The sequence below is a fragment of the Frankia sp. R43 genome (assembly GCF_001306465.1).
In the GTDB taxonomy this organism is placed as follows: Bacteria; Actinomycetota; Actinomycetes; order Frankiales; family Frankiaceae; genus Parafrankia; species Parafrankia irregularis.
In genome coordinates, this window is record NZ_LFCW01000001.1 from 57,672 (window position 1) to 173,014 (window position 115,343).

Annotated in this window: 90 protein-coding genes (2 of these 90 cut by a window edge); 45 read left to right on the forward strand and 45 right to left on the reverse strand. The window is 72.2% G+C overall.

Annotated features, from left to right (window positions below):
- The 4 genes from ACG83_RS00230 to ACG83_RS00245 all read right to left on the reverse strand — a co-directional run.
- Positions 1–22: the start of a M20 family metallopeptidase gene (locus ACG83_RS00230; RefSeq protein WP_054564152.1), read on the reverse strand. Its footprint begins 1,196 nt before the window's first position; only the first 22 of its 1,218 coding nucleotides appear in the window; the start codon lies at positions 20–22; the stop codon falls past the left edge of the window.
- Positions 23–211: 189 nt separating this feature from the next.
- The gene (locus ACG83_RS00235; RefSeq protein ID WP_054564153.1) at positions 212–1,231 is read right to left on the reverse strand and encodes an ABC transporter substrate-binding protein; all 1,020 of its coding nucleotides are present in this window, start codon (positions 1,229–1,231) and stop codon (positions 212–214) included.
- Positions 1,228–2,004, reverse strand: a complete 777-nt coding sequence (locus ACG83_RS00240) for an ABC transporter permease (RefSeq protein ID WP_054564154.1) — start codon at positions 2,002–2,004, stop codon at positions 1,228–1,230. The genes ACG83_RS00235 and ACG83_RS00240 overlap by 4 nt, the downstream gene beginning before the upstream one ends.
- 1 nt (position 2,005) lies before the next feature.
- A complete protein-coding gene (locus ACG83_RS00245; protein WP_054564155.1) occupies positions 2,006–2,791 on the reverse strand; it encodes an ABC transporter ATP-binding protein in 786 nt (261 codons plus the stop codon).
- Positions 2,792–2,992: 201 nt separating this feature from the next.
- Here ACG83_RS00245 and ACG83_RS00250 point away from each other — a divergent pair, with 201 nt between their 5' ends.
- The 4 genes from ACG83_RS00250 to ACG83_RS00265 all read left to right on the forward strand — a co-directional run bounded on the left by ACG83_RS00250 (position 2,993) and on the right by ACG83_RS00265 (position 7,089).
- The gene (locus ACG83_RS00250; protein ID WP_054564156.1) at positions 2,993–4,486 is read left to right on the forward strand and encodes an aldehyde dehydrogenase; all 1,494 of its coding nucleotides are present in this window, start codon (positions 2,993–2,995) and stop codon (positions 4,484–4,486) included.
- The gene (gene tenA, locus ACG83_RS45190; RefSeq protein ID WP_054564157.1) at positions 4,483–5,247 is read left to right on the forward strand and encodes a thiaminase II; all 765 of its coding nucleotides are present in this window, start codon (positions 4,483–4,485) and stop codon (positions 5,245–5,247) included. Before ACG83_RS00250 ends, tenA begins: the two co-directional genes overlap by 4 nt.
- Positions 5,244–6,422 carry an aromatic ring-hydroxylating dioxygenase subunit alpha gene (locus ACG83_RS00260; protein ID WP_054564158.1) on the forward strand — a complete coding sequence of 393 codons (1,179 nt, stop codon included), beginning with the start codon at positions 5,244–5,246 and terminating at the stop codon, positions 6,420–6,422. The genes tenA and ACG83_RS00260 overlap by 4 nt, the downstream gene beginning before the upstream one ends.
- A 148-nt stretch (positions 6,423–6,570) precedes the next feature.
- A complete protein-coding gene (locus ACG83_RS00265) occupies positions 6,571–7,089 on the forward strand; it encodes an SRPBCC family protein (RefSeq protein ID WP_054564159.1) in 519 nt (172 codons plus the stop codon).
- Between the two features lie 56 nt (positions 7,090–7,145).
- Here the strand turns inward: ACG83_RS00265 and ACG83_RS00270 are convergent, their stop codons facing one another.
- Positions 7,146–8,153, reverse strand: coding sequence for a hypothetical protein (locus ACG83_RS00270; RefSeq protein WP_054565299.1), 1,008 nt, complete (start codon positions 8,151–8,153; stop codon positions 7,146–7,148).
- A gap of 256 nt (positions 8,154–8,409) precedes the next feature.
- On the opposite strand from ACG83_RS00270, the gene ACG83_RS00275 reads away from it, so the two are divergent.
- Positions 8,410–10,113 carry a serine/threonine-protein kinase gene (locus ACG83_RS00275; protein ID WP_054564160.1) on the forward strand — a complete coding sequence of 568 codons (1,704 nt, stop codon included), beginning with the start codon at positions 8,410–8,412 and terminating at the stop codon, positions 10,111–10,113.
- Positions 10,114–10,166: 53 nt separating this feature from the next.
- On the opposite strand, the gene ACG83_RS47535 is transcribed toward ACG83_RS00275, so the two are convergent.
- Complete coding sequence (locus ACG83_RS47535) at positions 10,167–10,295, reverse strand: hypothetical protein (RefSeq protein WP_255354669.1); 129 nt, start codon at positions 10,293–10,295, stop codon at positions 10,167–10,169.
- 354 nt (positions 10,296–10,649) lie between these two features.
- Between ACG83_RS47535 and ACG83_RS00280 the strand changes: the two genes are divergently transcribed.
- Both ACG83_RS00280 and ACG83_RS00285 read left to right on the forward strand, forming a co-directional pair.
- Positions 10,650–11,312 carry a hypothetical protein gene (locus ACG83_RS00280; RefSeq protein ID WP_054564161.1) on the forward strand — a complete coding sequence of 221 codons (663 nt, stop codon included), beginning with the start codon at positions 10,650–10,652 and terminating at the stop codon, positions 11,310–11,312.
- An 83-nt stretch (positions 11,313–11,395) separates the two neighbouring features.
- Positions 11,396–13,780, forward strand: a complete 2,385-nt coding sequence (locus ACG83_RS00285) for a type I restriction-modification system subunit M/S (RefSeq protein WP_235497469.1) — start codon at positions 11,396–11,398, stop codon at positions 13,778–13,780.
- On the opposite strand, the gene ACG83_RS00290 is transcribed toward ACG83_RS00285, so the two are convergent.
- The 3 genes from ACG83_RS00290 to ACG83_RS00300 are packed head-to-tail and all read right to left on the reverse strand — an operon-like array spanning position 13,718 to position 17,172.
- The gene (locus tag ACG83_RS00290) at positions 13,718–14,425 is read right to left on the reverse strand and encodes an SDR family NAD(P)-dependent oxidoreductase (protein WP_054564162.1); all 708 of its coding nucleotides are present in this window, start codon (positions 14,423–14,425) and stop codon (positions 13,718–13,720) included. The two genes, ACG83_RS00285 and ACG83_RS00290, sit on opposite strands and share 63 nt — an antisense overlap.
- Before the next feature lie 24 nt (positions 14,426–14,449).
- Positions 14,450–16,408 (reverse strand): NAD(P)/FAD-dependent oxidoreductase, encoded by a 1,959-nt coding sequence (locus ACG83_RS00295; RefSeq protein WP_054564163.1) that lies wholly within the window; start codon positions 16,406–16,408, stop codon positions 14,450–14,452.
- Between the two features lie 41 nt (positions 16,409–16,449).
- On the reverse strand, positions 16,450–17,172 hold the full coding sequence (locus ACG83_RS00300; protein ID WP_054564164.1) for a TetR/AcrR family transcriptional regulator: 723 nt from the start codon (positions 17,170–17,172) through the stop codon (positions 16,450–16,452).
- Positions 17,173–17,260: 88 nt separating this feature from the next.
- On the opposite strand from ACG83_RS00300, the gene ACG83_RS00305 reads away from it, so the two are divergent.
- The gene (locus ACG83_RS00305) at positions 17,261–18,235 is read left to right on the forward strand and encodes an alpha/beta hydrolase (protein WP_054564165.1); all 975 of its coding nucleotides are present in this window, start codon (positions 17,261–17,263) and stop codon (positions 18,233–18,235) included.
- 72 nt (positions 18,236–18,307) lie between these two features.
- Here ACG83_RS00305 and ACG83_RS00310 read toward each other — a convergent pair whose 3' ends face one another.
- The 3 genes from ACG83_RS00310 to ACG83_RS00320 all read right to left on the reverse strand — a co-directional run bounded on the left by ACG83_RS00310 (position 18,308) and on the right by ACG83_RS00320 (position 21,135).
- Positions 18,308–19,129: a tyrosine-protein phosphatase gene (locus ACG83_RS00310; RefSeq protein WP_083472937.1), complete on the reverse strand. Its 822-nt coding sequence runs from the start codon at positions 19,127–19,129 to the stop codon at positions 18,308–18,310.
- A gap of 324 nt (positions 19,130–19,453) precedes the next feature.
- Entirely contained in the window at positions 19,454–20,593 is a 1,140-nt protein-coding gene (locus ACG83_RS00315; protein ID WP_054564167.1) for a GTP-binding protein, read from the reverse strand.
- A 113-nt stretch (positions 20,594–20,706) separates the two neighbouring features.
- A complete protein-coding gene (locus ACG83_RS00320; RefSeq protein ID WP_054564168.1) occupies positions 20,707–21,135 on the reverse strand; it encodes a nitroreductase/quinone reductase family protein in 429 nt (142 codons plus the stop codon).
- Positions 21,136–21,454: 319 nt separating this feature from the next.
- Here ACG83_RS00320 and ACG83_RS00325 point away from each other — a divergent pair, with 319 nt between their 5' ends.
- The 5 genes from ACG83_RS00325 (at position 21,455) to ACG83_RS00345 (ending at position 27,369) form a co-directional block, all read left to right on the forward strand.
- Complete coding sequence (locus ACG83_RS00325; RefSeq protein WP_054564169.1) at positions 21,455–23,080, forward strand: kelch repeat-containing protein; 1,626 nt, start codon at positions 21,455–21,457, stop codon at positions 23,078–23,080.
- A gap of 199 nt (positions 23,081–23,279) precedes the next feature.
- A complete protein-coding gene (locus tag ACG83_RS00330; protein ID WP_054564170.1) occupies positions 23,280–25,790 on the forward strand; it encodes an alpha-amylase family glycosyl hydrolase in 2,511 nt (836 codons plus the stop codon).
- 47 nt (positions 25,791–25,837) lie between these two features.
- The gene (locus tag ACG83_RS00335) at positions 25,838–26,296 is read left to right on the forward strand and encodes an NUDIX domain-containing protein (RefSeq protein ID WP_235497470.1); all 459 of its coding nucleotides are present in this window, start codon (positions 25,838–25,840) and stop codon (positions 26,294–26,296) included.
- Between the two features lie 143 nt (positions 26,297–26,439).
- Positions 26,440–26,883, forward strand: a complete 444-nt coding sequence (locus tag ACG83_RS00340; protein ID WP_054564171.1) for a nitroreductase family deazaflavin-dependent oxidoreductase — start codon at positions 26,440–26,442, stop codon at positions 26,881–26,883.
- 186 nt (positions 26,884–27,069) lie between these two features.
- Entirely contained in the window at positions 27,070–27,369 is a 300-nt protein-coding gene (locus ACG83_RS00345; protein ID WP_054564172.1) for a hypothetical protein, read from the forward strand.
- A 175-nt stretch (positions 27,370–27,544) separates the two neighbouring features.
- Here ACG83_RS00345 and ACG83_RS00350 read toward each other — a convergent pair whose 3' ends face one another.
- Positions 27,545–27,733, reverse strand: a complete 189-nt coding sequence (locus ACG83_RS00350) for a hypothetical protein (protein WP_054564173.1) — start codon at positions 27,731–27,733, stop codon at positions 27,545–27,547.
- A gap of 513 nt (positions 27,734–28,246) precedes the next feature.
- Here ACG83_RS00350 and ACG83_RS00355 point away from each other — a divergent pair.
- Complete coding sequence (locus tag ACG83_RS00355) at positions 28,247–29,158, forward strand: alpha/beta fold hydrolase (RefSeq protein ID WP_054564174.1); 912 nt, start codon at positions 28,247–28,249, stop codon at positions 29,156–29,158.
- Between the two features lie 20 nt (positions 29,159–29,178).
- Positions 29,179–30,492, forward strand: coding sequence for a DUF427 domain-containing protein (locus ACG83_RS00360; RefSeq protein WP_054564175.1), 1,314 nt, complete (start codon positions 29,179–29,181; stop codon positions 30,490–30,492).
- Between the two features lie 45 nt (positions 30,493–30,537).
- Here the strand turns inward: ACG83_RS00360 and ACG83_RS00365 are convergent, their stop codons facing one another.
- The 3 genes from ACG83_RS00365 to ACG83_RS00375 all read right to left on the reverse strand — a co-directional run bounded on the left by ACG83_RS00365 (position 30,538) and on the right by ACG83_RS00375 (position 33,591).
- Positions 30,538–31,383, reverse strand: a complete 846-nt coding sequence (locus ACG83_RS00365; protein ID WP_054564176.1) for an enoyl-CoA hydratase-related protein — start codon at positions 31,381–31,383, stop codon at positions 30,538–30,540.
- Between the two features lie 78 nt (positions 31,384–31,461).
- The gene (locus ACG83_RS00370) at positions 31,462–32,511 is read right to left on the reverse strand and encodes a DUF2889 domain-containing protein (RefSeq protein ID WP_054564177.1); all 1,050 of its coding nucleotides are present in this window, start codon (positions 32,509–32,511) and stop codon (positions 31,462–31,464) included.
- Positions 32,512–32,583: 72 nt separating this feature from the next.
- Positions 32,584–33,591: an LLM class F420-dependent oxidoreductase gene (locus tag ACG83_RS00375; RefSeq protein WP_054564178.1), complete on the reverse strand. Its 1,008-nt coding sequence runs from the start codon at positions 33,589–33,591 to the stop codon at positions 32,584–32,586.
- Positions 33,592–33,797: 206 nt separating this feature from the next.
- Here ACG83_RS00375 and ACG83_RS00380 point away from each other — a divergent pair, with 206 nt between their 5' ends.
- The 3 genes from ACG83_RS00380 (at position 33,798) to ACG83_RS00390 (ending at position 36,340) form a co-directional block, all read left to right on the forward strand.
- Entirely contained in the window at positions 33,798–34,574 is a 777-nt protein-coding gene (locus ACG83_RS00380) for an HdeD family acid-resistance protein (RefSeq protein ID WP_054564179.1), read from the forward strand.
- A 288-nt stretch (positions 34,575–34,862) separates the two neighbouring features.
- Entirely contained in the window at positions 34,863–35,666 is an 804-nt protein-coding gene (locus tag ACG83_RS00385; protein WP_083472938.1) for an enoyl-CoA hydratase-related protein, read from the forward strand.
- A gap of 215 nt (positions 35,667–35,881) precedes the next feature.
- Positions 35,882–36,340: a hypothetical protein gene (locus tag ACG83_RS00390; protein ID WP_054565302.1), complete on the forward strand. Its 459-nt coding sequence runs from the start codon at positions 35,882–35,884 to the stop codon at positions 36,338–36,340.
- 258 nt (positions 36,341–36,598) lie between these two features.
- On the opposite strand, the gene ACG83_RS00395 is transcribed toward ACG83_RS00390, so the two are convergent.
- A complete protein-coding gene (locus ACG83_RS00395; RefSeq protein ID WP_054564180.1) occupies positions 36,599–37,126 on the reverse strand; it encodes a MarR family winged helix-turn-helix transcriptional regulator in 528 nt (175 codons plus the stop codon).
- A 154-nt stretch (positions 37,127–37,280) separates the two neighbouring features.
- Between ACG83_RS00395 and ACG83_RS00400 the strand changes: the two genes are divergently transcribed.
- Positions 37,281–40,184 carry a GNAT family N-acetyltransferase gene (locus ACG83_RS00400; protein ID WP_054565303.1) on the forward strand — a complete coding sequence of 968 codons (2,904 nt, stop codon included), beginning with the start codon at positions 37,281–37,283 and terminating at the stop codon, positions 40,182–40,184.
- Positions 40,185–40,242: 58 nt separating this feature from the next.
- Here the strand turns inward: ACG83_RS00400 and ACG83_RS00405 are convergent, their stop codons facing one another.
- Positions 40,243–40,749, reverse strand: coding sequence for a hypothetical protein (locus tag ACG83_RS00405; RefSeq protein ID WP_054564181.1), 507 nt, complete (start codon positions 40,747–40,749; stop codon positions 40,243–40,245).
- A 382-nt stretch (positions 40,750–41,131) separates the two neighbouring features.
- Here ACG83_RS00405 and ACG83_RS00410 point away from each other — a divergent pair, with 382 nt between their 5' ends.
- The 12 genes from ACG83_RS00410 to ACG83_RS00470 all read left to right on the forward strand — a co-directional run bounded on the left by ACG83_RS00410 (position 41,132) and on the right by ACG83_RS00470 (position 57,979).
- Positions 41,132–41,680 carry a hypothetical protein gene (locus ACG83_RS00410; protein WP_054564182.1) on the forward strand — a complete coding sequence of 183 codons (549 nt, stop codon included), beginning with the start codon at positions 41,132–41,134 and terminating at the stop codon, positions 41,678–41,680.
- A gap of 107 nt (positions 41,681–41,787) precedes the next feature.
- Positions 41,788–42,825 (forward strand): hypothetical protein, encoded by a 1,038-nt coding sequence (locus ACG83_RS00415; RefSeq protein ID WP_054564183.1) that lies wholly within the window; start codon positions 41,788–41,790, stop codon positions 42,823–42,825.
- Positions 42,826–42,903: 78 nt separating this feature from the next.
- Positions 42,904–43,692, forward strand: coding sequence for an SDR family oxidoreductase (locus ACG83_RS00420; protein WP_054564184.1), 789 nt, complete (start codon positions 42,904–42,906; stop codon positions 43,690–43,692).
- Positions 43,693–43,886: 194 nt separating this feature from the next.
- Positions 43,887–44,090 (forward strand): hypothetical protein, encoded by a 204-nt coding sequence (locus tag ACG83_RS00425; protein WP_054564185.1) that lies wholly within the window; start codon positions 43,887–43,889, stop codon positions 44,088–44,090.
- A 275-nt stretch (positions 44,091–44,365) separates the two neighbouring features.
- Positions 44,366–45,598, forward strand: a complete 1,233-nt coding sequence (locus ACG83_RS00430) for a DNA repair exonuclease (RefSeq protein ID WP_054564186.1) — start codon at positions 44,366–44,368, stop codon at positions 45,596–45,598.
- Positions 45,598–49,596: a histone-like nucleoid-structuring protein Lsr2 gene (locus tag ACG83_RS00435; RefSeq protein WP_054564187.1), complete on the forward strand. Its 3,999-nt coding sequence runs from the start codon at positions 45,598–45,600 to the stop codon at positions 49,594–49,596. The genes ACG83_RS00430 and ACG83_RS00435 overlap by 1 nt, the downstream gene beginning before the upstream one ends.
- Positions 49,597–49,721: 125 nt before the next feature.
- Positions 49,722–50,585: a prephenate dehydratase gene (locus ACG83_RS00440; RefSeq protein ID WP_054564188.1), complete on the forward strand. Its 864-nt coding sequence runs from the start codon at positions 49,722–49,724 to the stop codon at positions 50,583–50,585.
- Between the two features lie 25 nt (positions 50,586–50,610).
- The gene (locus tag ACG83_RS00445) at positions 50,611–51,441 is read left to right on the forward strand and encodes a PhzF family phenazine biosynthesis protein (RefSeq protein ID WP_054564189.1); all 831 of its coding nucleotides are present in this window, start codon (positions 50,611–50,613) and stop codon (positions 51,439–51,441) included.
- Positions 51,442–51,576: 135 nt separating this feature from the next.
- Entirely contained in the window at positions 51,577–54,204 is a 2,628-nt protein-coding gene (locus ACG83_RS41810) for a TIR domain-containing protein (RefSeq protein ID WP_235497471.1), read from the forward strand.
- A 64-nt stretch (positions 54,205–54,268) separates the two neighbouring features.
- Positions 54,269–54,601: a DUF2277 domain-containing protein gene (locus tag ACG83_RS00460; RefSeq protein ID WP_083472940.1), complete on the forward strand. Its 333-nt coding sequence runs from the start codon at positions 54,269–54,271 to the stop codon at positions 54,599–54,601.
- Positions 54,602–54,687: 86 nt separating this feature from the next.
- Entirely contained in the window at positions 54,688–56,676 is a 1,989-nt protein-coding gene (ftsH, locus tag ACG83_RS00465) for an ATP-dependent zinc metalloprotease FtsH (protein WP_054565304.1), read from the forward strand.
- Between the two features lie 64 nt (positions 56,677–56,740).
- Entirely contained in the window at positions 56,741–57,979 is a 1,239-nt protein-coding gene (locus ACG83_RS00470; RefSeq protein WP_054565305.1) for an FAD-dependent oxidoreductase, read from the forward strand.
- 417 nt (positions 57,980–58,396) lie between these two features.
- Here the strand turns inward: ACG83_RS00470 and ACG83_RS00475 are convergent, their stop codons facing one another.
- Positions 58,397–58,870, reverse strand: a complete 474-nt coding sequence (locus ACG83_RS00475; protein ID WP_054565306.1) for a MarR family winged helix-turn-helix transcriptional regulator — start codon at positions 58,868–58,870, stop codon at positions 58,397–58,399.
- Between the two features lie 198 nt (positions 58,871–59,068).
- Between ACG83_RS00475 and ACG83_RS00480 the strand changes: the two genes are divergently transcribed.
- Entirely contained in the window at positions 59,069–59,842 is a 774-nt protein-coding gene (locus tag ACG83_RS00480) for a pirin-like bicupin family protein (protein WP_054564192.1), read from the forward strand.
- 274 nt (positions 59,843–60,116) lie between these two features.
- A complete protein-coding gene (locus ACG83_RS00485; RefSeq protein ID WP_054564193.1) occupies positions 60,117–61,145 on the forward strand; it encodes a hypothetical protein in 1,029 nt (342 codons plus the stop codon).
- A gap of 146 nt (positions 61,146–61,291) precedes the next feature.
- Here the strand turns inward: ACG83_RS00485 and ACG83_RS00490 are convergent, their stop codons facing one another.
- From ACG83_RS00490 to ACG83_RS00505, 4 genes are all read right to left on the reverse strand, one after another.
- On the reverse strand, positions 61,292–61,576 hold the full coding sequence (locus ACG83_RS00490) for a GNAT family N-acetyltransferase (RefSeq protein WP_054564194.1): 285 nt from the start codon (positions 61,574–61,576) through the stop codon (positions 61,292–61,294).
- A 46-nt stretch (positions 61,577–61,622) separates the two neighbouring features.
- The gene (locus ACG83_RS00495) at positions 61,623–62,708 is read right to left on the reverse strand and encodes a hypothetical protein (protein ID WP_054564195.1); all 1,086 of its coding nucleotides are present in this window, start codon (positions 62,706–62,708) and stop codon (positions 61,623–61,625) included.
- Between the two features lie 204 nt (positions 62,709–62,912).
- On the reverse strand, positions 62,913–64,451 hold the full coding sequence (locus tag ACG83_RS00500; RefSeq protein WP_054564196.1) for an AAA family ATPase: 1,539 nt from the start codon (positions 64,449–64,451) through the stop codon (positions 62,913–62,915).
- Between the two features lie 276 nt (positions 64,452–64,727).
- Complete coding sequence (locus ACG83_RS00505; RefSeq protein WP_369812859.1) at positions 64,728–66,473, reverse strand: GAF domain-containing protein; 1,746 nt, start codon at positions 66,471–66,473, stop codon at positions 64,728–64,730.
- 506 nt (positions 66,474–66,979) lie between these two features.
- Between ACG83_RS00505 and ACG83_RS00510 the strand changes: the two genes are divergently transcribed.
- Together ACG83_RS00510 and ACG83_RS46405 are read left to right on the forward strand one after the other, a co-directional pair.
- On the forward strand, positions 66,980–67,513 hold the full coding sequence (locus ACG83_RS00510) for a hypothetical protein (protein ID WP_054564198.1): 534 nt from the start codon (positions 66,980–66,982) through the stop codon (positions 67,511–67,513).
- Between the two features lie 293 nt (positions 67,514–67,806).
- The gene (locus ACG83_RS46405) at positions 67,807–67,980 is read left to right on the forward strand and encodes a hypothetical protein (RefSeq protein ID WP_235497473.1); all 174 of its coding nucleotides are present in this window, start codon (positions 67,807–67,809) and stop codon (positions 67,978–67,980) included.
- 19 nt (positions 67,981–67,999) lie between these two features.
- Here ACG83_RS46405 and ACG83_RS00520 read toward each other — a convergent pair whose 3' ends face one another.
- On the reverse strand, positions 68,000–69,082 hold the full coding sequence (locus tag ACG83_RS00520) for a WYL domain-containing protein (RefSeq protein ID WP_063792959.1): 1,083 nt from the start codon (positions 69,080–69,082) through the stop codon (positions 68,000–68,002).
- Positions 69,083–69,143: 61 nt separating this feature from the next.
- Between ACG83_RS00520 and ACG83_RS00525 the strand changes: the two genes are divergently transcribed.
- The 5 genes from ACG83_RS00525 (at position 69,144) to ACG83_RS00545 (ending at position 73,788) form a co-directional block, all read left to right on the forward strand.
- Positions 69,144–69,644, forward strand: coding sequence for a pyridoxamine 5'-phosphate oxidase family protein (locus ACG83_RS00525; protein ID WP_054564199.1), 501 nt, complete (start codon positions 69,144–69,146; stop codon positions 69,642–69,644).
- A gap of 214 nt (positions 69,645–69,858) precedes the next feature.
- Positions 69,859–71,052, forward strand: a complete 1,194-nt coding sequence (locus ACG83_RS00530) for an acetyl-CoA C-acyltransferase (protein WP_054564200.1) — start codon at positions 69,859–69,861, stop codon at positions 71,050–71,052.
- A gap of 98 nt (positions 71,053–71,150) precedes the next feature.
- Positions 71,151–72,263 carry a CaiB/BaiF CoA-transferase family protein gene (locus tag ACG83_RS00535; RefSeq protein ID WP_054564201.1) on the forward strand — a complete coding sequence of 371 codons (1,113 nt, stop codon included), beginning with the start codon at positions 71,151–71,153 and terminating at the stop codon, positions 72,261–72,263.
- A gap of 118 nt (positions 72,264–72,381) precedes the next feature.
- Positions 72,382–73,125: a sulfite exporter TauE/SafE family protein gene (locus tag ACG83_RS00540; protein ID WP_369812860.1), complete on the forward strand. Its 744-nt coding sequence runs from the start codon at positions 72,382–72,384 to the stop codon at positions 73,123–73,125.
- Positions 73,126–73,575: 450 nt separating this feature from the next.
- Positions 73,576–73,788, forward strand: a complete 213-nt coding sequence (locus tag ACG83_RS00545) for a hypothetical protein (protein ID WP_006539468.1) — start codon at positions 73,576–73,578, stop codon at positions 73,786–73,788.
- Between the two features lie 193 nt (positions 73,789–73,981).
- Here ACG83_RS00545 and ACG83_RS00550 read toward each other — a convergent pair whose 3' ends face one another.
- Positions 73,982–74,692: a DUF4232 domain-containing protein gene (locus ACG83_RS00550; RefSeq protein ID WP_054564202.1), complete on the reverse strand. Its 711-nt coding sequence runs from the start codon at positions 74,690–74,692 to the stop codon at positions 73,982–73,984.
- Positions 74,693–75,343: 651 nt separating this feature from the next.
- Here ACG83_RS00550 and ACG83_RS00555 point away from each other — a divergent pair.
- Positions 75,344–76,639, forward strand: coding sequence for a hemolysin family protein (locus ACG83_RS00555; protein ID WP_054564203.1), 1,296 nt, complete (start codon positions 75,344–75,346; stop codon positions 76,637–76,639).
- Positions 76,636–77,682, forward strand: a complete 1,047-nt coding sequence (locus ACG83_RS00560; protein WP_054564204.1) for a hemolysin family protein — start codon at positions 76,636–76,638, stop codon at positions 77,680–77,682. The genes ACG83_RS00555 and ACG83_RS00560 overlap by 4 nt, the downstream gene beginning before the upstream one ends.
- A 153-nt stretch (positions 77,683–77,835) precedes the next feature.
- On the opposite strand, the gene ACG83_RS00565 is transcribed toward ACG83_RS00560, so the two are convergent.
- Entirely contained in the window at positions 77,836–79,083 is a 1,248-nt protein-coding gene (locus ACG83_RS00565) for an ABC transporter substrate-binding protein (protein ID WP_054564205.1), read from the reverse strand.
- A gap of 167 nt (positions 79,084–79,250) precedes the next feature.
- Complete coding sequence (locus ACG83_RS00570; RefSeq protein WP_054565309.1) at positions 79,251–80,114, reverse strand: SAM-dependent methyltransferase; 864 nt, start codon at positions 80,112–80,114, stop codon at positions 79,251–79,253.
- Positions 80,115–80,376: 262 nt separating this feature from the next.
- Between ACG83_RS00570 and ACG83_RS00575 the strand changes: the two genes are divergently transcribed.
- The gene (locus ACG83_RS00575; RefSeq protein WP_235497475.1) at positions 80,377–83,130 is read left to right on the forward strand and encodes a protein kinase; all 2,754 of its coding nucleotides are present in this window, start codon (positions 80,377–80,379) and stop codon (positions 83,128–83,130) included.
- A gap of 151 nt (positions 83,131–83,281) precedes the next feature.
- On the opposite strand, the gene ACG83_RS00580 is transcribed toward ACG83_RS00575, so the two are convergent.
- The gene (locus ACG83_RS00580) at positions 83,282–85,945 is read right to left on the reverse strand and encodes an Hsp70 family protein (RefSeq protein ID WP_054564207.1); all 2,664 of its coding nucleotides are present in this window, start codon (positions 85,943–85,945) and stop codon (positions 83,282–83,284) included.
- 639 nt (positions 85,946–86,584) lie between these two features.
- Here ACG83_RS00580 and ACG83_RS00585 point away from each other — a divergent pair.
- Positions 86,585–88,141 (forward strand): class I adenylate-forming enzyme family protein, encoded by a 1,557-nt coding sequence (locus tag ACG83_RS00585; RefSeq protein WP_054564208.1) that lies wholly within the window; start codon positions 86,585–86,587, stop codon positions 88,139–88,141.
- Between the two features lie 11 nt (positions 88,142–88,152).
- On the opposite strand, the gene meaB is transcribed toward ACG83_RS00585, so the two are convergent.
- From meaB to trpC, 13 genes are all read right to left on the reverse strand, one after another.
- Positions 88,153–89,139, reverse strand: a complete 987-nt coding sequence (meaB, locus tag ACG83_RS00590; protein WP_054564209.1) for a methylmalonyl Co-A mutase-associated GTPase MeaB — start codon at positions 89,137–89,139, stop codon at positions 88,153–88,155.
- Positions 89,140–89,144: 5 nt separating this feature from the next.
- Complete coding sequence (scpA, locus tag ACG83_RS00595) at positions 89,145–91,400, reverse strand: methylmalonyl-CoA mutase (RefSeq protein WP_054564210.1); 2,256 nt, start codon at positions 91,398–91,400, stop codon at positions 89,145–89,147.
- Positions 91,400–93,286: a methylmalonyl-CoA mutase family protein gene (locus ACG83_RS00600; protein WP_054564211.1), complete on the reverse strand. Its 1,887-nt coding sequence runs from the start codon at positions 93,284–93,286 to the stop codon at positions 91,400–91,402. The genes scpA and ACG83_RS00600 overlap by 1 nt, the downstream gene beginning before the upstream one ends.
- A gap of 177 nt (positions 93,287–93,463) precedes the next feature.
- On the reverse strand, positions 93,464–94,279 hold the full coding sequence (locus tag ACG83_RS00605) for a sulfite exporter TauE/SafE family protein (protein ID WP_054564212.1): 816 nt from the start codon (positions 94,277–94,279) through the stop codon (positions 93,464–93,466).
- A 209-nt stretch (positions 94,280–94,488) separates the two neighbouring features.
- The gene (locus ACG83_RS00610) at positions 94,489–94,944 is read right to left on the reverse strand and encodes a tellurite resistance TerB family protein (protein ID WP_054564213.1); all 456 of its coding nucleotides are present in this window, start codon (positions 94,942–94,944) and stop codon (positions 94,489–94,491) included.
- 166 nt (positions 94,945–95,110) lie between these two features.
- Positions 95,111–97,669 (reverse strand): hypothetical protein, encoded by a 2,559-nt coding sequence (locus tag ACG83_RS00615; RefSeq protein ID WP_304438418.1) that lies wholly within the window; start codon positions 97,667–97,669, stop codon positions 95,111–95,113.
- A gap of 111 nt (positions 97,670–97,780) precedes the next feature.
- Positions 97,781–98,380, reverse strand: a complete 600-nt coding sequence (locus tag ACG83_RS00620; protein ID WP_054564214.1) for an adenylate kinase — start codon at positions 98,378–98,380, stop codon at positions 97,781–97,783.
- Between the two features lie 146 nt (positions 98,381–98,526).
- Positions 98,527–99,972, reverse strand: coding sequence for a glutamate synthase subunit beta (locus ACG83_RS00625; protein WP_054564215.1), 1,446 nt, complete (start codon positions 99,970–99,972; stop codon positions 98,527–98,529).
- A 64-nt stretch (positions 99,973–100,036) separates the two neighbouring features.
- On the reverse strand, positions 100,037–104,647 hold the full coding sequence (gene gltB / locus ACG83_RS00630; RefSeq protein WP_054564216.1) for a glutamate synthase large subunit: 4,611 nt from the start codon (positions 104,645–104,647) through the stop codon (positions 100,037–100,039).
- A gap of 430 nt (positions 104,648–105,077) precedes the next feature.
- On the reverse strand, positions 105,078–106,385 hold the full coding sequence (lgt, locus tag ACG83_RS00635; protein WP_083472942.1) for a prolipoprotein diacylglyceryl transferase: 1,308 nt from the start codon (positions 106,383–106,385) through the stop codon (positions 105,078–105,080).
- 211 nt (positions 106,386–106,596) lie between these two features.
- The gene (gene trpA, locus ACG83_RS00640) at positions 106,597–107,472 is read right to left on the reverse strand and encodes a tryptophan synthase subunit alpha (RefSeq protein ID WP_054564218.1); all 876 of its coding nucleotides are present in this window, start codon (positions 107,470–107,472) and stop codon (positions 106,597–106,599) included.
- Between the two features lie 38 nt (positions 107,473–107,510).
- On the reverse strand, positions 107,511–108,872 hold the full coding sequence (trpB, locus tag ACG83_RS00645) for a tryptophan synthase subunit beta (protein WP_235497477.1): 1,362 nt from the start codon (positions 108,870–108,872) through the stop codon (positions 107,511–107,513).
- Positions 108,873–109,100: 228 nt separating this feature from the next.
- Positions 109,101–109,907 (reverse strand): indole-3-glycerol phosphate synthase TrpC, encoded by an 807-nt coding sequence (gene trpC / locus ACG83_RS00650; RefSeq protein ID WP_006544439.1) that lies wholly within the window; start codon positions 109,905–109,907, stop codon positions 109,101–109,103.
- A 384-nt stretch (positions 109,908–110,291) separates the two neighbouring features.
- Here trpC and ACG83_RS43730 point away from each other — a divergent pair, with 384 nt between their 5' ends.
- Positions 110,292–111,038, forward strand: coding sequence for a hypothetical protein (locus tag ACG83_RS43730; RefSeq protein ID WP_131830967.1), 747 nt, complete (start codon positions 110,292–110,294; stop codon positions 111,036–111,038).
- Here the strand turns inward: ACG83_RS43730 and ACG83_RS00660 are convergent, their stop codons facing one another.
- From ACG83_RS00660 to ACG83_RS00675, 4 genes are all read right to left on the reverse strand, one after another.
- Positions 111,039–111,710, reverse strand: a complete 672-nt coding sequence (locus ACG83_RS00660; RefSeq protein WP_054564221.1) for a Trp biosynthesis-associated membrane protein — start codon at positions 111,708–111,710, stop codon at positions 111,039–111,041.
- Positions 111,707–113,263, reverse strand: a complete 1,557-nt coding sequence (locus ACG83_RS00665) for an anthranilate synthase component I (RefSeq protein WP_054564222.1) — start codon at positions 113,261–113,263, stop codon at positions 111,707–111,709. Before ACG83_RS00665 ends, ACG83_RS00660 begins: the two co-directional genes overlap by 4 nt.
- Entirely contained in the window at positions 113,260–113,721 is a 462-nt protein-coding gene (hisI, locus tag ACG83_RS00670; RefSeq protein WP_054564223.1) for a phosphoribosyl-AMP cyclohydrolase, read from the reverse strand. Before hisI ends, ACG83_RS00665 begins: the two co-directional genes overlap by 4 nt.
- Positions 113,722–113,871: 150 nt before the next feature.
- A protein-coding gene (locus ACG83_RS00675; RefSeq protein ID WP_054564224.1) for an ABC transporter ATP-binding protein crosses the window boundary here: on the reverse strand, positions 113,872–115,343 show its 3' portion. Its footprint extends 292 nt past the window's final position; only the last 1,472 of its 1,764 coding nucleotides appear in the window; its start codon lies off the right edge, out of view; its stop codon occupies positions 113,872–113,874.

Here is a 115,343-nt window from a genome sequence, read left to right on the forward strand (position 1 = left end):
ACGTTCCGGCGGGCGTGCTCATGGGGGTGGATCTCCTTCGATCGCGGGCGGACGAGGGTCACCGGCCGAGACTGGGCGGGATGGTCTGAGGTGGTCCGAGGCGGCGTGGCGGTTAGGCCGGCGTGGCCTGGGTCTGGTCGGCGCGGCCTGGGTTGGCGCGGGTCGAGGTCGGACGGGCCGGCCCGGTCGAGGGGCCGGCCCGTCCGCCGTCTCAGCTGCCCGAGCCGGCCGGCAGGTAGTCGTTGGTGACGACGTCGGACGCGGTGACGGCCTTCTCGATGAGCCCCTCGGACTTCATCCAGTCGGCGAACGCCTGCCAGTCGGAGACGTCCTGCTGGCCGAATCCCTTGTCGTTCTTCAGCAGCGGCACGGTGGCGTCGATCATCTTCGGCACCTGCGCCTCGTCATAGCCGTCGGCCTCGGCGGCGATGATCTTCGATGCGCTGGCCGGATCGGCGATCACGTCGGCGTTGCCCCTGGCGAGCCCCGCCAGGAAGTCGCGGATGAGCTTCTGGTAGGCCGGGTCCGACTTCAGCCGGCTGGCCTGCGCGATGATGACCAGTTCGTCGTAGTCCGGCACGCCCGCGTCGGTGACCGGGATGATCGTGGGGTTCAGGCCCTGGTCGGTCATCATGACGCCCTCGATGTTGCGGTAGGCGCCGAGCGTCGCGTCGACGTTGCCGGCGACCATCGCCGCCATCAGGTCCTGGCCGATGTTGACGGACTTCACCGACGCCGGGTCGATGTTGTTCTTCGCGAGGATCGTCTTCAGGAACGCGTCGTTGGTCTGCAGGCCGGGCGTGCCGATGGTGTGCCCGGCCAGGTCGGCGACGGACTTGACGTCCGAGTCCCCGTTCGCCATGACCGACAGCAGCGCCGTCGGGATCAGCGCGCCGACGGCCACGACGTCCAGGCCCTGCGAGCCGGAGATGATCGTCTCGGGCTCGTAGGAGATGCCGATGTCGATCTTCCCGGTGCTGACCAGCTTCGTCGGGTCCGAGGGGTCGGACGGCGGCTGGAAGGTCACGTCGAGGCCCGCGTCCTCGAAGTAGCCCGCCTCCTTGGCCGTGTACAGCGCGACGTGGTCTGGGTTCGGGTCCCAGTCGAGCAGGACCGTCGTCTTGCGCAGTGCCTCGCCGTCGGAGGAGCTGTCATCGCTCCCGCAGGCGACGAGCGGGAGGGTGACGGCGAGCAGAGCCGCCACACCACCGGTCAAACGCTTGGCTCTCATCTGTTCTTGCCTTCCTTGGCCCACGGGACCAGGACGTTTTCCAGGAGGGAGACGAGGACGAACAGGGCCACCGACATCGCGGTGAGCAGGGCGATCGCGGCGAAGACGAGGGCGCTCTGCAGCTGCGGGACGGCCTGGCGCATCACGTGGCCGAGCCCGTCCGTGGAGCCGGAGTACTCGCCGAACACCGCGGCTGTCGCCGCGTAGGCCGCGGACAGCCGCAGGCCGGTGAACATCGAGGGGAGCGCCGACGGGAACTCGACCCGCAGGAAGATCGACCAGCGGTTGCCGTACAGGGTGCGCATCATCCGGGTGAGCTGCGGGTCGACGGCCGCCAGCCCGTCCAGCGTGCCGACGACGATCGGGAAGAAGCACAGCAGCGCGACCAGGATGAGCTTCGGAGTGATCGAGTAGCCGAAGATGATCGCGAGAATCGGGGCGATCACCACGACCGGGATGGTCTGCGACCCGATCAGCAGCGGGTAGATCGCGCGGCGGGCGATCGCCGAGAAGTGCAGCGCGCAGGCGATCAGCAGCCCGGCGGCCACCGCGATGGCGAAGCCGACGACGACCTCCTTGAGCGTCACCCAGGTCGCGCTGGACAGGGTGCGGTCCCAGCGGTCGATCAGCGTCGTGATCACCTCGTCCGGCGCCGGCAGGATGTACTCCTCGACCCCGAAGACGGAGGTGGCCAGCTTCCACCCGCCGAGCACGGCGAGAACGATCAAGCCGGCCGGGCCGTACTGGCGCAGCGACTCCTTGAGGCGGGTCACGTCAGCCCTCCAGGTGGGCCAGCAGGGCGTCCCGCAGCCGGACGAACTCCGGCGTCGCGAGCAGCTCACGGCGGGAACCGGCGGGCGGCAGCTCGACGGGCAGCCGTGCGGCGACCCGGCCCGGGCGGCTGGACATCACCGCCACCTCGTGGCTGAGCAGCAGCGCCTCCTCCACGTCGTGGGTGACCAGGACGACGGTGCGCGGCTCGGCGTCGAGGGTGTCGCGCAGCCAGTCCTGCACCCCGGCCCGGGTGATCGAGTCCAGCGCGCCGAACGGCTCGTCGAGCAGCAGCACGTCCTTGTCCGCGACGAGGGTGCGCAGGAAGGACACCCGCTGGCGCATGCCCCCGGACAGCTCGTAGGGCCGGCGGTCCTCGAAGCCGGCCAGCCCGAACCGGGCGAACAGCGGCCGAACCCGCTCCCGTGCCTCGCGCCGGGAGACGCCCCGGTTCTCCAGCGAGACGCAGGCGTTCGCGAGCACCGTGCGCCAGGGCAGGAGCAGATCCCGCTGCGGCATCCAGGCACACCGGGCGAGCCGGGCGGCCGGTGCGGTGTCACCGAGTACCTCGACGACGCCGGAGTCCGGGTTCTCCAGCCCGCTGACCATGCTCAGGACGGTCGACTTGCCGCAGCCGCTGGGGCCCACGATGCCCAGCCGGGTGTGCCGCGGCACGGCCAGGTCAAGCCCCGCCACCGCGACGACGTCGCCGTAGCGACGGGTGACGCCGGACAGCCGGATGCCGTCGCCATGGACGGCCGCAGCCGTCTCACTGTGCCCCTGGGCCATGCCGCACCTCCTCCCGTGGCGATGAGATCTGAGATCTGACCTCAAAGGAACGACCAGATAGAACCCGCTTCACGCGTTACGGGTCAAGGTTCACAGATGTCGACGCTGTAACGTTTTTGCTGGTCAGATGCATAATTGACCGCTTCTCGGCCACCCGGTTACCCTCCCTGAGATCTGATATCTCATCGTCGGGAGCCGCCCGTGAAGGCCGATCTGCTCGCATCCGTGCGCACCTTCGTCGCCACCGAGCACCAGCTCTTTGTCGGCGGCGAGCCACGCCCGGCACACGGCGGCGCCCGGTTCGACGTCCAGGACCCGGCCAGCGGTACGGTGCTGACGACGGCCGCGCGCGCCGGCGCCGCGGACGTCGACGACGCGGTCGCCGCCGCCCGGACCGCCCTGCCCGGCTGGCGGCGGCTGCCCGCCGGCGAGCGCGGCCGCCTGCTGTGGGAGCTCGGCAACCGGATCGAGGCCCTCGCCGCGGAGTTCCTCCAGCTGGAGGCCCTCGACAACGGGAAGCCGACCGGCGAGGCGGCGGCCGTGGACGTGCCCCTGACGGCGAACGGCTTCCGCTACTTCGGCGGGCTCGCGACGAAGATCGAGGGCGTCACCATCCCGACGTACGGCGGCCTGCCGGTGCACGTCAGCACCCGCCGGGAGCCCGTCGGCGTCGTCGCGGCGATCATCCCGTGGAACTTCCCCCTGCTGAACTGCGCCTACAAGCTGGCGCCCGCACTCGCCGCCGGCAACACCGTCGTGCTCAAGCCGGCCGAGCAGACCCCGCTCTCCGCGCTGCGGCTGGCCCAGCTCGCCGCCGAGGTCGGCTTTCCCCCCGGTGTCATCAACGTGCTGACCGGCTTCGGGCCGGAGGCCGGAGCCCCGCTGGCCGCCCACCCGGGCCTCGACAAGATCACCTTCACCGGGGAGAACGCGACCGGCCGCAGCATCCTGGCGGCGTCCGGCGGGACGATGAAACGGGTCTCGCTGGAGCTCGGCGGCAAGTCACCGAGCCTCGTCTTCGCCGACGCCGACCTCGACGCCGCGGTCGAGGGCACCTTCGGCGCCGTCTACTTCAACCAGGGGCAGTGCTGCGTCGCCGGCGCGCGGATCTTCGTCCAGCGCCCCGTGTACGACGCGTTCGTCGAGGCGCTCGCGGCCCGCGTTCACCAGGTCCGGCTCGGTTCCGGGCTCGACCCGGCGACGACCATGGGCCCACTGGTCAGCGCGTCGCAGCGGGACCGTGTGCTCGGCCTGGTCCGGGCCGGCCTCGCCGCCGGGGCGAAGCCGGTCGTCGGCGGGGCCACCGACCCGGCCGAGGTCGACGGCAGCCCGGGCGGCTACTTCGTCGAACCGACCCTGTTCGTCGACGCGCCGCCGGACAGCGACATCATGCGCCGGGAGATCTTCGGGCCCGTCGGCATGGTCACCCCCTTCGACACCGAGCAGGAGGCGGTGGCGCTGGCCAACGACACGGAGTTCGGGCTGGCCGCCGGGGTGTGGACGCGCGACGTCGGCCGCGCCCACCGGGTGAGCGACGACATCCGGGCCGGCGTGGTGTGGGTGAACATCTACGGCTGGTTCGACGTCGCCGTGCCGTTCGGCGGGTTCCGGGCCAGCGGCTACGGCAAGGAACACGGGATCGAGGCACTCGACGCCTACCTGCAGACCAAGGCCGTCTGGATGGGCCTGTCTTGACCGGCTCACCACGGCTGCGGGACGAGCCGGACCTGCGAAACGAGCCGGACCTGCGGGACCAGCCGGGCCTGCGGGACCAGCCGGGCCTGCCGCTCGCCGAGTTCCTGCGCGGGCGGGCCGGCGCGGTGTGGGCGACGCTGCTCGACCATCCGTTCCCCGCCGAGATGGCCGCCGGCACGCTCCCGCCGGCGAAGTTCCGTTTCTACATCGACCAGAACCTGCTCTACCTGCCGGAGTACGCCCGGGTGCTGGCCGCGGGCGCGACGGTCGCCCGGGACGACGCCGAGCTGCGTCGTTTCAGCTCGGCGCTGGTGAACATCACCGACACCGAGATCCCGCAGAACGAGCGGCTGCGCGCCGCGATCGCCCGGCTGGGCGCCGGCCCGTCAGCCCACCACGACGTGCTGGCGCCGGCCGCGCAGGCGTACGTCGCGTACCTGGCGATGGTCGCGGCCCGCTTCGGCCCGGCGGAGATCTTCGCCGCGATCCTCCCCTGTGCCTGGTCCTACGGCCAGATCGGGCGCCGGCTGAGCCCGTCGGCGGTCGACCATCCGGTCTACGCCGACTGGATCCGCTTCTGGTCCACCGACGAGGCCACCGCCTACGAGGCCGAACTGCTCGCGCACGCGAACACGTTGGACGACCGGCCCGATCGGCCCGACCGGGAGCGCCTGGCGACGATCTTCCTGACCGCGGCCCGGTTCGAGCGCGCCTTCTGGGACATGGCCTACCACACCGAGCACTGGGCGGACCTGGCGTGACGATCCTCAGCCCCACTCCGGCCGGCACCCCCACTCCGGCCGGCACCCCCACTCCGGCCGGCGGCGCGGCCCCAACCGGCGGCGCCGTCCTGAGCGGCGGTCTCCCCGAGGTGGCGGACGGGCGCGACCCGGACGCGGGCCTGCTGACCACCGCGCAGCGCGAGGAGTACGACGCGGCGTGGCTGGCCGCGGCCCGGCGCAGCTGGCATCCGGTGGCCCGTGGGCAGGACGTCCCGGTGGGCCGGCCGGTCCCGGTCACCCTGCTCGGCTCCGAGCTGGTGCTGTGGCGCCGGGCGGACGGGCAGCTCGGCCTGCTGGCGGGGAGCTGCATACACCGCGGAACCCGGCTCGCCGACGGCACGGTCACCGCCGCCGGCGACCTGCGCTGCCCCTACCACGGCTGGGAGTTCCGGGCGGACGGCTCCTGCGTGCTGGTCCCCCAGCTCGGCTCCGACCCGGTTCCGGCCCGGATCCGCCAGCCCGCGGCCCAGGTCGACGAGCACGCCGGCCTGGTCTGGGCCTGCCTGGCCCCGCCCGGCGAGGAGGCGACCGCGCGGCCGAACCTGCCGGAGGCGGACCTCCACGGCTTCCGCCGGCACATCGGCGCACCGATCCGCTGGCGGGCGCAGGCCAGCCGGCACATCGAGAACTTCTGCGACATCGCGCACTTCTCGATCCTGCACACGTCGTCGTTCGGCAACCCCGACGTGCTCGGGGTGGACCGCTACGGCGTGCGGCGCACCGAGACCGGCCAGCTGCTGCTGCGCTACGACTACCCGGGGCGCGACTACCTGGCCGGCACCGCCGGCCAGGTCGGGCCCGAGATGCTGATCACCCTGGACTACGAGGTCCAGCTGCCGTTCACGGTCACCCTGCGGGAGATCAACGGCCCGGGCACCCTGGTGTTCACCGCGCTGTGTCCGGTCGACGCCACCAGCTGCGTCGTGTTCTGGCTGTCGGCCCGCACGGACGGGGTGGAGCTGGACGGGCCGCGGGTGGAGCGGGCCGAGAGCGAGATCCTGGAGGAGGACCGGCTGATCGTGGAGCGCCAGCGCCCGGCCCGGATGCCACTTGCCCGCGGCGGCGAGGCGCACCTGCGGTTCGACCGCTTCTCCGTCGCCTACCGCGAGTCGCTCGCCGCGCTCGGCTACCCCGATCTGCCGCCGACCCGCTGAGCACACCCGCACCGCCACCACCGGGGCCGCGGATGAACGGCGGGGCCGACTCACCCGAGAGAAGAAGGCAGGAAGCTATCGTTCCGCGGTGGGCGGTCCGACGCCCATGACCTGAACCCGCGCGGAAATGGGACTTTGGGGAGACCGCATGAGCCTTATCCCGACCGGCCGTGTCACCGGGGAGGGCGATCGCTGCCGCCTCGTCCTCACCCGCACGTTCCAGACACCGGTGCGGGAGGTGTGGGCCGCGGTCACCGAGGACGCGCGGCTGGCCCGCTGGATCGGCACGTTCACCGGCGATCCGGCGTCGGGCGAGGTGACCTTCCAGATGACGGCCGAGGACGGAGCACCGGCCCAGCAGGTCGAGATCCGTGAATGCACACCCCCACATGCCCTGCGCGTGGGCATCCACGCCGGATCGGAGCGCTGGCTGCTCGACCTCGAGCTCGCCGAGGCTGACGGCGTCACCACGCTGACCTTCTCCCAGCCGGGGCTCGACCCCGCCGCCGCGGAGAACGTCGGGCCCGGCTGGGAGTACTACCTGGACCGGCTGGTGGCCGCGGAGACCGGCGGCGAACCGGCCGCCGTCGACTTCGAGCGCGACTACTACCCGGCGATGCGGGACCACTACCAGCGGCAGGCCTCAGCGCTGAGCCCTCAGGCCTGAGTAGTGCCGGAGCTGAGGGCCTGCCGGAGCTGAGGGCCTGCCAGAAGAACGCCGGGTCAGCCGCCGGCGGGCAGGTCCGCGCAGGAGGACTCGTCCGGCAGCAGCGGACGGAACGTGAGGCTCCACGTCCTGCCCTCGGACGTCCACGGCGTGTTGGCGTCCGCCGTGCGCGCCGCCGCCAGCACCTTCGTCGCGTCGCCGCCGCTGGACGTCACGCAGTTCAGGACGAGGCCTGCACCGTACGGCTCACCGGGCAACGGCGGGCCGGGCCAGGTACGTGCCTCCCGGCTCAGCGCACCTCCGCCGCCGCACAGGCCGGGCGGGTCGCCGACGGGCATGCTGCCGGCGGGCGCGCTGCCGCTGGGCGCGCCGTCGCTGGGCGCGCTGCCGTCCGATGACGGCGCCGGGCAGCTCGCGGCCCACGGCTCGGCGAACGCGGCGATGGCGGTGGGGGTGTACTCCTCCGGTTCGCTGACCGCGCCCGCGCCCAGGGTGGCGGGCAGGTCGGTGAGCTCGGTGTACAGGCGCTGGGCGGCCTTGCGCGCGGACTGCTGGGCCGCGGTCAGCCCGGTGCCGTCCGCCTCGGTCAACGCCGCCACCTCCATCGTGCGCACACCACCCGCGGTCCGGACGGTGAACCGGGTCGACGGGGCATCCGCGATCGGCGGCTGGCCGAAGTCCGGTTCGGTGCCGACACCGGCCGCGACCGCGTGGTCGACGAGCTTCTGGACATCCGCGGCCGAGATCCGCCGCAGCTGGAGGTTCGGCAACGCCGGGCCGGGCCACATCGCGGCCACCGGGCCTTCGGTGAGCACCCGGCCGTCGTGGTAGATCGCGACCAGCGGTAGCCGGGTGGCCAGCATCTCCGCTGTCACGAAACCGCCGATCCAGTCCACCCGCACCGCCACGGCGTCCGCGTCGAGGCCGGTGGTGGCACCGGTGCCGAGGCTGTCGCGGGCCGGGCCGTCGGCGGTGGCTCCGGTGCAGGCCGCGCTCGCCAGTGCGGTCGCCAGCGCCAGGGGTAGGACGGCCGCCATCAGACGTCCGCCGCGGAGCATTGTCATCGCCATGGCCCTTAGACGGCGCAGTCCCCGATCTGGTTCACCGTCGCCGCGGCCCGTTCGGGGGCGCTTCGCTGACGCCGCCGACTCCCCGCCGTCATCCGTACCTGCCGGCCTATGATCGGCGGGCATTCCATTTGCCTGTCAGTATCTTTCGGCGCAATCGTCTCGAGACGCGGCAACTCCAGCCGCGACGCCACTGCCGACCTGACGGTCGGGCCCGAGCAGGCCACCGCGGACGAAAGGCGGGCGACACCGCATGAAGCCCCTCGGCCCCGACGACCCGCATACCGCGGGTGCCTACCGACTCGTCGGCGTTCTCGGGGCCGGCGGGATGGGCCGGGTGTACCTGGGCCGCAGCCCGGGCGGGCGCAACGTGGCCATCAAGGTGATCCGCCCGGAGTTCGCGGACCATCCGGAGTTCCGCGCCCGGTTCCGGCGTGAGGTCGAAGCCGCCCGGCGGGTCGGCGGCCGGTGGACCGCGCAGGTGATCGACGCGGACGCGGACGCCGAGCGGCCCTACCTCGTCACGGTGTACGTCCCGGGCCCGTCGTTGCTGGATGCCGTTCACCGGTACGGCCCACTGCCCGCCCCGACCGTGACGGCTCTGGGTGTCGGCCTCGCCGAGGCGCTGATCAGCGTGCATGCCGCGGGGGTGGTGCACCGCGATCTCAAGCCCTCGAACGTGCTGCTCACCGTCGACGGCCCGACGGTGATCGATTTCGGGATCGCCCGCGCGGTGGACTCGACCATTCTCACCCAGTCCGGCTCGATGATCGGCTCGCCGGCCTTCATCTCGCCCGAGCAGATCACCGGCGGAAACATCGGGCCTGCCAGCGACGTGTTCGCGCTCGGCGCCGTGCTGGTCTTCGCCGCGACGGGCAGCGGGCCGTTCGCGGGCACCGGGACACCTGCCGTGCTGTACGGGATTCTCAACGGCGAGCCGCGGCTGGACGGCGTACCGGCCGAGCTCCGCGCAACTGTCGAGGCCTGCCTGCACAAGGCCCCGGCCCTGCGCCCGCGGCCCGCCGAGATCAGGCGGGCCCTCCTGCCTGACGACCGTGCCGGTGGCGCGCTCTGGGCCGCCTGGCTGCCGCCGGAGCTGGTCACCGGTCTGATCCGGCAGGCGGTCGACGTCCTCGACCTCGAAGGTTCCGGCGGCCGGCCCGAGGTCGTCCGCTCCGATGAGACGGTGTTCTACGACGTCCCGTCGCGCAGCGCTGTCACCCATGCCCCGTCGCACGGCACCGTCACCCACACCCCGCCGTACAGCACCGCGGCAGCGGAGATCCCTGGCCTGACACCGCCGCCGGGGCGGGCCGGTCGGGACGGCCAGCGGCGCCTGCTGGCCGCCATCGCCGCCGTGGCCACCATGTGCCTGGTGATCATCGTGACAGCCGTTGTGCTGATCGGCTCCCGTGACTCCGGAGACGACGCGGAGATCGCCGACCAGGCCGGCACCAGGTCGCCCGCATCCCTCTCCGCGAGCGCAGGCCCCGGGGGCCGCGGGACGGTAGCGGACGGATCGGACCCCGCCGCGTCCCCGGTTCGTCCCGGCCCGCTGCCCGCCGGCTACGCCGGGACCTGGGAGGGGCGGGTCACCTCCCATCTGGGCGTCACCCAACAGGTGGTGATCACCCTCCGGGCCGGCTCTGCCGGCGAGGTCGTCGGGCGTTCCGAGTTCACCCTCGACGGGCTCGGGGGCCTGGTCAGCGTTGGCTCGGAATCGGTGAAGTGCGTCGGCGACCTGGAACTCGTCGGCCTCTCCGACGGCGCGGCCGTCCCGGGAGTCGTGCTGCGCGATGTCCCGGGCTCCGACCGGAATCCGACCCTGCTGGGCCTGCAGGTGTGCACGAGCGGCGGAACGAGCCGGCTGGCGCTGACCGGCGACGACGAGCTGGCCTTCCAGTCCGACGATGACGATGGCGGGCGACCTGCCGGCACGCTACGCCGCCGCCGCTGACCGACGGCGCCGGACTCCGGCCGCGGCCGCCCTGAGTTGGCCTGGCATCAGGCCTACCTGAGCTGGCCGCCGTCGATGACGTATCCGCTGCCGGTGATGAAGCTCGCGGCGGGCACGGCGAGGAAAGTGACGCTCGGCGACGTCGTGCGCGGTTCCGGCTGACGGACCGGCATCACCCTCATCAGTTAACAGTTTAGGCGCGCACTCCAGTGCGCTTGACCGCTGCGTCGCGACACACGTACGCTTCCCCCCGGACGGGTATCCACGAACAGGTGATGTGACACAGCTACTCGCGTCCCGGCCCGGACGCCCTGCGGCGGTCGGGCGCCAGCGCACCCGCGACGTGCTCCCGTACTCGAGCGTGGGCGGCCAGAAGTAGGTCGGAGCCGCACCCGCCCACAGCTGGCGGGGGATCCGGGAAATCTCTCAAAAAATGGCCGTGCCCCGGGCGGCATGCATGCAGAGGCGTGCCCGGGGCGTACGCCCATAACTGTACGCCACCCACGATGCCGCCGCACCCACCTCGGGGGACTTCCATGAGCGCCGAACCGCCCGTCTGGATCCGTGATCTTCTGTCCCCACCGCGCCTTACGCCCTATCTGCGCGCGGTCGACGGATCGGCCGAGGCGGGAATCCGTCTCTACTGGTGGAATTCGGCCGTCTCGGCCGCCTTCTACGGACCTTTGCACTGCCTCGAGATCGGCCTGCGCAACGCGCTGCACGACACGCTCCGTCGGCGCTACGCCCGTCCCGACTGGTGGACCCTCACCCAGCTCAAACCGCATGGTGCCCGCAAGGTGAAGGAAGCGTGCGAGAAGCTCGCAGGGTCGGCCGGCAGTCAGTTCGGCCCGGACGACGTGGTCGCCACTCTCACCTTCGGCTTCTGGGTCGCCCTGCTCAGCCGAGGATACGACCGGACGCTCTGGGTCCCCACCCTGCATCGTGCGTTCCCGCATTACCGGGGGTCGCGCCGCGAGCTGCACGACAGCCTCGAGGCCATGCTCCTGCTCCGCAACAGAGTGATGCACTACGAGCCGATCCACCATCGCGATCTCGCCGCCGATCGGGCGAAGATCTATCGTCTGCTGGGGTACCTGTCGCCGGAGGCAGCACGGGAGATCGAACCTCTCGATCGCATTCCGGAGCTACTGTCCCGCCGAGAGGGGATCCACAGCAACGCCTACCTGCCAAGGTTCTGAACCACGGTGGATGGAGCCTGCGGTCTCGTTCTGCCCGACCGGTCCGTCGATCACGGCACTGCCGCTGGCGAGGTGAGGAACGTATGACGGGCCCTGCCTGGGTGTCGGCCACCGAGATCGCTCGGGGCGCCGGAGTGAAACCGGCCGCGGTCAGCAACTGGCGAAGGCGACACGTGGGCTTTCCCGCGGCCGAGCAGCGGGACGGCCGCGAGGTCTTCCAGGCGGCGGAGGTTGCCTCCTGGCTTGACGGCCGTGCGGTCGCCGCCCCGGACCGCCGCGCCGATGAGGCGCCGGGCGCCACCTACGGCGACCGCTTCCGGCTGGCCGTGGACGTCCCCGAACCAGAGCCCGGACCGCCGAAGTCCGCCGATGTCCCCACAGGAACCGGTGGCCGGCTGTGGTGGGCACTCGCCGACGCCTACCGAGGCAGGCTCCTGGTAAGCGACGGCCAGCTGCCCCTCACGGGCCTCGCATTCGCTCTGCTCCACCTCCGGTTCCAGGAGGAGCAGCGATGGAAGGATCTCAGGGCTGCGGCTGGGCGGGGGCTGCCGCACGAGGTGCGAGAGCTCGTCTGGCATGCACAGGCGGCGGGCGATGGACCGGACCTGTCGCCTCTGCTCGAGAGCTCGTCCGACGTCCACCGACTCACACCAGCGATCGAGATCCTGGAGCGCCTCGAACCGGTGTCCGGTAACAGCCGCGGCAGTATTCCGACGCAGGCCGGGCCGATCGCCGACGAACTGCTGGCGCACGCGACGACGGCTGGCGGTCGGCGGTCGGGCCTTCTCACGACCCCCCGCTCCGTCGTTCGGATGGCGGTCCGCCTCACGAACCCCGGCTGCGGCGAGCGGATCCATGACCCGTTCTGCCGCGCGGGTGAGTTCCTCACCGCCGCCGCCGACCATGTCAGATCGCGAAACCCGAACACCTCGGGTCTGATCGCCAGTGGTCATGCGGGTGATTCCTCGATCGCGGGGATCGCCAGAATGAACCTGCTCCTGCATGATCTCGCCCCGCAGAATCTGCGGGCCGGCCGTGCAGGTTGGCCCGACCAAAAGCCGGATGAGATGTTCGACCTGGTCCTGGTCAACCCGCCGTTCAATGTCTCACACTGGCAGGACACCGCCTTCCTGAATTTTCACTGGCCCTACGGCGAACCTCCGAACCACAACGCGAACTACGCCTGGCTGCAGTTCGCGTTGACCTCCCTGGCCAAGGATGGTCGGGCCGCGGTCGTGATGCCCGCGGGGGCCGGTTCATCAGCCAACCCTCGGGAAAGCTTCATCCGGGCCTCCATGGTCCGCGCTGGTGCCGTCGACGCGGTGGTCTCACTGCCACCCCAGCTCTTCCCCCACACGTCGATTCCGGTGACACTCTGGATACTGCGCCGTCCAGACCACGACCGTGACGACGTGCTGTTCATCGACGCCCACCGTGCTGGGACGCCGGTCGACCGGAATCGCCTCGAACTACGTGACGAGGACATCGACCGCATCGTGGCGGCCTATCAGGATCGGTCAGTGTTGTCGTCGGGGACGGTGATCTCGCATCCGGTGGCCAGGCGGCGGATCAGCGAGGACGACTACGCGCTCAGTCCGGGCCGCTACCTGTCCTTCGCCTCCCCGTCCGCCGCCCTCGCCCCTGGCGACCCTGCCTACGCTCGGGCCTCGATCGAGGATCTCCGTCACGACCTGCGCGGGCTGCGTCGGCAGGCGGCTGAGGCCCAGGAGCGGGCGGAACTCCAACTGGGTTCGGTAGGCGACCTTCTGGACGCGGCTGCCACCAGCTGGAAACGGCTACCTCTGGGTGACGTGTGCGACGTGCTCGTGGGTTTCTCCGGCGCGATCAGAACGGACCACAACGGGCCTTCCGGAACAGCGGTCGTCAAGCCCAGGAATCTCGTGGAGAACCGGATCTCGCCGGAGATGATCGACCATGTCGCACCCGGCCTGGCAGAGAAACTCACGCGGTACCGACTCAGGCCGGGTGACATCGTGTGCGTGCGAACCGGCCAGCTCGGCCGACAGGCCCTGGTGACCGAGGAGCAGAGCGGTTGGCTGATCGGCACATCCTGCCTGCGCCTGCGCCCAGACGAATCCGTGGATCCCAGCTACCTGCTCTATTATCTGGCCCTTCCCCAGACCCACGAATGGCTGCTCGCCCATTCGACCGGTTCGGCGGTCAGGCTGGTCACCGCGGCGACCATACGCCGACTTCCGCTCCTGCTTCCGGTCCGTGGTCAGCAGGAGCAGATCGGCGCTGCGGTGAGTGCTTTGGATGACCTTGCGGCACTCCACGACCGGATCCGCCGGGCTGGTACCGGGCTCCGCGACGCGCTTCTCCCGCTGGTTTTTCGCGATCCGGGACGAGGGGATCCGATTGCGGCGGAGCGGTCGGCAGCAGACCTACAGCAGCTGGCCGCCGTCGACGGCGTATTCGCTGCCGGTGATGAAGCTCGCGGCCGGTGAGGCGAGGAAGGCGACGACCTCGGCCACGTCCTGCGCGGTTCCGGCGCGGCCGAGCGGCAGTTCCCTTCCCAGCCGGTCGACGGTGGACGGATCGAGCATCGGGGTCGCGATCGGGCCCGGCACCACCGCGTTCACCCGGATTCGATCCCGGCTGAGTTCCTTGGCCGCCGCCTGGGTGAACCCGCGGAGCGCGAACTTGGAGGACGAGTAGGCGCTGTGGTTCGCGAACCCGCGGACGGCGGCGACGGAAAGGGTGTTGACGACCGCGGCGTCGTGGTTCTTCGCCGCGGCGCGCAGGGCCGGCAGTGCGACCTGCACTCCGAGAAAGGCGCCAAGGCAGTTGATCTCCCACAGCGCGCGCATGCCGTCGGCGGTCTCCTCCGGGATCGAACCACTCCGGAGCACTCCCGCGTTGTTGACCAGGACGTGCAGGGCGCCGAAACGTTCGACGGCGATCTCGACCACCCTCCCCCAGTCGTTCTCGCTGCGGACGTCCCCCTGGCAGTCCACGACCAGCGGGTCGTTGCTCTCCGGGGTGGTCAGGTCCATGGCGACCACGGCGTAGTCCTGTGCGCGCAGGCGGCGGACGACCGCGGCTCCCTGCCCTCTCGCGCCACCCGTGACAATGGCGACCCGGTGGGTCATGTTCTTTCTCCTCCGTGCAGAGAGTCAGGTGAAGAGATAGGACCCGGGCTCGACGTCGCGGGTCATCCGCCAGTAGTCGACCAGGCGCCAGGGGCTCAGAACGTGCACCCTGCCGTCGTCGCCCTTGTACCAGGAATGCCGCACCGCCGGATGCGCCCAGACCGTGCCGGCCAGTTCGGCCCGCAGCCGCTCGACATAGTCGTCGAACGCCTGGGGGGTCACCTCCATCGACCGGTGCCCGCCCGTCAGCAGTGCCCGCAGGCACGATCCGATGAAGCGCAGCTGGCATTCCGAGTGGAAGATGATGCTCCCGGCGTGCGCGAGGTTCGTGCCGGGGCCGTACATCAGGAAGAGGTTCGGGAAACGCGGCACGGTGATACCCAGATGCGCCGCCGGGCCGTCCGCCCACTGTTCACGCAGGCTCACCCCACCGCGGCCGGTGATGTCCATCGGGGCGAGGAACTCGTTGGCTCGGAAACCCGTCGCCAGGACGATCACGTCGACCTCGAAACGCCCCCGGCCGGTGACGACGGCGTCGGGCTCGATCCGGATGATCTCGTCGCGGACCAGGTCGACGTTGTCCCGGCGCAGGCACCGCAGCCAGCTTCCGTCGTCCTGCAGCAGCCGCTTCCCCATCAGCGGGTAGTCGGGAACCACCTTGGCGAGCAGCTCCGGATCGTCGCCGACCTGGCGCTCGATCCAGGACAGGAGCACCCGGCGCCGCGCCTCGTTCGCGGCGTTGACGGACTCCGGGAGCCCCGGCCAGTCCGGGTCCACCCGGACCAGGTCCAGGGCCTTGTCACTGGCCTGGTACATGAGCATGAACCGGTACCAGGACGCGTAGCCGGGCAGATGGCGCATGGCCCATCTCGCCCCGTCGTGCACGGCCTGGCGGTATTTCCGGTTCGGTGCCATCCACTGGGCGCTGCGCTGGAACACGACCAGGCTTTCGACGTCCTCCGCGATCGCCGGGGCGACCTGGAAACCACTCGCGCCGGCACCGATCAGCGCGACCCGCTTCCCGGCCAGCCCGACCGAGTGATCCCAGCGGGCGGTGTGGAAGACCGGGCCGGAGAAGGTGTCCAGGCCGGGGATCTCGGGGGTCAGCGGGCGGTTGAGCTGCCCGACCGCCGAGATGACTATGTTCGCGTCGAGGCGGGTCTGCGTCCCGTCCGGGCCCCGGGTGACCAGGTGCCATTGTGAGGCGGCCTCGTCCCACGTCGCGGAAAGCACCTCCGTGTTCCAGCGGACGTGCGGCGCGATGTCGTGGCGGCGCATCACCTGCCGGAAGTAGCTCAGCAGCTCCGGCTGCTGGGAGAAGTAGCCGCCGAAGCCGTCGCTGGGCTCGAACGAATAGCAGTAGAAATGGTTGCCGACGTCCACCCGGCAGCCCGGGTAGCTGTTCTCCAGCCAGGTTCCGCCGACGCCCGCGTTCTTCTCGATGATGGTGAACGGAATCCCGGCCTGCTTGAGGCGAACCCCGGCGAGCAGCCCGGACTGGCCGCAGCCGATCACGACGACGGAAAGGCCGTGGCGCGCCGCGGCGTCGAGGTCACCGAGGTCCAGCCGCCGGGGGTCGTCGCCCCCGATGTTCATCTCCTCCAGGAACATCGCGGCGTACTCGTCGGCGACCGGTTCGCAGACCAGCCAGGCCATGATCTCCCGCGCGAGCGGGCCGGGCGGCGGAGGCACCGGCGGGCAGCCGGCGTCCCGGTAGGCCCGGATCGCGGCCAGCGCCTGTTCGCGCAGGGCGCGTGACTCGTGCTCCTCGAGCCCGCCCTGGAAGTCGTTCGGAATGAAGGTCCGTGGCCGCAGCGGCCCGCGGACGAAGGCGGGGTCCCCGGTGAGATGGGCCATCGACGCGACCAGCGTCGGCACGCTGACGCCTTCCAGGAACGCGGCGATCTGGTCGTCGTCCTGGGTGATCGGAGGAAGTAAGGAGGACGAGGAGCCTTCGGTTCTCCGGGAGACGCCGGCTGGCATTCTTTTCATCCTTCCCGAGCGGGCATCCGGTCAGGTGCGGGTCACTGGTGGAGCGGCACGCCGCTCAGCGCCGTGACCGCGCGGGCGATCTCGGCCGGGGGCAGCGGCCGCATGATGTTGTGCTGGACGGCACCGAGCAGGTAGAGGTGCACCGCGCGGGCCCGCTCCGCCGGGTCCGGGACACCGCATCCCCCGATGGCGTCCTCGAACAGCGCGCGGATGGTCTCGAAGCAGGTCAGCACCTCGGCGTGGGCGCCCCGGGGCCAGGCGTGCGCCAGATAGGTGGTCCACAGGACCAGGCTGTTCAGCCTCGCGTCCGCACCGAGCGCCACGCCGCCGCCTCCCGGGGCCGTCTCGCCGCCCGGCGCAGCGGTGCCACCCGGTTCCGCGGTGCCGTCTTCGGGAGGGAGGTCGGGAGGGAGGAAGGTCCGGACCAGGGCACGGAAGGCCGCCGGGCCGTCGGCCGCGGCGTCCATGTGCTGGCGTACGTGGTCGGCGAACTGCCGCAGGAAGGTCAGGACGGCCAGGTCGACAAGCTCGCCCGCGTCGTCGACGTAGTAGTGGACCGTGCTTTTCGTCAGGCCGGCCTCCTCGGCGACGGCCCGGGTCGTGCAGGCGGCGATCCCCGAGCGGGCCACCAGACGGGCCGCGGCCTGCGCGATGCGCGCACGTGCCGCCTGCTGGTTCGGCGACCAGCGTGCGGCCTGGTCTGCGGTGACAGCCGCCGGTTCGCTGACCGGTTCACCGACCGCGGGGCCTGTCATGCGACATACACTCCGATCCGGACAGGCGTCCGAGGAGTTCGGACATCCGTCCAAAGCATAGCCGTCGCGCGACAAGGAGGGCGGGCCGATGGGCAACGCCGAGGTCAGGCTGTCACTGCCACCGGGGCAGGACGCGGACGCCGCGGAGCTCGCGGCCCGCATCAGGCAGCTCGGCCAGCCGTCGATGCGCGAGCGGGGTGTCGACGGCGCGCGCGCCTACCTGGAGGAACGGTCCGCGGCCGGGTCCGCCGGCCCGGACGTCGACCACGTCCACGACGCCACCGTGGACGTGCCGGGCCGGGCCGGGGTGCCGGTTCGCGTCTACCGGGCGCGGCGACGGCCACAGGCACAGGCCGGCGCCGGTCTCCCGGTGGTGGTGTACTTCCACGGCGGCGGCTGGGTCATCGGCAGCGTCGCCTCCTCGGACTCCTTCTGCCGGCGGCTCGTCCACGCCGCCGACTGCGTACTGGTGTCGGTCGGCTACCCGCTGGCGCCCGAGCATCCCTACCCACACGCCGTCGACAGCGCGGTCGCCGCCATCGCATGGTCGGCCGCCCACGCGCCGGAATGGGGAGGCGACCCGGCCCGGCTGGTGGTGCTCGGCGACTCGGCCGGCGGGAACATCGCCACCGTCGCCGTCCGCCGGCTGCTCCACCACGGCGGGCCGCCGGTGGCCCGGCAGGTCCTCGCCTACCCGGTGACCGCGGGCGGGCAGGTCCGCGCCGGCGGCCACTTCGGCGCCGACTGGCCGCTGACCGACGACGACCTCAACTGGTTCTCCGACCACTACGTACCGGACCCGGCGCTGCGCCAGGACCCGGATGTGGCACTGCTGCACGCCGACGTCGGGGACCTGCCGCCCACCACGCTGCTCCTCGCCGGCTGCGACCCCCTCGTCACCGAAGGCCTCACCTACGCCGACCGGCTGTGGCAGGCCGGCGTCCGCGTCGACCTGCACCTCTACGCCGGGCAGATCCACGGCTTCCTGACCCTGGACCCCGCCGCCCTGCCTCGCGCCGAGGAGGCGCTCGGTCTCGTCGCCAACGCCATCCGCAACACCTGACAGCGCCAGCCCCACGGCATGCGCCTCAGCCAGCGCCGCCGCGGGGACGCCGTGGGAACCGCCGGGAAACGGTCACGGGCTCTGCGTGGCCTGCCCGGGCACGAGGCTCCTGCGCAGCCCGGAGACCGCCTCGTCGCTTACCCCCACCCGCGAGGCCCACCCGTCGACGCCACCGAACCGGTCGCCGACCAGGCCGAGGAAATGGATCATCGTCAGGTTCCGCAACATCACCGGCTTTATTCCGTCAGCACTCTGCGCGACGTACAGCGGATTCGCCCGCAGGCGTTCCGCGATCGTCAGCGCGTGGGAGTTGCTGGCGATGTAGTCCGAAATTATGTGCTCGTCCGTGACCTCGACCAGACCGAGCAGGAGAGCCGCGACCAGCCCGGTGCGATCACGCCCCGCGGCGCAGTGGAAGAGCACCGACTCGCCCACCGACACCGCACCCGCGATGATGCCGATGATCTCCGCGAGGGCCTCCGCGCCCTCGACCAGGTTCACGAAGTAGCCCTCGGCGAGCGCAATGGGATCGCGGCCGTCGGGGAAGGGCTCGCGACCGATTCTCCCCTCGGGAACCACGGAGACGTGGACGCACCGCACCTCGGGCAGGAGCCGCTGGTCCTGGAGCCCGTCTCCGTCGGATTCCTCGCGCGTTCGAATGTCCACGACCGTACCGACACGCATCTCGCTGACGAGCCGGTGCCGGTCCCGCTCCGACATGCGGTCCAGAGCGCCGGACCGATACAGGACACTCGACAACGTACGCAAACCGCCCAACGTGGCGAGACCACCGAGATCCCGCGCATTGGTTATCCCGTCAAAGGGTGTCAAGTTCCCCAAACCAGACCTTCCACCTGAATTTGACCACAATTCACCATGAAGGTACTTCACCATACGGATACACAAAGCTCGACCCGAATGCAGCCCATCGCATTCTTCATGCTTTCCAGGCCCGCCTTGGAGTGTACCGCCGCCCAGGTTTTCGTCATGCCGCAGACAGGGCACGAACCAACGGGGCACCGAGCCGGGGAATCCGTTACCCAGGGCCGCCGGCCCGCCCGGGTGAGTCCGAAGAGTGAAGGATTTTGGTCGTCAGAACGACCAAAATCCTCTCTTCTTGTGGATTGTCAGCGACTCCGGCCTCTTTTCGCCCCGCTGCGGGAGCCCTTGCCTGTCGCTCGCTCCAGCCCGAGTTCGGGCGGCGGCCGAACGAGCGGGTCAGACGCTCAGCCGCCGGTAGCGGGCCAGTCGGCGGACGTCGTCCGCGGTGGGCCGGACGGTGCAGGGTGCGACGGCCGCCTCCAGCCGGGCCTGGACGCCGGGCAGGTCGAGGCGCAGGCCGATCGCGACCAGGCCGTCACCGCCGTCGGCCGCGGAGCCTGGCCCGGCTGTGCCGGGGCCGGGGCCAGGGCCGGGGCCGGGACTGGTGGGCCTGGGGATGCCGGGCTTGGGGATGCTGGGCCGGGCGGCGATGTGGATCTGGCCGCCGACGAGATTGACCACATGGGGGCGCAGGCCGCGGCCGGTGTCCACGGTCACGGTGCCCTTGAGGCGGTAGACGCCCGGTGGGGGCCGCTCGATCAGATCGACCAGCCGGCCCGGGTCGACCGGGCCGGTGGCGAGCACGGTCACCGCGTCGGCCCGCGGGTGCGCTTCGCCGTCGTGGTCGTGGGCGTGGCCCTCACCGTCCCCCGTTTCGCCGGCCTCCCTGGCCGCGGCGGCGAGCGGGAGCTCGTCGATCGGGTCGTGCGGGTTCGCGGTGTCGAGGACCAGGGCGGGATCGAGGCGACCGTGCGTCGTCTCGACGATGTGGACCTGCGGGTTGGACTCGCGGACCCGGTCGGCGATCCGTCCCAGGATGTCCGCGCGGTGCTCCGGCGGGAGCCGGTCGGTCTTGTTGATCACGACGAGGGTCGCGGAGGCGAACCGGGCCGGAGGCAGGCCGGTGCCCGGATCGACCGTGTCGAAATAGGCGGCGGCGTCCACGACGTCGACAAGGCCGCCGGGGCGCACCCGAGGAACCCCGCTGAACCGGATGAGCCGGGCGAGTGCCGGCGGGTCGGCCACCCCGCTGGCCTCGACGATCACCGCGTCGAGGCGCAGCTTCGGCTGGCTCAGCTTCGCCAGCGCCACGTCGAGGCCGTCGGTGTCCGGCAGGCAGCACAGGCATCCACCGGCGATGGAGGCAGGCTCGTCCACCTGGCCGCTGACCAGGGCCGCGTCGACGTTGATCGCGCCGAAATCGTTGACCACCACACCGAGCCGCGCCCCGGGCGCCCGCAGCAGGTGGTTCAGCACCGTCGTCTTGCCCGCGCCCAGATATCCGGTGAGCGCGACCACCGGCACCCGCACAGCCATCCCCCACCCGCCTCCTCGTCTACCGGCATCTTCCTCCTGCTCGGATTCCTCCTGCTCGGCGCCGGTACGGGAGCCCGGGGGCCGGACCAGCCGCGCCCCGCGCAGGTGTGATGTCAGCGCGGCTCCAGCAGGACCAGCGGAATCAACCGTTTCGACTTGCGCTGGTATCCCTCGTAGACCCGATTGCCCGCGACGACCCGCGGCCACAGCCGGTCGCGTTCCGCCTCCGTGGCGACCCGGGCGCGCATGGGCCGCCACGCGCCACCGCGGAGGCGGACCTCGACGTCAGGCTGGGCGCGGAGATTGAGGAACCAGTCGGGATGGCGGTCGTCGCCGCCTCGGGAGGCCACCAGCACGATCGACGTGCCGTCGCGGACCGGCGAGGTGAGCATGATCGTGTGCTGGTGGCCGCTGCGGCGGCCGACCGTCGTCAGCTCCAGGACGGGCATGCCGATCGCACGCCAGCCGAGCCGGCCGCGGGTCGCCTTCAACAGCAGCCTGTGCGCGCTGTTCATGGCCTTGAAGCCACGCTCGCTCACCATGTCCCGGCCCTCGATCCGTCCTCGCCGCCCGGCCCGGCAAGCCTAAGGCCCACTCCGCACCGTGCCCCGTCGAGCCATCGAGCGGGTGGTCTGGTGGGCTGGTTGGCATTCGCGGCGGGTGACCCCCGATGGTCACGCACAGCCATGACTACTCTCGGAAACTAGGGGAAGACACTCCGTGCCCGTCGCGACCCTCGATGTGGCAACGACCGCGGCTAACCAGAGCCGACCATCCTCGTGCGCCGCCGATCAGTGATCGGCGGCGCACGGTGTCCACCCAATGGTCCGGTCCCGCTCGGGGCCTCGGAGGGGGGAACCCATGAGCTGGTCACGAACGTCCCAGCGCTGTGCGTCTCGCGCGTTCGTCCTGACCGCCACACTGACCGCGGCCCTGGCCACGCCGATCCTCTTCGCACCAGACGCCCACGCCCAGCCAACCAGCCCGGCCACCCAGTCGGCCGCGCCGACCTACGGGACGGGCACGCCGACCAACGGAACCGGATCGCCGACCGGGACGACCTCGCCGACCGGGACGGGCTCGCCTTCGCCCAGCGGCACGGCGAGCGCCGCACCCGGCGCCGCAGGCGCGGCCGGCGCGAAGTGCCCGACGCTGCCGGAGGTCTCCGGCCCGCTGCGGACCTGGCAGTCCGTCGCCGACCTGCCCTCGGCGCGTACCAACCTGGGGGCGACCGCCGGCTGCGACGGAAAGATCTTCGCGATCGGCGGTGAGACCACCAGCGGCGCGGCGGGTGCCGGTGGAGCGGGCGGAGCGGGCGGAACCGGTTCGCCGACCGGTTCACCGACGGGGTCGCCGACCACGACGGGGCCCACCTCGACCTCCCCCTCCCCCACCGGGTCGCCCCAGACCGGCGGTCCGACGACGTCCACGACTCCCCCGGCCGGTGGCGAGATGGGGCAGACGCCCGGCGTACGGCTGACGCCGGCCGCGTTCAACGGCGACATGCCCACCGACATGCCCACCGACATGCCGACCCACATGCCAACCGACATGCCCGGCTCGCCGGGTAGCGACACAACGACGCCCACCACCACACCCACCACCACGTCGCCGGGCTCGACGGCGACGTCCAGCGGCTCGCCGACGTCGTCGGCCAGCGCCTCGCCGGGCACCGGCGGCGCCGGCGGTGCGGCCGCGTCACCCGGCGCGGGCAGGCCGGTGGACACCGTCCAGGTGTTCGACCCGAAGAGCGGTGCCTGGTCCAACGCGGCGTCGCTGACGACCGCGCGTACCCGCCCGGCCGCCGCCACCGACACGAACGGAAACGTCTACGCGATCGGTGGGCGTACCGGTGACGACGCCACCCCGACGAACTCCGTCGAGGTCTACTCACCGTCGAGTGGCTCCTGGAGCAGCGGGCCGTCGCTGCCGAAGCCGATGGGCGACCCGAGCGCGACCCGCGGCACCGACGGGAAGATCTACGTCCTCGACTCCTCCACGCTGGCCATCTACGACCCGGGCAGCAGGAGCTGGTCCACGGCCTCGGCTCCGCCGTCGGCCACGACCTCGCCCGCCCTGGCGAGCCTGCCGGACGGCCGTATCCTCGCCGCCGGTGGGCGTACCTCGGGCAACGGCAGGACGGCCTCGTCCAACGCCTATGCGTACACACCGGGCTCCGGTGGCGCGCCCGGCGGTTCCTGGGTTCAGGTAGCCGACCTGCCGACCGGTGTCTCGGACGCGGCGGCGGCGACCGGGCCGGACGGCCGGGTCTATGTGACCGGTGGCCGGGACAGCAGCGGGAAGGTCGTCGGTGACACCCAGGTGTTCACCCCGGACGACGACAAGTGGTCGGCCGGCCCGAGCGGGGCGCTGTCGACCCGCGCCGGCGCCGGTGCCGCGACCGGTGGTGACGGCCAGGTCTACGTGACCGGCGGTACCTCCAGCTCCGGTTCCGCACTGGATTCCACCGCGTCGCTGAGCGAGTGACCCGCCCGCCGATCCTGTGAGGATCTTCTGAAGTAAGATCATCTGTCGGCGCTGTTCTCCCGGGCGGTCCTCCCGGGAGAACAGCGCTGACGCGTGCGCCGGGCCCCGTCACGGCCGCCGGCCCGCCCCGGGCACCCGACGCGCGCCTACGCTGATGGGTGGCCCCGTCGGGTACCGAAAGCCACAAAGCGCGCCAAGCATGACATTCTGGTCGGTCATGCAGGACACCGGAACCGTTCGCGTCGACTTCGTCTACCACACCGGAGTCGGACGTCGGATCGCGGACGAGGCACTGCTCGCCGGCGGCTGGGACGAGCAGGGGCGGCCCGCCGCCGCGTGGTCGACGACGGCGATGGAGCGCTTCGTCGCCGAGGACGGCACCGCCGCCTTCCGCGCCTCGGTCACGCTGGACGCGAGTACCTCCTGGACCGTCGACTGGGGTGTGTGGCTGGTCCGTCCCGACGGCTCGCGGGTGTGGGGGATCCCCGCGGAGCTGGCGGACCCGCAGGTCACGACGCAGGTCCGCCAGCTGCGGATCGAGCCGCAGGACGGGCCGGCGGCCCAGGCCGAGTTCCGGCTCGCGACGCACCGGCACAACGGCGCACGACGACTGATCCGCGACACCGGCGGCGAGGTCGACGCCGGCACCGGGCCCGCCGGCACCGGCAACAGCCTGGGAGCCAGCACCAGCTTCGGAGCCGGCGCCGGAGCCGAGACGGCTGAGCGGATCCGGTTCCGGGTCTGGGCGCCGCACGCGCGTGGCGTCGAGGTGGCCTTCGCCGGGCCGAGCGGCTACATCGCCGACGACGGCCGAGGCGAGGACGACCAGCTCACCAGGCTGCCGATGCGCGCGGTGGCCGGCGGCTGGTGGGAGGCCGCCGCCCCCGGCTTCACCGACTGGGTCGGCCGGCGCTACGCCTACCGCATCGTGCGCGACGACGGCTCGGTGGCCTGGCGGTCCGACATGTACTCGACGCGCCAGTGCGGCGCCGGTGACGTCGACCCGTGCGGCGCCCCCTACGACGGGCCGGCCCACGAGCTGGACGGCGCCGTGAGCTGCTCGGTCATCGTCGACACCCGCGACGACGCCCGGTTCTGGGCGGACGAGTTCGACCCGGCGCGGCCCGTCCCGCGCCGGGTCGAGGACCTGGTCATCTACGAGCTGCACGTGGGCTCGCTGGGGTTCGGCCACACCGCGGCCGGCACCTTCGCCGACGCGACGGCCCTGCTGGACCACCTCGTCGACCTGGGGGTCAACGCCGTCGAGCTGATGCCCATGTTCGAGTTCAGCGGGACGAGATCCTGGGGCTACGGCAGCTCGCATCTGCTCGCCGTCAAGCAGAACGCGGGCGGACGGGAGGGGCTGCGGGGATTCGTCCGCGCCTGTCACCGGCGCGGGCTCGCCGTGCTCATGGACGTCGTCTACAACCACTACAGCCCGAACGCCCAGCGCTGCGCCTGGCAGGTCGACAGCACGGCCGCGAGCCGGAACATCTACTACTGGTACGAGGGCGCCGAGACCGACCACCCCCACCCGGACGGTGGCTACCTCGACAACATCTCCTCCGGCTGGGCTCCGCGCTACCACGATGAGAACGTCCGCGCGCTGTTCATCGCCAGCGCGGTCGCGCTGCTCGACGACTTCCACATCGACGGGCTGCGGGTCGATCAGACCACCTCGATCCACGCCTACAACAGCCTGCACGCGGACGGGAGCCCCGTCGGCGCGGCGAACATCGCCGGGCGCAAGTTCCTGCGCGAGCTGTGCCAGACCCTGCGTGTCGTCGACCCGCAGGTGATGCTCATCGCGGAGGACCACTCAGGCTGGGCCGAGGTGACCAGGCCCGCCGAGGAGGGCGGGCTCGGCTTCGACGCACGCTGGTACGTCGACTTCTACCACCACCTGATCGGTGACAAGGGTGAGGGACCGGAGTACGCGAAGCTGCTGCACACCGCCGGGCGCGACCAGCACGGGCCGCTGGCGATGGGCCGGTTCGGTGCCGCCCTGACGGCAGCGGCAGACCACGCCGTGGTCTACACGGAAAGCCACGACGAGGCGGGCAACGCCGAGCAGACCGCGCGCAACGTCCTCGTCGCCGTCGACCACGCCCCGCTCGACGGCGAGACCGCGTGGTTCGCCCTCGCCCGGCTGCGGTGCGTCGCGGCGCTCACGCTGCTCTCCCCCGGCACGCCGATGTTCCTGATGGGCGACGAGGTGGGTGCCGACCAGGCGTTTCTCCACGACTCGTTCACCGAGGCCAAGGAGGATCTCGCCGGGCTGCGCGCGAACCGCGGCGCCGGCCAGTTCGCCTGCTACCAGGCGCTCGTCGCGCTGCGGCTGGGCAGCCCGGCGCTGCGGTCGCGGTCCGTCGAGGTGGTGGCGGCCGACGACCCGGCCCGGCTGATCGCCTTCCGTCGCTGGGACGCCGGCGAGGAGTTCCTCGTGGTGGCGAGCCTGGCCAACGAGCCCGCGACCGGCCGCACGCTGTCGCACCCGTCGCTGGCCGGCCGGCGGTGGAAGCCGGTGCTGGACACCGACGCCGTGGCCTTCGGCGGCCGCGGCACCCGGCGGGAGCGGGCACTGTCCGCACGCGGGGAGACGCTCCGGCTCGACGTGGCGGCCGTCAGCGTCCGCGTTTACCGCAGGCGCACGACAAGTTCACACCATGGACGTCCCTGGCGGCGGTGGGCGGGCAAGCTGGGCTGGTGACCACACCGCCGGCCGAAGCCGCCAGCGTCCGCGGAGGAGGCCCGTCGGTGATCGAACGTTTCGTGCTCTGCTCGCGCGGCTGCCAGCACTGGGGTGCCCTCGGCGCCGCCGGTGTGCTGCTGCGGGCAGCCGCCGACCCGGATCCGAGGTATCTGCTCGTCCTGCGCCATCCCCGGTCGCATCAGGGCGGCACCTGGGCGCTTCCCGGCGGAGCGCTCCTGCCCGGCGAGTCCGCCCTGGCCGGGGCGTTGCGGGAGGCCGAGGAGGAGCTCGGCCCGCTGCCGGCACACATCCCCCGTGCACACCCGCCCGCCCGCGAATACATCGACGACCACGGGCAGTGGTCATACACGACGCTGGTGCTGGAAATCGGCACGATGTTCGAACCCTCCGCCGCCAACTGGGAAACCGCGGACTGGACCTGGGTCTCGGCCCGCCACGCGCTGACGATGCCACTGCTGCCCGCGCTGCGCGCGGCCTGGCCAGCCCTGACCGACGCGGTCTGACGCCGAGCCTGCGACGGCCTGGCGGCTCGGCGCGTCGGCTCGGCGCGTCGGCTCGGCGCCGCGTCCCCGGGCACCCGACACACCGCGGGCCCGCGCGGCGCCGGATGGGAAGGAGCCGCTCACCAGCGGTGTTGACTCACAGCATGCCGTTGACTGGTGAATACGAGCCAAGCCCCGCCGAATGGGTACGCAAGCAGGTCGAGGAGTACGAAAGCTCCGGCGGAACACGCGGCACCGAGCTGCGCGGCGCACCGGTGATCATTCTGACGACCCTGGGCGTGAAGTCGGGCAAGATACGCAAGAGCCCGCTGATGCGGGTCGAGCACGAGGGCCACTACGCGGTGGTCGCCTCCCTCGGTGGCGCGCCGAACCACCCGGTGTGGTTCCACAACATCGTCGCCCATCCGCAGGTGGAGCTGCAGGACGGGCCGATCCGCCAGGACATGGTCGCCCGTGAGGTCATCGGGGCGGAAAAGGCGCTCTGGTGGGAACGCGCGGTCGCGGCCTGGCCGGACTACGCGGATTACCAGAAGAAGACCGAACGCGAGATTCCGGTGTTCGTCCTGGATCCCGCCCAGGCCGGGTGACCAAACAGGACGGGTAGCCGGAAAGCGACAGGACGCCTAACCGGCACCATTTCTTGCCACCCCGCTCCGTTACCACAGAATTCCTTGGCTGGACGGCCGGCGGAGGCGATCTGGAGTAGCGTTCACGTCGCCTTCGCCGAACCATTCGGCGAAGGATTGATGAAACACGAGAGGGGATCAGCGAGAATGGACCAGCAGCAGCGTCAGCAGGTCGAGCAGCAGCTGCGTCGGAACTGGAGCCAGATCCGCTACCGGATCCTGGACCAGTTCGGCCAGGTCAGCACCGCCGACCTTGACGCCGCCACCAGCGTCAACGACCTCGTTGCGCGGATCGCGGACAAGACCCACCACAGCGAGCGGTACGTCCAGAACCGCCTGCAGGAGCTCGCCGGTGTCGGCGCCGGCCAGAACCTCTCCGGTGGTGACCGCCTCGGCGCCAACATCGGCCAGGTCGGCCAGCAGGGTCAGCCGTTCGGCGCTCAGTAGTCCGGCTGCCGGCCGGCAGCCTGCATTTCGGCTGCCGGCCGGCAGTTCACTGAACCTTTTCCACCGTCGAATCGGACTTCACGGCAGCACTGGCCGCGAACCGTGAGATGGAAGGTTCACAGTTCGGCTCCAGGTCCGGCTCGCCGCCAGGCGGTCCGCCGGACAGATCGATCCGCTACTTGGCGTGTGTGTCAACACATGGTTCACACGCGCCAAGTAGTGCTCGAATCTCCAGAAGGCCGTCGATCAGCTCGAGTGTCGCTGCGTCACGCGGGAGCCGTCGCAGCTCATCGAGCATCGCGTCGGTCTCCTCCACGGTCGGGACGCCGTCAATCGACGCCGCCAGCTCAACAATCGCGGCCATGATCCCACCATCTTCCGGATCCGTAGCGCGTACCGCGCGTCCGAATAACCCTGGTCGGCATGATGCCAGATGGGTGCTCATCGGGCATTACGCAGGTGTCAGGTCCGTTCGGCAGCCAGCGAGACGATCCCCCAATCCCGATCTCCGCGAACAGGCCACCATGCACGCGACGTCCACGGCCAGGTCGTACGAGCGAGGAGCCAACCGCTTTCCGTGGCCTTTCTGTTACGTGTCGACCGGAAGCCCACGTGCTCGTATCGGTGTAGTTACCCGCTCAGCACGTCATCAAGCTCACACCGAGAAATGCCTCGGCCCCGGCACAGGCCCGCGGCGAGAAAGGCGCGGCCGGGCGTCGGCCGGACCGGGGTGACGTCCACCGGCCCGCGGGCGAGAACCAGCTCCCGGCCCGGTGGCCGGACCCGTCCGCCCGGCTGCGGGAGGGTCCGGGGAACATCGGTCCCGCACAGATCGTCGTTCAGACGACGAAACGTCTCTACGAAGCGGGGTCCACCGATGCCGTACTTCGACCTGGGGGTCGAGACGAGGCTGTTCTTCACCGACGACCCCGCCCAGGACGCTGACGACCCGGCGGCCGAACCGCTGCTCCTGATCCACGGCTGGTGCTGCGACTCGCACGACTGGAACGCCCAGATCCCCGACTTCCTCGGCCACCACCGGGTGATCTCCTTCGACCTGCGCGGGCACGGCCGCTCCACCGGCTCCAAGGGCCTGCGCCCGAGGGTGCTCGCCGCGGACGTCGCCGCGCTGCTGCGCCAGCTCGGCATCACCGGGAGCGCCAGAGGCGCTGGAGGCACTGGGAACGCCGGGAGCGCTGGAAGCGCTGGGGGCCGGGTGGTGGCGGTCGGGCACTCGCTGGGTGCCATGGTGGCCAGCGCGCTGGCCGTCGAGAGCCCCGAGCTCGTCCGCGGCGTGGTCGCCGTCGAGCCGGCGTACGGCCTCACCGAGGCAGAGGTCGAGCGGACCACGCGGACGCTGGGTGACCTGGGCGCGCCGGGCACGCAGCAGCGGTTGTTGCGCTACCTGGCCGCACTCGCCGGCCCCGAGGCGCCCCGGCCGCTGACGACCTGGCACCGGCGCCGGGCGATGGGGGTGCCGCTCGACGTCGCCCAGGCGGCGCTGGCCGGGATGTGGCTGGCCGAGGACCAGTTCGGCAGCCGGGAGCGCAGCACCGCCTACCTGCGCGGGCGGTCCTGCCCGGTGCTGGCGGTCTACTCCGAGCGGCAGGGCGACCGGGCGGACTGGGAGCGCGGCCTCGCCACCGGGCCCTGCGACGAGGTGCATCAGCTGCCCGGCGGCCACTGGCTCCACCAGGAGCATCCCGACCTGTTCAACTCGCTCGTCCTCGGCTGGATCGACCGGCTGCCCGCCACCGATCGCTCGTCCCGCACCCGGGCCCGGTGTTAGCTTCACTTGGCGTGGAGCCTGTGACGTCCGAAGTGTCGGCGGAGAGTCCCGCGTTATCGCACCAGCCGTGCGGCTACCTGGCTCGGGCCTGGTGGGGCGACGTGCTGGTGGCCGAGTCCCGGGCCGCCGTCCGGGTGCGGGAGGCGACCGAAGATCCCGTTCTCTACTTTCCCCCCGCCGACGTGCGCACCGAGGCCCTGCACAGCGAGGGCCGCACCACCACCTGCCCGGTCAAGGGCCAGGCACGGCTGTGGACGCTCGAAGGCAAGGTGCAGGCCGGCTCCCGGGACTGGCATGACCCCGGCGGCGTGATCTCCGTCGACGGGCGCGACGCCGTCTGGGCCTTCTCCGAGCCCGCTCCCGGGCTGGAATGGCTGACCGGCCTGGTCGCGTTCGACCACGACCGGGTGCGGGTCGAGGTGGTCGACGCCGGCCCGGGTTCGGACGAACGCGACACCACGATCAAGCGGTTCCCCACCTGGGGTGACGCCGCGGACCTGATCGACATCATGAACGTGCGCCCGGCCGGGGAACGCCGGTACGTCAGCATGACGCTCGCGGGCGCGCGGCGGCCGGTCGTCGAGGCCAGCCAGATGCTCGGGCAGGCGATCGTGGCGGCGGGCCGCCACGCGCCCGAGCGCAGGGTCGTCTCGGCGCACATGGTGTTCTACCGGGCGGCGGACGCCCGGGAGCCGCTGGAGTTCGAGATCGACGAGCTCAGCGCCGGCCGCAGCTTCTCGACGCTGGCCGTGCATGTCTCGCAGGGCGGGCGCCGCCGCGCGAGCGGCACGCTGCTGCTCGACGTCACGGCCCCGGACGTCGTCCGCCACCAGGCCGCCACCGAGCCGTGCGCGGGCCCCCACGACAGCGAGCCGTACGACATGTCCGTCACCGGGCGGGACATCCGGATGGTCGACGCGGCGTACACCGACGACCCCGACGCACCGGTCGGCCCGCCGGTCATCGACACCTGGGTCCGGTTCCGGGACGTCCCGGTGGACCCGCCGCTGCACGCCGGGCTGCTCACCCAGTTCACCGGCCACATCTCGATCGCAGCCGCACTGCGCCCGCACGCCGGGGTCGGGCAGAGCCAGGCCCACCGCACGCTGTCGACGGGGATCAACGCGATCGGCATCTCCTTCCACGCCGCGGTGCGCGCCGACGAGTGGATGCGTTATCACCACCTGTCCACGTTCGCCGGCGACGGGATGACCCACTCGGAATGCCGGGTGCACGACGAGGCGGGCGCGCTGGTCGCGTCGTTCACCGTGGACGCCATGCTGCGCCCCTTCGCCCAGAAGGCGCACGCGGCGGACGACCGGCTCGCACTGTGAGCCTGCCGGCGGGACGGGCAGACGGGACGGGACGGGCGGGACGGGCTACCGGCCGGCCTGTTCGGGCGTGGTGACCGAGGGCAGGTCCTGGTAGCGCGCGGCCCGCTTGTCAAACCTGGCCTGGACGGACTCCGCCACCTCGCCGGGCTGGAAGGCGCCGCCCTGCCAGGTGGCGGTGTAGGTCAGCCCGTCCGCGACGGTGTGGTCCCGTGCGTGCAGCAGCAGTTCCTTGCTCCCCCACACCGCGACCGGGCTGTTCGCGACGATCTCCGCGGCGATCTCGCCGACGCCGCGGAGCATCGCGTCCCGGTCCGGGAACACCTGGTTCACCAGACCGGCGGCGAGGGCCTGATCGGCGGGCAGCCGGCGCCCGGTGTAGACGAGCTCCCGGGCGAGGCCGTCCGGGATGACCCGCGGCAGGCGCTGCAGCGTCCCGAGATCCGCCGGAATTCCGATCTTGGTCTCCTGGACCGTGAAGAAGGCGTCCGCGGTGGCGTACCTCATGTCGCAGGCGGTGATCAGGTCGACGCCACCGCCGATGCACCCGCCCTGTACCGCGGCCAGCACGGGGACCCGCAGCCGTTCCAGGGCCGTCAGGGCTTCCTGCATCCGCAGGATCAGCGACCGGCGGGCGAGGTTGGCCCGGGCCGGCTCACCGTCGGCGAAGAGCTCGGCGCTGCCGAAGGCGGACAGGTCCAGACCCGCGGTGAAATGCCGGCCGGTGGACGCCACGACGAGCGCGCGGACGGCGCCGTCCGCACCGAGCCGGGCCAGCGCCTGCGGGAACTCGTACCAGAACTCCGGCTGGAACGTGTTGAGCTCGTCCGGCCGGGAGAGCACCAGCCAGGCGACCTGGTCGACGATGTCGATCTCGAAGTTTCGGCTACCCACGGCTGACTCCCTGACTCCCCGCAAAGGCACGGACGGCGAACGTTTCACACTCACCCGGCGGCGGCCCCGGGCTCCCGGTCACGCGGCCGCGGCCGGCCCGGGCAGGAGCGAGGCGAGAGCGGGCACGAAGACCAGCGACCGAAGCGTGTCATTGAGGTGCGTGCAGGTGCTTGTACCCCGCAGCTGCGCCCGCACCACGTCACGCACGTCGGTGGCGGCGACGCCGGTCAGGCGGGACGCGCTTGCCGCCGCGAACGGGCATTCCACCCAGGGCAGGACCCGGGGATACGCCGTGATCTCCGTGAGGACACCGCTGGCGAGATCGAGCCGGGCGGTGACCGTGTACTCGTGGATGACGGTCTCGGGCCCGCCGTCGGACTGGTAGCTGTCCCGGAAGAACAGGTCCACGTCGGCGGCGCCGGGCATCGCCGGGGAGCGCACGACGTCCAGGCGGCGGTGCCGGCGCATGCCGTGCGGCGGCAGCGGCGGCAGCTCGTGCCAGCCCTGCGGGTCGTCCGGGCGGACGAGCGGCGGGGTGGCCGGGCCGGTCACCATCGGCGGCATCCCCTCCCGCTCGATGTTCTCGATGATCGTCCCGCCCTGGGCCCAGCCGGCGCACTGGTCGGCCTGGGCCAGCAGGAAACGCCCGCCGGGCAGGACATACCCCATCCGGCTCACCGCGTAGCCCGAGATGAGCCCGACCACGGACACGTCGTCCAGCATGGCCGCGAGCAGCGGCAGCCTCTGGTCGAGCTCGGGCAGCAGCTCCGCGAGGCGGCGGCGGAACCCCGACGTGCCCCCGGTGGCCACCAGCTGGCGCAGCGCCGGCACGGCCGGGTCGGCCTCGAGGCGGCGGATCTCACGCCCGCCGGAGAAGGCGAGCTCGAGGTGGAAGCGCGCCGCGTCGGCCTGCGCGGCCACGCCGTCGGGCGCGGTGACCAGGTCCCGGCCGCGGCCGACGAGATGCAGGTCCCCGTCGGCCCCGTCCGGGTGCAGCGCGTCGATCGTGATCGTTCGCCGGACCGAGCCGGGACGGCGGACCGGGCTTCCCACCACCGGGTCGTGCAGGCCCCGGCGGGGATGCAACGGCGGCTCGGCGGGAGGCGGGTCCACGAACTGCCAGCTCACAGCGACGGTCTCCCTCCGGGCCGGCCGGGACGGGTCAGCGGCGTCCCGGCCGGTCAGCGGTGTTCCGGACGGTTAGCGCGCGGCGTCCAGGACAGCGGGCCAGTGCGCCTTGTTCGAGCCGCCCGCGTCGTAGAGGGTCGTCCGGGCGTAGACGCCGCCGATCTTGGCGACGAGACCGCGCCCGACCTCCTCCGGCGAGCCGATCACCGAGAACTCCGCCAGCATCTCGTCGGTGATCAGCCCCGTCATGTCGTCCCAGCGGCCCTGCTTGGACAGCGCCGTCAGCTCCGGCTGCACGTCACCCCAGCCGTGCAGCTCGAGGACGGAACGGTAGGCCGGGGTGGAGCCGTAGAAGGCGATCTGCTTCTTCGTCGCCGCGACGGCGCGGGCCATCTCCTCGTCCGTCCGCCCGATCGTGACGAACGCCGGCCCGCAGACCGTGAAGCCGTCCAGGTCGCCGCGGCCGGCCCGGGCGCGACCGCGCAGCAGCGCCGGAATGGTCACTTCCTCGATATAGCGCATGGTGCTGAACGGATGGACGAAGAATCCGTCGGCGACCTCGCCGGCGACCTCCGTCATGCCCGGGCCGACGCCGGCGAGAAAGACGGGGGGCGGGCCGAACGCATGGGGTTTCGGGGTGAAGAACGGCGTCATGAGCGTGTGGGTGTAGAAGTCGCCGCGGAAGTCCAGCTTGGTGCCGTTCTGCCAGCAGTCCCAGATCGCCCGGACGGCGAGGATGAGCTCGCGCATCCGCGCCGCGGGATGCGACCACGGCATGGAGAAACGCCTTTCGATGTGCGGCTTGATCTGTGAGCCGAGACCGAGGACGAACCGCCCCTCGCTGTACTGCGCCAGGTCGTAGCCCAGGTTCGCCAGCGTCATCGGGGTTCGCGCGAAGGCGATCGCGATCGACGTCCCGACGGTGATCGAGTCGGTCACGATCGATGCCTGCAGACACTGGAGGAACGGGTCGTGGCTGGTCTCCCCCACCCAGGCCCCGGCGTAGCCGTCCTTCTCGACCTCGACCGCGGAGCCTGCGGTCACGGCGATGTCGTCCGACAGGTTGTAATCGATCTTCATCGCTGCTCCTCGCCCCGGTCCACCGCCGACCACCGATCCTCAGGTTGGCGTCCCCGCACCGATGCAGGCAACCGATCCAGGCCCCCTCGACAAGTCACATAACAGGTCGCATCGATCTCGTAACGCACGGTATGAAATCCGAAGCCTCCGGGCACGGGTGAGGGAGAACCCGCACACGACAACCACCCTGCTGGAGGGATGACTTCATGAGTGCATCAGGCGATCGCGGCCACGATCTTCGCGGCCACGGCCACGATCTTCATGGCCACGCCTTTCACGAGCATGGCCGCGGCCGTGGCCACGGCGGCGCGGCCGGTGGTGCGGGAGCGGGCCAGGACCTGGGCGCCAAGGCCATGGGGGCGCTGCTCCCGCTGGGCATCGGCTGGCTGCTGTTCGCACTGGCCATCCCGATGTTCGGACTGACCACCGGCAAGTCGATCGCCGTCATGCTCGGGATCACGCTGCTGCTGGGTGCGCTCAGCGAGCTGGTCACCGGCCTGGCTTCCGGCGTCTCCTGGCGGCCCACACACGCGGCCCTGGCCGTCGCGCTGGCCGCCGGCGGCATCGTGGCGCTCGTCTGGCCCAGCCCGACACTGGCCGTGGTCGCCCGGATCGCCGCCTGGTCACTGCTGGCCCTCGGCATCCACGCCCTGGTCTCGGCGTTCTCGCAGCGGCAGGCAGCGCATGGGGGCACCTGGTGGGCTCCGCTGACCATCGGCGCGTTCTCGGTCGCGATGGCGTTCTGGGCCGCAGTACATCACCATCCCACGTACTCGCTGGTCGTCCTGTGGGTCGCGCTCACCGCGCTCGTGATCGGTCTGACCAAGTTCGCCGCGACCATGCGCTCCGCGGACGGTGAGGAGCCCCGCCTGGACACCCTCATGCACAGCGGCTTCAGCGGGCGGGCTGCCGCCGGCGCAGCCCGGGCCGAACAGCAGCCGCACCTGGACCCGGCCGCACCCGCCCGCGGCGGCGGAAGCTGAGATCGCAGGCTGCGGACGCCACGGCGGCCGGTGGTGCGCATGCGCAGGCACGCGCCCGCCGGCCGCTCGGGTCGCGCGCACCCGGTCGATGGTCGCGCGCACCCGGTCGATCCGGCTTCGCCCGGTTCGTCCGCTCCGTCGCCGACCCGTCGTCCGTCACATCTGAACCGATCCGTCGTCCGTCACATCTGACGAGCGCCGGACAACGGCGGTCGCCTAGTCTCCTTGACGACGTGCGGGTGGCGACGGATCAGACCAGACCAGGGCCAAATCACTGAGGCGGGCAGCGTGACGACGGAAACCGACGACCGCGAGATTCTGACCGAGATCCGCGACGGGGTCTGTGTCATCACCTTCAACCGCCCGAAGGCGCGCAACGCGATCACCGCGACGATGGGCCCCGCCTACGCGGACGCACTGCGCGCGGCGGACGACGATCCGGCCGTCCGCGTGATCGTCGTGACCGGCGCCGGCCCCGGCTTCTGCTCCGGCGCCGACCTGGACGTGCTGCGCGGCGGGCCCGAGATGATCAAGAAGTTCATCCCGGCCCGGGAGGACCTGCCGACGCTGGCCGTGCGGCTGCGCAAGCCCGTGATCGCCGCGATCAACGGCGCCGCCGTCGGCATCGGCTTCGCCTACATGCTGGGCAGCGACATCCGGTTCGCGGCCGAGTCGGCGAAGATCGCGACCGCCTTCTCGCGCCTGGGGCTCGCCGCCGAGTACGGCGTCTCCTGGCTGCTCCCGCGGGTGATCGGCGTGCAGGCCGCGATGGACCTCCTGCTCAGCGGCCGGACCCTCGACGCCCAGGAGGCGGCGGCCATCGGCCTCGTCCACCGGGTGGTCCCGGACGGCACCGTGCTCGACGCCGCCCTCGCCTACGCGGCGGACCTGGCTGCCAACTGCTCGCCGTTCTCGTTCGCGACCATCAAGAAGCAGGTCTACGCCGACCTCGACCGCTCCGCGGACGACGCCCTCACCGACACGCTCCAGCAGATGGACATCGCCTTCGACGGCCCGGGACTCGCCGAGGCGCTCACCGCACGGACCGAGAAGCGGCCCGCGGTCTTCGACGCGCTGCCCGCGCGGGACTGAAGCACCGCCCCGAGCGGACCGGGACCGAGCAGGACCGACCGGGGACCGACCACGAGCAGGACTGGACGAGCCTGACCGGCCAGGGCTGGCGGGGAGGGCCGGGCAGCCCGGTCGGTCAAGGGGCGAGCGGCTCGGATCGGCGGGCCGCAGGCTGCAGGCGGCTGGTGGCTCCGGTCGCCCTGGAGGCCACGGCGCGGCACCTAACCTCGGCGTTTGTGACCACCTTTCTCCTCAGCGTCCACGTCCTCGCCGCGATCATCGCCGTCGGCCCGGTGACGGTCGCGGCGAGCATGTTCGCCCCGGCGGTGCGGTCGGCGCTGCGTGAGCCCGACCCCCGGGCCGTGGGAGTGGTCAGCACCCTGCACCGCATCTGCAACGTGTACGCGGCGATCGGCATCGTGGTACCGATCCTCGGGCTGGCCACGGCCATGAGCATGGGCGTGGTCGGCGACCCCTGGCTGGTGGCCTCGATCGTGCTCACCGGGATCGCCGCGCTCGTCCTCGCGATGGCGGTGCTCCCCAGCCAGCAGCAGCTGATCGAGCAGGTCCGGACGTCCCCGGGTTCGGCCGTGAGCACCACCCGGGTCGCCATGACCAGCGGCCTGTTCAGCCTGCTGTGGACGGTGGTCACCGTGCTGATGATCGCCCGGCCGGGCTCGACGACAGGCGTCTAGCCCCAACGGCGGGCGGAGGTGTTCGCACTCCACGAACGCTGCCGGACCTCCGAGCGCCCGGTAGCCCGGTAGCCCGGTTTGGCGAGTCGCAAGAGTGAACGATTTTGGTCGCTCCAACGACCGAAATCCTTCTTCCTTGCGGGTTGCCAGGCGACACCTCGACCCTTTTGTCCCCTTGAGAGGAATTGTCGGCGCCGCGCGGCGGTGCGGGATCCGCCACGCTCCCGAGGGACTCCCCTGCCGCCGGCCCGGAACCGGTCAGCAGGGCCGGGTCGGTGGGGGTGGGGTGTCCAGCCGGTCGAGGACCTGGCCGCAGATCGCGGTGAGCTGGTTCAGCTGATCCCGCGAGAGTGCCTCCACCACAAGGTCACGGACGGTCTCGACGTGGCCGGGAGCGGTCGCGGCGAGCTTCTCGAAACCGAGGTCGGTCAGGATCGCGTTGGTGACCCGCCCGTCGGCGGCGCACGGGAAGCGCCGCACCCAGCCCTTGTCCTCCAGGCGTTTGACGGCGTGCGAGAGCCTGGACAGCGACCCGCAGGTGAACTCGGCGAGCCGGGCCATCGCCAGGGTCCGGTTCGGCGCCTCGGAGAGACCGACGAGCACCGAGTACTCGAAGTGGCTCAGGCCCGCGTCACGGCGAAGCTGGGCGTCGAGGGCCGCGGGCAGGCGCGTCATGACGTTGATGAGGCCTCGCCAGGCGGTCCGTTCGCTGTCCCGGAGCCAACGCGGCTCGGCCGGGGTCACCCGACCGCCCGCACCGACCGCCGGCTCTCTGCCGCCGTCCATGCCGTCCAGCCTATGATTTGCGCTGGCATTCCGACTTTTTACCCGGACCTTTCGGCTGAACCCGCCCGGCCGCGCACGATCGCAGCGTGACGGCAGCATGATCGCAGGGCTGACGGCACCGGAGGTGGGCATCCGGGAGGTAGGAGGCTCGGCGATGGCAGAGGCCGTACGAGATGAGGCCGTGCGAGATCTGGGCCGTCCGGCGCGCTGGCAGGCGGACGCCGTGCTCACCGACGGCGCGCCCGTCCAGCTGCGGCCGGCGCTCGGCACCGACGCGGCCGATCTCGCCGCGTTGTACTCCGGCCTGACTGAGGCCGAGGCCGCGGGCCTGCCCGCCCCGTGGGACGACGAGCAGACGTCCGACGCCCTCGCGAAGCGACTCACCGACGACGACCACCGGGACCATCTGGTGGTCGTCGCGATCCTGCGCGGCCGGCTGGTCGGGGCGGCGGAGTACGTCCGGTCGGGCGCGCGCCCGGGCCCGGCCCGGGTCCGCCTGGTCGTGCGGACGGGGTACCGGCGCCGGGGTGTGGGGCCGCTGCTGCTGGAGCACCTGACCGCGGCCGCCGGCGATCTGGGCGTTCGGCACCTGGTCGCCGACCTGCCCAGCAGCAACGACCACGCCCAGCGGGTCTTCCAGGCCGCCGGGTTCGTCCCCGACGACGCTCCCGACGACAGTTCCGGCACCGACAGCGGCAGCCGCGGCGACGGCGACGGCGACGGCAGCAGCAGCGGCGGCGGCGGCGGGCGGATCATCCGGATGGTGTTCTCGACCGCCCAGGCGCCGCGGGCGCGGGGCATCTCGCGGGCGTTGGAGCAGCGTGCCGAGGCACGCAGCATCGCCCGGCTGCTGAACCCCCGGGCGGTCGCGGTCATCGGCGCCGGCAGGCGACCGGGCAACGCGGGCCACGAGGTGTTCCGGCGGCTGCTGTCCAGCGACTTCCACGGCCCGGTCTACCCGGTCAACCCGGCGGCCCGGCAGATCGCCTCGGTCTACGCCTATCCCGACGTGCGCGAGATCCCGGACCCGGTCGACCTGGCGGTGATCGCGCTGCCGGCGGCCCAGGTCGCCGACGCCGTCCGCGCCTGCGCGCAGAAGGACGTCCGGAACCTGATCGTCGTCTCGGCCGGCTTCGCCGAGGCCGGGGCCGACGGCCGGGCCCGCCTCGCCGAGGTGACCCGACTGGCCCGCGAGTCGGGCATGCGGCTGATCGGCCCGAACGCGATGGGTGTGATCAACACTGATCCGGCGGTCCGCCTGCACGCCACGTTCGCCGCCGGCTCGCCCCCGACCGGGCGGGTCGGTGCCTTCACCCAGTCCGGGGCGCTGGCCGGCACCTTCCTCGCCGAGACGGCGCGGCGCTCGATCGGCCTGTCGACGTTCGTCTCCACCGGTGACCGTTCGGACGTCTCGGGCAACGACCTGTTGCAGTTCTGGCAGTCGGACGAGCGCACCGAGGTCATCCTGCTGCACCTGCAGAGCTTCGGCAACCCCCGCAAGTTCGCCCGGATCGCCCGGCGGCTGGGCCGGCGCAAGCCGGTGATCGCGCTCAAGAGCGGCGGCAGCTCCACCGATCCGGCGCTGGACGCGCTGTTCACCAGCGCCGGCGTCATCCGGGTCGACACGCTGGGGCAGCTCTTCGACATGGCCGCGCTGCTGGTGTCCCAGCCGCTGCCGGCCGGGCGGCGGGTCGGCATCGTCGGGACGTCCAGCGCGCTGGCCGCCCTGGCGGTGGACGCCTGCCACACGGCCGGGCTCGACGTGGCACGGTTCGGCCCGGCCACCACGGCCGCGTTGGGTGACCTGCTTGACGGCCAGGACGCGACGAACCCGGTGGACCTGGGCGCGATGGCCGCCCCGGACCGGTTCGAGGCGGCGCTGCGCACCGTCGCCGGCTCGGGCGACGTCGACGCCGTGCTGGTGCTGATCACCCCGCATCCCGCTGGCGACGAGCTGGCGCGGGCCGTGCGCGGCGTCGCCGCGGCGGGCCGCCTGCCGGTCGTCGCGTCCTTCCTCGGCCATGACGGGATCCCGGCCGCGCTGGCCGCCCGCCGGACCGACCACGGCGCGGCATCGGGCCACGCCTCGGCCCCGGGTTCCGCCTCGACGCCGGGCCACGTCTCCACGCCGGGCCACGTCTCCACGCCGGGCCGCGCCTCGACGCCGGGCCGCGGCTCGGTGCCGTCCTTCGCCTCGCCGGAGTCGGCGGCGTGGGCGATCGCCCGGGCCGCCGACCACGCGGCCTGGCGGGACCGCGACCAGGGCACGGTGCCCACCCTCGACCGGCTCGACCTGGGCCGGACCATGCGCGCGATGGACGGCGCGGCGATGGACGGCGAATGGCTGCCACCGGGCCGGGTCACGGGAATCCTCGCCGGAGTCGGCCTCGCGGTCTGGCCGGCTGAACGGGTGGTCTCCGAAAGCCACGCGCTGGCCGCGGCCGAACGGATCGGGTGGCCAGTCGCCCTCAAGATCGCGGACGAGCGCTTCCGTGGCCGGCTGGACGTCGGCGCGGTGCGCCTGGGCATCGAGGGTCCGGGCGCGCTGGCCGAGGCGTGGCGCACCATCCGGGCCGCGGTCGGGCCGGGCGACATGCTGGTGCAGCCGATGGCCCCGGCTGGTGTCTCCACCGTGGTCCGCATGACCCATGACCCGGCGGTCGGGCCGCTGGTGTCGCTGCGGCTGGGCGGAGCGGTCGCGGACCTGCTCGTCGACCCGCTGGCCCGCGCGCTGCCCCTCACCGACCGGGACGCCGCGGAGCTGGTGCGCGGCATCCGGGGCGCCGTCATGCTGGTCGGCACCGGCGACTCCGGCAGCACGGGCGCCACGGGTGGGACGGCGCCAGCCGATCTCGCCGCCCTGGAGGACGTGCTGCACCGGCTCGCCCGGCTCGCCGAGCGTGCGCCCGCCGTCGCCGAGGTGCTCCTCGACCCGGTGCTCGTCGGCCGCTCCGGTGTCGTGCTGCTGCATGCCGGTGTCCGTCTGCTGCCGCCGGGGACCGACCCGGAGTCGCTGCCACGGCGGATGACCGGATCGGGCGTCGACTTCTTCCGCTAGCGCGCCGCTTTCTTCCGCCGGCGCGCCGGTGCTCGCGCAGGCGCCGTCCGCCGCGGGCTCAGGCCACCGAGTGGGTCACCGTGCAGGTGTACATGCCGGCGACCACGCTGGACGGGACGTTCACGATGAGCGTGGGATTCCACGACACGGTGCTCTGCAGGACGTTGAGCGTGACCGCGGAGAAGGCGGTGCGGGTGGTGCTCAGCGTGACCGCGTTGGCCGCCGTGGCCTGGCCCGGGGTGGTGACCGAGAGCAGGCCCGTGGTGGCGGTGACGGGCCCGGACCAGTAGGACAGATTGCTGTTCAGCACCGTCTGCTGGCTTCCTCCGGCACCGGTGGTGCAGTTCGTCGACGACACCGACGTCGTCCAGGTGCCGACCAGGTTCGTGCTGGTGACCGTGACAGTGCCGAGCGCCGCCGTGAGCGTGCCGGTGCCCACCTGCCGGGAACCGAGGTCCTTCGCGGTCGGCACGGTGATGTTCAACGCCGCGCTGGCAGGTGCGATCCCCATACCGGATGACACCAGTGTCAGCGCGGCGAGCGTCAGCCGCCGGGAAGGGTGCATTCGACGGAACCCGGCCAAGCGGAAGCCGCAGCCCGGCAGACGGTTGCGCACCGCGCATTGGTATCGCGGGTGCTGATCGCGGGCAAGGATGCCCGCCGCAGCTGAAGATCCGATTCCTGAACGAACCCGGCGGGACCGGGCGTCACACATCGCCGGACCGGCCGATCGGGGCGGGACTCGGCCACCGGGAGCGGCCTGGCCGGTTCCCCACCACTCGTTCCCGAGGTGACCTTTACCCCAGGCCACTCGCGGTTACGGAGAGTAGCTATTACCTCTTGACCTGGCTACGGTGGCGACACTCACGATCGATAAACATCCCCGTCCTGGCGGCCAGTCGGGACAGCGAGCCACGGCGGTACGCCGCCGGGAACGGAGGTGCGGCATGCGCAGATCATCACTCGCGGTAACCATCGGAGCCGCGACGATCATGGCGGCGGGCTTGGCGCTCACCCCACCCGCGACCGCCGCGACGTCCGGCACGACCACCGTCACGTTCACGCTCACCGGCGGAACCCTCGACATCACCGTCCCGGGGCCCGCAGCGGTGAACCTCGGCTCGTTCGCCGTCACCGCGCCGACCGTGTCCGGGCCGCTGGGCACCGTGGCCGTCACCGACTCGCGCGGCCTTGCCGCCGCGACCTGGGTCGCGAGTGTCGCCTCCTCGGCGTTCGCGGGCAGCGGCACGGCCGCGGGCGTCACGATTCCGGCGTCCGCCGCCGCCTACGCACCCGGAACAATCACAGCTAGTAATGTCTCGACTACGGGATCAAACGTGGCCGCGCTCTCTGCCACCGCGCAGACCGCGGTGACGGCCACGGCTGGCACCGGCGTGAACACCGCGTCCTGGAACCCGACCGTCACCGTCACGATTCCGGCGGCGTCGAGGGTGGCAGGCACCTTCACCGCGACGGTGACGCACTCGGTCGCCTAGCGGTCTGGCCGTCCGCGACCACGGACGGCCACGCACGCCAGGGGGTAACGACGGAACAGCGATCTGGCCGGGCACTGCCCGGCCATTACATCGCGCGGACCATTTCGGTGATCGTGGCCAGTCTGCTGCTGGCCACGATCACCGCGGGTGCCTCGCCCGCAGCGCGGGCGAGCGATGACGGTTCGATCGGTGTCCGTCTCATGGAGGTCACCGACAGCCTGCGCCTCGACCCGCGCGCCCGGCAGTACCTGATCGATCATCTGGAGCCGGGCACGGTCATCGACCGGCACGTCGAGGTCGCCAACAACAGCGCCGAGCCGCGCCGGATCACCATCTACCCGGGCGCCGCGACAGTCGGGAAGGGCCGCTTCTCCTTCGGTGACGGCCACGCCGCCAACGAGCTGACCACGTGGACCCGCGTCGACAAGGAGGTCCTCGAAGTCGCGCCGCACAGCGTCGACACTGTCACGGTCCGCGTCGCCGTGCCGACCGACGCCTCGCCCGGCGAGCACTACGGCGTCCTCTGGGCCGAGACCGCCAGCACCACGAACGACGACGGCGGCGTCGAGATGGTCAACAGGGTGGGCATCCGCATCTATCTCGACATCGGGCCGGGCGGACCCGCGCCGTCCGCCTTCACCATGTCGGACATCGTGGCCCGGCGGCTGGAGGACGGGCGACCCGCCATGATCACAACCGTCCACAACACGGGTGGGCGGGCCCTGGACATCACCGGCGAGCTGCTGCTGACCGACGGACCCGGCGGCCTGCGGGCCGGCCCGTTCGACGCGAAGCTCGGGACGACCATCGCCCCGGGCGAAAGCGACCCGGTCACGGTCTTCCTGGATCCGCTGGTACCGGCCGGCCCGTGGAAGGCGACGATCACCCTGCGCAGCGGCCTGGTCGAGAACACCATCTCCGCGCGCATCCGCTTCCCCGACCGGCCCGGCACCCAGGCCGGCCCGGTACGTGAGCGCCTCCTTCCGTTCCTTCCGCTGGACGGGCCGGCCGCTGTCGCGGCCGTCGCGGGCACCGGCATGCTCACCGCGGCGCTCGCCCTGCTCACGGGTCGCGCTGTCCACCGCCGCGGTACCGGCCGCGGCCGCCACGCCCGCCGGGTCGGCAGGGGGCCCGAGGAGGAGTAGACCGCCCCGGTGTCCCTAGGGTCTTCAGGGATCGGACGGGCCGATGGGGACCGGACCGTGGACGACGGAGGATGCTCCATGGATCTTGAACTGGCTGGCAGGGTCATCCTGGTCACCGGTGGCTCCGAAGGTCTCGGCGCGGCGCTCGTCCGCACCCTGGCCGCGGAGGGCGCGCGGGTGGCCTTCTGCGCCCGCCGCGCCGAGGCCCTCGACCAGCTCGCCGAAGAGATCATCAAGGCCGGTGCGGACCAGGCGGATGTGCTGCCGGTGGCCGCCGACGTCACCAGCCCCGCCGACCTGGAGCGGTTCACCGAGCTCGCCGTCGGCCGCTGGGGCCGGATCGACGGGCTGGTGAACAACGCCGGGCGCAGCGCCGCCGAGATGTTCGACACCCAGACCGACGAGATGTGGAGCGAGGACCTCGAGCTCAAGGTCTACAGCGCGATCCGGCTCATCCGGCTGGCGCTTCCGCATCTGCGCGCCGCCGGTGGCGGCAGCATCGTCAACACCCTCGCCGTGGCGGCGAAGGCACCGGGGGCCGGATCGACACCCACCTCGGTGTCCCGGGCCGCCGGCCTCGCCCTGACCAAGGCTCTGTCGAAGGAGCTGGGCCGGGACGGGATCCGGGTCAACGCGGTGCTCATCGGGCTGTTGGAGAGCAGGCAGTGGGAACGGCGGGCGACCGAGCTCGGTGTCAGCACGAGTGACCTCTACGCCGACCTCGGCCAGAACTCCGGCATCCCGCTCGGGCGGGTCGGCGAGGCCCGTGACTTCGCCGACCTCGCCGCGTTCCTGCTCTCGCCGCGGGCGGCCTACCTCACCGGCGCCGGCATCAACCTGGACGGCGGGCTCTCCCCGGTGCACTGAGCGACCCGGTGCACCGAGCGACCCGGTGAAGGAGCCACCCGGTGAGCGGATCGACCCGGTGGGCCGAGCCGCCGGGTGAGCCAGGTCACCCGGTGCTCCGGGTCGGAATCTCGTAATTCGCAGGCTTAACCCGCGCCTACCCGGGAAGCAGGAAAAACGAGCAACACGATCACACCACCACGCGGAGGACGACCGTGAGCCTGATCCACAGCCTGCTCGAAGGACTCGACGCCAGCGACCGGGAACGAACCGTCGGCCTGATCAACCGAAGCATCGCGGCGGACCTGGCCAGCGTCGCCGACGGCGCCGGGCCGACCCGGCAGGTCGACGTGGGCACGCGCAGCCGGGCCCGGCGCACGCGCTCGACGTCGGGATCGGGCGCACGCTCCGGGCGCTGAACGCTCCCGTACCGGGGCTGCACGCACAGCTGCCCACGCAACAGAGAGAAACATCAGGACCACGCTGGACCGGCAACGATCCGGAAATTCGCCAATGTCACGTGCCCACACGGCGTGGGACTGTTCGAGATGTCCCTTTGCGGTACTAGGTTCTGGCCGTTCGGCCTCGCGCGTCGCGACGAGGGCCGTCCGCGGATCGCACCACGCGAGCCGTGCCACCCGACCGCAACCGCGCATCACCCACTGCGCGGGGGCGGCCCGCCGCAAGAGGGAAGATGCGTCTCGTTCACGCAGCCGACGTCCACCTCGACAGCCCCCTGCGCGGGCTGACCCGGCTCGGCGACGGCGACCTCGCCCAACTGCTCCGCCAGGCGACCAGGCGGGCGCTCGGCAACCTGGTCGATCTCACCATCGCCAGGCAGGCGGACGCACTGCTGCTCGCCGGGGACATCTACGACGGAACCTGGCACGACTACGCGACCGGGCGGTACTTCGTCGAGCAGATGGGGCGCCTGCGCGACAGCGGCGTCCGGGTGTTCATGATCTCGGGGAACCACGATGCCGAGAGCGAGATCACCCGGACGCTCACGCTGCCCCCCAACGTCTTCGTGTTCCCGGCCGACCAGCCGGACACGCACATCGTCGAGGACCTGGGCCTGGCGGTGCACGGGCAGAGCTACGCGACCCGTGCCATCGGGGCCAACCTCGTCCTGCGGTACCCCGACGCCGTCGGCGGGCTGGTCAACGTCGGTCTCCTGCACACCGCGGCGGACGGCGCCGACGGCCACGACAACTACGCGCCGTGTTCGGCGGACGACCTGGCCCGCACCCGGTACGACTACTTCGCGCTCGGCCACGTCCACACCCATCGCGTGGTGGCCGCCGGCGAGCAGGTGGCGGCGTTCAGCGGGAACCTGCAGGGCCGCACCCCGCGGGAGGCCGGCCCGAAGGGCGCGCTCGTCGTCGAGATCACCGGCACCGGCCCCGCCCGCGTCGAGCACGTGCCGTGCGATGTCGCCCGCTGGGCGATGATCACGGTCGACACCAGCGGCACCGCCACCCTCGACGCCGTCCTCGACCGGATCGCACGGGAGCTGCGGGACGCGCGGGACGCCGCCGGCGACCGCCCCGTCGTCGCGCGGATCGTGCTCACCGGCACCAGCCGGGCCGCCGCCGACCTCGCCGACGCCGAGCGGCTGCGCGAGGAGCTGCGCTCCGTCGCGGACGGCCTGCGGGTCTGCCTGGAGAAGATCGTCACCCGGGTCACCGATCCGGCGTCCGCCGGCGGCGTCGACCCCGAGCTGATCACGTCGATCCGGGTCGCGTGCGAATCGCTCGGCGGGCAACCGGACCTGCTCCGGCAGTGGGCCGGCCCGCTCGATCGGGAGGTCGGGCGGCTGCTGCGCACCGCCGAGCTGCTCGACCTGGGTGACCCCGGCACGCTCGGCGAGCTGGCACACCGGGCCGGGGCCGGCCTGCTGGCCCGGCTGGCCGGCGGTGACGCCTGATGCGCATCCGGGCGTTGGGGCTTGAGCGCTACGGTGCCTTCGAAGCCCGCCGCGTCGAGTTCGGCCCCGGGCTGACGCTGGTCGTCGGCGCCAACGAGGCCGGCAAGTCCACCACCCTGGACGCGCTGTCCGACCTGCTGTGGACCTTCCGCGGCACCCGGCAGAGCTTCCATTTCGGCCTGGGCGCACTGAGCCTGAGCGCCGAGGTCGAGCTGCCACCGGCGCCGACGGCGCCGATGGAGATCAGGCGCCGCAACACCGGTCTGCAGACGGTCGCGGACGGCGTCCCGTTCACGCCGCCCTGGGGCTCCGGCGGCGCCGCGGAACGCGACCGCTGGCGCCGCGCGTTCGGGCTTTCCCACGCCGAGCTGCGCGAAGGCGGCGACCTGGTCTTCGCGGGCCGCGGTGACCTCGCCGAGCTCGTCTTCACCGCGCGCAGCGGGCGGGCCGTGCGCAGCCTGCTCGACGCGCTTGAGGCCGAGGTCGACTCCCTCTACAAGCAGCATCGCAACAGCAGGACGTCGAAGCTGCGCATCGCGCTCGCGGACTACCAGCGCCAGGCCGAGCAGGCGACGTCGTCCATGACCCGCGCGGCCCAGGTCGAGGCGGCGCGCCACGAGCTGGCGCTACGCCGCGACGAGGCCGCGGCGGCAGCGGCGGCCGCCCGGGCCGCCGCCGCGCGGCTCGACCGGATGGAACAGCGGGGCCGGGCCGCGGCCTTCGTCCGGGACCTCGTGGTGCTCCGGGAGCGCCGGATCGCCCTGCTCACAGCCGGCACCGTGCTCACCGCGGAGCAGGCGGCGGTCTTCGACGCCAGTGCCGCGCAGACCGTGGCCGCCGAGGCGGAGCTGGAACGGCTGACCACCGAGCTGACCGAACGCCGCGCCGCGCGCGCGAAGCTGACCGTCGACGAGGCCGTGCTCGCGGACGGCGAGACCATCATCCGGCTGGACCGGGCCAGCGTCGCCCGGCTGGGCGACGGCCGCCGTGCCCATGAACTGGGCACCGAGTCAGGTCACCAGGCCGCGCGGGCCCGCGCGCTGGTGCTGGGCCTCGTCGGCCCGAGCGACGGGCGCGACACCGCCGACCTGCTCGACCAGCTGCACGTCCCCCGAGATCTCGCCGCCCAGCTGGACGCGCTGGCCGCCACGATCGGTGACCTCGGCGACGAGCTGGGCCGGGCCGAGGAGACACTGTCCGCCGCCCGCCAGCGCCACGACGCCGCCACCGAGCTCTCCCCCGGGGCCGATCCGGCCACGATCAGCCATCTCAAGGCCGTGGTCGCCGCGGTCGGCGCCCAGGGGTCGGCGACCGCGCTGGCCCGGGACGCCGTCGACGCGGCGGCCCACGCGGTCCGCGACCGGCGGGCGGCACTGCACCGCGCCGGTGCCCGCGACCTGGACGGCCCTCCGCCGGCCCTGCCCTTGCGCGCCGAGGTGCGGGCGGCGCGCAAGGAGCTGGACGCGGCGCGGGTGACACTGGCCCGGCGCGAGGAGGAACTGGTCGGGGCCACCCGCGATGACGATCTCGCCCAGGGCCGGCTCGCCGAAGTGGACGAGCAGGACCTGCCGGACTCCGCGACGCTGGAGCAGGCCCGCGCGACCCGCACCCGGCTGTGGGACCTGCTGATCGCCGCGACCGGCACCGCCGCGTCGGACACCACCGCCACGTCGGACACCACCGCCACATCGGACGTCATCGCCGCATCGGACACCGCCGCGCCCGGCGCGGTGCAGGGTCTGAGCCGGCAGCGGGCCGGTGAGCTCCTGCCGGTGCTCGCCGCCGGCATCGCCCAGGCCGACGAGGTCGCCGACCAGCTCATCCGGCACGCCGACCTCGCGGCCCGGCGCGGTCAGCTCCGCCGGGAGGCCGCGACCGCCCGGGAGCGGGTCACGGACGCGGTGTCCGCCGCCGCCGCGGCTGCCGACGCCGCCGATCGGGCCGGCGCCGTCTGGACGGCGCTGTGGCAGGACGCCGGCCTCGCCGCTCCCGACCGGGACGACGTGGACGACGTCCTGCAGGCCGTCGACGACGCGCATCGCGCGCACGGCGAGCTGCTCGCCGCGCAGGCTCGCGTCACCGGGCTGGACCCGCAGGTGCGGGCGCAGCGCGGCGCGCTGGCCGAAGCGCTGGCCCAGGTCGGTGTCCCGGCCGCGGAAGCCGACCTCGACAGCCTGCTCGGCGCCGCGCATGGCGTGCTCGACGACGACGATCGGGCCCGGGAGCAGCGCGCCACCGCGCTGCATTCCGGGCGTGTCGTCGACGAGGCGGAGCGTGACCTGGCGAAACGCCGCGAGGAGCTGCGTGGTGCCGAGGACGACTGGCAGGCCCTCGTCCGCCGGGCCGCCCTGGCGGACGTCACCGACCCCCGGGGGTGGGCCGAGCGGCGGGCTGTGCTCACCGAGGCCGCCGCGCTGCACGAGCTGGCGCTGCGGGCCGGCCGGGACGCCGACGCCGCCGGCGGCGTGTTCGGCGACTTCGCCGCCGAGGTGACGGGCCTGGCCGCCCGGCACGGCCTGCGCCGGACCGCCACGCCGGCAGCGGCAGCGGCAGCGGCAGCGGCAGCGGCACACGTGACCGCAAACGCGACGGCGACGGCGACGGCGACGGCGACGGCGACGGCGACGGCCGACGATCTGGATGCCGAGATCGGGGCACTGGCCGACCTGGTCGATCAGCTCAGCGGCCTGCACCGGGTCGCCGCGCAGAACCGGGCCCGCGCCACGGAGATCGACCAGGCGATCGACGGACTCACCACCCGCGTCGAGGCGGCAGCGGGCCTGCGGGACAGCGCCGCGGGACGTCTCGACGAGCTCGGTGCCCAGGTCACCCTCACACCCGGGCAGACCCTCGCGGACGCGGCGGCCCGCCAGCGGGACCTCGCCCATGTGACAGCGGAGCTGACGGCCGCCGAGGCCCTCCTGCATGCGACCGTCCCCGGCGACGACCTCGAGGCCGTCGTCGGCGACCTGACCGGACGGACGGACGCGGAGCTGGCGGCCGAGGTCACCCGCGCCCGGGACGAGCGGGACCGGTACGCCACCGCGCAGACGGACGCCTGGACGGCGGTCGGCACCGTCGAGCGACGTCTGCTCGATCTGGAGAGCGGCGCGAGCGCCGGCGAGCTGCACGCGCGGGCCCAGGAGTCGCTGGCCCTGGTCGCGGAGACCGCGGAACGCTACGTCATCGCCCGTATCCAGCACGAGACGCTGCGCGGCGAGCTGGCGGCGTACGAACGTCGCCACGCGTCGCCCCTGCTCACTGCGGCGGGGCAGCTGCTCGAACGGCTCACCGAGGGCCGGTACGTGGCGCTGCGGGCCGTCGACCGCGGCGACAACGCCCGGACGTTGAAGGTCATCCGCTCGGACGAGCACGAGCTCGGGCCGCACGAGCTGTCGGAGGGCACCTGCGACCAGGTGTTCCTCGCCCTGCGGCTGGCCGCGATCGACCAGCTGCAGCGGGAGCGGGCCGATCGCGGCGAGCCCACGCTGCCGGTCGTGCTCGACGACGTCCTGATGACCTTCGACGACGATCGGACCAGGGCCGCCCTGCGGGTGCTGACCGAGTTCGCGCCCAGCTGGCAGATCATCCTGCTGACCCACCACGAGCACCTCGCCGACCTGGCCCGGGACGTCGTCGTCGGCCGGGACGACGACGACCTGATCACGATCACGTATCTGCCCGCCGCGTTCGCGATCGCCGCTGCCCGCGAGCCCGATCACATCCGGGCCATGGCGGGGATCGGGCTGCCGACCGAACCGGGCGACCGGCTCCTTCCCGCCCCGGCCGGGCCGCGCGGGTCGGTGGCGCTCACCTCCGCCGGTTCCCCGGGCTCCTCGGGCACCGCCGGCTCCTCCGGCCCGGGCGGCGCCGGGGCCGGCGGCCGGGATCCCGGCCAGATCCGCTGGTGGGCCAAACAGAACGGCTTCGAGGTCGGTGACCGCGGCCGCATCCCACGGGAGATCATCGAGGCCTTCGAGGCCGCCCACTCGGGCTGACGCCCGCCGCGGTGAGCTCCGTCCCGCGGCGGGCGGGAACCCGCTCACCGCCCGGTACCGTCGAAAGGCGGCACCGGGACGTGCCGCACGCAGGACCAACCACGAACCGAAGGCAGGAAACCGTAATGGCCGGGCGTCAGAAGATCGCATATCAGGGCGAGCCGGGGGCCAACTCCCATATCGCCTGCCGCGACGTCTACCCCGATTTCGAGGCGGTACCGTTCCAGACCTTCGAGGAGTGCTTCACCGCGCTGGAGGACGGCACCGTCGGCCTGGCCATGATTCCGGTCGAGAACTCGACCGCGGGCCGGGTGGCGGACATTCATCACCTGCTCCCGAACTCGTCCGTGCACATCATCGGCGAGTACTTCCTGCCGATCCGGCACCAGCTCGTGGGCCTGCCGCGCGCGACCATGGACGACCTCAAGACGGTGCACAGCCACCCGCAGGCGCTGGCACAGTGCCGCAACGCCATCCGCGCGCTCGGGCTCACCGCCGTCCCGGCCGCGGACACCGCGGGCAGCGCGCGCGAGGTCGCCGAATGGGACGACGTGACGAAGGCGGCGGTCTCCTCCCGGCTGGCGGCCGAGGAGTACGGTCTGCGGGTGCTGCGGGCCGATCTCGAGGACGAGGAGCACAACACCACCCGCTTCCTGATCCTCTCCAACGAACGCCTGCGCGCCGCGGCCGGCGTCGGGCCGATCGTCACCACCTTCGTCTTCAAGGTCCGGAACATGCCGGCGGCGCTTTACAAGGCGATGGGCGGCTTCGCCACCAACGGCATCAACATGACGAAACTGGAGAGCTGCATGGTGAGCGGCGAGTTCGTGGCGACGCAGTTCCTCGCCGACATCGAGGGCAGCCCGGAGGACCCGGCCGTCGAACGGGCCTTCTCCGAGCTCGGCTTCTTCGCCGACTACCGGATCCTCGGGGTCTACCGGGCCAGCCGGTTCCGCGAGCGGTACGGCCCGGCGACCGAGCGCGCCTGAGCGCCCCCGCCGACCCGGCCCCGCCATGCGACGCGCGTTCCAGCAGGTCGACGTCTTCACCGACCGGCCCTGCCTCGGTAATCCCCTCGCGGTGGTCCTCGACGCCGAAGGCCTGACCGCCGCGCAGATGCAGCGGTTCGCGGCCTGGACGAACCTCTCCGAGACGACCTTCGTCGTCGCGCCGACCACACCGGCGGCCGACTACCGGGTCCGTATCTTCACCCCGGCGAGCGAGGTGCCGTTCGCGGGCCATCCGACGCTGGGAACCGCCCACGCCTGGCTGGGCGCGGGCGGGGCACCCCGCGACGACGACCGGATCATCCAGGAATGCGACGCGGGCCTGATCACCGTCCGCCGGGAGGCGCCGTCGGGGCTGGCCTTCGCGGCGCCGCCGCTGCTGCGCTACGAGCAGGCGGACGCCGAGCTGCTGGTTCACCTCGCCGAGGTCCTGCGGATCGAGACCACGGACATCGTCGCCGCCCAGTGGGTGGACAACGGCCCGGGCTGGGTGGCGGTGATGCTCGACTCCGCCGAGGCGGTGCTGGCGATCCAGCCGGGCGCCGTCGACCTGAGCGTGGGTGTCATCGGCCCGCACCCGGAGGGCGGCCCGGCCGCCTTCGAGGTGCGGGCGTTCAGCCATCTGCTCACCACGGTCGAGGACCCGGTGACGGGCAGCCTGAACGCCTCGCTCGCCACCTGGTTGTTCGACACCGGCGTGGTCCACGGCCCGTACACCACCCGGCAGGGCACCAGGCTCGGCCGGGAGGGGCAGGTCCGTCTCTCCCGCGACGAGGCCGGCACCATCTGGGTCGGCGGCGACGCCGTGACCTGCATCATCGGCGAGGTCGACCTCTAGCCCGCTGACCGCGCTCCTCTCCGGCCCACCCTCTACCAGGACATTTAGTACCGCGACAGAACATCGGTCGGAGCTTTGCCCCCGCCAGAACCACCAGCCACACGAGCGGACCCCTGTCGACACGATTGAGGGGGTGTGAGAGGCTTTGAGCGTGACGTCGGGGGACGTCTGCAACCCGCCGGGGACCCGGCAGATGGATCTGGATTTAATGGCGGCGGCGTGGTGATCCCGGCCGAGGGAACCCGTTGGGACTTCTTCGTCTCCTATACGGCGGCAGACCGGCCGTGGGCCGAGTGGATCGCCTGGCAACTTGAGGAAGCCGGCTTCCGCGTCCTGATTCAGGCCTGGGACTTTGTGGCCGGGGCGCACTGGATGTCCCGGATGGTCGAAGGAGTGCGCGGCAGCAACAAGGTTGTGGCGGTGCTCTCCCACGAATACCTGGCGTCGGTATACGGGCGGAAGGAGTGGGAAACCGCCTTTCACCAAGACCCCGCCGGAATCGCCCGGAAGGTGATTCCGGTCCGTATACAAGACTGCCCCCGACCCGATCTACTGGAAGGGGTAGTATCTTTCGACTTGTTCGACCTGTCGGCCGATCAAGCGAGGGATCACCTTCTCGCAAGCATCCGCGGCGCGCTGGCCGGGCGAGTGAAGCCGGTTGCCGCTCCGCAGTTCCCCGGCGTGGTCGCCGTACCTCCCTCTGCCGAGCCGATCAGCTCCGACTTCGCTCCAGCCTTCCCGGGCGACCCCGACGCACAGACTGCCGACCTGCCTGCTGGAGATCGTCGCAACGACACCGATCCCGCCGCGAGTCCGTCAGCCGACGAGCCGACCCCGATACGTCCCGTCGATGGGACCACCACACTCACCCAGGATGATCCTCTTGATGCTGCTCACGGCATCGGACGTCCGCTGAGTGACGGGCGATCCGCCTCCGACGACTCGGATACAGGTCAGTCTTCCAAGAATCCGCCCGACGCTGTACATATCGGCCACGGCTCAAACAGGTCGGGCTCAGCATACGACGACGCGATGTCTGGAATGGATTTTTCAGACGGAACCGAGGCTGCCTCTCCACCGACCCATCCGCCTCGGGCAGATCCCATCCCGTCCGCGCCGGCCTCCCCCGGTGACTACGTACACCTCGGCGGAACAACCGCCGCCAACTCCAGTGATACCGAGCCGTCAGTCGATCCCAACGGCCACGAAGACGTCACCGACCCTGACGCGGACACCCATGAGACGGCAGGTCGGGAAGTCGACGCAGATGGGGGGGCGGCTGCCCAGGAGGACCGCCGAACCGGCACGAGCCGCTCCAGTGCCAGCCGCGGGGTCGGTGGCCACGAGGGCGACTCGGGCGAGATCCACGTGCCTCCGAAGCCAGAATTCGGACGACGTCGCCGGCGGCTGGTGATCGCCGCGCTGGCGCTTGCGGTCACGGCGCCGGCGGTGATCGTCCCGATCGCGCTCACCCGCGACAGGACCGAGTCCGTCGACGTCGTGACGGTCGCGCGCGAACTCGCGACCAGCGCGGCGGCGCTGCGGCGCAACGATCCGGACCTCGCGCGGCGGCTAAGCCTGACCTCGTTCCTCCTCGCAGAGAATGCTCATACCCGGACAGCAGAAACAACGAGTGCGGTTCTCGTCTCGCTTTCGAGCACGCCGGTCAAAACCATTAAGGTTCCCCAACCCGGCTCGAACCCGTTCGTCAACAGCGTCGCATTCAGCCCGGCAGGCGCACTCCTTGCTTTCACCGCCGACCGCCACGCCTGGCTGGTGAAGGTCACCGATCCTCACAATCCCATGATCGTGGGTGACGCGGAGCACCCCGACAGCTGGCTGAGCAACGCCGTGTTCAGCCCGGACGGCAAGAAACTCGCCGTTCTCCGTGACGACGGTACGCACCGCTACCTCGGACAGCTTTGGGACGTCACCGACCCTGCCTATCCCAAGCGCATCGGAGTCCTGGAACCCGGCGCTACCGAAGCTGCTGACCGTGGGTACGACGGCCTGCATTTCAGCCCGGACGGTCTAACCATCGCCGCCGACGTCCGCGAAGGCGCGTTGTCTCTGCCACGGCTGTGGGATGTACACGACGCCACCCAGCCCAAACAAATGCCCGACTCGGTGCCACTCTACAACCAGCTTTCGACGGCGTTCAGTCCGAAAGAACCGCTCCTTGCCCTGTATACAGCACAGGCCGAAACCAGATTCGTGGACATCACCGATCCCCGAGCACCCCAAAATCAAGCGGCAATTCCGGGAACCACGGAAACCATGGCGTTCAGCCCGGACGGCCATACCTTCGCTGTAGGCACAACCGCCGGACCAGTCCAGATCTGGGATATCTCCAAGATCCAGAAACCCGCACTCAAGGCCACGCTCAACAGGCCGGGGAGAGCGTACGGAATGGCGTTCAGCCAGGACGGTCACACCCTCGCGGTCGGCACGCATGATCAGGGAAATCCTGCGGCCTTCGTGGCGACCTTGTGGGATGTCACGACACCCGACCAGCCCTCGGCGCTCGTCAGCTACACCGACGGCAGCCAATGGGGTGACGTCGCGCTCAGTGCGGACGGCGATATTCTGGCGACTCTGTCGCATTACGGGGAGGGCGCCGAGGTAGTCCTCCGCGACATCAGCCCCACCCGGCTCGCCGCGAAGGCGTGTGAGGACGGCGGTAACCGACTGAGCGAGGCGGACTGGCAGAGTTACATCCCCCAGCTTTCCTACCGGGCGCTCTGCCTCGATCCGCCCAAATAGTCGACTCCGAGAGGCTGAGATTCCGGGCTCCAGTGCCACCGAACACGTGGCCTATCGTGGAGGCATGTGTCGCAACATCACGGAGCTGCGTGGGCTCGCCCCGCCCGCGAGCGACCAGGAGATCGAGGCCGCGGCCCTGCAGTTCGTCCGTAAGGTCAGCGGTCTGCGCCAGCCACCGGCCGCCGCGGCCGAGGCGTTCGAGGCGGCCGTGGCCGAGGTCGCCGCGAGTGTGCACCGGCTGCTGGGCGAGCTGCCCGCGCGGCGAACGCCACCGGCTACCGTGCCGCCGCTGCGCCGACCGGAGGTCCAGGCCCGGCTCGCCGCTGCCTCCTCTTCCTCCTCCGGTACCGCCAAACAAGCACATGCAGGGCACACACCGGCGGCGCCCGGGTCATAGCTGGGCATACTGAGGTTCGTGCCTGGAGTTTTGACAGCTGTTGTTGGATCGCCCGCGGGGCGGCCGGTGGATCTGTGGTGGAGCCGGTGATCTCCCGTGTCGTCCTCGACGGTGCGCATCACTCCGCTCCGGCGCGCTCCGGCCCGCCGAAGGACACCCCACCCAAGCCTGCTCCCCCGCCGATGCCGGGCTGGCGCCGGTTCCTGATCCCGCTCGGGCTCGTCGTCACGATGCTGCTGCTGTTCGGCCCGAGCCTGTTCGCCGCAGCGCCGGACGAGCTGGCCTACTCGGACTTCGTCGGCCGGGTCGACGCCGGCCAGGTCCGCTCCGTCACGATCGACGACCAGGGTGCCGTCGACGGCACGCTCACCGACGGCAAGGACTTCACCACCCGGATCCCGACCGCGCTCGACAGCACCGCGCTGACGAGCAAGCTCGCGGCCAAGAAGGTCGAGATCACCGCGACCCGGACGGGGACGTCCTTCCTGTCGGTGCTGCTCAGCTTCCTGCCGCTGCTCCTGCTGATCGGTTTCTTCGTGTGGTCCGGTCGGATGGCGCGCCGCCAGCTCGGCGGCGGCGCCGGCGGCCCGCTCGGGATGTTCAGCCGCTCCCGCGCGAAGGTCACCGACGTGGTCCGCCCGGAGACCAGGTTCACCGACGTCGCTGGCTACGAGGGCGCGAAACAGGAGATCAGCGAGGTCGTCGACTTCCTGCGCAACCCCGACCAGTACCGCGAGGCCGGCGCGCACGGTCCGCGCGGCGTGCTGATGGTCGGCCCGCCCGGCACCGGCAAGACCCTGCTCGCCCGGGCCGTCGCCGGTGAGGCCGAGGTCCCGTTCCTGTCGATCGCCGGGTCCGGTTTCGTCGAGATGTTCGTCGGCGTCGGCGCGTCCCGGGTGCGGGACCTGTTCGCCGAGGCACGCCGGCGCGCGCCGTCGATCATCTTCATCGACGAGATCGACGCGATCGGCGGCCGTCGTGGGGGCAGCGCCTTCGGCGGCGCCAACGACGAACGCGAGCAGACCCTCAACCAGCTGCTGGCCGAGATGGACGGCTTCGAGGCGAGCAGCGGCGTGGTGATCCTCGCCGCGACGAACCGCCCCGAGACCCTCGACCGCGCGCTGCTGCGGCCCGGGCGCTTCGACCGCCAGGTCACCGTGCCGCTGCCGAACCAGGCCGAACGCGCCGAGATCCTCGCCGTGCACGTCCGCGGCAAGCACCTGACCGCGGACGTCGACCTCACCCGGGTGGCCCGCGGCACTCCCGGGTTCTCCGGCGCGGACCTGGCGAACCTGATCAACGAGGCGGCCATCAACGCCGTGCGGGCGGGCCGGTCCACCCTGAGCGCCGCGGATCTCGACGCCGCGCGCGACCGGATCCTGCTCGGCCGCCGCGACGCGTCCAACGCCCTGCTGCCGGACGAGAAGCGGTCGGTGGCGGTGCACGAGTCCGGCCACGCCCTGGTCGCGGCGCTCTGCGCCGACGCCGATCCGGTGGCGAAGGTGACGATCCTGCCCGCGGGCATGGCACTGGGGGTGACCCAGCAGCTCCCCGAGGCCGAGCGGCACCTGTACAGCGAGAACTACCTCACCGACAGCCTCGCCGTCCGCCTCGCGGGCCGGGCCGCCGAGCTCGTCGTGTTCGGGCACGGGTCCACCGGTGCCTCGAACGACCTGGCCGGGGCGACGTCGCTGGCGACCCGCATGGTCCGCGAGTTCGGTCTCTCCGCGGAGGTCGGCCCGGTCGGGTACGCCTCGGACGGGCCCGGCTACCTCGGCACCGACGAGATCGTCGGCCGCCCCTACTCGGAGCAGACCCAGCGGCTGATCGACTCCGAGGTGGCGCGGCTGCTCCGGGAGGCGGAGGCACGTGCCGTCGACCTGCTGCGTATGCACCGGGACGCCCTGAACGAGCTGACCGCCCGCCTGCTCGAGGAGGAGACGGTCGACGGAACGGTCGTGGACGAGATCGCCGCCGCCTCGGTGGCGAAGTTCGCCCACGCCCCGGGTGGCACCGGGCCGAACGGTGAGGGGCCGCAGGGGGGAATACCGCCCCAGATCACCCTGGAGACCTGAACCCACGTCGGTCCGGCGGCCTGACGGGGTAGGCAGCTGTCATGACGCCGGAGCTGGTATGGGCATGACGCCGGAGCGGGTCAGCCACACGTTCGAGGTCTGTGTGGTCGGCGGCGGGCCGGCCGGGATCATGCTCGGCCTGCTGCTCGCCCGGCACGGCCTGCGCACCTGCGTGCTGGAGAAGCACGAGGACTTCCTGCGAGACTTCCGCGGGGACACGGTGCACCCGTCGACGCTGACGCTGCTCGACCGGATCGGGCTCGGCGGGCCCACCCGGGCGCTGCCCGGCCGTCGGGTGACCAGTCTCAGCGTCACCTTCGCCGACGGAACATTCCAGGTCGCCGACTTCGCCCGGCTGCGGACGGATCACCCCTACCTGTACTTCGTCCCGCAGTGGGACCTGCTGGAGATGCTCGCCCGCACCGGCGCCGAGATTCCCGCCTTCACCCTCCTGCGCCGCCGGAACGTGACGGGCCTGCTCCGGGACGGCGGCGGGCAGGTCGTCGGGGTCACCGCAGACGGCCCCGACGGACCGGAGACGGTGCGGGCCCGGCTCACCGTGGGCGCCGACGGCCGGGGATCGGTCGTACGAACCCACCTCGGCCTGCCGATGCGCCAGTTCGGCGCGCCGATGGACGTGCTGTGGTTCCGGCTCCCCCGGCGCCCCGAGGACGGTGCGGGGCTGGGCGGCCTCGCCGGGTCTGGCCGCCTGCTGGTGCGGATCGATCGGGGCGAGTACTGGCAGGTCGCCTACCTGATCCGCAAGGGCGGCTATGACGCGGTCCGCGCCGAGGGGATCGACGCGCTGCGCCGCGGCGTCGCGGCGGTCGCCCCCGACTTCGCCGACCGCGTCGGCGGCATCGGGAGCTGGGACGACGTCCACCTGCTCACCGTGCGGATCGACCGGGCCCGGCGCTGGTACGCGCCCGGCGCCCTCATCATCGGGGACGCGGCCCATCCGATGAGCCCGATCGGCGGGGTCGGGATCAATCTCGCCGTACAGGACGCGGTCGCCGCGGCCCGCCTGCTCGCCGGGCCGCTGCTCGCCGGCCGCGAGCCGGCCCGCGCGCCGACGCCACGGCAGCTCGCCGCGGTGCAGCGCCGGCGCCTCCCCCCGACCGTGCTCACCCAGCTGCTGCAGCGGGCCGCCCAGCGAGCGTTTCTCGGCCCAACCCTGGACGGACCGGCCGACGGGTCGCCGCCCACAGCCCCCGCACTGCTCCGGCGCATCGCCCGAACCCCGGCGGCCCAGGGCGCGTTCGCCCACATCGTCGGCATCGGCTTCCGACCCGAGCTCCCCTGACCAGGCGCGACTACCTCAGGGGACTTCGCCGGTGGTCCGGTGCGGGTCGAGAACCGTCTCGTGCTCGTGGCCACGAAACGGACGCATAAGTGAGATCGGACATCAACGACGCGACTCGTCGATTAGCACGTTTTGACGAGTCGCAAGAGTGAACGATTTTGGTCGTTCCAACGACCAAAATCCTTCTTTCTTGCGACTCGCCAGGCGATCCTGCGCCCCCTTTACCCTGCTTCGAGGTGAATTGACGGTTACTGCGTGGGCGGTGCGGGATCCTCGGCGAGTGGCCGTGGGGTGGGGTGGGGTTCGCATTCCGTCAGCACCGCTCCGCCAGGCCCGTGCTGGTGGCCCGGGCAGCAGCCACGCCCGACCGCCACAGCCCGGCCGCAGGCCGCGGGAACCTCATAGCGGACGGCGACGTCAGGACAGCGGTGGCCGGTTCCCCGCCGCAGTGGCGAGCCGGGCCAGCACCGCGGCGGAGATGGCGTCCAGCGCGCCGACCTGGGCCTCGGTCAGGGCGTCGAACACATGCTCCCGGACGAACGTGACATGCGCGGGCGCGGCGCGCTCGATCACGGCCCGGCCCTGCGGGGTCAGGACGACCAGCGCGCCGCGGCCATCCTCGGCGCATTCCTCCCGGACCACCAGGCCACGGCGCTGCATCCGCGCGACATGGTGGGACAGCCGGCTCTGCTCCCACGACAGCGCGTGGGCGAGACGGCTCACCCGCAGCCGCCCCTGCGGCGCCTCGGTGAGGTGCACGAGGACGTCGTAGTCGGCCAGGGAGATGCCGGCGTCGGCGGTGAGCTCGCGATTCATCCGGGCGGCGAGCTCACCGGCCATGAGCAGGTAGCGACGCCAGGCCCGCTGCTCGTGTTCGGCAAGCCAGCGCACCTCGCCCGCGGCGCCCGCCGGACCCGCAACGCCCGCCGGACCCGCAGCGCCCGCCGGACCCGCAGCGCCCGCAGCGCCGGTCGCACTCGCGGCGCCGGTCGCCGCGGCGCCGGTCACGGGCTGGAATACCTCGTCCGCACCTCTAGTTGACACGTCATGTAGCTTAATGACACGTCATGAAGATGGAAAGGGGTCACCATGGCCAGCGCGACACTGAGCCCCCAGGTCGACATCCGCCGCGCGGACGACCGCGCGAAGACGAAGATCGCCTGGCTCGACTCGAAGCACTCCTTCTCGTTCGGCCAGCACTACGACCCGGCCAACACCCACCACGGGCTGCTGCTCGTCAGCAACGACGACACCGTGCGGGCGGGGACGGGTTTCGAGACCCATCCGCACACGGACATGGAGATCGTCACCTGGGTGCTGCAGGGGTCGCTCGTCCACCAGGACTCGACGGGCAACAAGGGCGTGATCTACCCGGGTCTCGCCCAGCGGATGAGTGCCGGCCGGGGCATCCTGCACTCGGAGAAGAACGACGCCTGGCGGCTGACAAGTGACACCGAGCCCCACGACGACCCGGTCCACTTCATCCAGATGTGGGTCGTTCCGGACGAGCGCGGCATCGACCCCGGCTACGAGCAGCTGGAGATCGACAACGAGCTGCTCCGGGGCGGCCTCGTGACCGTCGCCTCCGGAATGGACCGACACGACGGCGCGTCGGCGATCCGCATCAAGAACCGGTACGCGGCACTGCACGTCGCTCGGCTCACCCCGGGGCAGAGCGTGGAGCTGCCCGACGCCCCCTACCTGCACCTCTTCGTCGCACGCGGCGAAGTCAACCTGGAAGGGGCCGGTCCGCTGCACGAAGGTGACGCGGTGCGGTTCACCGCCGTCGGTGGCCAGCGGGTGACCGGTGTCGAGCCCGCCGAGGTCCTGGTCTGGGAGATGCACGCCGGTCTGTCCGCCTGACCCACCTGGGCGCCTGGCGGCCCACCAACGGCCGCCAGGCCGCTCGGCCGCTCGGCGCGGGCCTGCTGCTGGCGCCGCGGGCCAGGTGGCCATCCTTCCGGCCCTGATTCGGGTGGGAGGCCGTCGGCGTGGAGCGTTGCCGCGCCGTGGCCTCGGGACGGAGACTGCCGACCCAGTCCCGAGGCTCCGCAGCCACGCGGTGCCGTCCGACCAGCCGCCCCTGACCTTCCGGTGGCCCGCCGACCCCGATCGGCGAGCGCCGAAAGGACTCCTCGTGCGGGCAGCGCTGACCGCGGCGACACTGGCCTCGACGATCATCGCGGTGCTCATCGCGCCGGCCACCGCTGCCACGGCCGCGAGAGGCTCCCCGCCCCCCGCACCGAACGGGACGCTCGTCGTCGCGCTCGGCACCGAGGACCTGATCGGCCCCATCGAGGTCCACGTCGACCTGGACCCGGAGCCGGGCCAGAGCCAGCCAGACCTCTTCGGCTCCGCGGAACCGGACGACGACCAGGCCGCCGAACCCGCTGAACGGCCCGGACCGGCCGCCGGGCACCGCCACACCGCGCACCCCGGGAACACGCCGGCGGGCAAGCCCAGCCAGGCGGCCGGTGGCCCCGCGGGTCGCGGCGATGGAAACGGCCCGGCAGCAACCCGGGGCGGCAGCGCGCCGGCCACCGCGACCGGAGCAGCAGCCGCGGGCGGCGCGGGCCCTCCGGCCGGCGCAGTCCAACCGGCTGGCGCAGTCCAACCGGCCGGCGCAGCTCAGCCAGCCGGCGGGGCGGCACGTGGCGTGCCTGGCTCCGGCACCGCACGATCCGAGACCACGGACGCGGGCCTGCCACCGGCCTCACCACCGGTGGCGACACCGCCCGAAGCCCCGGACGACCCCGTCGGCGACCGCTCCGGGCCCTCCGGATCACGTCAGGGCAACGTGGTCAGCTGGCCCGGTCCGCGTCCGAGCGTCGTACCGGCACCCGCTTCGGCGAGGCCGGGGCAGCTGACCGCGGCCGGCGCCCACGATCGCGGATCACCCACGAGCGGCGGGGCGGCGCGGTCCACGGCCGAGCGGGCCCTTCTCGCCGGAACGGCCACCCTCGGGGTGGTGCTCGCCGCCGCGGGACTGGCCGCCGCCCCACTCGCCCGCAGGCTGAGCCGACGAACACCCCGCCGACGTTCCCGGCGCGCCCCGCACACCCTATCCCCCGCCGCACGCAGGCCCGGGCACCTTCACCGGTCGCCCCCCGACGAGGTCCCTCCGGACCCGTTTCCCACCCTCGACGACATTCCCGCCCAGCGCTAGAGCCCAGCACTCCGCCAACCCGTCCAGCAGAATCCGGAGCTCGGGCTGTGGCTGCTGCCGGGCAGGAGTCGAGCTCCTGATGTGAGTTGCTGGCGCCGCACGACGGTGCGACCAGGACCGAAGGCGGCTCGGCTCGGTCTGGGATGTCAGCTCCGGACGAGGTCGGCGTATTCGGGGTGGCGGTCGATGAACGCCCGGATGAACGGGCACTGCGGAACGACCGCGAGCCCCTCGGCGCGTACCGCGTCCAGCGCCGCGGCGGCGAGGGCCGACCCCACACCGGTGCCCTTGAAGGCCGGGTCCACCACGGTGTGCACGAACGTCACCGCCGACTTCGTCCGGGTGTAGGTGGCGAAGCCGGCGACCTCACCGGTCTCGGTCCGGGCTTCGAAGCGGCTGGCTGAGGCGTTGTCGACAACGGTGACGTCCATAACGCCATCCTGGCCGGTGGCGGCACCCAGGGCTATCGGACCCCGTTCAACCGATCTGGAGGATCTCGTCGACCCCGCGGCGGGGCGTGCCGGCAAGCGGCGGCAGGGCCGGGTCGGGCCGGCCCAGGCGCAGCATCATCTGGGCGTGCCCGGTGGCTCCGATCACCGCGCCCAGCTGCGCGCGGCTGGCGGTGAGGTCGATCACCTGGCCCAGCGGCGAGGCGGCCAGCCCCCGGGCGGTCGCGGTCAGCATCACCCGCCCCGTCGCACCGCCGGCGATCAGCCAGTCGACGGGGCGGTCGCTGTCGGTGCCGACCACGAGGACGGTCGGGCGCTCCACCGGCCCCTCCCCCGGTGCCGCCGACGCGGTACCGCCGCCCGCCAGGCCGCCGCCTGCCACGCCCGTAGCGCCCGAAGCGTCGTTCCCGCCGTCGACGCCGAAATCCCGCAGTACGAACTCCGACTGGCGCTCCCCGGCCACGTCCGGCACCGCGCTGGACGGAATCCCATCCGCCGCCACCGACGGCTCATGGCGCCACTGGCGCAGCTCGGCGGCGTACGCGGGGTCGTGGGCCTCGTGCCAGTCGGCGCGGGACAACAGCACGGAGGTCTCGATCCGCGAGTCCGTGTCGTCGACGAACCAGGCCCAGGCGGATTCGGCCTCGGCGGCGTGACGCAGCGCCGACAGATCGTCCGAGGTCAGCCGCCCGCGGTCGCCCGCCAGGAACGGCCGGCGGTCCGTGTGGCGCGTGGCCATGGCCGCGACGAGGTCGGCCTCGGCCGGGCTGGCCGGCCGGCGCCCGCTCACCGTGAGGGTGGCGAGCGGCTGGTCCGCCGCGGGCACACCCGTCTCGTCGTCGGCGAACGGGCCGAGCACCGCGTCGACCAGCAGACCGCGTGAGCGGGCCGCGAGGCGGGCGAAGGCCAGCGAGGCACCGCAGCTGATCAGCAGCTGACGCCCCTCGGGGTCGGCGACCTGCAACAGCCTGGCGGGGTCGGCGAACAGGTGCAGCCCCGCCGCGTCCAGCCGCCAGCGCCAGGGCTGGGTGTTGTGAATGGACGGCGCGAGCTCGGCCAGCTCGACGATCGCGCGGGCGTCACTCTCCGTCAGCCGCATGGCGGTACCGACCATGGCCTCTCCCGTCCGTCGACGACCCGGTCCATCGTCGTGCGTCGCCGACATCATGCGTACAGGACCCCCCGGTCACCCGAAGGCCCCATTGTCGCTTCTCGCCGACTCACCGGGCCGCTCCAACTCGCCCTACCCAGCCTTCCAGTGTTCGCCCTACCCAGACTCGCGAACGTTGGACCTACCCGGGCCGACTCCGTCACCCGCTCAGGCGACGCAGCGCTCGGCGGCCTGGAACGCCTCGCCTTCGGGCACCGTCGTCTGGATCACCCTGGCCGTCGGCCACGGCTCGGCCCAGGCGCTCATCGCCCTGTGCAGGGTGGACATGGCACCGGCGGTGGTCGTGGGCCTGCCGGACCCCGCCGTGCCGGACGCCCCGGACGGCCCCGAGGCCCCAGACGGCCCGGAGGCCGGCTGCCGGGCCGCGTCACGCCGTGCCAGCCGGGCGGCCGCAACCTCGGGCGAGGTCACGCAGCGCAGCTCGATCAGCTCCGCTCCGGTCTCCCGCGCGAGCCGCGCGGCCGCGGCGCGGTGGCGCCCGTCCGACCACGAGGCGTCGATGATCACCGTCTCCCCGCCGGACAGGAAGACCCGGGCCCGCGCCAGCAGCTCCGTATACGTCCGCGCGGTGATCTCCGATGCCAGTGGCCACACGTAGGAGTTGTCCGCGCCCACATCCTCGGCGGAGAACCGCGCCCGCACCTCGTCGGAGCGGATCAGCACCCGGCCGCCGTCGCCGGCGGCGAGTCGGCCGGCCAGGGTCGTCTTCCCGGTGCCGGGCAGGCCGCCGACGAGCACGAGCCGTACCCGCGCGCGGCGCAGATGCCGGTAGGCGATGTCGGCGAGACGGCGAGCCTGCTCCCCCGCGGCGGCCGCGACCGTGGCCGCCTCGACCAGCGCACGGTAGGCGATGTGCAGGTGCTCCAGCGAGCGCGGATGCGCCGTCCCGGCGAACTCCTGGTAGGCGCGCAGGAGAAGGTCGGCGTCCTCCGATGACCCGAGGCGCTCCAGCTCCACCGCGAGCAGCGCGACGTCCCCGAGGACGTCGTCGTGCCGCCCGTCGGCCTCCGCCCGGGCGAGGATGCGCGGCCCGTCGTCCAGGCAGTAGATGTCGTCGGCCCGCAGGCTTCCGTGCCCGTCGCGGACCCACCCGCCCGTGACCCGCCCGGCCAGCATCGCGCCGCGGCCGGCGAGGTACGCCCGGGCCAGCCGGCCGATCTCGTCCACCAGCTCGGCCTCGAGCACCGTCCCCCGGAACGCGTCGGCGGCGGTGATCGCCTCCTGCCACCGTGCCTCGGACCGCCCGGGATCGTCGACGCCGCTCCCGGGCGAGGCCTCGCAGCGCGCGTGGAACCCGGCGACGGCCCGCGCGACGGCGCGGACCTCCTCGTCGATGTGGCCACCCCGCCGGAGCAGGGACGCGAGCTGGCGACCGGCCGGCAGCCGGCGCAGGACGACAGCGTGATCCTGGACGACGCCGCCGTCGTCGACGACGTCCGCCACGCCGAGGTAGACATCCGGTGCCAGCGGCCGGTTACGCGCCACCTCGGCGCGGCACGCCGCGAGCCGGGTCAGCAGACCACGGAAGGCGGGCTCGCCCGGGTCCAGCGGCCGGCGCCGTTTGAGGACGCGGTCGGCGGTCAGGCAGAGCACCGCGTCGGCCGTCTCGACCACCCGGCCGCCGGCGCCCGGCCGTGACCACAGCGCCGCGGGAACGGGCCTCGCGGCCATCTGCTCGACCGGCATGGCACCTCTCTCCGCACCGTTGCGTCCGGCATCCATCGTTACGGCCGACCGGGCGGCGCAGCGCCCGCGAGCGGCCCCGGAAACCGGGCCTTTCGTACCTGAGAGAGCTGCCTTCAGTCCCCTGAAACTCCTGCGGAGGACTACCACGCGCACCCGGCGCTGCCGGCCGGCCGGTCAGACCGGGCAAGCGGTCAGACCGGGCAAGCGGTCAGACCGGGCCGGACCGCGGGCAGACGGGGCGGACCGCGGGCAGACGGGGCAGCGCAGCGGAACCGGTCAGCGCAGCGGAACCGCCCAGCGCAGCCGGGTGCCCCCGGACGGGCCGGCGGCGATGTCGAACGTTCCGCCCAGCTCCTCCGCGCGGCTGCGGAGGTTGTCCAGGCCGCTGCGCCGGCTGGTGTCCCCCAGGCCGACCCCGTCGTCGGTGACCTCGGCGCGCAGCCAGCCCTGCCCGACCGTCACCGACAGCTCAGCCCGGCTCGCGCGCGCGTGCCGGGCCACGTTGGACAGGCTCTCGCGCGCGACGGCCAGCAGGTGGTCGACGGTCTTGCCCGACAGCACGGAGTCGAGTGGCCCGTCGACGCGCAGCCGGGGGCTGAACCCGAGGGCCTCGCCGATCTCCTCCACGATCTCGACCAGCCGGGCGCGCACGCCCGCCCCACCGCTGGACCGCCTCCCCCGCAGCTCGAACACCGTCGAACGGATCTCGCGGATGGTCGCGTCGAGGTCGTCGACGTAGGTGCTGAGCCGGCCCGCCGCCGGCGCGCGGTCCTCGGCCGCGGCCATGCCCTGCAGGCCGAGCGCGACCGCGTACAGCCGCTGCATGACATGGTCGTGCAGGTCGCGGGCGATGCGGTCGCGGTCCTCCAGGACGAGCAGCCGGTCCCGGTTGGCACGGGAGGTGGCCAGGCCGAGAGCCACCTGGACGTGCCCGGCGAACGTCGCCGCCATGTCGAGGTCGGTGTCGGCGAACGGCCGGCCACCGGTCTCCCGCGCCAGGACCACCGCGCCCAGCCGCGTCTGCGTGCCCACCAGCGGGATGACCATGATCGGCCCGATGCCGACCGTGCCGAGCCCGGAGCTGCCCGGCTCCAGGGTGGCGTCGTCGACGAGCACGGGCCGGCCGTCGGCGACCGACCTGCCGGCCAGCGTCGCCTCGGTCGGAACGACCTGGCCGACCAGGCTGTCCGCGGCCAGGCCGTCGGCGGCCTCGATCAGCAGCTCCCCGGTGACCTCGTCCGCCAGCAGCACGCAGGCCAGGTCGGCGTCGGCGACCTCCCGGGCGCGCCCGACGATCAGCGCCAGCGGCTCGGCGCCGTCCGCCAGCAGGTGGCGCATGATGTCGGCGGACGCCTGCAGCCACTGCTGGCGCCGCTGCGCCGCACCGAACAGCCGCGCGTTCTCGATCGCGACACCGGCGCTGGCGGCCAGGGCGAGGACCAGCTCCTCGTCCTGCGCGGTGAACCGCCGCCCGCCGCGCTTCTCGGTGAGGTAGAGGTTGCCGAAGACCTCGCTGCGGACCTTGATCGGCACGCCGAGGAAGGTCCGCATCGGCGGATGCCCCGGCGGGAACCCGACCGCGTGGTCGTGCGCGGCGATGTCGTCGAGGCGGACGGGCCGGGGGTCGGCGGTCAGCAGGCCGAGCACGCCCTCCCCGCGCGGCAGGTGGCCGATCCGGCGAACCAGGTCGGCGTCCATTCCGACGTGGATGAACTGCTCCATCCGCCCGTCCCGGGCGATCACTCCGAGGGCTCCGTAGCGGGCGTCGACAAGCTCGCAGGCCGCCTCGGCGATCCGGCGGAGCACGACCTCCAGGCTCAGGTCGGCGGCGACCGCGCGATGGGCCCGCAGCAGGCTACGCAGCCGGCCCTGGGTGGTCATCACCTCGTGGGCCCGCTCGACCAGCTGGGCCATCAGCTCGTCCAGCTCAAGGCGGCCTGTCCGGGTGGGCGGAGCCTCGCCGAACGAGTCCGGGACCGGGAGCGGAGCCGGGGCGTCCAGGAGCTTCTCACTGTCGATCATCTCCCCGGCCTCCCGCCCGTCCAGCAGCTCCCGGAGGCGTCGAATCCCCAGCAGCCGCGGTGTCTCCAGCAACCCGCCGTCGGTGTCGTCCAACCCGCCGTCGGTGTCGTCGCCAGGGCTGTTATCACCACAGGCGCCCTCGAGCCACGGGTCCATGGTCTACAGACGCTATCGAACATCAGGGAAGCACAGCTTCGATCATCGGCCCAGCCATCGCGCTGGGTGACCATCGTGGCCCCGCCATGACCTGGCCGGACGGCACGGACCGCCGGAGACGCTGGTCATCACCACCGGCCACAGCTACCGAGACGGGTGCCACAAGGACCCATCCGGTCGGGCCTTCCGGCACCCCCGGGCACCATCCGGGCCGCGCGGCTCTTCCGGCCATCCGGCCAATCCGCGCAACGGCCCTTGCACGTGCACGTGCAACCCCGGATGATCGGTGCCTGGGCTGGCGCGCCCCGACAGTGTCCGACCTCCGGTGGAGCCAGCCTTTGGAGCCAGCCTTGTACCCCACGCGGTCGCTGTGCCATCCCGTCGACCTGCGGCTGATGGTGGTCGTCGCCGGCACCGTCTTCCTGATCATGTCAGGCGCCTCGGAAGGCTCACCCACGCCGGAGTGGCGGCTGCCCGCGGCCTCGCTGCGGCTCGGCGAGCCGGCCCGGGAGACGGCGCTGCGGCTGGCGGCCGACGCGGCCGCACCGCTGGCCGACGAGGCGGCGCTCACCCTGGCGCACACGGCGCACCACCGGATCGGAGGCGAGGAGCGGATGACCCTCTACTTCCTGCTGGACTGCACCGCGAAGGTGGCGACGGCGACAGCCGTGACAGCGGCGACGACGGCGCGGGAGCCGGCAGGGCGGCCGGGGCAGGCGTGCTGGCGGCCGCTCATCGACCTCCCCGCGGGGCTGGACAGGTTGGATGATGCCGTCCTTGTCGCCTGGCAACATGGCGAGGCCTATTCCGAGCCGGGCTGGCACCCCGTCCGGCCGCCGTCGCCCAGCAGCCTTTCACCGCTTGAGGAGCTCCGTGCCCACTGAACCGGCGGGAAGCGGATTCGCACCTCCGGCACCCCCGTATGGTGGACCGGCCCGGCAAATCGTTACGGTCGATGCCGCATCTGCGGTCCGCACCAGGGGCGGGCGTAATGAATCGACCTGACGGTGCCTGACCATCCAAGGCGCGGATTCGTCCGGCGAACAACGAGGGGGGGCGGCTCTTGCGCGGCCGCGACATCGACTATGACCGTCCGACACTCATCGGATGCGGTCGCTGCGATGTGCGTTGGACGGCGCTGACCGCTGCGCACTGCCCAACCTGCCACGAGACCTTTGTGGGAAGCGAAGGGTTTGACGCGCACCGCGACGACGGTCACTGCGTGCCGCCCGTCGACGCCGGGCTGTGCGCGGACGGCGGCTACTGGCGCCGCGACGACGAACGGGCCCCGGGGCGGCTGCTGACCCTCCCGCGCCAGATCACCACCGACCCGGTCGTCCGTCCCGCCTGACCGCTCCCATCCGGCGGGCTCAGGCGTTGATCGCCGCGATGCGCCGGGCGGAGCCCGCGAGCGCGGCCCGCAGGGATGGCGGGGCGACGACCCGAACGTGCGGGCCCAGCGCCCACAGCTGCGACTCGGCGACTTCCGGGCCCTCGAACCACACGTCCAGCTCGCGCCAGCCGTCGGCGTCGGGCGCGCCGGCCGTGTCCAGGGCCCGCCGTGCGACGAGCGGGTCCAGCACCCCGGCGAGGATCCGCTCTCCGAGCGCGGTGAGCGCCAGGCGCGCCGGCCAGCTGTGCAGGGACCGGACGAAGTCCTCCTTCGAGGCGGCCCACCAGCGGTCCAGCTGGAAGTCCGCGGGCCGGGTGAAGCTCGCCCGCGGCCCCGGCACCGGTTCCGCCGCGACGATCCTGGCGACGCGGTAGCTGCGGATGTCACCGTCCTGGCTGTCACCGTCCTGGCCCGCGGCCAGGTACCAGACCCCCGCTTTCAGGACCAGCCCCAGCGGCTCGATCCGGCGCTGAACCAGCCGGTCCGCCCTGCCCGGCCGCGCCGCTCCGTCCGTTCCCTCCGTTCCATCCGTTCCATCCGCTCCATCCGGTCTGTCCCGCCTGTCCTGCCTGTCCGGCCGGCCGTACCGGATGTCGAGGCGGTGCCCGGCCCAGACCGCCGCCGCGACGGCGGCCAGGCACGGCACCGGCTCCGCGTCCGTGAACCAGCCCGGCGCGTCCAGGTGGAACCGTTCGCCGGCCTGCCCGGCCCGGACGCGCAGCTGCGGGGGCAGGGTCGCCAGCACCTTGCCCCGCGCGGCGGCGGCGACGGCGTCCAGCCCGAGGCCGGCGAGCGCGTCGCCGCCGGCCCCCGCCAGCAGCAGCGCGGACGCCTCGTCGCCGGTCAGCCCGTCCAGCCGGGTCCGCCACCCCTCGACCAGGCGGATCCCGCCGCGCGGCCCCGGCTCGGACCACACCGGCACGCCCGCCTGGGCGAGCGCGGCGACATCACGCCGCACGGTGCGGACGGACACCTCGAACCGGGCGGCGAGATCGGCGGCGGTGGCCCCGCCGTGGGCCTGGAGATGCAGCAGGAGGGCCATCAGGCGGCTGGAACGCACCCGGCGAAGGTAGCTCCGATCCCTGACAGCAGATGTCACTGTTCGAGGTGAGGCTAGGGCCATGACTGTGAGCTGGAACGAGTTCGAGACGGCGGAGCCGGACTTCGGGCGGGCCGTCCGCGAGCGGTTCGCCGCCTACCGCCACCACGTGCTGGCGACCGTGCGCGCGGACGGATCACCTCGGGTGAGCGGCATCGAGACGAGCTTTCTGCTGGGTGAGCTGTGGCTCGGCGGCATGCCGGGTGCGCGCAAGTCGGCCGACCTGATCCGGGAGCCCCGGTTCGCGCTGCACGCGAACCCGGGCCCGGGCTCCGACATGGCCGACGGTGATGCCCGGGTCGCCGGCCGGGCCGTGCCGGTCACCGACCCGGGCACACTGCGGAGCTTCGCCGACGAGGTGAAGCCGCCGACGCCGTTCGACCTGTTCCGGGTGGAGGTCACCGAAGTCGTCCGGATCTCGGTCGCCGGCGACGAGCTGATAGTCGAGAGCTGGCATCCCGACGGCCGTGGCCTGCGCGTTCTGCGCCGTGGTAACGACGACGCGCCGGCCCGGGAGGAATAGCCCACACCGCGCGTCCGGGCACCGCTGGTCCGTAACGGCATTTCTTGACCCTGAGAACGGCGTACTCATACGTTCGATTAGCAGGTGTGGCGCTCGCGCCGAACCACCGCGACGAGCGACCGCGACGAGCGGAAATGTTCCGTACGTTCCGTACTGGCTTCCGGCTGGCCCGTTCCGGGCTTCCGGCTGGCTTGCTTCCGGGTTGGGGAGTGCCGTGGAAAACGCAGTGATCGTCGACGTCGTGCGCACCGCTTCGGGACGAGGCAAGCCCGGCGGAGCGCTGTCCGAGATCCACCCCGTCGAGCTTCTCGCGGCGACCTTGAAGGCGCTGGTCACCAGGAACGACATCGACCCCGCGATCGTCGACGACGTGATCGCCGGCTGCGTCAGCCAGGCCGGGGAGCAGACGGCGAACATCGCCCGCAACGCGGTGCTCTCCGCCGGCTACCCCGAGTCTGTGCCGGGGACCACCGTCGACCGGCAGTGCGGCTCGAGCCAGCAGGCCATGCACTTCGCCGCGCAGGGCGTCATCGCCGGTGCCTACGACGTCGTCGTGGCCTGCGGCGTCGAGTCGATGAGCCGGGTCCCGATGCGCTTCGCCTCGGTGGGACGGGATCCGTCCGGGCCGGGCATGCGCGCGCGCTACCCCGAGGGCCTCGCCAACCAGGGCGTGGGCGCCGAGCTGATCGCGGCGAAGTGGAAGCTGACCCGCGAGGAGCTCGACGAGTTCTCCGCCCGGTCGCATCAGCGAGCGGCGGCGACCGCCGCGGCCGGTGGCTTCGACAACGAGATCATCCCGTTCGAGGCGGTCGCCCCGGACGGCAGCACGTTCACCCACACCGTCGACCAGACCGTCCGCCCGTCGACCACGGCCGAGGGGCTCGCCGGGCTCAAGCCGTCGTTCTACACCGAGCAGTACGCCGAGCGCTTCCCGCAGATCGGCTGGCACATCACCCCGGGCAACTCCTCGCCGCTCAGCGACGGCGCGTCCGCCGCACTGATCATGAGCGAGTCGAAGGCGTCCGCGCTGGGCCTGCGGCCGCGGGCCCGCTTCCACTCGTTCGCGCTGGCCGGTGACGACCCGCTCTACATGCTGACCGCGCCGCTGCCGGCGACGCAGAAGATCCTCAGGCGTTCCGGCCTGAGCCTCGACGACATCGACGCCTACGAGGTCAACGAGGCGTTCGCGTCCGTCCCGCTGTTCTGGGCGAAGGAGCTCGGCGCCGACCCGGCGAAGCTCAACCCGCGCGGTGGCGCGATCGCGCTGGGCCACCCGCTCGGCGGTTCCGGGGTCAAGCTGATGGCGACCATGCTCAACTACCTGGAGGCCACCGGCGGGCGCTACGGTCTGCAGACGATGTGTGAGGGCGGCGGCATGGCCAACGCGACGATCATCGAACGCCTGTAGGTTCGTTTTCCGGGTCGTTCGGGACCGTTCGGGACCGTTCGGGTTTGGCGTCGAGTTTGGCGTTGGTCCAGTTACTCCAGGTTGTTCGGGGAGGCAGTGTGTCCGGTCCGCTGAGCGGGCTGCGGGTCGTGGAGCTCGCGGGAATCGGCCCCGGGCCGCACGCCGCGATGATCCTCGCCGACCTCGGCGCGGACGTCGTCCGCGTGCAGCGGCCGAACCTGGGCGACGGCCCCGACGACTGGCTGCTGCGCGGCCGCCGCCTGCTGCGGGTAGACCTGCGCAGCCCCGAGGGCCTCGCGCAGACGATGGAGCTGATCGCCCGGGCCGACGTGCTGATCGAGGGCTACCGGCCCGGAGTGGCCGAGCGGCTCGGCCTCGGCCCGGAGCAGTGCCTGGCCCGCAACCCCCGGCTGGTCTACGCCCGGATGACCGGCTGGGGCCAGACCGGTCCGCTCGCGCACCGGGCCGGCCACGACATCAACTACATCTCGCTGACCGGTGCCCTGCACGCCATGGGCAGCGACGCCGACGAACGCCCGGCACCGCCGCTGAACCTGGTCGGCGACTACGGCGGCGGCTCGATGTTCCTGCTGGTGGGGATCCTCTCCGCGCTGCTGGAACGCGGCCGTTCGGGCCAGGGCCAGGTCGTCGACGCGGCGATCGTGGACGGAACCAGCGTCCTGCTGCAGATGATGTGGGCCTGGCGCGCCATGGGCGACTGGCACGGCTACGGCGACTGGTCCGACGAGCGGGCGTCCAACCTGCTCGACGGCAGCCGGCCCTTCTACGACACCTACACCTGCTCCGACGGTGGCCACGTCGCCGTCGGGCCGCTGGAGCCGCAGTTCTACGCCGAGCTGCTCAAGGGCCTCGACCTGGACGCGGCACAGCTGCCGGACCAGAACGACCCGGCCGGGTGGCCGGTGCTGCGCGAGGCGTTCACCACCGCCTTCGCCGCCCGCACCCGCGACGAGTGGGCGGCGCGGTTCGACGGGACGGACGCCTGTGTCACGCCGGTCCTGAGCCTGGCCGAGGTGTCGGCGGATCCGCACATGTCCGCCCGCGGCGCCGTGGTCGAGGTCGACGGTGTCCCCCAGGCCGCGCCCGCGCCCCGCTTCTCCCGCAGCCCCACGCCCGTACCCCCCCGCGCGGTCTACAGCGAGCCGGACGCCGTCCTGGCCGAATGGGCGAGCGCACCGCCGGCCGGGTGACCCGCATCGGACTCACCCGCGTCCGACTCACCCGCACCCGGATCACCCGTTCCCGAACCACCCGCATCCGACTCGCCCGCGTCGAGGTGAGAGCCGGCTGAGCGCGGCGGACGTCGCGCTGCTCGTCGGCGCCGGGATCCTCGCGGGCATCACGAGCACGGTCGCGGGGTTGGCGTCCCTCGTCTCCTACCCGGCGTTGCTCGCCGTGGGCCTGGAGCCACGGACCGCGAACATGACGAACACCGCGGCCCTGCTGTTCGTGGCGCTCGGCGCCGCGCTCGGCTCGCGTACCGAACTCGCCGGCCAGGGCGGGCGGGTCGCCCGCTTCGGCGCCGCCACCCTCACCGGCGGGGCCCTCGGCGCGGTGCTGCTGATGACCACCCCGGCCCGCGCCTTCGAGCTGGTCGTGCCCTGGCTGATCGTCGGCGCCGCGGTGCTCCTGGTGCTCTCGCCTCGCCTTCGGCCGGCGACCGGTGACACCGCCGCCGGCCCTCTCGACCCCCGCGGCCCCGGCCTGCTGGCCGCCGTGTTCGCAGTCTCGATCTACACCGGATATTTCGGCGCGGGTGCCGGCGTCGCCCTGCTGGCGATCATGGCTGTGATGATCCCGGAGCCACTGGCCCGCGTGAACGCGGTGAAGAACGTCGCGTCGGGCTTCTCCAACGCGGTCGCCGCGGTCCTGTTCGCCGTCGTGGGATCGGTCGCCTGGACGGCCGCCGCCCCGCTGGCCGCCGGGCTGCTCGCCGGCGGCGCCATCGGCCCCCGCATCGTCCGTGCGCTGCCCGCCGAGCTGCTGCGCTGGATCATCGCTGCCGCGGCGGTCGGCCTGGCCGTGTCCCTGGGTCTCGACGCCTACCGCTGAGACCCGTGCCCAACGCAACTCAGCCCGGCCCGCGGCCCAGCCGCGCTGTTCTCCTCGCCGCCGGGCACGGATCCCACCGGCAATTCACCTCAAGTGGGACAAAAGTGGCATAGCGCCGCCTGGTAACGCGCAAGAAAGAAGGATTTTGGTCGTCGGCACGACCAAAATCCTTCACCCTTGCGACTCACCAATCCGGGCTACCGGGCACTGGGAGGTCCGGCCGCGTTCGAGGAGCGCGGCCCTCCCCACCCGCCAAATGGCGATCTTGATCGGCGCCGACCCGCGACTCACCGGCGACCAGGATCCTCGGGTCCCGCTCCGGTCCCGCCCGGTAGCGAGCCAGTCACAGCGGCAGCCCGAAAACAGTGGCACGCCCGGGAGGTTATCCGGCATACATCCGGGTATTTGCCGGCTCAGCGGATATTCCCCCTTTTACGGAAGGAGCGCCCGATGGCAACCCGGGTGCGCACTCGGACCTACGGCAGCGTCAGCCTCGGATTTCTTCTTTACCTGGCCATCGGACTCATCGTCACCATCAGCCAGGACTACTGGAACGTCACCGACTGGGACGGTGCCACCCTGCGCCACTTCTTCACCGCCGTGGTGGCGACACTGGCCTGGCCGCTGGCCATCTTCTATTCCATCGGCCTGACCCCGCGGTAGATGTCCACGTAGAGGTCGACATGCGCGACCCGGGCCGCTCGCCGGCACACCGCCGGCCGGCAGTGCGGCTGCGCGGCCGGTTGCGCGGCCGTCCAGCCGTGGTGCCGTCCCATGGTGCCGTCTCCCGCCGCCGCGCACGGCGGGAGACGGCACCGGCCAGCGCCGCCGGCAGCTCTCAGCCGCCCGACGCCCCTCAGCCGCCCGACGCCGAGAAGAACGTCGTCACCCGCAGCTCGGTCAACACCGTGGCCGCACAGCCCGCGCCGGCCACCGAGCCAGGCCCGGCAGCTGCAGGCCCAGCCGCAGGACCGGCAACAGACCCAGCCACCGGCCCAGGCCCGGCAACACCGTCCGCGAGTGGCCCAGGCCCGGCAACGCCGTCCGCGACGAGCCCAGCGTCCGACGGGAGCAGCCCCGCAAAGCCGTCCACCGGCAGCGGACCTGTTCCGCCGGGAGGGATGAGGCGCAGCCCAGCCGGGCTGGCCGGTGCATCGGGGCAGCTCGGGAACAACCCGGCGGCGGTCATGGTGAGACCGGCCTGCGCCCGTCCGCCGGCCGCCAGCGGCACCGACGGCCCGACCGGCCCCTGGGCATCGGCCGCCGGGCCGAGCCCGTCGCCGGCCTCGTCGACCTGGAAAACCAGCGGGTAGCCGCGCAGCTCACAGGCCCGCCGCCCGATGTTGACCACGCTCAGCGCCGCGTGCGTCTGACCCGCGCCATGCTGGATGTCCGTCACTTCGGCGCGAAGCTCACCCGAGTCGCAGGAAATACCGCCGCCCGAGATACCGACGCCCAGCCCGGAACCGGCCACGGCAATTCCGGCGAAACCCGCCGACGCGAAACCGACCACCGCGAGCGTGGCGGCGGCCATCCCGGTCGTAGTCAGGACGTGGAATCCCACCACGCGCCTTTCCGGCGGCATTTCCGGCCGACGCGAGACGGACGATTCGAGGATGCGCGGAGAAAACGGAGAAAGACGCATGACGCCCTCCCGGATCCCCCGATCTGGGCCCGTTCCGAACTCCCGGTAAACGATGTCCCCGGGCACCGATCACCTTCCCCTTTCCCGGGGTCGCCACACCTGCGGTCTGGTCACCGACCGCGACAGTGACGAAGCGCACCATTGCGTGGCCGAGCCCATCTGCGTCGCCGAGCCCAGCAGCGTGGCCGAGCCCATCCGAGGCCTGGCCCATTCGAGCGTGTCCCGTGGGGCGAGCCGGTCTGCGGGTGAGCTGCTCCGCGCGCGCCGTCGGGCGGCGGTCGCGCTTTGGGCTGGTGCTCGGTGCGGATGGTGAGCAATCATGCGGCCGGGGCCCCGCCGGTACCCGCCGAACCACACGGTGGCCCCCTGGACCGACACACATCCCACAGGCCATCGTGAAACGGTCCGCACCTGGCAGGCGTTGAACCAGCTTGACGGGGGTAGACACACCGCTGGGCGACTGTCGGGCCCGACAGCGTCCCACCCGACGGAAGGGATCATGAACAGTACCGACGATGCCGGATGTAGTTCCGGCCGACCCACGCGTAGGGAAGCGCCCGCGGGGGTCGATCGGTGACAGAGGCGCTCCTTCTGCTCCTGAGTATTGTGCTGGTGGTGGCCTGCGGCGTCTTCGTCGCCGCGGAGTTCGCGTTCGTCACCGTTGACCGACCTTCCGTCGAACGTGCCGCCGACTCGGGCGACCGGTCCGCGGCCGGGGTGCTGACCGGGCTGCGACAGCTGTCCACCCAGCTCTCCGGGGCACAGCTCGGTATCACCATCACGAATCTGGCCATCGGCTTCCTCGCCGAGCCGGCCATCGCGGATCTGCTCGAGGGCCCGCTCACGAGCCTCGGGGCTTCCCACGGCGTCGCGCGTGGCGTCTCCGTGGCTCTCGCCCTGGTCCTCGCGACCGCGTTCACCATGCTCTACGGGGAGCTCGTGCCCAAGAACCTGGCGATCGCCAGGCCGCTGGGCACGGCGCGGGCCGTGCAGCGCCCGCAGCGGGTCTTCACCCGGGCTGTCCGTCCCCTGATCCATTCGCTGAACAGCACCGCGAACGCGCTGCTGCGACGGGTCAACATCGAGCCCCAGGAGGAGCTCGCCTCGGCCCGATCGCCGCAGGAGCTGTTCTCCCTGCTCGGGCGATCGGCCGAGCACGGCACCCTGCCCCGGGAGACCGCGACGCTCATGCAGCGCTCGCTGACCTTCGGTGACCGTGTGGCCGAGGACGTCATGACACCCCGCATGCGCATGCAGTCGATCGACGCGGACGCACCGGTCAGCGAGGTGATCAACGCCGTCCGGCGGACCGGCCACGCCCGGTTCCCGGTCATCGGGGACGGCAGTGACGACGTCGTCGGGCTGATCCACGTCAAGCACGCGGTGAGCGTGCCCGAGGAGCTGCGCGCCACGACGACGGTGCGGGAGGCGATGGTCCCCGCCGTGACCGTGCCGTCCTCGATGCCGCTCGACCCGCTGCTGGAGACGCTGCGGTCGGGCGGTCTGCAGATGGCCATCGTCGTCGACGAGTTTGGCGGGACGGACGGTCTGGTCACCGCGGAGGACCTCATCGAGGAGATCGTCGGCGACGTCATCGACGAGCATGACCGCGTCAGCCCCCGGGCCCTGCGCCGCCGGGACGGCACCTGGCTGCTCTCCGGCCTGCTGCGGCCCGAGGAGGCCAGCGAGGTCACCCGCCTGCGGATCCCGGCCGACGAGTCGTACCAGACCCTGGGTGGCCTGATGTCACGCACGCTGGGACGGATCCCCCGCGCCGGCGACACGATCACGCTCGAGGGCATCCGCTACGAGGTGGAACGGATGGACGGTCGGCGGGTCGACCGGATCCGGCTCGGAGCCGGCCGATGAACGACATCATCGCGCTGGCGGTGACGGTCGTGCTCCTGGCCGGCAACGCCTTCTTCGTCGGCGCCGAGTTCGCGCTCATCTCCGCGCGGCGGGACACCATCGAGCCGCGGGCCGCGGCCGGCTCGCGCGCCGCCAAGGTGACGCTCCACGCCATGGAGCATGTGTCACTGATGCTCGCGGGCGCCCAGCTCGGTATCACGGTGTGCACGCTCGGCCTCGGCGCGCTGAGCGAGCCCGCCATCGCGCACCTGCTGGAGGCGCCGTTCGAGGCGGTCGGCCTGCCGACCTCGATGCGGCATCCGGTGGCGTTCGCGATCGCGCTCACCCTGGTGACCTACCTGCATGTGGTCATCGGCGAGATGGTTCCCAAGAACCTCGCGCTGGCCCTGCCGGACCGAGCGGTCCTGCTGCTCACCCCGCCCCTGGTCGCCGTCGTGCGGGCGGTGAAGCCGGTGATCTCGGCTCTCAACCTGGTCGCGAACCTCACCCTGCGGGCGCTGCGGGTGGAGCCGAAGGACGAGGTCACCAACGTCTACACCCGCGACGAGGTGGCCGGGCTCATCGAGGAGTCGCACCGCGAGGGCCTGCTGGCCGAGGACGAGCACGACCTGCTCACCGGCGCGCTGTCCTTCGACGAGCGCACCGCCCGCAGTGTGCTGCTCCGGCCGGAGGCGCTGGTCACCGTCGCACCCACGGTCACGCCGCGGGAGGTCGAGCAGCTCGCCGCCGACACGGGCTTCACCCGTTTCCCGGTCCGTGGCGAGGACGACGACCTCGTCGGCTACCTGCACCTCAAGGACGTCCTGGAGAACCGTGAGGACCGCAGATCCGCGCCGGTCGCGCCGAAGTGGATCCGGCCGCTGGTGCGGGTCGGCGCGGACGAGAGCCTGCGCACGGTCCTGGCGACCATGCAGCGCTCCGGGTCGCATCTGGCCCGGCTCTCCGACGAGACCGGCCGCATCCTCGGGCTGGTGGCGTTGGAGGACATCCTGGAGGAGCTGGTCGGCGAGATCCGCGACGAGGCGGCCCGCCAGCCCGCCTGAGGCCGGCCGCGGGCGGCCTGCGGGTCGTCCGCGTCCGGATGCAGCTGCGGCTGCGGTGTGTTCGGTGAGCCGGAAGCTCTCCGGACACACCCGCCGCGGGCCGGCGCCGGGCCAGCGGCTGTCAGCGGCGGCCGGTGCCGGGCCGGCGGCCGGTCAGCGGAGGGTGTCCCCACACAGTGCCATCGGCATCTGGACCTGGAAGACGTCCGCCGCCTGCCCGACGCGCACGACGCTCACGCAGACGCGCGGGGCGTTCTTCGCGGCGAGATCGACCGGGCCGGGCAGCAGGCCGCCCGCGTCGTAGTCCTTCACCGCGCGCAGCGCCGCGATGTACCCGGCCCGGGTCGGGCATTGCCCGGCCTCCTGCAGGCCGCGCAGGAACAGGTCCGCGGTCAGCCAACCGACCAGGCCGGTGGTCTGCTCCGGCCGCTCGATCTGCGGCGCGTACTGGGCCATCGCGTCGAGGTAACGCTGATGCGCCGGGGTGTGCGCCTCGAACGGCAGGAAGTCGACGAGGTAGAAGCTGCCGGCCAGCCCGGTGCGGCGGCGGTCGAGGACCCCGGGGTCGTAGCCGACCGGCTGCATCGCCACCTTCACCGTCACGCCAGCGGCCCTGGCGGCGGCGACGACGTCCGCGAACGCCTGGACGGGCACGACGCCGGTGATCATGTCGGCACCGGCGGCCCGCACCCGCTCCGCCGCCGCGGCCAGGTCGAAGCCGGTGGACGTCCAGGTGATCGTGTCGACCACCTGGACCGCGTCGGCACGCAGGCTGCGCGCCAGCCGGTCCCCGATCTGCCCGGAGGCGGCGAGGGCGTCCGTACGCAGGATCACCGCCCTGGTCGCCCCGTGGGAGTGCGCGAACACGCCGAAGACCGAGTTGCCGAGGTCACCGCCGAGCATGTTGGAATAGCCGAACACGTTCTCCCCGCCGGCCGTGAGGTCCTGGCCGATCGTGGGGACGCCGCGTTCGGCCAGGTAGTCGGCCGCCTCGCTGGCGATGCCACTGGTACCGACGACGGCGAACGACTGGGAGCGCTCCACGAGCGAACGCGCGGCGAGCAGCGCGCCCGCCGAGGTCGACTCGTCGTCGCGCCAGTCGTACCTGACCTGGCGGCCGTGGACGCCACCGGCGGCGTTCACCTCGCCCAGCCTGGCGTCGACGCCGGCCCGGAACGCGCGGGAGAGCTGGGAGCTGGTTCCGGTGTCCGGGTAGAGCGCGCCGAACCGGACCTCGTCGGCGGTCACGCCGGCCACCGGCGCACAGCTGGCCGCGGACGCCTCGGGCGAGGTGTCGCCGGCTTCCCCGAAGCATCCGCCGATCAGGGTCGCCACCGCCGTCGCCAGTGCCAGGGCACCACCTGCGGCCCGCCACCGGCGGCCAGTCGCTGCGATCCTCAACAGTGTCCCCCGAGGCAAGAAAGGGATAGTTCGTACTTTTCCGACCATCAGGGCAAACTGGCTCGGCAACGGTACAACATCACGGACGCAGAGCCCAGCGATCGGCCGCCCCGCGGCCAGGCGTCCGGCGGCCAGGCGTCCGGCGTCAGGCGTCAGGCGTCAGGCGGTCAGCCGCCCTGGCCACGCCGCGGGCCGGCGGCCACGATCACCGCCATCGACGGGGCCCACCAGTAGCTGCAGTCCGCCGGCGGACGCAGACCGTCCACCACCCGCACCGAGAACGTCTCGAAATGGCGCAGCAGCGCACGCTGGTGACGCCGGGAAAGCGAGTCGATCTCGTTCGAGTAGTAGGTGAACGACCCTCCGTCGGCCAGATGCTCGGCGGCGTGCGGGAAGAAGTGCTCGGCGAACGTCGCGTCCCGCACCACGTGGTCGTCGACCTCGCGCTCGTCCAGTGGATAGGTGTCGAACAGGATGCCGTCGAAACGCCCGAGATCCGGCAGCACGTCCTGCCAGCGGCCGGTCACGATCCGCACGCCGGCCCGGCCACCGTCACCGTCGCCCCCGCCCCCGTCACCGTCGTCGGAGGCGGCCCACGCCAGCGCGGTCGCGGCGACGTCCGGGTTCGCCTCGATGATCGTGTGCGCAGACGGCCGCAGGCTCTGGACGAACCCGGCCGAGATCCCCAGGCCGAAGCCGACCTCGCAGACCGTCCCCCCGGTGCGGGTCACCGCCTCGGCCAGCGCCCGCATCAGGGGACGCTCCCAGGTCTGCATCACCTCCTGGCCGGAGACCAGCAGGGTGTCGCCGGTGACCACCGGCGTGTCCGCGTCGAGGGCCACCTCGATCCTCGGCCGGGTGGCGCCCGGCACCAGTCGCGGCGCGACCTCGTCGAGAGCCCGGACGTCGGCCACGAACTCGTCCAGTGCCCGCCCGAGCAGCCACTCGCGAGGCTCGTCCGCCACCGGCGCCAACAGCGATTCCGACGTCGGGGTGAGACTGACCTCGAACTTCGCCGTGCGCCGCAGCAGCACCATGACCTCCCAGATCCGACGCGAGATCGACCGGAAAACCGCCGGAACAGATGGGAAAGCCCGGCCGGGATGCACCGTATACGCGGCACACCACATATACGTCACACACCGGTCCACGCGGAGTCCGCATACGATCCGCATCTGATCCGCACCCGGTCGGCGCCCGGTCGGCGGGCAATGAACCTGGACGTCGTCTGCGCCGCAGACCGGTGTCGTAGGATCAATGCGATCTGATGTGCCCAGGCAGGAGTGCGGCCCCTTGAGCGGGTATACACAACCGCCGGTGTCCGGGAACACCGCGCGGCCGCTCCGCGCGGAGGACCCCGTCCGGCTCGGTAACTATCGCGTGGTCGGCAGGCTCGGCCAGGGTGGAATGGGCGCGGTCTTTCTCGGCCAGGCGCCGGACGGCACCGCCGTCGCCATCAAGGTGATCCGGCCCGAGCTCGCGTCCCGGCCGGAGTTCCGGGCCCGTTTCGCCCGTGAAGCCGAAAGCGCCCGCAGAGTTCGCCGTTTCACCACCGCGGCGGTCCTCGACGCGGATCCGGACGGCCCACAGCCGTACCTGGTGACGGAATTCGTCGAAGGCCCCACGCTGTCACGGCATGTCACGGCACGCGGGCCGATGCGGCCGGCCGACCTCGAGCAGCTCGCGGTCAGCGTCGCCACCGCGCTGTCGGCCATCCACGCCGCCGGGATCGTGCACCGCGACCTCACGCCCGCGAACGTCCTGCTCTCCCCGGTCGGGCCGAAGGTAATCGACTTCGGGCTCGCCCGCGAGTACGACACCGTCAGCGACCTGTCCCGCAACGTCAAGCAGGCGATCGGCACCCCCGGCTACATGTCGCCGGAGCAGATCCTCGACCAGCCCATCACGGCGGCGGTCGACATCTTCGCCTGGGGCTCGATCATCGTCTTCGCCGCCACCGGGCAGCCCCCGTTCGGCCAGGGGCGGGTCGAGGCCGTGCTGTACCGGATCGTGAACGAGCAGCCGCGGCTGGAGGGCGTGACCGGCGAGCTGCGCGACCTCGTCGAGCTCGCGATGCGCAAGGACCCCGGCACCCGTCCCAGCGCCGAGGAGCTGCGCGCGGCCCTGATGGGCGGGGTGGCCATCCCGGATCGGGCGGCCCCGGCCCCGTCCTCCGCCGGCGTGGCCGGCGAAAGCGACCAGGGCGATCGCGCGCCACGCGGACGTCGCTGGTCGCGAGGCGGCCGCAAGGCGACAGAGGGCTCGACGACGGGCGCGGCGGCCGGCCCCGCGCGCCCCTCACCGGCCGACACCGTCATCTCGGCGTCGCCCCTCCCACCCGCGCCACCGATACCGACCTCGCCGCCCCCCGCCGCGCGGCAGCCCTACTCGCCGGCCCCGCACTCGCGTGCACCACACTCGCCGGCGCCGCATTCACAGCCGCCGCCCCACTCACCAGCACCGCAGTCGCCGGCACCGCAGTCGCCCTACTCCCCGGCGCCACGCCCACCAGCGACCTACTCACCCGCGCCCTACTCACCGGCACCCCGCTCGCCGGCACCACAGTCACAGGCACCGCACTCGCCTGCACCACACTCGCCAGCACCACACTCGCCAGCACCGCATTCACAGGCACCGCATTCACAGGCACCGCGGTCACCGGCACCGCACCCGGCCTCCCCGTCCCCTGTCACGCCGAGCGGCCCGGGCACCGCGGCGGCGCGGGGGCCGCACCACCAGAACACGGGCCCGGACACCGGCACGGGGCGGCGCAGGCCCGATCGGCGGGTGGTCATCGCGGGCTTCGCCGTCGTGCTCGCCGCCGCCATCGCGATCCCCGTGGCGACGCTCGGCGGCGGTGACTCACCATCGGGCGCGGACCGCGACGCCATCGCGACCAGGCTCGCCACGGAGGCGGCCGCCAGGCGCGCGCAGGACCCGGACCTCGCGGCCCGGCTGAGCCTCGCCGCCTACCGGATCGCTCCGGTCAGCGCCGCCAAGGACGCCATGATCGCATCGTTCAGCGCGCTGACCACGGTGCAACCACGGGAGGCCGCCAGCCCCGGCAAGGACGTCACGTTCAGCCCGTCGGACTCCGTGCTCGCCTCGGCCGGGTCGGACGGTGCGCTGCGGCTCTACCGCCTGACCGACGGCGGCGAGCCGTCGTTGCTCAGCGAGCAACCGACCAACGACCCGGCCGCCGCTGTCGCGTTCGCTCCCGACGGCAAGCGGCTGGCCCTCAGCGGCACGCAGGACCCGGCCCGGGTGTGGGATGTGACCGACCCGGCCAAGCCGACGCAGCTGAGCACGCTGTCCGGCCTGGGTACACCCGTCCAGGTGGCGCTCGGCGCGGACGGGACGCTGCTCGCCGCCGCCACCGCTGACGGCACGTTCGCGCTGTGGCGCCTCTCCGACCCCGCGGCGCCCGAGCCACCGCGCCTGCAGCGCACCGGCTCCGTCATCACCGACATGGCCCTGAACCCAGCCGGAACGCTGCTCGCGACCGCGGGAATCAGCGGGGATGTGCAGCTCTGGGACGTCACCGACCCGGCGCGCCCGAAGCAGAGCGGAGCGCTGCGCGGGCCGGTCGCCGCTGTCAACACCGTCGCCTTCAACGGCGACGGGACACGGCTGGCCGTGGGCCGGGACGACCGGACCGTCCAGGTGTGGGACGTGAGCGATCCACAGCAGGGCCATGTCGCCACCGAGCTACGCGGGCCCGAAGGCCCCGTCTTCGCCGTCGCGTTCGACGAGGCCGGTCAGATCGTCATCGGGGACCAGTCCGGCGTCGTGAGCTACTGGGGCGGGGCGGATCCGGCGGCGGTGGTGCGGATCGCCGATGCGGAAAGCAAGATCACTTCCATTGCGATCGACCGCGCGGGTGACCACCTCGCGTTCACCACCGAAGGCGGCCAGACCTCGATCTGGTCGCTCAACCCCGACAGGCTCACCGCCGTCGCCTGTGCGAAACCGTCGGCGCGGATCACCCCGGCCGAGTGGGAACAGTTCGTCCCGGAGATCTCGTACACCGATCCCTGCAGCATCTGACCCACAACCGGGACCGGATGTCGGTTCGGTTCCACCTGCCGATCGGGTCCACATGCCGCGACCCACGAACCCTGGCTGTCGGCCAGAGCCCGTGGGTCGCGGTCCGTGCGTTTCCGCCGGCAGGGCGGCAGGGCGTCGAGCGGTGGAGCGGTCAGGCGGTGACCGGCGGAACGCCCTTGATCAGCTCGTCGACCTTGGCCACGTTCTCGTCGATCGTGCTCTGGGCACGCGGCACATAGTGGGCGTCGAAGGCGATCTTCTCGCCGTTCTGCATGTAGTAGCGCATGAAGGCGGCGGCCCCGGACTCACGCAGCGAGTCCTTGCGGGCGTAGACGAACACCGGCTTGCACAGCGGCAGGTAGAACCCGGTGCCCGCGGTCACCGCGTTCGGCTCGACGCAGCCCTTGCCGTTGTCGATCTCCAGGCCCCGCAGCTGCGAACCGAACGTCTGGAAGGTCGGGAAGTCGAGGAAGCCGAGCGCGTACTGATCGCGGGCCACGTCGGTCGCCACACCGCTGAGGTCTGCCTCCTGGTACTGGCGGGACCGGTTACTGGCGTCGTTCACCGTCGCGTTGAACACCTGCGCCTGCACGCTGTCACGCGGCGGCCCCACAAAGGTGATCGGCTGCGCCGGGAAGGAGGAGTCGATCTGGTCCCACCGGGTGATCTGCGAGCCGGCGTTCCAGATCTCGCGGACCTGGTCGAGGGTCATGCAGCGAGCCCACGAGTTCTGCGGGTTCACCACGATCGGCAGGGTGTGGTGCGCGACCTCGAAGCCGACGATCTGGTCGGCGCAGCCGGGATTGGCCTTGGAGTCGAACTCGAAGGAGGCGTCGGCGACGTCGATCTCGCCCGCGCACAGCTTGGCGAAGCCGTCCTCGGTCGTCGACGAGCTGACATTCACCGTCACGTTCGGCTGGACCTGGCGGAATCCCGCGTAGGCGGTCTCACTGATCGGCGCGACCTCGGCCGAACCGGCGATCAGCACCGTTTTCGGCCCCCGTGTCAGCGGTGCGGGGGACGCGCTCTGCTGCGCCGGAGGGGTCGTGACCGCCGTGGCGATCGGCACGACCGCAGTCGGCTCCTCGTCATCGCCCCCGGTCAGGGCGACACCGAACACGACGCCGGCGGTCACGAACACGATCGCCGCGACCGCGGCGGCGATCGTCCCTCCCGACCGGCCCGCGAACGGGCCGCCGCCGGAACCCGAGCGACCGCCACGACCGCCATGACGGGTGTCCGGCCGGGCGGCCTGCGGCGGCACCGGTGCGGCGCCCCCGGGACGGCTCTCGCCCGCCGCGTTGACGATCTCCATACCGCCGAGCATCGTCGCCGCGCCCTCGTCGAAGCCGGAGGAGGACGGGGAGGCGCCGGTCGCGGTCGGATACGTCATCGGGGTGCCTGGGGCCGTGCCCGCCGGCGGCGGGGACGACACCGGGGCGCCGGTACGGCCTCCGATCACGGTGGCGTCGGGGTCAGCCGGCCGGGCCGGCGGAACCGGCCCGGCGGACGACGTGGAGCCGACCGGCGGAAGCGACCCGGCCGGTGGAAGCGAGCCGACCGGTGGGAACGAGGACACCGGAGGCACGGAACCGGCCGGTGGGAAGGAGCTCGCCGGGGGCACCGAGCCCTCGGCGGGGTAGGAGCCCGGCTGCGAGAACGACCCCCACGGCGGCACGGATCCCGGCTGCGTGCCGGCGACCGGCGGCCGGATGATCGAGGTGATCTGCTCACCCGGCGAACGCTCGGCGAGCCCCGCCGCGATCAGCGCGGCACCGGTGGCGATGTCGTCGTCCGAGCCGACCTGCCAGCGGCCGACACCGGGGAAGGCCGCCCGCATCTGGGCCGCGACGAGCGGCATCCGCGCGGTTCCCCCGAACAACAGCACGGTCGACAGGTCGGCGGGTTCCGCCTGGCCGCTGCGCAGCGCCTGCCGGAATGCCCGCACCGTGTCGTCGACGACCGGCGCGACCAGGGTCTCCAGATCGGAGCGCGACACGGTGACCGAAGCCGTCTCCCGGCCCGGGAGGCTGACCGTTACCTCGATCTCCTCCTCCTCGGCGAGGTACTCCTTGGCCTGCGCGCACTCGTCCCGCAGCCGGCCCAGCGCGACCGCGATCGCCGGGTCGCCGAGGTCGAGCCGGTCGCGGCTGGTGCCCACCCGGGCCAGCGCCCTGTCCACCAGCAGTTCGTCGAACTCGGCCCCACCGGCGCGACCGACGCCTACCGGCGATCCGAGCCGTTCGAATCCGAACGGGCTGAAGGACAGCACCGCCGAGTCGAAGTGGCCGGCACCGAAGTCGTAGAAGCCCACCAGGTCAACGGTCCGGGCCGCCCGGCGGCTGATCAGCAGCGTGCCGATCGCGTCGGCGGACGCGCAGGTTGTGACGGGAGCGGAGACATCCGAAAGCTGGCTGACGGCCTCGGCGAACGCGGCGCGGCGATGCTCCGGCCAGAAGGTCGGATGCGAGACGACGATCTGCTCGGGCTCCTCGCCGCGGGCCGCGACCACCTGGCCGACCAGGTGACCGACCAGCCGGCCGAGGAGGCCCTCGGGGCTGTAGGCCGCGCCCGCGACCAGAACGTGGCCCGGCTCGCCGACGCGGTGCAGGAAGCCGCGGGCCGCCCGCTCGGGATCCGCCGTGGCCCGTCGCGCTGCCGACCGGCCGACGAGCATGCCTCCTGCCTGGGGCATGTAGAGCACGGATGGCACCGCCCGCCCACCGCCCAGGGTGAGCACGGCAGGCCATCCCCCGTCGGAGACCGCGAGAACGGTGTTCGCCGATCCGACGTCAATGCCAAGTTGGTAGCCCATGGGTCCTCCGGCTGTGTTCCCTCGTTGTCCGCCGTGGCCGTCATGGACGGACGCAGCGTGATCCCCCCGGCTCCCTCAGCGCCCCCGACACCGTCCGTAATCAGGCGGGTCGTTCACACAACAACGAAAGATCCGGCGGCCACATCGTAGGCCGCCCGACCAGGAGCTCCCTATCCGGTAGCGGACATCGATATCAGAAGACGGACACCGCACGAAGACCTGTCCTCCGTCGTAACGCCAATCCATCCGAAACACATCTGTCGGAAACGCGTCCGTCGGAAGCCGCGCCGGAATCCCCGGCCGGGTTCCGGGTTCAGCCGATTCCACTGCGCCAGACCACCATCACCGGGCGTCGGGCAGGATCCAGGCCAGGCCCGGTAGGCCCGCCGGGGTAAAGGCGCCCACGGTTTCGCCCCCGGGCCGCCGCCGTTCGAGATCGCGGACCGCCCGCGCCTGAAGAGATCCCCGAGCCGCCCACACCAACCCTTTACGCACAGGTTCCGTCCGCAATAGGCTGCATCGCCTCTGAGGTGCGAGTGGACGGAAGCTGGGCGGGACGGCGGCCAGCGGCCCGCGCGCCCAGGCGACACGCGAACCCGGGATCCATCAACACCGCCGCGGGAACGGAGCGTGAGTCCCATGACGTCGACCGACAACGAAGTCCGACCGACGATCCCCGACCTGCTCCGGCGTGCCGCCGGCGAGTTCGGCCCCGCCGACTACCTGGTCACCCTGACGGACCGGCTGACCTACGCCGAGGCCGACGAGCGGTCGGCGCGGGTGGCCCGGTGGCTGCTGCGCGAAGGCGTGGGCAAGGGCACCCGGGTGGGGCTGTTCTTCCCCACCGGCGTCGAGTGGGTCACCTGGTGGCTGGCAGTCACCAGGATCGGCGCCCTCGCCGTGCCGTTGAGCACGCTGTACGCGCCGGCCGAGATCGCCAAGGTGGCACGGTTGGCCGACCTGCAGGTGCTGGTGGCGCCCACGCGGGTGCTCAGGATCGACGTCGCCGACCGGTTCGAGGCGGCGTTCTCCGACCTGCCGGGCCAGCTGGACGGACCACTGGAGCTGGCGGGCGCGCCGTACCTGCGGCGGATCGTGCTCACCGGCGAGACCGACCGCGGCTGGGCCACCCGGTGGCACGCGCGGGACGCGCCGATGGTGCGCGCCGAGATCCTCGCCGCGGCCGAAGCCGAGGTCACCCCGGCCGACCTGGCCGTGATGGTGCACACGTCCGGGTCGACGGCCGACCCGAAGGGCGTCCTGCACACCCACGGCACGCTGGTGCGGCAGACCTCCACCTGGGCGGCCGTGATCCGCCACCTCACGGGCGTCGAGGACACGCCGCGCATCCTGTGCGCCATGCCGTTCTTCTGGATCGGCGGGATCCTCGCCGCGGCCGGAGCGCTGCACGCGCCCGTCGCGGTGCTGTCCCTGGAGCGGCTGGAGGCCGGATCGGCCCTCGACCTCGCCGAGCGGGAACGGGCTAACGGCGTCGTCGGATGGCCGGCGTTCACCCAGCAGCTGCGGCTGCACCCGTCCTTCCCGGAACGGGACCTGCGTAGCGCGCCCGCACTGCTGCAGGGTCCGGTGGACCTGGCGATGGTGGATGTCCCCGACGGTCACCCGATTCACCGCAGCCTGACCGAGTCCGGCGGCAGCTTCGCGTTCACCGAGATCGCGATCGTCGACGCGGACGGTGAGCGCGTCCCGGACGGCACGGTCGGCGAGCTGCTCATCCGTGGTATCGGCGTGATGGCCGGATACAACAAGCGCGAACGGTGGGAGGTCTTCGACGCGGACGGCTGGTACCACACCAGCGACCGGGTCTACCAGCGGACGGGCGACCCGCGGCTGTTCTACGTCGGCCGGGACAGCGAGCTCATCAAGGCCGCCGGCTCGAACGTGTCGCCCCGCGAGGTCGAAGCCGTCGTCGAGGAGTTCCCCGAGGTGGCGCACTGCGTCGTCGTCGGAGTCGAGCATCCGTCCCGTGGCGAGGAGGTGTGCGCGGTCGTGGTGGCGGCGGGAGAGGATCTGGACGTGGCTGAGCTGGCCGCGCGGGCCCGGACGCATCTGTCCGCCTACAAGGTGCCGACCCGGTGGATCGTCGCGGCCGGCGACGAGGTGCCGGCGCTGCCCAGCGGCAAGCCCGACCGCAGGGGCCTGAGGCGGCTGGTCGATGAGGGCCGCCTGAAATAGCCAGGCCGGCGTCAGGTGTCGAAGGCGTCGAGGATGGTGTCGGCGGCGAGGCTCGGGGTCAGGGCGCCGTCGCGCACCCGCCGTTCGACGTCGGCGGTGACCGCCTGGACCGCGGCGCTGTCGCGCAGCCTCCCCAGCAGGCGGTCCTGGACCATCGCCCAGGTCCAGTCGACCTGCTGGCGGCGGCGGCGCTCGGCCAGCTCACCGGAGGCGTCGAGGACGTTCTGGTGCTGAACGACCTGGCCCCACACCGTGTCCAGCCCGGTCTTCTCGGCGGCGCTGCAGGTGAGGACCGGGGTCTGCCACTCGCGGGCGGACCCCTGCAACAGCCGGATCGCACCGGCGAGCTCACGGGCGGCCCGGCGGGCGTCCAGCTCGTGCGGCCCGTCGGCCTTGTTCACGGCGATGACGTCCGCCAGCTCCAGGACGCCCTTCTTGATGCCCTGGAGCTGGTCGCCGGTGCGGGCCAGGGTCAGGAACAGGAAGGTGTCGACCATGTCGGCGACCGTGGTCTCGGACTGCCCCACCCCGACGGTCTCGACGAGCACGACGTCGTAGCCGGCGGCCTCCATGATGATCATGGCTTCGCGGGTGGCCTTGGCGACGCCGCCGAGCGTGCCGGCCGTCGGCGACGGGCGGATGAAGGCGGCCGGGTCGGCGGACAGTGCCGCCATCCGGGTCTTGTCGCCGAGGATGCTGCCCCCGGTCCGGGTCGAGGACGGGTCGACCGCGAGGACCGCCACCTGGTGGCCCTTCGCGGTGAGCATCGTCCCGAGCGCGTCGATGAACGTCGACTTGCCCACCCCGGGCACGCCGGTGATCCCGACCCGGCGGGCCTTGCCGGCATGCGGCAGAAGCGCCACCAGCAGCTGCTGCGCGGCCTCCCGGTGGTCGGCCCGGGTGGACTCGACCAGCGTGACGGCCCGCGCGATCCACACCCTGGACGCCGCGAGGACGCCGTCGGCGTACTCGGCGACGTCGACGGCCCGGCGCGCCACCGTGGTCAGGACGCCTCGGCGGACCCGGGCTGCCCCGCCTGCCCGGCCTGCGCGTGGCCGAGCTGCTCGGACAGGGTCGCCAGCAGCTCGATCGCGGCGTCCGCGATGACCGTTCCGGGCGGGAAGATCGCCGCGGCGCCGGCGGCCCGCAGCGCGTCGAAGTCCTGCGGCGGGATGACCCCGCCGACGACGACGAGGATGTCGCCGCGCCCCAGCTCGGCCAGCTCCTCCTTCAGCGCCGGCACCAGCGTGAGGTGCCCGGCGGCCAGCGAGGACACGCCGATGATCTGGACGTCCGCCTCGATGGCCTGGCGGGCGACCTCGGCGGGCGTCTGGAACAGCGGGCCGACGTCCACGTCGAAGCCGATGTCGGCGAAGCCGGTGGCGATCACCTTCTGACCGCGGTCGTGCCCGTCCTGGCCCATCTTCGCGACGAGGATGCGGGGGCGGCGGCCCTCCTCCCGCTCGAAGGCGGCGGCGGCATCGCGGGCGGCGACGATGTTCCCGGCCGGCCCGGCTTCGTCCCGATACACACCGGAGATGGTACGGATCTGGCCCGCGTGGCGCCCGTAGACCTTCTCCAGGGCGTCGGAGATCTCCCCGACGGTGGCCTTGGCGCGGGCGGCGTCGACGGCCAGCGCGAGCAGGTTGTGCCCCAGGTCGGCGGGCCGGGAGCCGTCGCGGGCCGCCTCGGCCGCGCCGGTCAGCGCACGCAGCGCGGACTCGACGGCGGCGCTGTCGCGCTCCTCGCGCAGCCGGCGCAGCTTCTCGATCTGCCCGGCCCGCACGGCCGAGTTGTCGACCTTGAGAACCTCGATGGCCTCGTCCGCGTCGACCCGGTACTTGTTGACCCCGACGAGCGGCTGGCGGCCGGCGTCGATGCGGGCCTGGGTGCGGGCCGCGGCCTCCTCGATGCGCATCTTGGGGATGCCGGCGTCGATCGCCTGCGCCATGCCGCCGCTGGCCTCGACCTCGCTGATGTGGCCCCAGGCCTTGCGGGCCAGGTCGTAGGTCAGCTTCTCGACGTAGTAGCTGCCGCCCCACGGGTCGACGACCCGGGTGGTGCCGGACTCCTGCTGCAGCAGCAGCTGGGTGTTGCGGGCGATGCGGGCGGAGAAGTCGGTGGGCAGCGCCAGCGCCTCGTCGAGGGCGTTGGTGTGCAGCGACTGGGTGTGGCCCTGGGTCGCCGCCATCGCCTCGACGCAGGTGCGCACCACGTTGTTGAAGACGTCCTGCGCGGTCAGCGACCAGCCGGACGTCTGCGAGTGGGTGCGCAGCGACGTCGAGCGCGGGCTCTTCGGCTCGAACTGGTTCACCAGCCGCGCCCACAGCAGCCGGGCGGCGCGCATCTTGGCGACTTCCATGAAGAAGTTCATGCCGATCGCCCAGAAGAACGACAGCCGGGGTGCGAACGCGTCGATCGCCAGCCCGGCGCTGCGCCCGGCCCGGATGTACTCGACGCCGTCCGCGAGCGTGTAGGCGAGCTCCAGGTCGGCGGTCGCGCCCGCCTCCTGCATGTGGTAGCCGGAGATGGAGATCGAGTTGAACTTCGGCATCTTCTGCGAGGTGTACGCGAAGATGTCGGAGATGATCTGCATCGAGGGCTGCGGCGGGTAGATGTAGGTGTTGCGGACCATGAACTCCTTGAGGATGTCGTTCTGGATGGTGCCGGCGAGCTGCTCCGGCGCCACCCCCTGCTCCTCGGCCGCCACGATGTAGAGCGCCAGCACCGGCAGCACGGCGCCGTTCATGGTCATCGAGACGCTCATGCGGTCCAGCGGGATGCCCTCGAACAGCTGGCGCATGTCGTAGATCGAGTCGATGGCGACCCCGGCCATGCCGACGTCGCCGGTGACCCGCGGGTGGTCGCTGTCGTAGCCGCGGTGGGTCGGCAGGTCGAAGGCGACCGACAGGCCCTTCTGGCCGGCGGCCAGGTTGCGCCGGTAGAACGCGTTCGACTCCGCCGCGGTGGAGAAGCCGGCGTACTGGCGGATCGTCCACGGCTGGGTCACGTACATCGCCGGGTACGGGCCGCGCAGGTAGGGCGCGACACCCGGGTAGGTGCCCAGGAAGTCCAGGCCAGCGGTGTCGGCCGCGGTGTAGAGCGGCTTGACCGCGATGCCCTCGGGAGTGTCCCAGGTGAGGGCGTCGACGTCCTTGCCGGTGGTCTTCTCCAGCGCGGCCCGCCACTGGGCCTCGTCGGCGTCGGCACCCGCCGGCGCGCCCAGTGCGATCTCGGAGAAGTCGGGGATCGAAGACATCAGGCCACTCCCACCGCTGCCAGGGTCGTGCTCAGCACCTCGACGGCGTTGCAGCCGGCGAAGACGTACCCGGTCACCCCGGCCGCGGCATCGGTCTCCGCGCGGGCACCGGCCTTGCCGGCCAGCCAGATCCGTTCCGCCCCGGCGGCGCGCAGCGCCTCGGCGACCGGTGCCGCCCACTCGGCGTAGACCTTGTCCGCCGAGCACAGGCAGGCGACCTTCGCGCCGGACGCGGTGAACGCGGCCGCGATCACCGCCGGGTCGGTACCCGGCCCGGCGTCGGGGGTGGCCAGGCCACCGGCCTGGAACAGGTTCGCGGCGAACGTGGACCGGCCGGTGAACGCCGACACGCTGCCGATCGTCGCCAGGAAGACCACCGGACGGGCACCGGTCGCCGCGGTGTGGGCGTCCGAGCGGGCCCGCAGCGCCTCGTAGTCCTGGTCATAGGTGATGGTCGGCAGACCACCTGCAGGCTCCGCGGTCGGGGCGGGCTCGCGGGCGGGCAGCGTCTCGCCCAGGTTCGGGAACTCACTCACCCCGGTCAGCGGGTCCCGCCGATGCGCGAGCGCGTCGGCCCGGGCCGTCCAGGTGGCGTCCAGCCGGGCCCGCAGCGAGCCGTCCGCCAGCGTCGCGGCGATACCGCCGGCACGCTCGATCTCGGTGAAGATCGCCCACGCGGCGGCGGCCAGCTGGTCGGTCAGCGTCTCGACGTACCAGGACCCACCGGCCGGGTCGACCACCCGGATCAGGCTCGACTCCTCCTGGAGCAGGGTCTGGGTGTTACGCGCGATCCGCCGGGAGAAGTCGTCCGGCAGCCCCAGCCGGCTGTCGAAGGGCAGGACCGTCACCGCGTCCGCGCCACCGACGCCGGCGGCGAAGCAGGCCACGGTCGTGCGCAGCATGTTCACCCACGGGTCGCGGCGGCTCATCATCGCGGCCGAGGTCACCGCGTGCTGGCGCTGGGCCCGCAGCTGGGCCGGCGCGCCGCAGACCTCCGCGACCCGCGCCCACAGCCGCCGCGCCGCCCGCAGCTTGGCGATCGTCAGGAACTGGTCGGCACTCGCCGCGTACCGGAACTCCAGCTGGCCCAGGGCGTCGTCCACGCCCAGGCCGGCCGCGGTCAGCTCCCGCAGGTAGGCGACCCCGGTGGCGATCGACGCGCCGAGCTCCTCGGCGTCGCTGCCGCCGGCATCGTGGTACGCCCGGGCGTCGACGACCAGTGTGCGCAGCCGCGGGTACTCGGCGGCCACCCGGGGCGCGAGCGCGCGGACCGCGGTGAAGTCGGGCGCGGTCCCCGCCCGCGCGGCGAGCCCCAGCGGGTCGGCACCCAGCACCCCGCTGACCTGGGACGCCGGGACGCCGCGTGCGTCGGCCAGCGCCAGGAAGGCGGCCGCGGCCTCGGCGGTGAGCGGGCCGGCGTCGAGCACCACCGGCGCGAGGTCCAGGTAGACGTCCTTCAGGACCGTGGCGAGACCGTCCAGCGGCAGCCCCGCCGGGCCGAGCCGGAGCCACAGCGAGCTCACGCCGTTCTCCAGGTCGGCAAGCACCGCCTGAGAGGTGAGCCCGGCGTCGGGATGGCTGTGCAGCGCGCGCACATCCCAGCCGTCGGTGTTGGCGCCCTGCGGCCGCGCACCGCGCACGAACGGCGCGAGCCCCGGCAGGCCCGTCGGCGCGAGCGCCGCGCCGTCGGCCGCGTCGTACAGCGGACGGATGCTGATGCCCTCATACGTCGAGGTCGCGATCAGGTCCTCGGCCTCGTCCGGGCTGGCGTCCTCGCCCGCGACGCCGGACTTGCGCAGCACGCCCAGGACGAGCTTGCGCCACTCATCCCGGGTCGCGCTCGGAAAGTCGGCGGCCAACTCCAGCTCCACCGGTGGAACGGTCATGACAGGCAATGCTAGGGGGCAACGACCTCGGAGGCTCGGAGCATGTTCCTCCCGTCACAGAGCCTTGCGCCGGATGCCCGTCCGACCAGCTGCGCGACGCCCTCATCAGCCGTCCCGAGACCAACATCAACAGCCTGGCAACCAGGGCCGGAGCAGGTCAGCGGAGGTAAGCGGAGGTCAGCGGACCAGAAGGACCACGGCCACGACCACACCCAGCACGACGACCGCGGTGCGCAGGACATTCGCGGGCAGAAGCCGGGCAACCCGCGCGCCGAGCACACCACCGCAGGCCGACGTCACCACCAGAATGCCCGCGAAGGCCCAGGAGACCTGCGCCGTCACCAGGAAGACCATGACACCGATCGAGTTGACGCCGAAGGAGAGCAGCGTCTTGAGCGCGTTCGTCCGCTGCAGCTCGTCGACGAGAAGAATGCCGAGCACACCCAGCAGCAGAACGCCGAGCCCGGCGCCGAAATACGAGCCGTACGCGCCGGCGACGAACACGCCGATACGCGTCGGCCAGGTGATGGCGCCCTCCGGCGGCCCGGGTTCCGTTCCGGGCTCCGTCCCGGACTGTGCGGCGGCCGCGGCGGCCACCGTGGCGGCCCGCCGCCGGGCGACCATGGCCGCGAGCCGGGACTGCACCGCGAGCAGCAGGCAGGCGGCGAGGACCAGGAACGGAACAGCCGACTTGAACCCGTCGGAGGGCGTCAGCAGGAGCACGATCGCGCCGATCAGACCACCGAGCATCGCGGGGGGCGCCAGCGCCTTGAGCCGACCGGTCTGGCCACGCAGCTCCCGCCGATACCCGAGCGCTCCGCCCGCATAGCCGGTGACGAGACCGACCGAAGAGGTGATGTTGGCGGTCAGGGCCGGCATCCCGGTCGCCAGCAGCGCGGGGAACGCGATCAGCGTGCCGCCGCCCGCGATGGCGTTGACCGCGCCCGCGAGCAGGCCGCCGCCCGCGACGAGAGCAGCGTCGGCTGGTCCCACAGGTCCTCCGTCCGGTCGTGACGAACCGCCGACAACTCGGTCACGACCGACGGCGACACGGCGCCCGTCGGGAGGCCGCGGGCCTCACCCTGTCCGGATGAATGCGGCCTTTCCAGGGATTGCGGCCCAGGTCACGGCACTTTCCGGGCCGATCGGCCCGGGCCGCGACGGAGCCAGCCGACCCACCGACGCTGAGTCAGAGGTCGCGGTCAGAGGTCGAACTCCTCGGGGTTGATCCCGACCGCGAAGCACGCCTCCCGGACGATCGCCTGCTCGGTCTTGTCGAAGTTGCCGTCGGCGCCGCCGATGACGATCCCGATCTGGATCACCGCGCGGGCCTCGGTCGGCTTCTTCTTGACCTTGCCGATCTCCTGCAGGATGGAGACCTTGCCGAAGTCGAAGTCCGCCTGCAGCTTGCCGAGGTAGTCGTTGAACCTGCGCTGCAGGTCGTCGGCCGGGAAGTTGGACAGCACGTCGTTGCTGACGATCAGTGAGGCGACCCGCTGGCGCTCCGCCGGGTCGATGCTGCCGTCCGCGGCGGCCACGAGAGCACACATCGCCATGCTCGCGTCACGGAACGCGCCGCTCTTGAGGTCGTTCTTCTTCGCGTTGAGCTGGCCCTGCATGGTCTGCGCGGACTGGCGTAGCTGGTTCCAGATCGGCACCTGTGCTCCTTTGCCGGTGGCGTTTCCGGTGTTCGAGGATCCTGGCGTTCTGGTGGTGGCAGGTCAGATCAGGCGGTCAGACCCGTCAGGACGGGCCAAGCCCTGCCTGACCTGGCCAGCCTCCCACGAGGAGAACGTGCGACTGCCGGGCAACGCTCCTCGCTTGTCAGGATGCGCCGTTGAGCCGGTCGACGGCCAGCTGGGCATCACCGATATTGACGAAGTCCACCGCGACGAAGGTCGGGCGCCGCCCCTGTTCGGACTCACAGCTGTGCGCACGGTCGAGAATCCGGTCGGCATTGTTGGCGACCAGAGCCGCCTGCCGGCTCGGCGCCGCGTCGGTCACCCAGTTGTTGAGCAGGAGCAGCTCCGACCCGGCCTCGCCGCGATTGCGCGCACAGCCGACAAGTTTGTCCGCCGAGTCGACGGAGAAGGGTGTGTCCGATGCATAGCGGTAGAAACTTCGGAGAAATGTTCCGGGCAGGTCCTGGCTCTCGGTGAAGACGGCCAGCCGCCGGCCGCTGTCGACCATCTCACGCAGCGTGGGCCATGAGCCGTCGTCGGCGGGCGGGGTGACCACGAGCCGGGAAAGCCCCGCCTGCGCGACCGCGCCGGCGATCTCGGAGGCCGGCACGCCGTCCTGGATGATGAAGGTGACGACCTCGCTCGGGTTGCGGGCCATCCAGTCCCCCACCTTGCCGAGCTCCTCGACCAGGTCAAGCGCACCGAGCTGGCACATGTCGTGGCACAGCCACAGCCCCGGCCGGGCCGACCTGGCGTTGCGGGTCAACGGCTCGATGGCCGCCCGGGTCGTCGGCGGGAGCGTCGCGAGCACGGCGTCGACCTGCTCGGGCGTGGTCCAGTGGTGCACGTCGAGCAGCAGCGCGCGAACGCCGAGGTCGAGCTGGTGCACCAGCGACGGATCCTGCGTCGGGCCGAGAAAACGGTCCTCGCTGTTCGCCATCGCGTTGTGGGTCGCGAGGTAGGTGACCTCGTCGTAGCGCTTCGCGCAGAGCTGGGCCTGGCCGTTGCACAGTTCGCGCCCGGTGGCCGCGGCGCCCGGGAACGCGACCCAGGTCACCGCGATCATCACCGGAATGGTCACCACGAGGCCACCGGCGAGCCGGCGCCGCCGGCCGACCCGGCCCCACCGCCCGGACACCCGCCGGAACACGGCCGCGCCGACGACCACCATGCCCACGAGCAGCGTCCAGCCGACGATGCGCAGGTAGTCGGCCTCGATGTCACCGTAGGCATGCCGGGAGAAGTCCGCGAGGACGGCCCCGGCGCCCGGTGGCAGCGGCCCGCCGGGCTTGTCCAGCGCCAGCAGCGGGTTCGGCAGCAGGATCCGCATCGCGACCCCGAACAGGCCCGCGGCGGCACCCGCGGTGATCACGGCGGCCGCCAGCGCACGCACCCGGGACCGGCCCCGCCTGGCCGCCAGCCCGATGATCGCCACACCGATCAGGCCGACCAGGGCGAGCAGGGCCACGGTCAGGCCGTCCAGCGCCGCGGAGACGTCGTGCAGCCGGGAGACAGCGCTGATGGCCGGCTCGTCGCGCAGGTCGGAGAGTCGGACGCCCAGGTCGAGCACGGCACCGTCGGTGAGGTGCGACCGCATCTCACCGATCGCCTGCTCATCGCCCTGGAACAACAGCGGGCCGACCAGGGCCAGCGCGCCGGCGACGTCCCCGGAGCGCAGGTCCGCGCGCAGCGGGCCGGCCATCTCGTCGCGGTCGGCCGCCGGCAGCCGACCGAGCACCGCGTCGACGACGCGGTCGGTGTCCTGCGCGGACAGCTGCATGGTGGGCAGATCGGCCGGCGGGCGACCGGCCATGATCTCGTCGATTGCGGTCAGGATCGCGCGGGTGAAGTCCGTCACGGACTCGACCTGGTAGCTGCTCCCCGACCCGAGCTCCCCGGCGATGTAGCGGTTGGCCAGGCCGGAGATGTTGCCGAAGATCGGCGTCAGGTCGACCGTGAACGCGAGATCGTCATCCTTCGCGCTCAGGTAGCCCACGATGCGCCGGATCTGCTCGTCGGTCATCTCCTCGACCGTCGACGGCGGGAGCACCGTGCGCAGGTTCGCCGTGACCAGCGACGAGTCGATCGGCAGGCCGGAGAGCAGCGAGTCCACCGCCGGGTCGGGCAGGACCTCGGTGTAGATGCGGTCGTAGGCGTCGGCCTCGGTGAGCGACTGGGAGTAGAAGTCGGGGCTGAGCACCGTGGAACGCGCGGTGGTGAGCACGACGATGGGCACCCAGACCAGCGCCAGCAGCACGGCCAGGCCCGCCTGGGCCGCCCGCAGCCGCACACCGCTCCCACGGCCGGACGGCACCGGCCCGGCGGCCCGGCCGCCGCTGGCAACCCGGCCGGCTTTGGCGACCCGGCCGGCGCTGGCAGTTCGGCCGGCTCCGGCGCCTCGGCCACCCGCGGCGGGTGGTTCGCCGCCTGGGCCCGGCGGATCGCCGTCGGCGGCACGCGGCTCGGGGACCGCCGGCCTGGTGTCGCCGGACGAGCTCGTGGACGGGGCCGCGTTGGAGCCATCCCCCGAGTCGGACCCGTGCGCCGCCGTGGAACCGGGCGTCGGAGCGGGCCCGGAGGCCGTGGTGGACCCGGGCATGGTGGACCCGGGCGCGGTGGACCCGGGCGCGGTGGACCCGGGCGCGGTGGACCCGGGCGCGGTGGCCCGCCTGCCTATGCGCCCACGGAGCCCAGAAGCCATTCGGCCCATCTCCGACCTGTCACCACCCACCGTCATGGACGGCTTCCAACCTATCCCGGCCGGGCCGATCAGAGATCGGTTCCGCCGGCCGGGGAACACTCAGAGATCAGCTCAGGGCTGGCTCGCACGCAGCTGCGGGTGGAGGACGGCCGTCAGAGCCTCCTCGATCCGCGCCGCGACGTCGTCCGGCGTGCCGGAACCGTCGATGGTCCGCAGCAGGCCCTGCTCCCCGTAGTGGCTGCGCAGCGGTGCCGTCTCCGCGGTGAAGACCTCCATGCGGCGCCGCGCCGTCTCGGCGGTGTCGTCGACGCGGCCCTCGGACAGCGCACGCCGGCTGATCCGCGCCAGCACCTCGGCCTGGTCGACCTCGAGATCCATCACGACATCCAGCGGGCCGCAGGAGGCGTCCAGCATGCGGTCGAGGGCCTCGGCCTGTGGCAGCGTCCGGGGGAAGCCGTCGAGCAGGAAGCCGGCCCCGCAGTCGGCACCGGTGGTGAGACGGTCCGCGACGATGTCCAGCACGATCTCGTCGGGGACCAGCTCACCGGCACGGACGTAGCGCTCCGCCCGCCGGCCCAGGCTGGTGCCGGCGGAGATCTGCTGGTCGAAGAGCTGGCCCGTCGAGATCGCGGGAACGCCGTGACGCGCGCTGATACGTGCGGCCTGGGTTCCCTTGCCTGCACCGGGTGGACCGAGCAGCACGAGCCTCATGCCCTGCACGCTACAGGCAGTTGCGCCGTCGACAGCCGCACCAAAAGGACAAAAGGGCCCGGTCCGGACTCGATGGAAGGCAGCTCACCTCCCTCGGTCCGGGCCGTTCCTGACCAATCGTCAGGGTCGGCTGGTCGTAAAGGCCGTCAGGGCCGTCGGGTCGGCAGGATCGGAGCGGGCAGGTCCGTCGTGCCCATCAGATACCGGTCGACGGCCGCCGCGGCCGAGCGCCCCTCAGCGATCGCCCAGACGATCAGCGACTGACCGCGGCCCATGTCACCGGCCACGAACACACCGGGGACGGACGTCGACCAGCCCAGGTCGCGGGCGACGTTGCCACGGGGGTCGAGGTCGACCCCGAGCTGCTCCAGCAGGCCCGGGCGCTCGGGCCCGACGAAGCCCATGGCCAGCAGCACCAGGTCGCAGGGCAGCTCGGTGTCGGTCCCCTCGATCTTGCGGGGCCTGCCGTCGACCATCTCGACCTCGTGCATGAGCAGCGCCCGCACGTTGCCGTCGTCATCGCCGAGGAACCGCTCGGTGGACACGGCGAAGACCCGCTCGCCGCCCTCCTCGTGCGCGCTGGTGACCCGGTAGAGCAGCGGGAAGGTCGGCCACGGGTTCGCCGGGGCGCGCGACGCCGGCGGCCGGGGCATGATCTCCAGCTGGTGGACGGACACCGCGCCCTGGCGGTGCGAGGTGCCCAGGCAGTCGGCCCCGGTGTCACCACCGCCGATGATCACCACCCGCCTGCCCTCGGCGGAGATGGTCGTCCGATCCAGGTCACCGAGCTGGACCTTGTTCGCGGGCACCAGGAAGTCCATGGCCAGGTGGATGCCGTTGAGCTCCCGGCCCGGCACCGGCAGGTCACGGCCCACCGTCGACCCGCCGGCGAGGACGACCGCGTCGTAGGACGACCGCAGCTCGTCCGCGGTGAGGTCGACACCGACGTTGCAGGAGGTGATGAACGAGGTGCCCTCTGCCTCCATCTGCGCGAGACGGTTGTCGAGGACGCTCTTCTCCATCTTGAACTCGGGGATGCCGTAGCGGAGCAGGCCGCCCACGCGGTCCGCACGCTCGTAGACCACCACCTCGTGGCCGGCCCGGGTCAGCTGCTGGGCGGCGGCCAGCCCGGCCGGGCCCGAACCGACCACCGCGACCCGGCGCCCGGTCCGCACCGACGGCTGGACCGGGGTCACCACCCCGTCCGCGATGGCACGGTCGATGATGGTGACCTCGATCTGCTTGATCGTCACCGGATCGTCGCCGATGCCGAGCACGCAGGCCGCCTCGCACGGCGCCGGGCACAGCCGCCCGGTGAACTCCGGGAAGTTGTTGGTCGCGTGCAGCCGCTCGATCGCCTCGGTCCAGTCCCCGCGGCGGGCGAGGTCGTTCCACTCGGGAATGATGTTCCCCAGCGGGCAGCCGTTGTGGCAGAACGGGATGCCGCAGTCCATGCACCGGCCGGCCTGGTCGCGCAGCGCCGGCTCGGAGAACGGCTCGTACACCTCGCGCCAGTCGGTGAGACGCAGGTCCACCGGCCGACGTGAGGGCAGCTCCCGGCGGTGCTTGAGAAACCCGGTCGGGTCAGCCATGACACTCCTGTCGCGGTCTGGTTCTTCGTTGGATCAATGGGTCGGTACCCGCGTGGTGACCTGGTCAGACGCGGGACGACGCCATGATCTCCTCGTCGACGGGCAGGCCCTGCTCCTGCGCCCTGCGCATGGCAGCCAGGACTCGCTTGTAGTCGCGCGGCATGACCTTCACGAAGTGGTCCTGCTCGTCCGCCCAGCGGGAGATCAGCCGGGCTGCGACAGCGGAGCCCGTCTCCCGGTAGTGCTTCTCGATGTGCCCGCGCAGCGCGACCCGGTCATCGTCGTCGAGCGGGTCGACGTCCACCATCTCGGTGTTGATGCGCTGGAGCACCGGCTTGTGAAGATAGGCGACGCCACCGCTCATCCCGGCCGCGAAGTTGCGGCCGATCGAGCCCAGGACGACGACGACACCGCCGGTCATGTACTCGCAGCCGTGGTCTCCGACGCCCTCGACCACCGCGACGGCGCCCGAGTTACGCACGCAGAACCGCTCGCCGACGATGCCGCGGAAGTACGCCTCGCCCGCGGTGGCCCCGTAGAGCAGCACGTTGCCGGCGACGATGTTCTCCTCCGCCCGCAGCGGCGCCTCCTTCGGCGGGAAGACGATGAGCCGCCCGCCGGAGAGGCCCTTGCCGGCGTAGTCGTTGGCGTCCCCCTCCAGGGTGAGGGTCATCCCGCGGGGGACGAACGCGCCGAAGCTCTGCCCGGCGGAACCGGTGAACCGCAGCGAGATCGTGTCGTCGGGCAGCCCGGCCGCCCCGTACCTCTTCGTCACCTCGTAGCCGAGCATGGTGCCGACCGTCCGGTTGACGTTGCGGATCGGCATCTCCAGCCAGACCGGCCGGCCGTCCTCGATCGCGCCCTCGCAGAGCTGGATCAGCGAGTTGTCGAGCGCCTTGTCCAGGCCGTGGTCCTGGCTCGCGGTGCAGTGCAGCGAGCCACCGAACGGCCGCTCCGGCGTGTGCAGGAGCGGGGTGATGTCGAGCCCGGAGGCCTTCCAGTGGTCGATCGCCGCCCGGGCGTCGAGCAGGTCGACCCGGCCCACCGCCTCCGCGATGCTGCGCAGGCCCAGCGCGGCGAGGTGCTCGCGCACCTCCTCGGCGATGAAGGTGAAGAACGCCTCCACGAACTCGGGGCGGCCGGTGAACCGCTTGCGCAGCTCCGGGTTCTGCGTCGCCACGCCGACCGGGCAGGTGTCCAGGTGACAGACGCGCATCATCACGCAGCCCGCGACGACGAGCGGCGCGGTGGCGAAGCCGAACTCCTCGGCACCCAGCAGGGCACCGATGACCACGTCCCGGCCGGTCTTCATCTGGCCGTCGACCTGCACGACGATGCGGTCCCGCAGGCCGTTGAGCAGCAGGGTCTGCTGGGTCTCGGCGAGGCCGAGCTCCCACGGCGCGCCGGCGTGCTTGAGCGACGTCAGCGGCGACGCCCCGGTGCCGCCGTCATGGCCAGAGATCAGCACGACGTCGGCGTGCGCCTTGGAGACACCCGCGGCCACCGTCCCGACCCCGACCTCGGCGACGAGCTTGACGTGCACCCGCGCCTTGGGGTTGGAGTTCTTCAGGTCGTGGATGAGCTGGGCGAGGTCCTCGATCGAGTAGATGTCGTGGTGCGGGGGCGGCGAGATCAGGCCGACGCCCGGGGTCGAGTGCCGGGTCTTCGCGATCCACGGGTAGACCTTGTGCCCGGGCAGCTGGCCGCCCTCGCCCGGCTTCGCGCCCTGCGCCATCTTGATCTGGATGTCGTCGGCGTTCGCCAGGTACTCGCTGGTCACCCCGAACCGGCCGCTGGCCACCTGCTTCACGGCCGAACGGCGCAGGTCACCGTTGTCGTCCGGGGTGAAGCGGCGCGCGTCCTCGCCGCCCTCGCCGGTGTTCGACTTCCCGCCGAGGCGGTTCATCGCGATCGCGAGCGTCTCATGGGCCTCGGCGCTGATCGAGCCGTACGACATGGCGCCGGTCGCGAACCGCTTCACGATCTCGGAGGCCGGCTCGACCTGGTCGATCGGGATCGGGCCACGCCCGGTGTCACGCAGCGCGAACAGGCCGCGCAGCGTCGCGTTCTGCCGGGCCAGGTCGTCGACCTTCGCGGTGTACTCGCGGAACAGGTCGTACTGGCGGCTGCGGGTGGCGTGCTGGAGCAGGAAGACGGTCTCCGGGTTGAACAGGTGCAGCTCGCCCTCACGCCGCCACTGGTACTCGCCGCCGACCTCCAGGGTGCGGTGCGCGAGCTCGGAGGGGACCGTCGGGTACGCGCGCCGGTGCCGGGCCGCGACCTCCTCGGCGATGACGTCGATGCCGACGCCGTCGAGCCGGCTGGGCGTGCCGACGAAGTACTCGTCGACCAGCTCCTGCGACAGCCCGATCGCCTCGAAGACCTGGGCCCCGGTGTAGCTCGCCACCGTGGAGATGCCCATCTTGGACATCACCTTGAGCAGGCCCTTGCCGAGCGCCTTGATCATGTTCTTCTCGGCCTGCTCACGGTCGACGCCGGTGAGCTCGCCACTGGCGAGCAGGTCGTCGATCGACTCGAAGGCCAGGTACGGGTTGACCGCAGCCGCGCCGTAGCCGGTGAGCAGCGCGATGTGGTGGACCTCGCGGGCGTCACCGCATTCGACGATGAGGCCGACCTTCGTCCGGGTCTTCTCACGGATCAGGTGGTGGTGCACCGCCGCGGTCAGCAGCAGGGACGGGATCGGCGCCTTGTGCTCGTCGGAGTCGCGGTCGGAGAGGACCACAATGCGGGCACCGTCGGCGATGGCCTCGCTGACACCGGCACAGATCTCCGCGAGGCGCGCGGCCAGCGCGGCACCGCCACCCTGGACGTCGTACAGACCACGTACCGTCACCGACGCGAAGCCGGGCATGTCACCGTCGTCGTTGATGCCGATGATCCGCGCCAGCTGGGTGTTGCTGATCACCGGGAACGGCAGGTGCACCATCCGGGCCGACGCCGGAGTCGGGTCGAGCAGGTTGCCCTCCGGGCCGAGCGTGCGGGCGAGGCTGGTGACCAGCTCCTCCCGGATCGCGTCCAGCGGCGGGTTGGTGACCTGGGCGAACAGCTGGGTGAAGTAGTCGAACAGCAGCCGCGGCCGGGTGGAGAGCACGGCGACCGGGGTGTCGGTGCCCATCGACCCGATCGGTTCGGCCCCCGAGCGCGCCATCGGGCCGACGATGATCCGCAGCTCCTCCTCGGTGTACCCGAAGACCTGCTGGCGGCGCAGGACGGACGAGTGCCCGTACAGGATGTGCTCCCGCTCGGGCAGATCGTCCAGGGAGATGACGCCGGCGTGCAGCCACTCCTCGTACGGCGCGGCGTTCGCCAGCGCCGACTTGACCTCGTCGTCGCTGACGATCCGGCCCTTCGCGGTGTCGACGAGGAACATCCGCCCAGGCTGCAGGCGGCCCTTGCGCACCACCTTGTGCGGCGGGATGTCCAGCACGCCGACCTCGGAGGCCATCACGACCAGGCCGTCGTCGGTCACCCAGTAGCGGGACGGGCGCAGGCCGTTGCGGTCCAGCACCGCGCCGATCATCGTGCCGTCGGTGAAGGCGATGGAGGCCGGGCCGTCCCAGGGCTCCATGAGCGCGGAGTGGAACTCGTAGAAGGCCCGGCGGGCCGGGTCCATCTCCTCGTGGTTCTCCCACGCCTCCGGGATCATCATGAGCACCGCGTGCGGCAGCGAACGCCCGCCCAGGTGCAGCAGCTCGAGCACCTCGTCGAAGCTGGCCGAGTCGCTGGCACCGTCCTCACAGATCGGGAACAGCCGCGCCAGGTCGCCGGGGATGAGGTTGCTGGCCAGCAGCGCCTCCCGCGCGCGCATCCAGTTACGGTTGCCGCGCACGGTGTTGATCTCGCCGTTGTGGGCGATCAGCCGGTACGGGTGTGCCAGCGGCCAGCTCGGGAAGGTGTTCGTCGAGAACCGGCTGTGGACCAGCGCGATGGCGCTGTCGAACCGCGGGTCGTCGAGGTCCGGGAAGTAGGCGGAGAGCTGATGCGTCGTCAGCATGCCCTTGTAGACGATGGTGCGGGCTGACAGCGACGGCATGTAGGCGCCGGTCTCGCGCCGGACCCGCTTGCGTACACAGTAGGCGCGGCGCTCGAGCTCCATCACGTCGAAACCGTCGTCGGACGCGGAGCCGGTCGCACCCGCCGCGCCGGCCGCCCCGGACCCGTCCAGAGCCTGCGCCGGATCAGCCGCGGCGGCCCCGGTCGGCTCGCCGGGCAGCGCGAGGAAGATCTGCCGCATCCACGGCTCGACCTCACGCGCCGCGGTACCGACGAGGTGGCCGACCGTCGGGACCTCCCGCCAGCCGAGGATCCGCAGGCCCTCCTGGCGCACGATCCGGCTGATCGCCCGGACGGCGTCGTCGCGCTCGCCGGCGATCTGGGAAAGGAAGATCGTGCCGACGGCGTACCGGCCCGGCGCCGGCAGCGGGAACTGCACGACGTCACGGAAGAAGCCGTCCGGCACCTGAACCAGGATGCCCGCACCGTCGCCGGTGTCGGGGTCGCTGCCGGACGCACCGCGATGATCAAGATTGCGCAGGACTGTCAGCCCCTGATCGACCAGCTCGTGGCTACGCCGGCCATGCACATCGACAACGAAGCCGACGCCACAGGCATCGTGTTCGAACGAGGGGTCATAGAGACCTTGCGCAGTCGACATCCGGAGGTGTCCCGTCCATCTTCAGGGGCCGATGGGAGCGGACGACGTTGTCCGGAGGGTGGCGCGGCGAATGACGGGCTGCTCATCAGCTCCGCGCCTCTACCGAGTGTGCCATGCGCAAGCCGCATCCGCCGTGGTCGCTCATGTCCGTCAGATCACAGCGAGATGACGCCAGATTTCACAGGTGATCAAAGAACTTCCGGTAAGGGGCCACCAAAAGCGGACAAGTGACAGGGAGGCAACATTCCCGTCACAGGGCGCACCGCCAGGCAGCCAGCCGCCGCGAACCGGACGAGCAGGGTGAGGATCTCCTGCCTATAAGCAGTGTACGGATCCAGTTTGTCGTGGATCCGCCCACCCTCCGTGCGATCTCCGGTATTCCGCCCCGTCACGGCAAGCCACCCTGTTCGTCGAGGGCGGCCTGCCTCGGTCAGTCCCGGCTGGCCGAGCCCGCACCCGCAGTCCCGGCAGGACCGGCGGTGCCAGAACCCGGGACGGCGGAACCGGCGGCGACATCCGGACCGCTGGGCGCGTTCCCAGCCGTCGCATCCGCGCCGACGCCGGCACCGGCACCGGCAGTCGGCACCGCGACCGCGGCGGCCGAGCCGCCCGGAGCCGGGACGGCTACGGCCGGCTCGGTCGCCCGGTCACCGGGATGGTCCGCGCTGACCGTGGCAGCGCCCTTGCCGGCGTCGATGCCCGGCCCACCGGGCGCGGTCGCCTCCGTCGCGCCGGCCGCGGCCGCCCTGCCCTCGGGGCCCGCCTTGCCAGTCGCGCCAGTATCGCCGGCCCCGGTCCCCTTGCCAGCCGGGTCCGTCCTGCCTGGCGTCTCCGCCTTGCCGGCCGAGTCGGTCCCGCCCTCCACGCCGGCCTCGCTGTCCGCGCCCGCACCGGCCTCGGCGTCCGGGGTGTCCCCGACGCCGGGCGCCGGGGGCCAGCCGACGTTGGCGTCGATCGGGCGCCGAACGAGCGCCAGCGCCAACACCGCGAGCAGGAAGACCACGATCGAGACCCAGATGTTGATCCGGAAGCCGAGGACCTTCTCCGCGGTGTCGATCCGCAGCGCCTCGATCCACAGTCTCCCGATCGTGTAAAGCGCCACGTAGAGGAAGAACAACCGCCCGCGGCCAAGCCGTTTACGCCTGTCGACGAGCAGCAGGACCCCCGCGACGACCAGGTTCCACAGCGACTCGTAAAGGAAGGTCGGGTGGTAGGTCGAGACTCCCGGGATCATCTGGTGCGCCGGATCGATCCGGACCGCCCAGGGCAGATCCGTCGCGCGGCCGTACAGCTCCTGGTTGAACCAGTTCCCCCACCGCCCGATCGCCTGCGCGAGAGCCAGGCCGGGCGCGAGCGCGTCCGCGAACAGGCCGAACGACACGTCCATCCGTCGGCAGGCGATCCAGGCGCCGAGCGCCCCACCGGCGACCGCGCCCCAGATCGCCAGGCCACCGTTCCAGACCTCGAAGACCGCGACCAGGTCGCCGTCCTTGCCGAAGTAGGCCTCGGGGCTGCTGACCACGTGGTAGATCCGCGCGCCGACGATGCCGAACGGGACCGCCCAGTACGCGACCTCGCTGGCGACCACGGGATCCACGCCGCGTGCCCGCAACCGCCGAGCGGTCACGACAACAGCGACGATGATCCCGATGACGATCATCAGAGCGTAGGCGCGCAGGGGGACGGGCCCCAGATGCACGACTCCTCGGGATGGACTGGGTATAGCAGCGAGCACCACGGGGGTCAGGCTATCGCCCCGGACGTCCGATGCTGCGAGGCCAGTCCCACGAGCAACGCAGCCGCAATCGGGAATGCGCCGGGCACACTTCCCTCAACCCACGAGACCACAGGGGATATACCTGGCGCAATCAGACAGACCGGGCCCGGGTGGACCACAGAACAGCAACGGAACGCCCACGGAGCGACCGCGGGATGTTCACGGGAACAGGTCAGACAGAGGCCGAGCGCACACCCGCGGCAAGCTCGGCCGCCAGACTGGTGACCGCGGCGAGACCGGGGTCACCGCCCTGACCGGCCCCGGTGTCGGTCGCGGTGTCGGTGTCGAGCGCACGGACGAGGGCCGAACCGACGATGACCCCGTCCGCGAAGCTCGCGACCTCCGAGGCCTGGGCCCCGTTGCTGACTCCCAGCCCGACGGCGACCGGCAGGCCGGTCACCTCACGCACCCGGGCGACAAGATCACCGGCCTTGGCCCCGACCTCGGCGCGTGCCCCGGTGACACCCATTGTCGACGCCGCGTAGACAAAGCCACGGCTGTGCCCGGTGACCAGGCGCAGCCGCTCGGGCGTGGAGCTCGGCGCGACCAGGAAGACCGGGTCCAGGCCATGGGCGGCACAGGCCGCGAGCCAGCGGTCGGCCTCCTCGGGCGGCAGGTCGGGAGTGATCGCTCCCGCCCCGCCGGCCGCGGCCAGGTCGGCCGCGAACGCCTCCAGGCCGTATCGCTCCACCGGATTCCAGTAGGTCATCACCAGTGTCGGCGCTCCGGTCTCGGCGACCGCCTCGACCGTGCGCAGCACATCCCGCGTCGTGACTCCGCCGCGCAGGGCGGCATCGGCGGCGTCCTGGATGACCGGCCCGTCCATGGTCGGGTCGGAGTAGGGCAGACCGACCTCGACGACGTCCACCCCGGCCGCAACCATGGCCCGCATCGCGGCGATCCCGCGTTCCACTGTCGGGAAGCCCGCGGGAAGGTAGCCGACGAGGACGGCACGCCCCTCGTCGCGGGCCCGGGCGAAGGCCCGGTCCAGCGGGCTGAACCGCTCCGCCTCGCCCGACTGGACCTGCGCTGACGCGCTCTGTGCCAACTGACTCCGCACCGTGGATCCGTTCCTCGTCGTCGTGATCAGGCGGATGGAGAGGTGCCCGCGGCGTCGCCTGCGCCCGGGGACTCGGCGCCCTCGTCCAACAGGTTGAACCAGCGGGCAGCCGTGTCGACGTCCTTGTCGCCGCGACCGGAGCAGTTGACCAGCACGACGGCCTCGGGGCCGAGCTCACGGGCGACCTCGAAGGCGCCGGCGAAGGCGTGCGCGCTCTCGATGGCCACGAGGATGCCCTCCGTGCGGGCCACCAGCCCCAGCGCGTCCATCGCCGCGGTGTCGTCGACCACCCGGTACGTGGCGCGCCCGGTCTCGTGCAGCAACGCGTGCTCGGGGCCGATGCCCGGGTAGTCGAGCCCGGCGGAGATCGAGTGGGAGACCTGGGTCTGCCCGTCCTCGTCCTGCAGCAGGAAGGTCCGCATGCCGTGCAGGACACCGGGTGCCCCGCCGGCGATGGCGGCCGCGTGGCGCCCGGTGGCGACCCCGTCACCACCGGCCTCGCAACCGATCAGCGCGACCTCTGTGTCCGGGATGAAACGGTGGAAGATGCCCATCGCGTTCGACCCGCCGCCGACACAGGCGACCACCGCGTCCGGCAGGCGGCCGAGCAGGTCGAGGGTCTGCTGACGCGCCTCCACCCCGATGATGCGCTGGAAGTCACGCACCATCATCGGGAACGGATGAGGCCCCATCACCGACCCGATGCAGTAGTGCGTCGAGTCGACCGTGGCCACCCAGTCACGCATGGCCTCGTTGATGGCGTCCTTCAGGGTGCGGCTGCCGGACGCGACCGCGACGACCTCCGCGCCGAGCAGGCGCATCCGCGCCACGTTGAGAGCCTGCCGGCGGGTGTCCTCCTCGCCCATGTAGACGACGCACTCCAGGCCCAGCAGGGCGCAGGCGGTCGCGGTCGCCACACCGTGCTGACCGGCGCCCGTCTCGGCGATCACCCGCGTCTTGCCCATCCGGCGGGTGAGCAGGCACTGCCCCAGCACATTGTTGACCTTGTGCGAGCCGGTGTGGGCGAGATCCTCCCGCTTGAGCAGGATGCGCGCGCCACCGATCTTCTCGGTCAGCCGATCCGCGGCGGTCAGCGGCGTCGGGCGGCCGGCATAGGTCGACAGCAGCCGGTCGAGCTCACCGGTGAAGGCCGGGTCGACCCGGGCGGCCTCGTAGGCGGCCGAAAGCTCGTCGAGCGCGGCGAACAGCGCCTCGGGCACGAAACGCCCACCGAAACGCCCGTAGTGACCTGACACGTCCGGAACCGACTGCCAGCTCCGGGCCGCTTCGACGGACGACCATTGATCGGCCGCACCGACCGCGCCCGGGCGGGTCGGGTCAGTCGCGTCGGAGGAGCCGGCAAGCGTTCCAGCGGATCGAGCAGTCACGGCCCTGACTGTACCGGCGCCCGACCCCACCAAGGTGACCGCGGGAGAGCTGCGGCCAGACGGGGACCGTCCGGACACGGCGGGACGCCATGGGCACCGCACCGTGCTCCCGGTCCCGCTCTCGGCCGGGCATCACGTCACGCCCCGGCCCGCCCGGCATGCGGCCCACCCGGCATGCGCGGGACGCCCCGCCCCGGATCCGGGCCGGGGCGTCGGCCTCGTGCGGGATCAGTGCGCGATGCGGGTGGCCGGATGGGTTCCGGCCGTCACGAGGTCCGCGACGAACTGCCGCGGGTCGCCACCGGTGACGGCGGCCTCGCCCACCAGAACGGCGTCCGCACCCGCGCCGGCGTACTGGAGGAGGTCGTGGGGACCGCGCACGCCGGACTCGGCGACCTTCAGCACCCCGTGGGGAACCATCGGTGCCAGCCGCGCGAACGTCTCCCTGTCGACCTGGAGCGTGCGCAGGTTCCGGGCGTTGATCCCGATCAGCCGGGCTCCCGCGTCGAGCGCACGGACCATCTCCTCCTCGTCGTGCACCTCGACCAGCGCGGTCATTCCCAGGGACTCGACCCGCTCCAGCAGCCCGATGAGGCGTGGCTGGTCGAGCGCGGCCACGATCAGCAGGACCAGGTCGGCACCATGCGCCCGCGCCTCCAGCACCTGGTACGGCGACACCACGAAGTCCTTGCGCAGGACCGGGATGTCCACCGCTACCCGGACGGCATCAAGATCCGCAAGGGACCCGCCGAAGCGCCGCCGCTCGGTGAGGACGCTCACCGCCGCCGCGCCGGCCTGCTCATAGAGCGAGGCCAGCCCGGCCGGGTCGGTGATCGCCGCCAGTGCCCCCTTCGACGGTGAGCGGCGCTTGATCTCCGCAATCACCGACACCCGCGGCGCACGCAGCACCGCCAGCGCGTCCCGGGGGTCCGGTACACGTTCCACTCTTTGTTTGAGAGCTGCCAGGGACGTCTCTCGCTCGCGTTCAGCCAGATCTGCTCTGACCCCGTCGAGGATCTCGTCGAGAGCGTTCATCGCCCCGCGCTCGCGCCAGTCGCGGCCATGGGGCCGATGGTAGGACAGGCGCACGACGCCGGCCCGCCACCCCCACTCACGGCGTCGAGCGGTCACGACCTGTCGTTGCTTCTCCGTTGTCGATTTGGGCCGATACCGCCCTGACGTCGACGTCGAGGCCAGATGAATTAGAGGTATCTCCCACCCGGTGACGGAATGGTTCGCGAGCGTAGTGGTGACGCCGTTGCTACTGACACCCGCCGCACCGACACGGACACGTCACGAAACCGGCGCTCGGCGTCGCGACACGCCCGCCCCCCGGCGACTTTGACGCCCCACGACCGACCCGTATCATCGAACACACGTTCGACGGAGCTGCTTGGGGGAAGCGTGATGACGGATCGGGTGACAGATCAGGTGGGCCTGGCATGGAGCGCGGCGGTGGAGATCGGCAATGCACCGAACGCGGCATGGGAGTCAGATCCGGCCGGCTCCGCGGGGCAGGCGATGGGCGCGCGATGGCCCATCGCGGCCTGGGCGTCCTCGGCTGTGTGGTCCGCCCGTCCCGCCAGCGGCAGCGGTTCCGAGCCGGATGGGCAGCCCGCTTCGGGCGGGCCGGAAGGTGGTCCGGACGAGAGGACCGATCGAAATGCAGGATCATCGTCAGCCGTTCCCGGCACCGCGCCGGGCACGCCCGTCTCCAGCCCCGCGGAGCCGCTGCACGCCGGCGGCACGGCTACCGAGCCCACGGGCCCGGCAGCGGCCAGCCCAGCGGGCGCCCCGGGCGCCGTCGCGCCCCGGCGGGCGACCGCCGTCCCGCCCCGGCCCACGCCCGCAGGGCCACCGGGGAGCGCGCCCGCAGGTCGGCCAGGGGCCGCCACGGGCGCGGGCTCACGGCGGCTTCTCGACACCGACACGGAGCACCAGCTACTTCTTGCTCAGATCCGGGAGCTCGACCGCCGCATCGCCCGAATGGACGTGCTCATCCGTCTGCTTGAGGCGGATGTTGAGCGCAACCACCTGACGCTGGCGGCCCTGGGCCGCCAGCAGTCCCCGCGTACACTCCCGCCGCGGCCGCCCGAGACCCACACCGGCCGGCCCGGCACGAGCGGCTCGCCGCGCCTCGCGGGCCAGGAAGGGCGGCTCCGATGATCAGGTGGGGTCCTGGCCCCGCTCGATGGCGTCCCAGGCGTCAACGGGTGCGGCTACGCGGGCCTGGTAACGGCCGGACATGGCCGGCCAGGTCCGCGCGCGGGCGACCACGGCAGCGCCCGTGACGGCCAGTACCAGGCCGCCGAACGAGGCCGACCAGGGTCCGGCGGTGCGGGAGAGCCCAGTGATCGTCGGCTCCCCCACGGGTACCACGGCCTGAACCTCGTCCGTGCCGCGGACAGCGCCCATCGGATCGATGGCGATCCCACCCGCCGTCACGAGAATGGCGATGCCCGCGAGCAGCACGAGGATTCCCACCACGGTCCGGCCCAGCCGCCGGGTCGCGATGATCGCCAGTGTCCCGGCGAGGCCGAGCAGCCCGAGGGCGGTCACCGCCGGTGCCAGCGAGCTGCCGGACCAGTTCACCGCCAGCGGCGCCGCCACCACCTTCTCCCCCACCCCTGACTGCACACGGGCCGACACCCAGGTGGAACCAGCGCTGAACAGCACCGCTGCCGCGCCGACCAGGCACCCGACGATGGCCAGCATCCGTTCCCGACGGGCCCGTCGGGCCTGGTCAGCAGCCGGCGCGGCGGCCCCGTCGGCCGCGGTGCTGCCATCGGGATGCCGGTCGGGTGGTGTCGTGGTGGGCATGTCGGGCGTCGAGGTCATGACGGCGAGCGGAGCGACTCCGCCACCTCGATCGCGCGGAGCACCGCGGCGGCCTTCGTCCGGCTCTCCAGATCCTCCGTCTCCGGCACCGAGTCCGCGACGATGCCGGCGCCGGCCTGCACATAGGCCATGCCGGAGCGCAGCACCGCGGTGCGGATGGCGATGGCGGTGTCCAGATCGCCGCCGAAGTCGAGATAGCCGACCACGCCCCCGTAGAGACCACGCCGGGTCGGCTCCAGCTCGTCGATGATCTCCATGGCGCGCACCTTCGGGGCTCCGGACAGGGTGCCCGCGGGGAAGGTGGCGGCCAGCACGTCGACGGCGCTGCGTTCGGGCGCGACCTGACCGATCACGGTGGAGACGATGTGCATGATGTGCGAGAACCGCTCGACCGCGGCGAACTCGACGACCCGCACCGAGCCCGGCACACAGACCCGCCCGAGATCGTTGCGGACCAGGTCCACCAGCATGACGTGCTCGGATCGTTCCTTCGGGTCGGCCAGCAGCTGGGCGGCCAGCTCGGCGTCGTGCTCGGGAGTCTCGCCCCGCGGCCGGCTGCCGGCGATCGGGTGCAGCAGTGCTCGGCGGCCCGTGACCTTGACGTGTGCCTCGGGCGAGGACCCGACGACGTCATGATCGGCGAAGCGCAGCAGATACATGTACGGGCTGGGGTTGGACGCCCGCAGGACCCGGTACACATCCAGCGCGTCGGCGGAGGTGGGGCGCTCGAAACGCTGCGAGACGACGATCTGGAAGCACTCGCCGGCGCGGATCTCCTCGATCGACCGCTCGATCGCGGCCCGGTAGCCACCGGCCTCGGTGGCGGAGACGAAGTCCCTTACCCCGGTGACGGCCCCGGTCGTGGTAGCCACGGTCGGCTCGCTCCACTTGCCGAGATCGGCCGTCATCACCTCGATCCGGTGCACCGCGTCGTCGTAAGCCGCGTCCAGCTCGGCGGTACCGGCGGTACCGGCGCCCTCTGCCCCCCCGCCGCTTCCGGTGACGCCGGTGACGCCGGTGAAGACGTTCGCCACCAGCTGGCACGACCCGTCGGTGTGGTCCAGGACGGCGAGGTCGGTCGTCAGCAACATCCGCAGCTCGGGAATCCCGAGATCATTGACGGAGTTCGCCGGCAGCCGCTCGATGCGCCGGACGATGTCGTAGGACAGGTAGCCGACCAGGCCACCGAGCAGCGGCGGGGTCCCCTCCGGGCGGGGCGAGCAGAGCTGCCGCTCGACGGCCCGCAGGACCTCCAGCGGATCACCACCGCTCGGCAGGCCCGGCGGCGGCACCCCGTCCACCCAGACGGCCTGGCCATCACGTTCCGTGAGGGTGGCGGCGGCGCGTACCCCGATGAACGAGTACCGCGACCACACACCGCCATGCTCGGCGGACTCCAGCAGGAACGTGCCCGGGCCGCCGGCCAGCTTGCGGTACACCCCGACCGGGGTCTCGCCGTCGGCCAGCAGACGCCGGGACACCGCCACGACCGGCTGGTGCGCCGCGAGCTGGTGGAACTCCTCGCGGGTGGGCGTGATCACGCCGGTCGTCATCGACCTGCTCCCCTCGTCGACGCCGTCACGGAGGCGCGGTCCCCGGCCGACGCTGCCGCGCCCGACGCTGCCGCGCCCGACACTTCCGACGCGGCCGGGCCGGCCTCGACGGGCAGCTCCCGACCGACGAAGCAGGTGCGCTCCCCCGTGTGGCAAGCCACCCCCACCTGGTCCACCCGGACGAGCACGGTATCCCCGTCGCAGTCGAGAGCGACCGAGCGAACCCACTGCACGTGCCCGCTGGTGTCTCCCTTGACCCAGTACTCGGACCGGCTTCGGCTCCAGTAGGTGGCGCGGCCGGTGGTGAGGGTCCGGTGCAGCGCCTCATCGTCCATCCAGCCGAGCATGAGGACCTCGCCCGTGTCGTACTGCTGGGCTACGGCCGGGAACAGGCCCGCCCCGTCCCGCTTGAGCTGGCGGGCGATGGCGGGATCGAGAGCTGAGGCTGGTGCGGTCACCCACCCTATTCTGCCTGCCGCGGCGAGGCCGGCCGCGAGCCCGCGCTGTGAGCCGGCCCCATGAGCCGGCCGCGTAACCCGGCGCTGTGAGCCGGGCGCGACCTGGCGCCCCTGGCGCCGGCACACTGCCGCTGGCGGGCCGGCCCGCCGTCAGCGGGAGGAGACCCCGGCGGCCCAGGACTCGTGCAGCCGCCGATACACCCCGGGAACCGCGACGAGGTCGGCGTGCGTGCCGCGCTGGACGACCCGGCCCGCGTCCACCACGATCACCTCGTCCGCGGCCTCGGCCGTCGAGAGCCGGTGCGCGATCGTGACGGACGTCCGGTCGCGGGTCAGGGCCAGCAGGGCCGCGGCGATCCGGACCTCGGTGGCCGGATCCACCGCGGAGGTCGCCTCGTCGAGGACCAGCAGGTCCGGGTCGGCCAGCTGGGCCCGAGCCAGCGCGACGAGCTGGCGCTCGCCGGCCGAGAGCAGATCGCCCCGCTCACCGACCCTGGTGGCGATCCCGGCCGGCAGGCCGGCCAGCCACTCCCCCAGCCCCAGCTGCTCGAACGCCACCATGATCTCCTCATCGGTGGCGTCGGGGCGCCCATAGCGGACGTTGCCCGCCACGGTCAGGTCGAACAGGAAGCCGTCCTGCGGCACCATGACCACGCGGCGGCGCAGCGAGTCGAAACGCACCTCGCCCAGCGGGACGTCGCCGATCAGGACGGTGCCGTCGGTGGGGTCCATCAGCCGGGTCAGCAGCTTCGCCATGGTCGTCTTGCCGGAGCCGGTCTCGCCGACGACCGCCACCCTCGTCCGGGCCGCCAGGTCGAGGGTCACGTCGTGGAGCACCGGCGGTCCGCCTGGGTAGGCGAAGCCGACCTGGTCGAACCGGACCCCCAGCGGGCCGTCCGGCAGCAGGCGCCCCCCGCCGTCGGCACCGGGGTCGCGGATGTCGGTCGGGGTGTCGAGCACGTCGACGACCCGCCGGAGCCCGGCGATGGCGTTGGAGCCCTCGTTCAGCACCTCGGTCAGCGACTGGATCGGCATCACGAACAGCGTCAGCAGAAACAGGAATGCCACGAGCTGGCCGGTGGTGAGCGAGTCGTCGACGCCGAGCGCGACCCCCAGCACGACCACCGACGCCGTCGTCAGCGCGGCGACGATCTCCACCCCGGCGAACACCCCGGCCACCAGCGTCTGCGCCTGGGTCTGGGCGACCCGGTAGTCCTCCACCGTGGTCCCGATGCGTCGGGCCGTCCGCTGCTGCGACCCGTACGCGCGCACCACCTGTGCGCCCACCACGGACTCGGCGATCGCGCCGAGCATCTCGCCGACCCGCTCCCGCACCACGCCGTACCGGCGGGCCAGCCGTTTCTGGAACCGGTGGGTCGCGAGGACCAGCGGCACGAAGAACGCGTACACCACCAGCGTCAGCTGCCAGGAGTAGACGAACATCAGGACCGTCGCGATGACCATCTGCCCCAGCGAGACGATCAACATGACGCCGCCGAACTGCAGGAACTGCGACATGGTGTCGATGTCGGTGGTCACCCGCGAGGTCAGCGACCCGCGCCGCTGCTCGGACTGGCTGAGCATCGACAGGTCATGCACGTGCCGGAACGCCCGGACCCGCA

What these genes read in the sequence shown, in the direction of transcription:
- ACG83_RS00505 (WP_369812859.1), bottom strand. Translation starts at nt 66,473, where the DNA reads ATGATCGACAGTGAGAAGCTCCTGGACGCCCCGGCTCCGCTCCCGGTC.
- ACG83_RS00665 (WP_054564222.1), bottom strand. Translation starts at nt 113,263, where the DNA reads ATGACGACCGGCGTGATCACGCCCACCCGCGAGGAGTTCCACCAGCTC.
- ACG83_RS00235 (WP_054564153.1), bottom strand. Translation starts at nt 1,231, where the DNA reads ATGAGAGCCAAGCGTTTGACCGGTGGTGTGGCGGCTCTGCTCGCCGTC.
- ACG83_RS00440 (WP_054564188.1), top strand. Translation starts at nt 49,722, where the DNA reads ATGGCCGGGCGTCAGAAGATCGCATATCAGGGCGAGCCGGGGGCCAAC.
- ACG83_RS00325 (WP_054564169.1), top strand. Translation starts at nt 21,455, where the DNA reads ATGAGCTGGTCACGAACGTCCCAGCGCTGTGCGTCTCGCGCGTTCGTC.
- ACG83_RS00625 (WP_054564215.1), bottom strand. Translation starts at nt 99,972, where the DNA reads ATGGCTGACCCGACCGGGTTTCTCAAGCACCGCCGGGAGCTGCCCTCA.
- ACG83_RS00245 (WP_054564155.1), bottom strand. Translation starts at nt 2,791, where the DNA reads ATGGCCCAGGGGCACAGTGAGACGGCTGCGGCCGTCCATGGCGACGGC.
- ACG83_RS00600 (WP_054564211.1), bottom strand. Translation starts at nt 93,286, where the DNA reads ATGACCGTTCCACCGGTGGAGCTGGAGTTGGCCGCCGACTTTCCGAGC.
- ACG83_RS00380 (WP_054564179.1), top strand. Translation starts at nt 33,798, where the DNA reads ATGAGTGCATCAGGCGATCGCGGCCACGATCTTCGCGGCCACGGCCAC.
- ACG83_RS00280 (WP_054564161.1), top strand. Translation starts at nt 10,650, where the DNA reads ATGAGCGCCGAACCGCCCGTCTGGATCCGTGATCTTCTGTCCCCACCG.
- gltB (WP_054564216.1), bottom strand. Translation starts at nt 104,647, where the DNA reads ATGTCGACTGCGCAAGGTCTCTATGACCCCTCGTTCGAACACGATGCC.
- scpA (WP_054564210.1), bottom strand. Translation starts at nt 91,400, where the DNA reads ATGTCTTCGATCCCCGACTTCTCCGAGATCGCACTGGGCGCGCCGGCG.
- ACG83_RS00660 (WP_054564221.1), bottom strand. Translation starts at nt 111,710, where the DNA reads ATGACCTCGACGCCCGACATGCCCACCACGACACCACCCGACCGGCAT.
- ACG83_RS00445 (WP_054564189.1), top strand. Translation starts at nt 50,611, where the DNA reads ATGCGACGCGCGTTCCAGCAGGTCGACGTCTTCACCGACCGGCCCTGC.
- ACG83_RS00395 (WP_054564180.1), bottom strand. Translation starts at nt 37,126, where the DNA reads ATGGACGGCGGCAGAGAGCCGGCGGTCGGTGCGGGCGGTCGGGTGACC.
- ACG83_RS00315 (WP_054564167.1), bottom strand. Translation starts at nt 20,593, where the DNA reads ATGGCTGTGCGGGTGCCGGTGGTCGCGCTCACCGGATATCTGGGCGCG.
- ACG83_RS00490 (WP_054564194.1), bottom strand. Translation starts at nt 61,576, where the DNA reads ATGGACGTCACCGTTGTCGACAACGCCTCAGCCAGCCGCTTCGAAGCC.
- ACG83_RS00405 (WP_054564181.1), bottom strand. Translation starts at nt 40,749, where the DNA reads ATGCACCCTTCCCGGCGGCTGACGCTCGCCGCGCTGACACTGGTGTCA.
- ACG83_RS00435 (WP_054564187.1), top strand. Translation starts at nt 45,598, where the DNA reads ATGCGCATCCGGGCGTTGGGGCTTGAGCGCTACGGTGCCTTCGAAGCC.
- ACG83_RS00460 (WP_083472940.1), top strand. Translation starts at nt 54,269, where the DNA reads ATGTGTCGCAACATCACGGAGCTGCGTGGGCTCGCCCCGCCCGCGAGC.
- ACG83_RS00500 (WP_054564196.1), bottom strand. Translation starts at nt 64,451, where the DNA reads ATGCCGGTCGAGCAGATGGCCGCGAGGCCCGTTCCCGCGGCGCTGTGG.
- ACG83_RS00585 (WP_054564208.1), top strand. Translation starts at nt 86,585, where the DNA reads ATGACGTCGACCGACAACGAAGTCCGACCGACGATCCCCGACCTGCTC.
- ACG83_RS00305 (WP_054564165.1), top strand. Translation starts at nt 17,261, where the DNA reads ATGGGCAACGCCGAGGTCAGGCTGTCACTGCCACCGGGGCAGGACGCG.
- ACG83_RS00470 (WP_054565305.1), top strand. Translation starts at nt 56,741, where the DNA reads ATGACGCCGGAGCGGGTCAGCCACACGTTCGAGGTCTGTGTGGTCGGC.
- ACG83_RS00620 (WP_054564214.1), bottom strand. Translation starts at nt 98,380, where the DNA reads ATGAGGCTCGTGCTGCTCGGTCCACCCGGTGCAGGCAAGGGAACCCAG.
- ACG83_RS00545 (WP_006539468.1), top strand. Translation starts at nt 73,576, where the DNA reads ATGGCAACCCGGGTGCGCACTCGGACCTACGGCAGCGTCAGCCTCGGA.
- ACG83_RS00560 (WP_054564204.1), top strand. Translation starts at nt 76,636, where the DNA reads ATGAACGACATCATCGCGCTGGCGGTGACGGTCGTGCTCCTGGCCGGC.
- ACG83_RS00350 (WP_054564173.1), bottom strand. Translation starts at nt 27,733, where the DNA reads ATGGCCGCGATTGTTGAGCTGGCGGCGTCGATTGACGGCGTCCCGACC.
- ACG83_RS00480 (WP_054564192.1), top strand. Translation starts at nt 59,069, where the DNA reads ATGGCCAGCGCGACACTGAGCCCCCAGGTCGACATCCGCCGCGCGGAC.
- ACG83_RS00355 (WP_054564174.1), top strand. Translation starts at nt 28,247, where the DNA reads ATGCCGTACTTCGACCTGGGGGTCGAGACGAGGCTGTTCTTCACCGAC.
- ACG83_RS00375 (WP_054564178.1), bottom strand. Translation starts at nt 33,591, where the DNA reads ATGAAGATCGATTACAACCTGTCGGACGACATCGCCGTGACCGCAGGC.
- ACG83_RS00400 (WP_054565303.1), top strand. Translation starts at nt 37,281, where the DNA reads ATGGCAGAGGCCGTACGAGATGAGGCCGTGCGAGATCTGGGCCGTCCG.
- ACG83_RS00420 (WP_054564184.1), top strand. Translation starts at nt 42,904, where the DNA reads ATGGATCTTGAACTGGCTGGCAGGGTCATCCTGGTCACCGGTGGCTCC.
- ACG83_RS47535 (WP_255354669.1), bottom strand. Translation starts at nt 10,295, where the DNA reads ATGAGGGTGATGCCGGTCCGTCAGCCGGAACCGCGCACGACGTCGCCG.
- ACG83_RS00580 (WP_054564207.1), bottom strand. Translation starts at nt 85,945, where the DNA reads ATGGGCTACCAACTTGGCATTGACGTCGGATCGGCGAACACCGTTCTC.
- ACG83_RS00345 (WP_054564172.1), top strand. Translation starts at nt 27,070, where the DNA reads ATGGACCAGCAGCAGCGTCAGCAGGTCGAGCAGCAGCTGCGTCGGAAC.
- ACG83_RS00525 (WP_054564199.1), top strand. Translation starts at nt 69,144, where the DNA reads ATGACTGTGAGCTGGAACGAGTTCGAGACGGCGGAGCCGGACTTCGGG.
- ACG83_RS00285 (WP_235497469.1), top strand. Translation starts at nt 11,396, where the DNA reads ATGACGGGCCCTGCCTGGGTGTCGGCCACCGAGATCGCTCGGGGCGCC.
- ACG83_RS00295 (WP_054564163.1), bottom strand. Translation starts at nt 16,408, where the DNA reads ATGCCAGCCGGCGTCTCCCGGAGAACCGAAGGCTCCTCGTCCTCCTTA.
- ACG83_RS00430 (WP_054564186.1), top strand. Translation starts at nt 44,366, where the DNA reads ATGCGTCTCGTTCACGCAGCCGACGTCCACCTCGACAGCCCCCTGCGC.
- ACG83_RS00330 (WP_054564170.1), top strand. Translation starts at nt 23,280, where the DNA reads ATGACATTCTGGTCGGTCATGCAGGACACCGGAACCGTTCGCGTCGAC.
- ACG83_RS00265 (WP_054564159.1), top strand. Translation starts at nt 6,571, where the DNA reads ATGAGCCTTATCCCGACCGGCCGTGTCACCGGGGAGGGCGATCGCTGC.
- ACG83_RS00320 (WP_054564168.1), bottom strand. Translation starts at nt 21,135, where the DNA reads ATGGTGAGCGAGCGTGGCTTCAAGGCCATGAACAGCGCGCACAGGCTG.
- trpC (WP_006544439.1), bottom strand. Translation starts at nt 109,907, where the DNA reads ATGAACGCTCTCGACGAGATCCTCGACGGGGTCAGAGCAGATCTGGCT.
- ACG83_RS00275 (WP_054564160.1), top strand. Translation starts at nt 8,410, where the DNA reads ATGAAGCCCCTCGGCCCCGACGACCCGCATACCGCGGGTGCCTACCGA.
- ACG83_RS00615 (WP_304438418.1), bottom strand. Translation starts at nt 97,669, where the DNA reads ATGGCTTCTGGGCTCCGTGGGCGCATAGGCAGGCGGGCCACCGCGCCC.
- ACG83_RS00290 (WP_054564162.1), bottom strand. Translation starts at nt 14,425, where the DNA reads ATGACCCACCGGGTCGCCATTGTCACGGGTGGCGCGAGAGGGCAGGGA.
- ACG83_RS00270 (WP_054565299.1), bottom strand. Translation starts at nt 8,153, where the DNA reads ATGACAATGCTCCGCGGCGGACGTCTGATGGCGGCCGTCCTACCCCTG.
- ACG83_RS00340 (WP_054564171.1), top strand. Translation starts at nt 26,440, where the DNA reads ATGCCGTTGACTGGTGAATACGAGCCAAGCCCCGCCGAATGGGTACGC.
- ACG83_RS00495 (WP_054564195.1), bottom strand. Translation starts at nt 62,708, where the DNA reads ATGGTCGGTACCGCCATGCGGCTGACGGAGAGTGACGCCCGCGCGATC.
- ACG83_RS00410 (WP_054564182.1), top strand. Translation starts at nt 41,132, where the DNA reads ATGCGCAGATCATCACTCGCGGTAACCATCGGAGCCGCGACGATCATG.
- ACG83_RS00310 (WP_083472937.1), bottom strand. Translation starts at nt 19,129, where the DNA reads ATGGTGAAGTACCTTCATGGTGAATTGTGGTCAAATTCAGGTGGAAGG.
- ACG83_RS00300 (WP_054564164.1), bottom strand. Translation starts at nt 17,172, where the DNA reads ATGACAGGCCCCGCGGTCGGTGAACCGGTCAGCGAACCGGCGGCTGTC.